A 115343-nucleotide genomic window follows, 5' to 3' on the forward strand; every position below is an offset into this window, starting at 1 on the left:
CGGGCATCCGCTGGCCCTTATCAGCAACGCCACCTCGGAGACCGCCGAGGCGTGGCCGCAGAGCCCGCTTGCCCGCTGCTTCGACGTCGCGGTCTTCTCCTGCGAAGTCGGGCTGGCCAAGCCCCACCCGGAGATCTACCGCATTGCCGCTGAGCGGTTGGGCGTCGCGCCGGCAGAGTGCGTCTTCGTCGGTGACGGCGCAGACGGCGAACTGGCCGGCGCGGCAGCGGTCGGTATGACCGTGCTTCGTACCACTGAGCACAACGACACCGACCCGAGCTGGGGCGGACGTGCGTTCGCCACCCTTGGCGACCTGCCCGCCCTGCTGGGTGAGTCGGCCGGTCTAAGTTCCGCTTCAACGTCTGACGGTCGGGTTGGATGACCAACTGGGTGACGACGGACGCGACCGAGGCCGGACGCCCATGGACGCTGATGAGGCGTTCGGGCAGTTCAGCGCTGCTACCCGCGCAGCTCATCGCCGGTTGATCGTTCTTTCCGCACGAAGAGGTCGAGGTGCGGTTGCAGATGTTGTGCCACGATCGGCCCGTGCGTACCTGGGGTGGCCTGAGCCATGAGGAGCAGTGCCTCATGGTCAATGCTCAAGAACATGACCTCTGCGGGCGTCCTGCTGCAACGGCCGGACGGCTGGCTGGGCAACGAGTTCCGCGTCTCCCAGCTGCCGCCCGCCAGTTCCTTCACCCCGCGCGGGCTCGCGGTCGCCGACATCAACAACGACGGCCTGAAGGATCTGCTGATGGCCAACTACAACTACGGGCTCGTGGTGGTACCGCAACGCCCCGCGGCGACGTCCGCGGCGACGTCGCCGAAGGTCCAGGTAGGCCGGGCCTGAGCCACGTTGGAGGACTCGTCGGTGGAGGGCACATCCGATCAACGGATGTGCCCTCCACCGTTCCCGGGCGTGCCTGCGCGCTCAACCCACAAGGATGAGTTCCGGGACCAGCGGATGCTGCCGTCGCGGCTGACGACGGAGCGACGCCCCGCTGGCTAGCATCGATCGCGATGGAGCTGCTGGAGCGCACGGACGCGCTCGCCACCCTGGACGGGCTGCTGGTCTCCCCCGGTGGCGCGATCGCGCTCGTCGCGGGCGAGGCAGGAGCCGGCAAGTCCACACTGGTTGGCGCGTTCGCGGCGACGGTCGGGGCCAGGGTGCTGTGGGGCAGCTGCGACCCACTGCTGACCCCACGGGCGCTTGGCCCGGTGCACGACATCGCTCGGCAGGTCGGCGGCGTACTCGCGGAACGACTGAGCGCACTGCACACGGCGACGGAGGCCGAAGGGCGCGGCGCCGTGTTCGACGCGCTTCTCGGCGAGCTGACCAACCCCCGGCCCGGTCACCGGACGGTGATGGTGGTGGAGGACGCCCACTGGGCGGATGGCGCCACCCTGGACCTCATCGCGTACCTGGGGCGGCGGCTGACCCGCCACCCGACGCTGCTCGTGCTCACCCTGCGCGATGACGAGGTGGGGGCTGATCATCCCCTGCACACCGTGCTCGCAGGGCTGCCCCGGCCACTGGTCCGCCGGTTGCCGCTGCCGGCCCTGTCCACCGATGCCGTCGCGCGGCTGGCCCGCCGCGCCGGCCGCGCCCCTGACGGGTTGTACCAGGCCACCGGCGGCAACCCGCTGCTGGTCACCGAGGTGCTGGCCGCCACCGGCCCGGGTGTGCCGCCGACCGTACGCGATCTGGTGTTGGCCCGGCTGGCCGCGTTGTCGCCGCCGGCCCGGGAGGTCGCCGCCCTGGTCTCGGTGGTCCCGTCCCGGGCCGAGTCGTACCTGCTCGACGGTCACCCACCGGCTGCCGTGCAGGAGTGCCTCGATCGCGGGGTGCTGGTGCCGGCGGGCAATGCGGTGGCGTTCCGGCACGAGTTGCTGGGTCGGGCGGTACGCGAGTCACTGTCCCCGGTGCACCGGGTCGCGCTGCACGCGGCCGTACTGGCCCGGCTCACGCCCCGGCCGGACGTGGACGCCGCCCGGTTGGTGCACCACGCTCACCACGCCGACGATCCGGCCGCCGTGCTGCACTGGGCACCCGTAGCGGCCCAACGGGCCAGCCGGGCGGGCGCGCACCGGCAGGCAGCGGACCACTACACCGTCGCACTCCCACACGCCGCGGGCCTGCCGGCACCGCGCCGGGCCGAGTTGCTCGAGGCGTACGCGACTGCCGCGTACCTTGCCGGGCTGGCCGCCCAGGCGCTGGACGCCCGGCAGGCCGCGCTCGCCCTGCGGGAGGCCGAGGGCGATCCGCTGCGGATCGGCGAGAACCTGCGCTGGGTGTCCCGGCTGTGCTGGTGGACCGGGGACAGCACTGCGGCCCGGACGACGGGTACCCGGGCGGTTCAGGTGCTGGAGTCCGCGCCGCCCGGCAGGCAGTTGGCGATGGCCTACAGCAACATGTCGCAGCTGCTCATGCTCGCCGACGACAACGGCCGGGCCATCGACTGGGGTGACCGGGCCCGGGAGCTGGCCCGGCGGCTCGGCGACGTGGAGACTGAGGCGCACGCCCTGGTCAACGTCGGTTCGGCCCGCCTCCAGAGCGGTGATGTCGCCGGCATCATCGAGCTGGAACGTGGGCACACCCTGGCCGTCGCCCACCATCTCGACGACCACGCGGCCCGGGCGCTGGTCAACCTGGCCACCATGTCGGTGGAGTGGCACCGGATCGGGCGGGCCGCCGAGGCCCTGGACCGGGCGTTGCGCTTCACCGAGACCCGGGACCTCGACGGGTACGCCCGGCACCTGCTCGGACACCGGTCCCGACTGCGGCTGACGACCGGCGACTGGGCAGGTGCCCGCGCCGACGCCGAACGGGCGCTGACCGGCACCGTGCAGCCCGGCGGGAGCCTGGTCCCGGCCCTGGTCGCACTGGGCCGGCTCCATGCACGCCGGGGCGAGCCGAGCACCGAGGACCATCTGGACAGGGCGGCGGGCTGGGCGACGCAGAGCCGGGAACTCCAGTTCGTCGTGCCGGTCGCCGCGGCCCTGGCCGAACGACACTGGCTGGCCGGCGAGCCGGAACGGGCGGTCCCCGAGCTGCGCCGTGCCCACCGGCTGGCTCTCGACGCGGGCCAACCCTGGTACGCCGGCGAGCTGGCGTACTGGCTGTGGCGGCTCGGCGAGCCGCCCGGGGACACCGAGGCGCTGGCGTCGCCGTACCGGCGGCTCATCGAGGGTGACTGGGCTGGCGCGGCCGAGGAGTGGCACCAGCTCGGCTGCCCGTACCCCCGGGCCGAGACGCTGGCCTGCGGCGACGACCCGGCGGCCGCTGAGGCGCTGCGGATCCTGGACGGGCTGGGCGCGGTCGCCGTGGCCCGCCGGATCCGGGCTGAGCTGCGCGGCCGCGGGATGGCCCGGGTGCCGAGAGGGCCGCGCCCGAGGACGGCGGGGGACCCGGCGGGCCTGACCGCCCGGCAGCGGGAGGTGCTGGCGCTGCTCGCCGAGGGGCTCAGCAACGCCGAGATCGCGGCCCGGCTGTCGCTCTCCGTTCGGACCGTCGGCCACCACGTGTCGGCGGTGCTGGACAAGCTCGCGGTGCCCAGCCGGGGCCAGGCTGCCGCGACGGCCCGCCGGCAGGGCCTGGCGCCCCCAACATAGGTGTTTCTACCGATCCCTCGGAGTGCCACGCCGCCTACGGTCGGTGACACACCGAACCGTCCGAGGGGGACCATCGATGACCACCGCAATCGATCTCAACGCCGTCAAGGCACGCCAGCAGGTGACCTGGGCCAGCGGCGACTACGGCGCTGTCGCCGCCCTCATCCACCCGATCTCCGAGTTGCTGGTGACGGAGGCCGACCTGTCGGCCGGTGCCCGGGTGCTGGACGTGGCGACCGGCACCGGCAACGCCGCCATCGCCGCCGCGCGCTGCGGCTGCGTCGTGACCGGCGTCGACTACGTACCCGAACTGTTGGAGCGGGGCCACGCCCGCGCCGCTGCGGAACGACTCCCGGTCACGTTCGTGACCGGGGACGCGGAGCGCCTGGCGTACGCCGATGGGTCCTTCGACGCGGTGCTCTCCGTCGTCGGCGTGATGTTCGCGCCCAACCAGGAACAGGCGGCAGCCGAGCTGGTCCGGGTCTGCCGGCCCGGCGGCACGGTGGCGCTGGCGTCGTGGACGCCGCAGGGATTCATCGGCGACCTGTTCCGCACGGTGGGGCGACACGTTCCGCCGCCGGCGGGCCTACGCCCACCGGTGCAGTGGGGCGACGAGGGCCGGGTCCGCGAGCTGCTCGGCGGGGCCGTGGGTGAACTACGGGCGGTACGCCGGGAGTACGTCTTCCGCTTCGGCACCCCGGAGGAGTTCGCCGACTTCTTCCGGGCCAACTACGGGCCGACGCTGAAGGCGTTCGAGGCGCTGCCCGAGGAGCAACGCTCGAATCTGCACGCCGATCTGGTGGAGCTGGCCCGTACCCACAACCGCGCCACCGACGCCACGCTGCGGATTCCGGCGGAGTACCTGGAGGTGGTGGCCGAGCGGACGGCCTGATCCGGGTCGGAAACGCGAACGGTCAGCCCGGAGACAGCCGGAGCCGGCACCGCAAAGCGGTGCCGGCTCCGAAACGGTGCTCAGGACGCGGCGGCGATGAAGTAGCCCGCCTGGTCGACGATCACGTCGGTGCTGCCCGAGCTGGCGTTGTACAGCGCCACCGTACTCACCCCGACCCGGACGACGGCCATGTTGGAGGCCGTCTCGCCGGCGACGAAGTTGAGATTGGACGTCGTCGGACGAGGAGCTTCGAACGGGTAGGCGATGAGCACGCCCGCGGTGGCCGGCCGGGTGACCGTCAGGTTGGCGATCAGCGCGGTCGGGCAATCATTGGTGCTGCTACCGCAGAACGATCTGGACTGCACGTTCGCCGGGGCGAAGCCGATCAACGAGTTCGGCGCGACCGGCCCCACGGGTCGATACGAGAGGCCGGTGCCGTCCCGCGTGTCGGCGATCCGGTGCGGGCCGTACGGCACGTAGGTCTGGTCGGCGCCGGAGGACGCGGACCCGAAGTACCCCGCCAGGTCGGCGATCACGTGCACGGTGCCGGAACTCTGGTTGTAGATGTTCACCTTGCCGTTGACGACCGGCACCATCACCAGGTTGGGGATCGTCTGACCCGCCACGAAGTTCAGGTTGGACGCGACCGGCACCAGCGAACTGCCCGGGTACACCTTCAGCACTCCGGCCGTCGCCGGAGCGGTGGCCGTCACGTTCAGAATCACGGCGGTCGCGTCGGCCGGCACCTTCGACGACAGGTCCAGCTGCCGTGAGGTGTCCGGCAGATACGGCCCGCCGGTGCCCTCGCGGCTGTCAGCCACCCGCACGGGAGTGAGCGGCTTGAAACCCGACCCGGAAGCACCGAACCAACCCTGCAGGTCAGCGAGGACGTGCACGGTGCCGCTACTGCTGTTGCGGAACCGGATCCCTTCGGTGGTCAGCGGCACGGTGACCAGGTTCGGCACCGTCTCGTTGGCGACGTAGTTGACGCTCGACGCGCTCGGTACCGGGGTGCCGTTCGGGTAGACGGTGAGGAAGCCGGACGTCGTCGGCTGGGTCGCCGTCAGGTTCAGCACCACCGCGTCGATGTTGGCCGCTGGCACACCACCGATACTCGGAACCGGCAGCAGCACCTCGGAGTTGGGCCCGACCGGCACGGAGGTGCCGACTCCGATCCCGGACCGGGTGTCCAGCAGACGGGTCGGGGTGACCGGGTTGTACTGGGCGCCGACGACCGTGCAGCCGCCCAGCCAGCTCACAAATTCAGGGATGACGCGGTAGCTGTCATAGCTCGTGAGCATCTGGACACAGGCTTTACCGGCACGCCGCACCGTCTGCTCGTAGGACGGGGATCCGGTGACCCGGAAGAACCGGTCGCCGACGTTCCGGTAGGCGTACGTGCCGCCGACCGTCTCGACTGGCCACTGGTGACGCCGTTCGACGCTGGTCACCACGTCGAACGGGCCGCCACCGACCTTACGCCGGGTCCCGTTGTTGATCGTCTCGATGATCGCGGCGCGTTCGACGGCACCCCGGTCGCGGTAGCCGGAACCGGTCCCGGTGTTCGCCACCGCCGGGTCGTCGGCGCGGGAGTTGCCGAGGAGGTCAGTCGCGTCGGATCCGGTGGCGGTCGCGTCAGCCGAGTCGATCGCCGGCGAGTTGGGCGTGAGCTCAATCCAGGGGCGCTCGGCACCCTTCTGCGCCGTCAGCTTCGGGTCGGCGGCAATGTCGTGCGCACCCTGCCCGGTTGCCGAGCGGAACGTCGCCAGATCGGTGTGCGTGGTGTCGCCCCAGGCGTACAGCGCTCCGCCGCTCGCTGGATCGATCAGGTTGTGGTCGGCGACACTCTGCGGCACAGATGCCACGGAGAGCGCGATCGCGGTGGCGGCGGTCGGGTCAGGACAGGTGGCCGGCGTGGCACCTGACAGTTCGGCGGCCTGGACGATGTTGTTCCGGATGGCGACCCCTGGCGAGGTGCCGATCACGCTGATGGCCAGGGCGCAATTGGTCACCAAGGTGTTTCCGGTGATGGCCGTACCGGGCGCGTCGGTCACGGCCAGGCCACCCCGGAACTGATTGCTGGTGACCACGGCGCCTGTCACGCCCGCACCGATGGCGACCCCGGGAGCACCGGTGGTATCGAACCAGCCGCGGCTGACCGTCAGGTCATCCGACGCACCCGTGACACGTATACCGGTCACGCCGCTCGGCGTACGGACCGTGAGCTTGTCCACGGTCACCCCGGACGAGGCTTCCACCAGGACCGGCTCGGCCAGGCCCGAGCCCCGCACCGAGAAGCCCTCGATCGTCACGTCGTGAACGCCGTTGAGCGTGATGGCGCTACGCCCGGCCGGGGCCGTCAATCGCACGAGGCCACCCGGACTGTTCACCGCGCGGACGGTGATCGGCGCGTCGCTGGTGCCCGACCGGGTGATCGACAAGCTCTCGACATAGTCGCCCGGCTGCACCAGGACGGTCTGACCCGGCTGAGCCACCGCGGCGGCGGCCGAGATCGTGCAGTACGGACGATCACTCGTCCCGTCCGCGCTGCTTGCCGGGTACGGGCAGTAGGTCCTGCTGACATACAGCTCGGACCCGGCCGCCGCCTGCGCGGCGACCGGCGCCGCTCCCGCCGACGTCGTCGGACCAACCAGGCCAGCCGCACCAACCACTGGCACGGCCACCAGTGACCACAGTCTTCTTCTCACCAACAGCCCCCGCTGAAAATAGGTCATGTTTGCGCGAGGCAGCCTATACCGACGATCGGCTATGTGTTGTCGCCAACCGGTCGACAGTTCGGGGTACCGGGCACGAGAAGGAACGGACGTCCATCGATATGCGATGAACGGCCGTTCTGGTATTCGACGGGTCAGGACGCGGCGGCGATGAAGTAGCCCGCCTGGTCGACGATCAGGTGCGTGTAGCCGGAGCTGTTGTTGAACAGCACGATGTTCTCGTCCTCACCGACGCCCACGATGGCGTGGTTCGAGGCGGTCTCACCGGCGACGTAATTGACGTTCGACGCGGTGGGCTGGCCCGATCCGTTCGGGTAGGCGGTGAGCACGCCGGCCTTGGTCGGCGTGGTGACGGTCAGGTTCGCCACAACGGCCGTCGGCTTCGGTGCCATCTTGTCGAACATCGGGTCGAGGTACGGAACAGGCACGCCTGTCGAAGTGATCGGCGCCTGCGGCCAGCCCTCGCCGGCAGCCCCTCGGGTGTCGTGGATGCGGCGCGGGCCGAACGGCACGAAGGCGTCCGTGGCGCCGCCGCCGAACCAGCCGGCAAGATCGACAACCACATGGGTACGGCCGGAGCTGACGTTCTGGATGGACACCTTCCCGTCCACCACCGGCACCATCACCAGGTTCGGAATCGTCTGCCCAGCGACGAAGTTCAGGTTCGACGCCGTCGGCACCGCCGAGCCGTACGGGTGGACGGTGAGCACCCCGTTCGTCGTCGGCCCGGTCACGGTCATGTTGAGCACCACCGCTGTCGTTCCGGACGGAATTCGACCGGTCAGGTCCAACGTGCGGCCGGTGTCCGGGGCGAACGCGGAGTTGCCGGCATCGCGGGTGTCCAACACCCGCAACGGAGCGACCGACCGGAACCCCGAACCAGTCGCCGAGTAGTACCCCTGCAGGTCCGCGACGACGTGGACCGTGCCGCTCGCGGTGTTACGGATGCGCAGGTTGCCGTTGATCATCGGCACGGTGACCAGGTTCGGCACCGTCTCACCGGGTACGAAGTTGACAGTCGACGCGTCCGGCAGGGTGGTGCCGTCCGGGTAGACCCGCAGGAAACCCGCGCTGGTCGGCGCGGTGGCGGTCACATTCAGCACGATCGCGCTGATGGCCGCGGCCGGCATCCCGTTGATCCGTGGCAGCGCCAGCACAACCTCGCTGTTCGCCGGAATCGGCACGGTTGCCGGCACCCCGAGCGCGCTGCGGGTGTCCAGCACCCGCTGCGGCGCAAGGGCGGTGTAGGTGGCACCGATCACTGTGCAGCTGGTCTTGGGGGCGCCGTAGGCCCAGCGGAAGTCGGTAAAGGTCACCTGGTGGGTCTCGCAGGCTTTGCCAGCCCGGTGGAAGCTGCGCTCCTCCGGCCCGATCGAACCGATCCGGCGGAACGGCTCGTCGCTCCAACTGCGCGACACCTTGCCCAGCGGGCCGTCAGTGCGCCAGGCGGTGGTGACGGAGATGCCGACGGTCACGTCCAGGGAGCTGCCGCCGACCTTGCGTTGGACCGGCACCTCGGTGACCGTCGTCGGGCCCTGTGCCTCGACCGCGCCCCGATCGTGGTAACCGGAGCCGGTGCCGGTGTTGGGGGCGTCGGGGTCGTCAGAGTGCGGGTTGTCCAGCAGGTCGGTGCGAGAGACACCCTCGGCGGTGGCGTCGGCCGAGTCGACGGCGGGGGACTGCCTGGCGATCTTGTAGTACGGCCGCTCGTACGCCGGCTCCGCCGACAGCCACGGGGTAGCGGCGATGTCGTGCCGGCCGTGGCCGGTGGCAGCGACGAACTCCGGCAGGCTGGTGTACTCGGTGGCACCCCACCGGTAGAGCGGACCGCCGCTGGCCGGCTCGATCAGGTTGTAGTCCGCCACCGTCTGCGCGACGCTGCCGGCGGAGACGGCGATGGCAGTCGCCTCGGAGGGCATCTCGCACGCCACCGCGTCACTGAGCGGGCCGGTGGCGGTCTCCAGGATGTTGTTCCGGATCGACACCCCCGGCGAGGTACCGGTGACGTCGATCGCCAACGTGCAGTCGGTCTCCAGGGTGTTGCCGACGATCTTCGTGCCCGGCGCGTCCCGCACGGTGATGCCGCTCTGGGTGAAGGTGCTCGCGGTCACCAGCGCACCGCGCACCCCCGGGTCCACCACCAGGCCGCTGCCCGGCGTGAATGCGCCACGACTCATCGTGACGTCCTGGGAGGCGCCGGTGATCCGGACCGCCGCCGGGGCGTCGTACTCCCCGACCACCAGGCGGTCCAGGGTGATCCGGGTGGAGCCGTCGACGAGGACGGCCTCGGCGGTGCCCTCGCCGGATGCCCGGAAGCCGTCGAGGACCACGTCGTGGACGCCGCGAACGGTGAAGGCGCTCTCGTTGCCGCCGGCACCACGACGCTTGCCCACCTTGACGACGGTGGGAGCCTCGCCCGGCCCGTTCACCGCCCGGAAGGTGATCGGCGCACCCTCGGTCCCCGAGCGGCTGATGACCACCGACTCCCGGTATTCAGTGCCGGGGTGCACCAGGACGACCTGGCCGGGTCCGGCCACGGCGGCGGCCGCCGAGATGGTGCAGAACGGGGCTGCCAGGCTGCCGTCACCGCCCGTCACGCATCTCGTGTTGCTGACGTGCAACTCGACGCCGGCGGCGGTCGGTTCCGGCGCCCGCACGACAGTGGCACCGACGGCGGCCGCCGGGACCACCAGGCACGCACCGGCAGTCAGCGGCAGGAGCGCGAGCCGCGCCATGGCAGACCGTCTCATCGATCATCTCCGTAAAGTGGATCTTCAACAACGGCGAGAGCCTATACCGGTGAACGCCAATACGATTGGCGCCGAGAGGTTAACTCAGCTCGCCGAACGGCCCTCGCCGCCCAATGAGGACGCGGCGGCGATGAAGTAGCCGAACTGGTCCACGATGACGTGAGACGTACCCCCGCTGTTGTGAAAGAGGTCGATGCCGGAGCCTACGGCGACCACCGCGGCATTCGACGCGGTTTCACCAGCGACGAAGTTGACGTTCGAGGCAGTGGGCCGCTGCGCACCGCCCGGATGGAGAGTGAGCACGCCCGGCGTGGTCGGCGCGGTGACTGTCACGTTCCCCAACAGGGCGGTCGGGGCGGGGCAGGCCGGGTTGCAGACCAGAGCACTGCGCATCGGCGCGAACCGGACGGTCTCCCGAGCGGCGAGAGGAGCCGAGGTCCGACCGGACAGCCCGGTGCTGTCCCGGGAGTCGACGATCCGCTTCGGTGTCATCGGAACGAATGTCTGGGTCGCCTCCGGGCTGAACCAACCGGCCAGATCCGCGATCACGTGCGTGTTGCCAGAGCTGTTGTTGAAGATGTTGACCTGGCCGTTCACCACCGGCACGGTGACCAGGTTGGGGATGGTCTGCCCGGCGACGAAGTTGAGACTGGACGCGGCAGGCGCCGTCCAGCCATACGGGTAGACGGTCAGCACGCCGCTGGTGGTCGGTGCGGTGACCGCCACGGAAAGGACAGCGGCGGTCGCGGTGGCGGGCATCCGGCCGGAGAGGTCGAGCGTGCGGGTGCCCTTGGCCGGGATCGGGGCTCCCCCACTGTCCCGCGTGTCCAGAACCCGCGTCGGTGGTGTCGACGCGAAGCCGGAACCGGTAGCGGCGTAGAAGCCTTGGAGGTCGACGACCAGATGGACGGTGCCCGAGGCGGCGTTGTAGAACTTCACCGACCCGTTGCGTACGGGCACGGTGACCTGATTCGGAACGGTCTCCCCCGCCACGAAGTTGACGCTGGATGCGTCGCTCCAGTCGCCGCCCGGAAAGGCACTGATGAAGCCCGCGGAGGTCGGCTGGGTGACCGTCACGTTGAGCACGACCGCGCTGATGTCCGTGTCCCGGACGCCGCCGATGATGCCGATCGGCAGTTCGATCGTTCCAAAGCCGGCCACCGGCCCCGAGGCGGGCACCCCGATTGGTGCTCGGGTGTCCAGCAGTCGTGTCGGGGTGATCGGTACGTAGCGCGCGCCGACCTGGGTGCAGACACGCTCCTCGCCACCAGCGGGCATCCGGAAGTCGGACACGCTGATCTGCACCTGGACGCAGGCATCGCCCGCCCTTCGCAGCGTGAACTCCGCGGTCGCGGCGTCGGTCACCCGCCAGAAGCGCTCGCCGTCAAGGTAATACGCGTACTTGGCCCGCTGCCGCTCGACCGGCCAGGTCTGGTGCCAGCCGGCCCGCGCGACGATGTCGAACGGCCCGCCGCCCACCTTGCGTTCGACACGTACCGGATCCTCGGTGATCGCCGAGAATGCCTCCACCGCTCCGCGGTCACGGTATCCGCTGCCGGTGCCGGTGTTCGGCACACCCGGATCGTCGGCGAAGGACCCGTCGAGCAGGTCGGTGTCGAGGACACCGACGGCGGTGGCGTCGGCGGAGTCCCGGGCTGGCGACCCGCCGAGGGTGAGGAGGTAGTCGCGGTGCAGGGCGTTCGTCCACACGAGCTTCGGGTCAGCCGCGAGGTCGTGCGTGGCGAGTCCCGTCGCCGCCACGAAGGCGGCGAGGTCCGGATAGTCGGTGCCCGCCCAGTTGTAGGGCGCCCCGACCGCTCAGCGGTTCGATCAGGTTGTAGTCGGTGCTGGTGCCGGGCACGGACTCGGCGGAGACCCGGATGCCGGCGGCGTTCGCCGGGGTGGTGCAGCGCTTGCGCTGACGCGCCGTGACGACGATGTTGTTGTGGATCGCGGCGCCGGGGGAACGCCCGGCCACATCGATGCCACGACGACAGTCGACGTAGACCGTGTTGCCGGTGATCGCCAGCCCGACGGCGTCGGTCGCGACGAGGCCGGCGTTGTCGAACTGGTTGGCGGTGACGGTCGTACCGGCCACGCCGGGCTCGATGGAAACGGACGGGCCCTGTGCGGCCCGGATGACACTCCGACTGAGCATCACCTCGTCCGAGTGCCCGCTGATCCGCACACCGGTGAGGCCGCCGAGACCGCTGTGGATGGTGAGCTTGTCCAGACGAACCCGGTGGGAGTCCCGTACCGATACGGCGTCAGCGAGATTGGCCCCGAACACAACCAGGCCTTCCACAGTCACATCGTGCACGTCGGCGAGATCGAGGACGGTGCCGTTCACGGACGTCGTGTCGAAGTTGCCGACCCGGGCCATCTGCCACTTGACGTTGACTGCCCGGAAGATGATCGGCGCCGTCTCGGTGCCGGACCTGGTGAATCGGACCTGCTCCTGGTAGTCGCCCGGTTGGATCAGCACCGTCTGGCCGGGGCCAGCCACCGCGGCTGCCGCCGAAATGGTGCAGAACGGCCGCTGCTCGCTGCCGTCGCCATCACTCTGGCACCACGTCTCGCTCACATACAGCTCGTCGCCGGCCGCCTGCGCGTTGACCGGCGCGGCCGCGACGGGCGCGGCCACGGCCGGTGCCGTGGGCCCCGCCAGCGCCGCGCAGCCGAGCAGTGGTACGAGCGTGAACCGCGCCCAACGGCGGATGTCCATGAGCTGCCCCCGTGAGAGAGATGATCGAACTCAGCGTGGTTGCCAAGCGGCTTCCGTGGCACAGCGGCCACACCCCGACGAGGAGTGTGGCTGCTGTGGACGAACGGTCAGTACAGCGGGTTGATGAAGACACCCGACTGATCCACGATCACGTGCGTGGTGCCTGAGCTGTTGTTGTAGAGAACGGTGCCGCGACCCGTCCCGACGATGGCGAGGTTGGAAGCGGTCTCCCCGGCGGCGAAGTTGACGTTCGACGCCGACGGTCGGGCCTCCTCTGCCGGGTAGGCGGTCAGCACACCCGCCGTGGTCGGAGCAGTGACGGTCAGGTTCGCCACCATCGCCGCCACAAACGGGCAGGAGCAGCTCACGCCGGCGGCGAAGTTGCTATAGGCCGTGATCGACTCGCGCGGATTGAGTGGATGGTTTCCGCGGTTCGGGTCAGCGCGGGTGTCGGCGATCCGAACCGGGGAGTTCGGCACGTACGTCAACTGACCGTCCGGCCCGAAGTAACCGGCCACGTCCGCGACGACGTGCGTGCTGCCGGAACTCTCGTTGTGGATGCTCACCTTGCCGCCAACCACCGGCGTGGTCACCAGGTTCGGAATGGTCTGACCGGTGACGAAGTTCAGGTTCGAGGCGGCGGGCAGCGCCGCACCGGCGGGAAAGACCTTCAGGACGCCGCTCGTCGTCGGCCCGGTCACCGTGACGTTGAGGACGACGGCAGTGGCATCCGCCGGGATCTGCCGGGCAAGGTCCAGCTGCCGGGTGGTGTTCGGCGGGAAGGCACCGCCGGCGGTACGGGTGTCGAGCGCACGCTGCGGGGTGAGGGCGGTGAACCCCTGCCCCTCTGTGCTGTACTGGCCCTGAAGGTCGGCGATCACGTGCACGGTGCCGCCGCTACTGTTCCGGATCCGGATCTTCCCGTTCTCCACCGGGACAGTGACCAGGTTCGGCACTGTCTCCCTGGCCACGAAGTTGACGTTCGACGCGCTCGGCGTCCCCGTGCCGTCCGGATAGACGGTCAGGAAACCCGACGTCGTCGGCTCTGTCACCGTCACGTTCAACACCACGGCACTGATCCGCGCCACGGGCACTCCACCGATGCTGCTGATCGGCAGCACCACGTCGGAGTTCGCTGGAATCGGGGTCCTCGTTCCTACTCCGACTGCGCTGCGGGTGTCGAGCAGACGGGTCGGTGACACAGGCATGTAGTGCGCCCCCAGCACCGTGCAGAGGGTGCTGTAGGAGCCTTCGGCCTCACGGTTACCGGAAACGTTCGAGCGGATGTAGGCGCAGGCCCGGCCCGCGCGAAGGAACCGGTGAGTCTCCTCTGGCGACTGGCTCACCCGGTAGAACTTCGAGTCGCTGAACTTGTAGGTGAAGGTCCCCACCGGGCCGTCGGACGGCCAGGACGACCGGGTCGTGCTCCGAGCGGTCGCGTCCAGCGGTCCGCCGCCTCTGGTCTGGCGAAAGGGGTCGACGGACCAACTGAGGCCGCCGACGCGCTCGACCGCGCCACGGTCGTGGTACCCGTTGCCGGTGCCGGTATTGGTCACCTCAGGATCGTCGAGGTGTGAGTTGCCCAGCATGTCGGTAGCGGGGAGGCCCCGTGCCATCGCGTTGGCCGAGTCGACCGCTGGTGAGCCCGCCTTCAGGGGGAAGAAACCCCGCATTCCGCCGCTCTGGTTACCCAGCAGCGGATCGGCGGAGATGTCGTGCCCGCCCTGCCCTGTGGCGGAACGGAACCCGTCCAAGGTGGGGTGCGTGGTGCCGGCCCACGAGTACGGGGCGACGCCAGCCGTCGGATCGATCAGGTTGTAGTCGGCCACGGCCGGCAGCGAAGCCGCCGATACCGAGATGGCGCCGTCGGCGACCGGCATCTTGCATGAGACGGCCTGCTTGCCCATTGGCTTGACGATGTTGTTCTCGACGGAGGCACCGGGTGAGGTGCCGGTGATGTCGATTCCCGGGCCGCACGCCGCGGTAACTGTGTTGTTGGTGACCGTGGTGCCAGGCGCGTCGGTGATACCGATCCGCCCTACCGCAACCTGATTGGCAAAGATCGTCGTGCCGGTTGCGGCCCCTTCGACAGCCAGAGCGACGGTACCGGTGTCATTGACGTTGACCAGCCAGTTCCGGCTGATCGTCACGTCGCGGGAGGCTCCGCTGACCCGTACCACTGCCGGCACCTTCCCCTGTTGCACGGCGACACCGTTCAGCGTGACCCGGGACGAGCCGTCGATCACCACGGCAGGCGAGGCGCTGGCACTCTGCCCGTACAACAAGAAGCCGTCCACGACCACGTCGTGGACCTGGTTGAGAGACAGGATGGTGCCGGTAACGTCCGCATCGGGGACCCGGCCCACGCGGACCCAGTCGTCGACGGTGTTGACCGCGCGGAACGTGATGGGCGCGGTCTCCGTGCCGGACTGGGTGAAGGCGACGGTCTCCGGATAGTTGCCGGGCTGCACCAGCACCGTCTGGCCGGGCTGCGCCACCGCCGCCGCGGCCGAGATCGTGCAGTAAGGCGCCTCCTCGGTGCCGTCGGCGACCGACGAGCAGTGGCCCTTGCTCACGTACAACTCGTTCGCCGGACCGGCCGCTGTCCGGGCGACCGGCTCGGGGGCCGCCGCCATCGCCGGCATCGTCGGCCCCAGCAGGCCCGCACCACCAAGCAGCGGTACGACCGTCAGACGGGCCACCTGACGTCTGTCCATCACACACCCCCGTGCAAGTCGATCATGCGGGGAGCAGAGTACCGCGATGCTGAACGATGTGATCAGCTCCGATCGGTCGGCACCCTCGCCCGTTCGGCCGCAACGCGTCAGTCGTGCCGCTCGGTGCGCTCGATCTCGGTGAACGCCGCGCTCAGGTAGCCGTCGAGCGGCCGGCCCGTCCCCGCCAGCAGGTCGGCCACGAGCAGTGGGGCGTGCCGGGCCAGCGCAACCGGGTCGGGCGGCGAGTCGTCCTCGCCCGGGTCGTACACGCCGAGCGCCCCGGCCAGCAGGACCAGCACGACGTGCGGGTCGACGTCCGGTCGCCAGGGGGCCGCCGCGCGGACGCACCGCTCCAGCACCTGCCGCACGTCGTCGCCGTCCAGCCCGTCCGGATGGGTCGCCTCCAGCAGCAGCCGCACCACCGCGCCGAGCACCAGCCCGGAGCGTTCGGCCACGGCGAGCCGGCCGGAAGCCACCTCGTACGCCTCGGTGTCCTGGTCTTTAGCGGCCTCGACCGCGTCGGTGGCGGCGCCGGCGATCTCGCGGGCGGATGCGGGCAGGTGTCGCCAGGTCACGCTCACCGGGCCAGCATGGCAGAGCGCCCCGACAGCCGCCGCCTGGGTAAACGGTTCGCACGATGTCGCACCTGGCGAACAGAATGTCGGTCATGTTGCGTCGCGCCCTCCCCCGCCGCCCAGAAGCTCGCCGGCTCCTCGTCGGCACTCTGTTGTCGGCGATCGGGCGCGGCCTCACCCTGCCGTTCCTCTTCATCTACCTCACCGACGTACGCGGCCTCACCGACACCCGGGCCGGGCTGGTGATCGGCTGGTACGGCGCGGTCACCCTGGCCCTGTCGCCGCTGGGCGGGACTCTGATCGACCGATTCGGGGCCCGCCGGGTGGTGCTGCCGTGCCTGCTGATCGAGGCGGTGGGCACCGGCTCGCTGGCCCTGGTTGATTCGAGCGCCTCCGCGTTCGCGGTGATGACGGTGATCGCGGTTGGCAGCTCGGCGATCTGGTCCGGGCAGAACACGATCCTCGCGTCGCTGACCGACGACGATGAGCGGCAACGCGTCTTCGGGCTGAACTTCGCCCTGCTCAACCTGGGCATCGGCATCGGTGGCATGACCTCCGGCGCGATCGTCGACACCGGCCGGCTCGGCACCTTCCAGGTGATCTACCTGCTGGATGCGGTGACCTACCTGCTGCCGGCCCTGATCCTGCTCACCCTGCCCGGCGTGGGCCACCGACTCGGCAACCGTCGGGGCGTCGACGAGCCGTCGGCCGGCGGCTACCTGACCGTGCTCCGGGACCGCCCGTTCCGGCGGCTGGTGATCTTCGGGTTGATCCTCACCACCTGCGGCTACGCACAGGTCGAGGTGGGCTTCGCCGCGTACGCGGTGCGGGTCGTCGAGGTGAACCCCCGGGTGGTGGCGTGGGCGCTCGCGGCGAACACCGTGATGATCGTGCTCGCGCAACTGCTGGTGATCCGTCGGATCGAGGGGCGCAGTCGCACCCGGGCACTGGCGGTGGTGGGTGCGGTGTTCGCCGCCGCCTGGTTGGTCCTCGGCGCGGGCGGCCTGGTCAGCGGTGAAAGCGCCCTGTTCGCCGCCCTGTGCGTGGTGGCCTGCTCGGCGATCTTCGGCTTCGGCGAGACGATGCTCTCACCGGTGATGCCCGCGCTGACCAACGCACTGGCCACCGACGAGCTACGCGGCCGATACAACGCCATGAGTTCGATGATCTTCGGGGTCAGCGGTGTGATCGGTCCGGTGACCGCCGGCCCGCTCATTGGCGCCGCCAACGGCATGGTCTGGGTAGCGACGGTGGTCGGCGGCTGCCTGGTCGCCTCGCTGGTCGCGCTCTCCCTGCGCCGCCTGCTCAGCACCGAGCAGGACGGCCTCGCAACCACCGCCCCGGCATCCCCCGCCCCCACGCCCGCCCCCGCCTGACGACCTCCGAGTCCCCTCCCCCGCGCTACCCCGCGCCCTGGTGCGCCCCGCACCCCGCGCCCTGCGCTCTGCGCGTTGCGCCCTGCGCGTTGCGCCCTGCGCGTTGCGCCCGCACCCCGCACCCCGCACCCCGCACCAAGCAACTTCCCGGATGTTGCTGCCTCCGGCGCGCAGGAAACAGCAACATCCCTGATGTTGCGCGGATCTTCCTCGTTGATCTCGCCGCGTAGGCGCGGGCGGGCGCGGCAGACGGGGAGACGGAACGGGTCGGGCCCCGGAGCGGATGCTCCGGGGCCCGACGTGGCGCGGGGTCGGCCGTCAGGCGGCGGGGACCTCGGCGGTGGTGCGGATCCGGTCCAGCGTCGGCGCGGAGACCGGCGACTGGGCGGTCAGGTACGCCACGAAGGCGTCCAGGTCGATCTGGCCGGTGACCAGGTTCGTCCCGCCGGTGAGGGCGCTGAACCCGTCACCACCGCCGGCCAGGAAGTTGTTCACCGTCACCCGGTAGGTGGCGGCGGTGTCGACGGCGGTGCCGCCGATGGTGAGGCTGCCCCGGACCACGCGGGTGCCGGCGCACGGGTCGGCGGCGGTGGCGCTGGTGCCGTTCAGGTCGACCACGTAGCGCAGGGTGGATGAGGGGTACAACGTCCGCCCGGTGACGAACTGCTGCTCCAGCACGCAGTAGAGCTGCGCTCCGGTCAGGTCCAGCGTCACCAGGTTGTTGGCGAACGGCTGCACCGTGAAGGCCTCCCCGTAGGTGACCGGTCCGGCGTCCAGGGGCGCCCGGACACCACCCGGGTTCATGAGTGCGGCAACCGCGCCCTGCTCGTCGTCGGTGGCGGCGAGTTGCGCGTCGGCGATCACGTTGCCGATCGGCGACTCTCCGCACGAGTTGGGCACCTGCGCTGAGCAGGTGCCCAGCAGGTTCTCCTGCGTCGTGGGAAGTGCGGTGGCGGTCACACCAACCTGGCGGTCGGCGACCGGGCCGAGCACCGTCTTGTACCGGTCGATCAGCGCGGTCTGCTTCGGGTCCTTGGCGACGTCCCGGGTGACCACCACGTTGTTCGCGGCGGCGGAGATGACATCGCCGGACCGGCGGTCGATCTTGAGGTCGATGTCGGTGATCAGGCGGCCGAACGAGCTGGCGCTGGTCACCAGCTTGCCGTTGATGTCGCAGTTGTACGCCTGGTGGGTGTGCCCACTGACCACCACGTCGATGGACGGGTCCATCCGGTTGGTGATGTCCACGATGGGGCCGGTCATGCCGACGCAGTCGTTGATGCCGCCGGTCGCCGCCTGGGCACCGCCCTCGTGCAGCAGCACGACGATCGCCTCCACGCCCTTGCGGCGCAGCTCACGGGCGTACCGGTTGGCGGTGTCCGCCTCGTCGGCGAAGCTGAGGCCGGCGACGCCCTGCTGGCTGACGATCTGCGGGGTGCCCTCCAGGGTCATCCCGATGAAGCCGACCTTGACGCCCTGCACCTTGTGAATGGCGTACGGCGCCATCAGCGGCTTGCCGGTCGCGGTCTTGAAGGCGTTCGCGGAGAGGTACTTGAAGCCGGCGCCCCGGTAGGGGGTGCCGTCGGCGCAGCCGTCGACCGGGTGGCAGCCGCCGTTCTGGATCCGCAGCAGCTCGGCGGCACCCTCGTCGAACTCGTGGTTGCCGACGCTGGCGTAGTCCAGGCCGGCCATGCTCAGTGCCTCGATGGTCGGCTCGTCGTGGAACGCGGCGGAGAGCAGCGGGGACGCGCCGATCAGGTCACCGGCGGCGACGGTGATGGTGTTCTTCTTCTTGGCGGCGGCGCGCAGCTCGGCCAGGTGCGTCGCCAGGTATTCGACACCACCCGCGGTCTGTCCGGCGATGGTGCCGCTGGACGAGGTCGGCGGTTCGAGGTTGCCGTGGAAGTCGTTGAGGGCCAGCAGGTTGACGTCGACCGGCTTCGGCCGTGCGTCGGCTTGCTCAGGGCTGGTGGCGACCGCGCCGAACGCGGCCACCGCAAGCACGGTCAGGCCGACAGCGGCCCGACGCATCCTGGTTATGGACATGGATCTCCTTGTGAGAATCGGCGCGTGCGGTGCCCGGCCTCTGGGTCGACCGGGCCGCCGGCCAGCGCCGTCGAAAGGGTCGCGATTGGCGGCGGTTGGGGTTGGCCGCCCGCCCCGACAGCCTCTCATCCGGACGCCGCCCGGTCGACCCAGGCAGCACATCCGAGCTGCGGGTACGCCCCGACCTCGGATCGACGGGCGTTTGGTGGGTCTGCCAGACAGTGTCGGACCCAGGGTCTAGAAAGGACGGGACGGTCAGCGCGGACGGAGGCGGCATCGTGAGCGGAACGACACCGGTGGTCGAGCAGGTGAGATCGGCGGATGGCACGCCCATCGCGTTCGAACGGGCCGGGACCGGGCCTGCGATGGTCCTCGTCGGCGGCGCGTTCAACGACCGCAACACGACCCGCGCACTAGGTGCGGCGTTGGCACCGGATTTCACCGTTTTCGGCTACGACCGCCGGGGTCGGGGCCAGAGCGGCGACACCCTGCCCTACGAGATCGGCCGCGAGATCGATGATCTGGCTGCCGTGATCGCGGCGGCAGGTGGTTCCGCCGCTGTCTACGGGGTCTCTTCGGGGGCGATCCTGGCCGCCCTGGCCGCCGCGCAGGGTCTGCCGGTGACCGGGTTGGTCCTGTTCGAGCCGCCGTTCCAGGTGGGCTCGCACGTGGGCGTCCGGAAGGACATCACCGCGCAGCTCATCGAGCTGATCGCCGCCGATGACCGGGATGGCGCGGTGGAGACCTTCCTCAGCGTCTCGGTCGGGCTGCCCGCCGAGGCGATCACCGGGATGCGGGCGCAACCGGTGTGGGGCGCACTGACCGCCATCGCGCACACGTTGCCGTACGACGCCATCGTGAGCGCGGGAGGGCGACTGCCGGCTGACCGGCTGGCCGCGATCACCGCTCCGACCCTCGCGGTGGACAGCACCGGCAGTCCACAGTGGTTGCGGGACGGGAGCCGGGCCGCGGCCGAGGCAGTCCCTGGCGGTCGGTCCATCAGCCTCGACGGTGGCTACCACGAGGTGCCGCCTGCGACGCTCGCTCCCGCGCTGCGCGAGTTCCTGCTCGGCTGACGACCACACCGGCGCACGGCCCGCCAGCCGGGCGCGCGCAACGCAGGGTCAGCCGCCGGGTCGGCACGAGACGCAGGGTCGACCACCGGTCCGGTGCGCGACGCCGGGTCAGTCGGCCGGGCCGGTGCGCGAGGCAGGGCCAACCGCCGGACCGGCACGAGACGCAGGCGTCAACCGTCGGGCCGGCCTGACGTCGACGGTGAGCCGCCGACCAGCGCCTCGCCGACCAGTGCCTCGTCGACCAGGGCTTCGTCGACCAGCGCCACGACGGCGTCCGGCGACCAGGCGTCCGCCACGCCGGGCCGGCCTGCCAGATAGCTCGCGATCCGCTCGGCCGACCAGCCGTGCGACTCGCGCAGGCCTCGGGCGATCATGCCGAGGTAGGTCGTCGGCGCGGGTGGCCGACACCGCACACCGGACGCGCCCTCGGGCGCGGTGAAGGTGAGCATCGGGACGCCGCTGCGACTGCCGGGGCAGACCAGCGTCTCGTACCGTCCGGGGCCGAGCGTCGCCCGCCCGTTGGCGACGGCGGCGTCGATGGCCGCGCCGGTCGCCGGGATGAGGTCGGTGGCGTCATCCACTGGGCGGTACATCTCCTGTGCCGCGATGTCGGTGAACTGCTCCAGGGTGACCAGGTAGGCGCGTGCGGCGGCCTCGCCCGGCAGGTGCGGGTCGTAGAAGGCCATCCCGCCGGTCCAGGCGCCGGACTCGCCGGCGAAGTAGATGCCGCCGGGCAGCGACACCGGCACCGACCGGCTCGGTGGGCGTCGGTCCCGGCAGCCCGGGTACGTCCGCTTTCCGCCGGGCGGGCAGCCTCCCCCGACGTACCACGCCAGCCGGGCGGCGTGCATGTTCGAGCCGTACGCGACGTACCAGACCTTCATGAGGGGTGCCGTCAGAAGCCGCCGGTCTGGCCGGCGGCGTGACTCACCTGCACGGTGTGTGTCACGCAACCGCCCGCCTCGACCAGGTGCAGCAGGAAGGCGGTCGGCTCGTCGACCCAACCGAACTGCTCGTCGGCGCTCATGGTGAGCGCGCTCTGCCTCCAGGTGCTGGGCGCCACGGTGAGCACCGTGCCCGCGTACGCCGTGGTGACAGCGCGGTGCAGGTGGCCGGCGGCTACCCGGACGACGTGCGGGTGCCGGCCGATCACCTCGGCGAGCGCGTCACCGTCGGCGAGCCGGATGGAGTCGGCCGCGGGGAAACCGACAGCGACCGGAGGATGGTGCAGGCAGACCACGGCGGGCACCTCGGGTCGCCCGGCCAGCACCCCGTCGAGCCAACCGAGCTGCTCTTCGCCGAGTTGGCCGCCGTCGCTGCCGGTGACGAGCGAGTCGAGCACCACGACCGTCGCCGCCTCGTGGTCGACGTGGTAGTAGGCGGAGAAGCCGCCGCCGAGCCACGGCGTACCCCCGAAGGCGTCGAGCAGCGACTCCCGGTCGTCATGGTTGCCGGGAACGAGGTGCACCGGCAGCGGGAACCGGCCGATCAGCTCGCGCAGTGCCGCGTACTCGTCGGGTCGTCCGTGGTCGACCAGGTCACCGGTGATCACCACGCAGTCCGGTCGGGGCCGCAACGCGAGCACCCGGCCGAGCGCACGGTGCAGCCCCGCGGTCGGTGCGGCGGCGAGCAGGCCGGTGGTCAGGTGCGGGTCACTGAGCTGGGCGATGATCATGGGTCGCTCCTCCGCGCCGGGATCTCCACGCTATCGCCGGTCACCGTTTCGCGTTGCCCGCGACCGGGACCCACAGCGCGAAGCCGCAAGCCAGAAGCCCACAGGCTGCGTCCACAGCCTGTGGATAGAACATGTGTACGACGTCAGTCGACTCTCAGCAGCCGGAAGTACGCTTGATCGCGCGGCTCGGCGACGCCGGGCTCCTCCCCTACCTGGAACGACGTGCGAGTGGATCATCAGCGAGTCATCCGTGACGTCACCGTCCGCCTGCCGATGGCGTCGAGCACGCCGGAGGCCTGTCGGTGGACGGTCAGCGCGCTGTCCCGCCACACCCCGGCGACCATCTCCGTGCTGCTCGCGGTCCACGACCGCCTGCGCTGCGTCGCGGCGACCGGGGCCTGGCAGGTCTTCGCGACCGTGCCGGCGCGGACCGGCATCGTCGGCAGGGTGTACGACACCGGCACCCCCGCTGTCGTCCCGGACGTCACCGTCGACCCGGACTACCTACCGGTACGCCCGGACGTGACCGCCGAGCTGTGCGTACCGGTGCTGGATCCGACGGGCCGGGCGATCGGCGTCCTCGACCTGCAGTGGAGTGAGCCGATCGACCTGGAGCCGTGGCGGGAGACCACGCAACAGCTTGCCGACCAGCTCGGCGCGCGGATCGCCGCCCTCGGTGGCCCACCAGCGGAGAGCCGCAGCGAGAAGCTGCTCCGGCACGCTGCCGCCCTCTCCACCGCACCGACCGAGGCGGACGTACTGGGCGTGGCGGCCTGCGCCGCGCGCGAGGTCTCCGGCCTCTCCACAGCGGTGCTGCTGATCGCGGGGCAGCTCGGCGCACCCCCGGCGGCCCCGAGCGACCTGGAGACACGGATCCGCGCCGAGCTGACCGAGTCGGGTCCGGCCGCACTGGTCCGGATGATCGACCGGGCGCACCGGTACGGCGCGGGGTACACGCTGGGCGAGGCCGGGCACCCTCCGACCGAGGACTATCGACCGCTGACCGGGGCGGGGGTGCGCACGCTGGTCGCCGTTCCGGTCGGGCCGCCGGACGCCGGCGGGGTGCTGCTCGTCGCCGACGAACGCGCACTGCGCCCGGACCCGACCACGGTCAGCCTGATGGAACTGCTCGCCGGGCAGGCCTGGACGAGCCTGGACCGGCTGCGCACTCTGGCCCGGCTGCGCGAGCAGGCCAGCTCCGATCCGCTGACCGGGTTGCGGCACACCGGCCCGTTCGGGCAGCGGATCGCGGCGGCCACCCCGGGGCGTACGGCCCTGCTGGCGATCGACGTGGACGGCTTCAAGACCGTCAACGACACGTACGGCCACCAGGCCGGCGACCGGGTGCTGGTCGGGTTGGCCCGGGCGCTGGAGGGGGCGCTGCGCCACGGCGACGAGCTGTACCGGATCGGCGGCGACGAGTTCGTCGCGGTGATCGAGGTGAGTCGCCCCGAGGAGGCGGTCCGGATCGCTGAGCGGCTGACCGAGGCGGCCCGGCGAGTCGGCCGCACGATCAGCGTGGGCGTCGCGCTACCCCGCCCCGGCGAAACCCCCGACCGCACCCTGAGAAGAGCCGACCAGGCCCTGTACGCGGTGAAACGCCAAGGCCGAGACGGAGTCCACCTGTCCGCCGCGTAACCCCAACCCCCACGCCGTCGATCATGCAGTTGTGGTGGGGGACATTTGCCGTTGCCGGTGTTGAATCACCCACCACAACTCCATGATCGACCCCGCAGCGGGGGCGGGGCGGGGAGTCGCTGGTTAGGGGGTGCGGAGTTCCTTGGCTAGGAGCTCGGCGATCTGGGCCGTGTTGAGGGCAGCGCCCTTGCGGAGGTTGTCGCCGGTCACGAAGAAGTCGAGGGCGCGGGGGTCGTCCAGGGCACGGCGGATCCGGCCGACCCAGGACGGGTCGGTGCCGACGGCGTCGATCGGCATCGGGAACTCCCCGGCGGCGGGGTCGTCGACAAGGATCACCCCGGGTGCGTTGCGCAGCGCCTCGCGGGCGCCCTCGGCGTCCACCTCGGTGGCGAAGACCGCGTGCACGGCCACCGAGTGGGCGGTGACGACCGGCACCCGGACACAGGTGGCGGACACCTTGAGGTCGGGCAGGCCGAGGATCTTCCGCGACTCGTTGCGGATCTTCATTTCCTCCGACGACCAGCCACCGTCTGCGGGCGAGCCGGCCCACGGCACCACGTTGAGCGCCATGGGGGCCGGGAACGGGCCCAGGTCGTCGCCGACCGCCTGCCGCACGTCGCCGGTGCGCGAGCCCAGCGCTCGATCGCCGGCGACCTTGGCGAGCTGGTCGTGCAGGATGTCGACGCCGGACTTGCCCGCGCCGGAAACCGCCTGGTAGGAGGCGAGCACGAGCTCCCGTAGGCCGTACTCGCGGTGCAGCGGCGCGACTGCGACGATCATCGCGAGGGTGGTGCAGTTGGCGTTGGCGATGATGCCCCGGGGCCGGTTGCGGACCTGCTCGGGGTTGATCTCGGGCACGACAAGCGGGACGTCCCGGTCCATCCGGAACGCGCCGGAGTTGTCGACCGCGATCGCGCCTCGGGAGACGGCGATCGGTGCCCACTCGGCGGAGACCTCGTCGGGCACGTCGAACATCGCCACGTCGACCCCGTCGAATGCCTCGGGGGTCAGCGCCTGGACGACCATCTCCTCGCCCCGGCAGCGCACCCGGCGCCCGACCGAGCGTTCGGAGGCGAGCAGCCGGATCTCACCCCAGACGTTGCGACGCCCGGTGAGCAGCTCACACATCACGGTGCCGACGGCACCGGTCGCTCCGACCACTGCGAGGGTGGGCAGCGCCGTCATCGGCGCTACCTACCCGTCCCCGCGTAGACCACGGCTTCGGTGTCGCCGCCCAGCTCGAACGCGTCGTGGATGGCGCGGACGGCGGCGTCGAGGTCGGTGTCCCGGCAGACCACGGAGACCCGGATCTCGGACGTGGAGATCATCTCGATGTTGACCCCGGCCGCGCCGAGCGCGGCGAAGAACCCGGCGGCCACACCGGGGTGCGAGCGCATGCCGGCACCGATCAGCGAGACCTTGCCGACGTGGTCGTCGTAGAGCAGGCCCTTGAACTTGACCGGCTCCTGGATCTTGCTGAGCGCGGCCATCGCGGTCGGGCCGTCGGTCTTGGGCAGGGTGAACGAGATGTCCGTCCGGCCGGTGCCCTCGGTGGAGACGTTCTGCACGATCATGTCGATGTTGATCTCGGCGCCGGCGACCGTGTCGAAGATCCGCGCGGCGGCACCCGGCTCGTCGGGCACCCCGACGATCGTGATCTTGGCTTCGCTGCGGTCGTGCGCGACTCCGGTGATCAGTGCCTGCTCCACGGAAAGGTCCTCCATCGATCCGGTGACCATCGTGCCGGTGTTGGTCGAGTATGACGAACGGACGTGGATCGGCAACCCCGCCCGCCGGGCGTATTCCACGCTACGCAGGTGCAGAACCTTCGCGCCGCACGCGGCCAGCTCCAGCGTCTCCTCGTAGGTGATGTGCTTGATGTGCCGGGCGTTGGGCACGATCCGAGGGTCGGCGGTGAAGATGCCGTCGACGTCGGTGTAGATCTCGCAGACGTCGGCGTGCAGGGCTGCGGCGAGCGCCACGGCGGTGGTGTCCGAGCCGCCCCGGCCCAGGGTGGTGACGTCCTTGGTGTCCTGGGAGACGCCCTGGAAGCCGGCCACGATGACCACCGAGCCCTCGTCGAGCGCGCCCTTGAGGCGCCCGGGGGTGACGTCGATGATGCGCGCGCGGCCGTGCACCGAGGTGGTGATCACACCGGCCTGCGAGCCGGTGAACGAGCGGGCTTCGTACCCCAGGTTGTGGATGGCCATGGCGAGCAGCGCCATGGAGATCCGCTCCCCGGCGGTGAGCAGCATGTCCAGCTCGCGGCCCGGCGGCAGCGGGCTGACCTGGTTGGCCAGGTCGAGCAGCTCGTCGGTGGTGTCCCCCATCGCGGAGACCACCACCACCACGTCGTCGCCGGCCTTGCGGGCGGCGACGATGCGCTCGGCCACCCGCTTGATCCGCTCGGCGTTGGCGACGGAGGACCCGCCGTATTTCTGCACCACGAGTGCCACGACGGTGCACTCCCTCCCAGTAACCCTGAGCGTGCCGACGCCGCCGGAACCGGGGCCGGCGGCGCGTGTCAGACCCCTTGAGGGTATCCGGCGGGCAACGACGGCGGGTCAGGTGATCCCACCATCCGGCCCGCGCGGGCCGGCGAGGGTCGGTCCCACCAGGTCGGGCGGTACGCGGGGAAGACCCCGTCCGACACGCCGGAACAAGCCCGGTACGCGTCGGCACCCACCAACGGCCCGCACCCACCAGAATGGGCCGGTGCCCGCCCTCATCCGCCCGACCGGCCGTGTGCTCGGGCCGCTCGTGATCGCCCTGCCAGCACTCCTGACTGCCTGCACCAGTGCGCAGCCCCCGAGCCCGATGCCCACGGAAACCGGGGCGGTCGAGGTGGAGGCGGCCCGGGACGAGCTGGCCGCGCTGGCCGCGGCCGCCCAGGACCGCCACCTGGTGGCGCAGTACGTGTACAGCCGGACGGGTCAACCGGACCGCACCATCGTCTTCACCAGCGCGAACGATGGCAGCTGGCGAGTCGACGTGCCGGGAGGCGCCCTGGGTCGGCGCCGCCGACGTCTCGATGGCCGCCACGGCCGACGGGCTGTTCCAGTGCGCCCTGCCGTCGGTCGGCCGACCGGAGTCGGCGAGCTGCGTACGCCTCGGTGACCGCGACGACGCGATCCCGCGCCGGTCGGACCCCCGGATCCAGCATCCGCTCACCGACTGGCTGGACGTGCTCACCGACCGGCGCGCGCCGTTGGCGGTGGCCCCGGCCAGCGCGCCGGAGGGCGTCACCGGCACCTGTTACTCGGTGGAGTCCACCTCGGCGTCGCTCAACGCCCCGCTGGACGTGGGCATCTACTGCTACGACCGGGACGGCACGACGACCGGCGTGCGGACCGGAGCGGGGACGCTGCGGCTGGCCGCGCCACCCGGCCCGGCACCGGCCACCGTGCAACTCGCCGGGCCGGTGGTGGTCGACCGGGACCCGCTCGACACCGCAGCGCCGCCGACGCCTGACCCGTCGGACAGCCCGAGCGCGGGAACGTCCTGATCTTCGTCCCGTTACGGGTGCGTTTCACCACATTTTGCAAGCCCGCCCTGAGCCGCGAATCACCCATACAGGACGATTCACGCCATGGCTGACCTGACCCCGCTGCTCGCCTACCGCTGGAGCCCCTGGGCCTTCGACCCCAGCGCCGAGCTGACCCCGGACGAGGCGGCCTCGCTGCTGGAGGCGGCGCGCTGGGCGCCCTCGGCGGAGAACCGGCAGCCCTGGCGGTTCGCCGTGGGCCACCGGGAAGACGAGACATGGAAGCGCATCCTGATCAGCCTCCCGGGCAGCGACCAGGGATGGGCTCGACACGCGGCCACCCTGGTGGTCGGCGCACACACCGGCGGCGACGCCGAGCGGGCCGCGTACGACCTCGGTCAGGCGATCGCCCACCTGACGTTGCAGGCCACCGCGCTCGGCCTGCACGTGCGCCAGCTCACCCGCTTCGACCAGGCCGGCCTCGCGACCGAGCTCGACCTGCCCGGCGCCGTCCGTCCACTGGTGGTCGCCGCCGTGGGCCGGCTCGGGGACCCGTTCGCCCTCCCGCCCGACCTGCGCGCCCGGGAGATCGGCCTGCGTCGCCGTCGCCCGGTCGCCGACCTGCTGCTCGCCTGATCACCCAGGCGGGTCACCCTCCCCGGCTGGCCCGGAGCAGGACCCTCGCGGCGTCGCTGTTGCGGTAGAGGACGTGCCGACCCTGTCGAGACCGGTGGACCAGCCCGGCTGCGCCCAGCGCGGCCAGGTGCTGGGAGACGTTTCCGGCGGACATGCCGGTGAGTCGGGCCAGGTCGGTGGTGGTGGTCGCCGTGTCGAGCAGGTGCAGCAGTGCGGCGCGGCCGGGGCCGATCACCCGTGCCAGCGGGTCGCCGGGCGGTGGGGCCGTCGCCTCCCAGAGCGTCCCGACCGCCCGGACCGGGTACGCGCCGGCCGGCAGTGAATCCTCCAGCAGGTTCCACAGCACATTCCGCCCGCTGAACACCGTCGGGTTCAGCGCCAACCCGCGACCGCGCAGGTCGAAGTCCCGCTCGAACGTGTCATCGCTGATCACCCGGTCCCCGTGCCAACGCAGGCTCGGGTGGAGCTGCTCGAAGAATCGACCGGCGCCGCTCTCGGCGAGCTGCGCGGCGCGGTACGCCACGTCGGCGTCGAGCAGCGCCCGCATCCGCGGCCAGTCCGGGGCGATCGCCTCGTCGTACCAGACACGCACCGCGTCGACGACCTGCGGCAGCAGCCCGCCGGGGTCGGCGAGCAGCGCCTGCCCGAACGGATTGAGCGGCCGGCGCGGGGTGGTCGCCAGCAGGTCCTGGACCACCACGGCCGGCGGGGTCGCCGCAATCTGGTCGAGCTGCTCGGCCATCTCCACGTTCGGCCGGGCCGCCGGGGTGAGGAAGTCGGGCAACCAGCGCCCCCGCCCGACCAGGTGCGTCAGCGGTCCGACCCGGTCGGCCACCTCGGGACGACGCAGAGTCACCCGGGCCCGGTCGATCCAGGGCAGGTGCACCGCGTAGCGGACCGGGCTGGCCAGCGCCCACATGCTCATGACCGTCTCGTTGACCGGCGACACGGCGAGGCGCACTCGCGCCACGTCGGCCAGACTGAACCGCAATTCGGACATGCCACCCCCGGCGCAGGATTTGGTTCAGCCTAAAAGGCTCGACCGAGGCCGTGGGGGCACGGTTCACTGCCGGCCATGGGGGCCAGAGAAACCATCCGTACCGCTGTCCGAAACGTCGTACCGCCGGCCGGGCTGACCCGCGCCCTGGCCGTGCAGGCGATGGTCTACGCCGTCGGCAGCGGCCTGTTCCACGCCGGCAGCGCCGTCTTCTTCACCCGGGCGCTGGGGCTCAGCGCCGCCCAGGTCGGGCTGGGGCTGTCCATCGCGGCGGGAGTGTCGCTGCTGGGCACGGTGCCGCTGGGCGGGCTCACCGACCGGTACGGGCCGCAGCGGATCTGGATCGTCGGGCTGGTGCTGGACGCGGCGCTCTTCGCGACCTACCCGTTCGTCGGCGGCTTCGCCGGGTTCCTCGCCGTGGTGGTGGCGCTGGCCGCCGTTGACGCCGCGACCGGCGTGGCTCGGCAGGTCTACTCCATCAACGCGCTCCCCCCGGCCGAACGGGTCACGGCGATGGCGTACCAGCGCTCGTCGCTGAACGTCGGCTTCGGGCTGGGAGCGGTGATCAGCGGCCTGGTGCTGGCGGTGGACACCATCGAGGCGTACCGGGGAATGGTGTGGTTCATCTCGACGGTCTTCCTGGTCACGGCTCTCTTCGTGCGGCGACTGCCCCGGCTGCCGCAGGTGGCCCGACCGACCGAGCCGATGAGTCGCCTCGCCGTGCTGCGGGACCGCCCGTTCATGGCGGTGTCCCTGCTCTCCGGGCTGCTCACCGCGCACCAGACGCTCTACCTGACGGTGATGCCGCTGTGGATCCTCACCCACACCGACGCCCCGAAGACGATCATCGCCGGGCTGGTGCTGCTCAACACGGTCCTGATCGTGCTGCTCCAGGTACGCGTCAGCCGGGGCGCCGACTCCGCGTCGGGCGCGGCTCGGGCCTCCCGCCGGGGAGCCCTGCTGATCGCCCTGTTCTGTCTGGTTCTGCCGATCTCCGGGCTGACCCGGGGCGCGCTCACCGTGGTGGTGCTGGTGGCCGCCGCGACGGTGCTGATCCTGGCCGAGCTGATCGAGTCGGCGGGCGCCTGGGGCCTCACCGCCACCCTGCCGCCGGCCGACCAGCGCGGCGCGTACGTGGGGGCGTTCCGGCTCGGCTCCCAAGTGCAGTACCTGATCGCCCCGGTCGGTCTGACCGCGCTCGGGGTGACCACCGGCGGGTGGGGATGGATACCGGCCGCAGCGATCTTCGTGCTGGTCGGGATGGCGATCGTACCCGTGGTGGGTTGGGCCGGGCGGACACCGCGGCTGGGTGCTGCGGCGCCGGAGCGGACCATGACGCCGGTCCCATAGTCCGGACCTGCCTTCCCACCCCCCGTTTCATCACGTAGGGTGACCTGGTCATGTGGCAGGCGCTTGTTCTCCTTAGCCGCCGCGACGAGGCCTGACCGGCCGGCACCTCGTCGCGGAGTTGCATCGCGCCGTCCAGCACATCCGATTTTCTTCTCGGCACCGCCGCGCACCGTTGCCCGGCATCTCGCCGACACCTTCCGATCTGCTGACGCCACATGTTCCAGGGAGCACTCTGAGATGGCTCAACCTGTCACCGATGCCGAGACCGATCCGTTCGCTCGGCAACGCCCGAGCCGGATGCCGTACCACCGCTACCAGCCCTACCGGGAGCAGTTCCGGGTCGAGCTGCCGGACCGCAGCTGGCCCACCCGCACCGTCGAGGCGGCCCCACGGTGGTGCGCGGTGGATCTCCGCGACGGCAACCAGGCACTGATCGACCCGATGTCGCCCGAGCGCAAGCGGCGGATGTTCCAGCTGCTGGTCCAGATGGGCTACAAGGAGATCGAGGTCGGCTTCCCGTCGGCCAGCCAGACCGACTTCGACTTCGTCCGGCAGCTCATCGAGCAGGACATGATCCCGGACGACGTGACCATCCAGGTGCTCACGCAGTGCCGGGAGCACCTCATCGAGCGGACCTTCGAGTCGCTGCGCGGCGCGAAGCGGGCCATCGTGCACTTCTACAACTCGACCTCCACCCTCCAGCGTCGGGTGGTCTTCGGCCTGGATCGGGACGGCATCTCCGACATCGCCACGACCGGCGCTCGGCTCTGCCAGAAGTACGCGGAGATCCACACTCCGGACACCGACATCTTCTACGAGTACTCGCCGGAGTCGTACACGGGCACCGAGCTGGAGTACGCGCTGGAGGTCTGCTCCCGGGTGATCGACGTGATCGACCCGACGCCGGACCGGCCGCTGATCATCAACCTGCCGGCCACCGTCGAGATGGCCACCCCCAACGTGTACGCCGACTCGATCGAGTGGATGCACCGGCACCTGCCGCGCCGCGACAGCGTGATCCTGAGCCTGCACCCGCACAACGACCGGGGCACCGGGGTGGCCGCCGCCGAGCTGGGCCTGCTGGCCGGCGCGGACCGGATCGAGGGCTGCCTGTTCGGCAACGGCGAGCGCACCGGCAACGTGGACCTGGTGACGCTGGGGCTCAACCTCTTCTCCCAGGGCATCGACCCGATGATCGACTTCTCGAACATCGACGAGATCCGGCGCGCCGTCGAATATTGCAACCAACTGCCGGTGCACGAGCGCCACCCGTACGCGGGCGACCTGGTCTACACCGCCTTCTCCGGCTCCCACCAGGACGCCATCAAGAAGGGCTTCGACGCCCTGGCGGCCGACGCGAAGGCTGCCGGCGTACCGGTGGACGAGCAGACCTGGGCCGTGCCGTACCTGCCGATCGACCCGAAGGACCTGGGCCGCACCTACGAGGCGGTCATCCGGGTCAACTCGCAGTCCGGCAAGGGCGGCGTCGCGTACATCATGAAGAGCGAGCACCAACTGGACCTGCCGCGGCGGCTCCAGATCGAGTTCTCCGGGGTGGTGCAGCAGGTCACCGACCACGACGGTGGCGAGGTCGACCCGGGCGCCATGTGGGAGATCTTCGCGACGCACTACCTGCTCGACCACCAGCCCGCCCCGGCCGTCCGGTTGTCCAGCTACACGATCGGCACGATCGACGGCAAGGTCGAGATCGAGGCCCAGGTCGGCGTGGGCGACGAGCACCGCTCGCTCACCGCGGTCGGCAACGGCCCGATCGACGCGTACGTGAACGCGCTGCACTCGATCGGCGTGGGCGTGCGGGTGCTCGACTACCACGAGCACGCGCTCTCCTCCGGTGGGGACGCGCAGGCCGCCGCGTACGTGGAGTGCGAGGTGGACAGTCGTACGGTCTGGGGTGTCGGCACCGACGCCAACATCGTCACCGCCTCGATCAAGGCGGTCACCAGCGCCGTCAACCGCGCCCGCCGCTGACCTACGCGCGACACCCCCGGAGCAGCTACTTCGGGGGTGTCGCGGCGGGCATCGAGTGGCAGGGCTGCGACGGCGGGGCTGCCCGAGGCGGTCGGTGGACCAGCACGAGGGCCAGCACCGCCCCGGCCACGAGCAGGCCTGCGCACCACTCCATCGCGCCCCGGAACGCGTCGGTCAGCTCGGCCTTCTGCTCGTACCCGCCCCCGGACAGGCCGACCAGCAGCGGCAGCGCCGCCACCGCGAGCAGACCGCCGGCCCGGGACGCCGCGTTGTTGAAGCCGCTGGCGACCCCGGAGAACCGGTCCTGCACGGCGGCCAGCACCGACGCGGTCAGTGGTGCCACGACCAGGGTCAGCCCGATGCCGAAGAGCAGCACCCCGGGCAGCACGTCGGTCCAGTACGACGCGCCCGGTCCCACGCCGCGCAGCAGCAACAGACCGATCGCGGCCACCACCGGTCCGATGGCCAACGGCAGCCGGGGGCCGATCCGGGCCGACAAGGCTCCGGCTCGGGCCGACCCGACCAACAGCAGCAGGGTCATCGGCAGCAGCGCGATGCCGGTGCGGAAGGCGGACCACTCGACCACGTTCTGCAGGTAGACGGCGAAGAAGAAGGTGAAGCCGCCGAGCGCCGCGTAGACGACCACCGTGAAGATGTTCAGCACCGAGAAGAGCCGACTGCTGAACAGCCCGGTGGGCAACATCGCGGCGTCGCCGCGCCGCCGTTCCAACAGGACGAAGGACACCGCCGACAGCACTCCGACCACTGCCGCGATCAGCACCGGCGCGGAGTCGAAGCCGCGCGCCGGTGCGTCGATCAGGGCGTACGTGACACCGGCGAGCGCGAGTGCTCCGAGCAGGGCTCCCGCGACGTCGAACCGCCGTCGGGTCCGCCCCGGGTCTTCGGTCCGGGAGGCGCTCTCGTCCCGGCTCTCCGGCACCCAGTGCATCGCGGCCAGCACCACCAGCACGGCGATCGGCAGGTTCAGGAAGAAGATCCAACGCCAGGAGAGCGCGTCGATCAGCCAACCACCGATGAACGGGCCGAGCGCTGTGGACACCCCGGACAGCCCGGCCCAGGCGCCGATCGCCCGGCCCCGGTCGTCCGGGTGGAAGCTGGCCTGGAGCACCGACAGCGACCCGGGTGTGAGCAACGCCCCGCCGGCTCCCTGGAGGAACCGGGCCGCGATCAGCCACCCGGTGCCCTGGGCCAGCCCGCACAGCACGGACGCGGCGGTGAACCAGACCACGCCGATGAGGAAGATGCGTCGCCGACCGAAGCGGTCCCCGAGTGCGCCACCGAGCAGCACGAAAGCCGCCAGCATCAGCAGGTAGCCGTTGATGGTCCACTGGAGATCGGCCACGTTCGCGCCGAGATCCTGCCCGAGCTTCGGCAGCGCCACGTTGACGACAGTGCTGTCGAGGAAGACCATGCCTGAGGCGAGTACGGCGGCGAGCAGCGTCCCACGGCCGGCGGCGGTGCCCATTCGGAGGGCAGGCGCCGGTACGGGTGCGGTCATCCCACCAATCTGCCCTGCCTGATGTGGGAGACGCCACGAAATGCCAAAACCATCCCCGGGTACTGTGCGCAATCGCCGGGAGACCGCAAGCTGGAGAGGTGTCGTCTGTGCGTACCACATCAGGACCGCGAGCGGCGGTGATCGCGCTCGCCGCGACGCTGACGCTCGGCGTGGCCGGTTGCGTCCCGCAGGACGAGCCGGACACTCCGCCGTCGAGCGGCGGCGGCAATGCCGTGCAGCAGCTCGGCCAGCTCACCGTCGCCACCGCCGGCTCGATGAAGGGCTACAGCCGGGACCACTTCCCGCACTGGCGGGACACCGGCAAGAACTGCGACGTGCGGGACAGCATCCTCCAGCGCGACGGCAAGGACGTGAAACTCTCCGGCTGCAACGTGGTCGGTGGTCGCTGGGAGAGCGTGTACGACGGCCGCAGCGCCGCCGATCCCGCCGATGTGGACATCGACCACATGGTGCCGTTGGCCAACGCGTGGCGCTCGGGTGCCGACGAGTGGGACGACCGCAAGCGCGGCGACTTCGCCAACGACACGACACGTCCGCAGCTCCTCGCGGTTTCGGCGTCCTCGAACCGGTCAAAGGGTGACCAGGACCCGTCGCAGTGGAAGCCGGCGAACCGTGAGTACTGGTGCAAGTACGCTGAGAGCTGGGTGACGGTCAAGCACTACTGGCGGCTGACGGTGACCACCGCCGAGAAGGCTGCCCTGACCGACATGTTGGAGGGCTGCACAGTGGGGAGTGAATCGTGACCGCCGCCGAGGAGAGCGCTGGCACCGGCCCGGCCGCCGCCGGCATGACCGCTGACGGCACCGCCGAGGCGCCCGCCGCGGTGCCGGGTGCCGGCATGGTCGCGGATGCGGGCGGGGCCGCTGGCCCGCAGAGCCGCACCACCGACATCGTGCCCGGCCCAGGCGGGGTGATGACCGACGAGGTCGGCGTCGTCACCGGCGACCTGACCCTGCGCACCGAGTACGCGGACGGCAAGGTCACCCTGCGGGTGCAGTACAAGGACGCCGACGAGTGGTATGTGGTCACCGGCGCGTCGGTGGCGTTGGCCGACCCGGCGGGGCTGGACGCGGTGCACGGCGTCGCGGTGGGTCTGCTCAACCGCCCGGAGGGCTGAGCAGCTCCGACGTCGCCGGCACCGCGTCCAGTCTCAGACGTACGAGCCGGGCTCGGTGGGCGCGGAGACCACGGCCGGCGCGTCCCCCTCGCCCTCGGGGCGGACGATCTGCGCGCTGACCCCGTGCGGGCGCAGCTCGCCGCTGGCGATCTGCTCGGCCCAGTGGCAGGCCACCCGGCTGACACCGATGTCCCGCAGCACGGGCCGCTCGTCCGCGCAGCGGGTGGGCTGCGCCCACGGGCAGCGCGTGTGGAAACGGCAACCGGACGGCGGGTTGGCCGGCGACGGCAGGTCACCGGCGAGCAGGATCCGCTCCCGACGGTCCTCCACGTCCGGGTCCGGCACCGGCACCGCGGACATCAACGCCCGGGTGTACGGGTGCAGCGGCTCGTTGTAGAGACGGTCGCTCGGTGCCTCCTCGACCAGCGCGCCCAGGTACATGACGCCGACGGTGTCGGAGATGTGCCGGACCACCGCGAGGTCGTGCGCGATCACCAGGTAGGTCAGCCCCAGGCTGTCCTGAAGTTCGTCGAGCAGGTTGACGACCTGGGCCTGGATCGACACGTCGAGTGCCGAGACCGGCTCGTCGGCCACGATCAGCTCCGGCCCGAGCACCAGCGCCCGGGCGATGCCGATGCGCTGCCGCTGCCCGCCGGAGAACTCGTGCGGATAGCGGGACAACGCCCAGCGGGGCAGCCCCACCGCGTCCAGGGTCTCCCCGATGATCCGCCTGCGGTCGGTGCGGTCGGCGCCGATCCCGTGGGTCTGGAGGCCCTCGGTCAGGATCGACTCGACGTTCTGCCGCGGGTCGAGGCTGGACATCGGGTCCTGGAAGATCATCTGCATCCGGCGACGCATGCTGCGCAGCTTGCCGGGCGCCAGCGTGGTCAGCTCGACGCCGTCGAAGCTCACCTCGCCCGCGGTCGGCGGGGTGAGCTGGAGCAGCGCCCGACCGAGCGTGGACTTACCGCAGCCGGACTCGCCGACCAGGCCGTACGTCTTTCCACGCGCGATGCTCAGGTCGACCCCGTCGACGGCCTTCACGTGGCCGACCACCCGGTCGAAGAGCACACCCCGCTTGATCGGGAAGTGCACCTTCAGGTCACGTACCTCGACGAGGATGTCATTCTCGCTCACGCTGATTCCTCCTCGCGCGGGGCGGGCACCGTGCCGGGCACCGGCTCCGGGTTCACGCACCGGTAGCTACGTCCGTCGTACGCCTGCACCAGCTCCGGCGGCTCGCCCACGCACTCGTCGATCCGTCGGGAGCAGCGCGGGGCGAAGGCACAGCCGTCCGGCCAGGGCAGCAGGTCGCGGACCGAACCGGGGATCGGGTTGAGCTTCTCGCCCCGCCCGGCGTCCAGGCGCGGCACCGAGCCGAGCAGACCCACTGTGTACGGGTGCCGCGGCTGGCGGAACAGTGGACGACGGCGGGCCGTCTCCACCACCCGACCGCCGTAGAGCACGTTGACGGTGTCGACCATGCCGGCCACCACACCGAGATCGTGCGTGATCATCAGCAGCGCGGTGCCGGAGTCCCGGACCAGGTCCTTGAGGAGCTCCAGGATCTGGGCCTGGATGGTGACGTCCAGCGCGGTGGTCGGCTCGTCGGCGATGAGCAGCCGAGGCTGGCAGGCCACCGCCATCGCGATGAGCGCACGCTGGCGCATGCCACCGGAGAGCTGGTGCGGGTATTCCTTCAGCCGCCGCTTCGGGTCCGGGATGCCGACCCGGTCCAGCAGCTCCGCCGCCTCCTTGGCGGCGGCCGCACCCTTCATCCCCCGGTGCCGGGTCAGCACCTCGGTCACCTGCAACCCGATCGGGATCACCGGGTTCAGCGAGGAGAGCGGGTCCTGGAAGATCATCGCGATGTCCCGGCCACGGATGTCCCGCCGTGACCGGTCGTCGAGCTGGAGCAGGTCCGTGCCGTCGAAGACGGCCTTGCCGCCGACCCGGAGGCCGGGTTGCTTCGGCAGCAGACCCATGATCGCGAGCGAGGTGACGCTCTTGCCGCAGCCGGACTCGCCGACCAGGCCGACCACCTCACCGGCGTCGACCGAGAAGGACACCCCGTCGACCGCGTGTACGGCCCGCTGGCCGCGCCGGGCGAACGTGACGGACAGATCGTCAACTTCGAGCAGTGCCATTAGGGGCCTACTTCCGCAGCTTCGGGTCGAGGGCCTCACGCATCGCCTCACCGAGCAGGGTGAAGCCGAGCGCGGTGATGATGATCGCGACGGCCGGGTAGATCGCCAGCGACGGCCGGATACCGAGGTACTGCTGCGCGTCGGCGAGCATGACACCCCACTCCGGTACGGCCGTGTCCGGGTTGCCGAGGCCGAGGAACGAGAGCGCCGCAGCCTCGATGATCGCGGTGGCCAGGGTCAGCGTGGCCTGCACGATCACCGGGGCGAGCGAGTTCGGCACCACGTGGGTCAGCGCGATCTTCGACTTCTTGACACCGAGCGAGGTGGCCGCCAGCACGTAGTCGCTGTTGGCCTGGGAGATCATCGAGCCGCGCAGCAGCCGGGCGAACACCGGCACCGAGACCACGCCGACCGCGATCATCACAGTGGTCAGGCTGGCCCCGAGCAGGGCGGCGATGCTCACCGCGAGCAGCAGGCTCGGCATCGCCAGCAGCATGTCGATGAACCGCATCAGGGTCGTGTCGATCCAGCGCCCCCACCGGCCACCGAGACCGGCCGCGGCACCGGAGACGCCACCGATGACCGCGCCGATCGCCAGACCGATCAGGGTGGAGACCACACCGACGAGCAGGGTCTGGCGGGCACCCACGATCATCCGGCTGAACTCGTCACGGCCCTGGTGGTCGTAGCCGAACCAGTGGTCGCCGTTCGGGCCGGGAATGACACCGGGCTTGATCAGCCCTTCCCGGATGCCGATGGTGTCCGTCGCCGCGTACGGCACGAGGAACGGTCCGATGACCGCGACCAGCACGAAGAGCGCCAGGATGACGGCGCCGACGATCGCGGCCGGGTTGCCGCGCAGCCGGCGGAACGCCTCCTGCCAGAGGCTGACGCCACGCTCGTCGTCACGGGCGGCCAGTTCGGAGAGCCGGTCGATCTTCTCGCGCTTCTTGCCCGGGCTGAGTGTCATCGCACCCTCACCCTCGGGTCGATGAAGCTGTAGGAGAGGTCCACCAGGAGGTTCACCAGCACGTACACCACCGCGATGATCAGAATGAAGCCCATCAGCACCGGATAGTCGCGCTGGCCGATGGCCTCGGCGACGAATGCTCCGATGCCACTGAAGGCGAAGACGGTCTCGGTCAGCACGGCGCCGGAGAGCAGGCCGCCCGCGAGCAGACCGATCGAGGTGGCCACCGGCAGCATCGCGTTGCGCAGCACGTGCCGGCGACGGACCGTCTGCTCGGTCAGGCCCTTCGCCTCGGCGGTGCGCACGAAGTCCTCGTTGAGCACCTCCAGCACGCTCGCCCGGGTGATCCGGACGATGATCGCCAGCGGGATGCTGGCCAGCGCGATGGCGGGCAGCACCAGATGCCAGAGCGCGTCGGCGGCGGCGTCCCACTCGCGGGTCATCAGGCCATCGAGGACGAAGAAGTTGGTGACCCGGGTCGCCTCCAGCGTCGGGTCCTGCCGGCCGCTGGACGGGAACCAGTGCAGGTTCTCCGAGAAGATCGCCTTGAGCACGTAGCCCAGGAAGAACACCGGGATGCAGATGCCGATCAGCGAACCGCCCACGGACGCGTGGTCCAGGAAACGGCCGCGACGGCGGGCGGCCAGGTAGCCCAGCGGGATGCCGATGCCGATCGCGATGATCATCGCGGTGATGGTCAGCTCGACGGTGCCGGGGAAGCGCTCGATGAACTCCGTGGTGACCGCCCGCTTGGTGGAGGTCGAGGTGCCCAGGTCGAGCTTGATCATCCGGCGGACGAACCGGCCGTACTGCACCAGGATGGGCTCGTCGAGCCCCATGTTGCGGCGGATGGCGGCACGCATCTCGGGCGTGCCGCGCTCGCCGAGGATGGCGGTCTCGGGGCCGCCGGGGAGCCGGCGGAGCCAGATGAAGAGCAGAAGGGAGAGCCCGAACAGCGTGGGTATCAGCTGAAGCAGGCGCCTGACGATGAACCGGAACACGGCGGCCTCGAAGGGGTGCGGAGGGTTGCGGGCGGGCGCTGTGCGACAGCGCCCGCCCGCGTTCCTTGCGTCAGATCAGGACTTACTTGAACTCGGCGGTTGCGAAGCGCTCGTCGGTGAGCGGGCTCGCCTTGACGCCGGTCACGTCCTTGCCGAACACGATCGCCGGCGGCGAGTGCGAGATCGGCACACCGGGCAGGAACTCCATCACGGACTTGTTCAGGGCCTTGTACTTCTCAGTCCGGGCCGCGATGTCCGCGGTGGTGTCCGCGTCCTTGAACTGGTCGAACAGGGCCTTGTTGTTGAAGCCCCACTCGTCCTTCGGCCGGTCGAAGAAGGTGCCGATGAAGTTGTAGGCGTCGCCGTAGTCACCGGTCCAGCCCAGGAAGTGGATGTCGTGCTTGCTGCCCGAGGTGGTGGCGTTGAGGTAGTCCGGGCTCCACTTGAGCGGGATCGCCTCGACGGTGATGCCAACCGCCTTCAGGTCCGCCGACAGCAACTCGAAGATGTCCTTCGGGTTCGGCATGTACGGCCGGGTGACCTCGGTCGGGTAGTGGAACTTCAGCGTCAGGTTCGACGCGCCCGCCTCGGCCAGCAGCGCCTTCGCCTTGGCCGGGTCGTAGTTGTACTTCGGAACGTCGCCGCTCCAGCCCTCGACGGTGTCGGGCATGAAGTTCTCGGCGACCTTGGCGCCCGGGGGCAGCTTCGAGTCGACCAGCTGCTGACGGTTCAGCGCGTACGCGATGGCCTGCCGGACCCTCGGGTCGGCGAGCTTCGGGTTGCCCTTCTGGTTGATCGCCAGGTAGAGCACGTTGAACGCCGGGCGGGTGAGCATGTTGAAGCCCTCGCCCTTCAGCGGCTCGACGTCGGCCGGGCCAACCAGGTCGTAGCCCTGGATGTCACCGGAGCGCAGCGCCTGCTTGCGGGCGTTCTCGTCCGAGATCGTCTTGAAGATCAGGGTCTTCAGCTTGGCCTTGGCGCCCGAGTAGTCGTCGTTGCGCTCCAGGGTCAGCGTCTTGTTGGCGACGTCCCAGGCCTTGAACTTGAACGGGCCGGTGCCGGTCGGGTGCGCCGTCGCGTACGCCGGGTACTTGATGTCCTCGGCGGTGCCCGCGACGTTGCTCGCGTCGAACTCCTGCAGCGCCTTCGGGCTGTGGATGGAGAACGAGGGGAGCATCAGCGCGGCCGGGATCTTGCTGGAGACCCGGGTGAACGCCAGGTCCACAGTGGTCGCGTCCTTGGCGGCGCACGACTTGAAGAGGCTCGTCGGCAGGTCTTCGCTCTCGTTCTTCGCGAAGCCACCCATGACGTCCTGCCAGTACGCGGTCACGTCCGGGCTCTGCATGAGGCCCTTGGCGTTGTACCAGCGGTTGAAGTTGACGCAGACGGCCTCGGCGTTGAAGTCGGTGCCGTCGTGGAACTTCACGCCCGAACGGAGCTTGAAGGTCCAGGTGGTGCCCGCGGCGTCCGGGGTCCAGGACTCGGCCAGGCCGGGGGTGACCTTGGTGCCACCCTCCTCCGGTCGGACCAGGGTCTCGAAGACCTGACGCGCCACGCGCAGCGACTCACCGTCGCTGGCGAAGCTCGGGTCGAGCACCTTCGGGTCTCCGGCGACGCCGAAGACGAGGGTGTCCTTCTTGCTACCGCCGGATTTGTCGTCGTCGCGGTTGCTCTCGGCGCAGCCTGCTACCGCGAGGGCCGCGACCGCGATGGCCGCGATCGCGACCTTCGGCCTGGGTGCACGCATGTGTGCTTCACCTCGTCCTTGGGGGTACGGACAACGTGGTGACAGGGGTCACCGATGGCGGTGACCATAGCTCCCGTTGCGTCCACCCGGAAACCGCCAGGTGGACGGTTGGTATCGGATCGTGCCTCAACCGCCGCTTGACATTCGATTCGAAGGTAAACGGCCCTAAAAACCGATCAATCTGCACCCGCGATGCCAAACTGTTACGTCGAACAGCCCCGATGAGGGATCAAGTGTCAGATCAATTCCGGGCAGTGACACTCACCGACACGACGATGGCCGGCACCCGGTTCGGGCGCCGGCCATCGGCCGTGAATGGATGTCAGACCGCCCGGCGACCCTCGAAGGCCCGGCCAAGGGTGATCTCGTCGGCGTACTCCAGGTCGCCGCCGACCGGCAGCCCACTGGCCAGTCGGCTCACCGCGATGCCCATCGGCTTCACCATCAGGGCCAGGTAGGTGGCGGTCGCCTCGCCCTCGGTGTTCGGGTCCGTGGCCAGGATCAACTCCCGCACCCCGCCACCACCGAGCCGAATCAGCAGCTCCCGGATGCGCAGATTGTCCGGGCCGATCCCCTCCAGCGGATTGATCGCGCCGCCCAGCACGTGATAGCGACCGCGGAACTCACCCGTCCGCTCGACGGCCACCACGTCCTTGGGCTCCTCCACCACGCACAGCACCTCGTCGGTGCGGCGCGGGTCGCGGCAGATCCGGCACTGTTCGGACTCGGCCACGTTGTAGCAGGTCGTGCAGAACCGCACCAGCTCCTTGACCTTGCGCAGCGCGCCGGCCAGCCGGTTGACGTCGGCAGGATCCGCCGACAGGACGTGGAACGCGATCCGCTGAGCGCTCTTCGGGCCCACGCCCGGCAGCCGACCCAGCTCGTCGATCAGGTCCTGGATGGCACCTTCGTACATCTGCCGCCTCAGAAACCGGGCAGGCCGAGGCCGCCCATGCCACCGGCGACCGGGCCCATCTTGCGCTCGGTCAGCTCCCGGGCCGCCTCGGCGGCGTTGTGCACGGCCGCGACGACCAGGTCCTCCAGCGTCTCCACGTCATCCGGGTCGACGGCCTTCGGGTCGATTTTGATGGCCTTGAGCTCACCGGAGCCGGAGACGGTCGCGGTGACCAGCCCACCGCCGGCGGTGCCGGTCAGCTCGGCCTCGGCCAGCTCAGCCTGGGCGGCGGCGATCTGCTGCTGCATCTTCTGCGCCTGCTTCAGCATCTGCTGCATGTTCGGCTGTCCACCTGGGCGCACGGATGGCTCCTTCTCGCACTTGTCTGCTCGGCCGCCGCCCAGCCTATCCGCTGGGACCGACCCCGCCCCGCCCGGAGGCGTCCGCCCACGCCGAGCCTTCGGGTACGGCTACCACTACCCCGAACCGGGCATCTGCCGGTAGTGCGCCCAGAGCCGTCGCACTGGTGTGCTCGTGGCATGAATCTCAACCCCACCGGCCGGGTCGGCGCGCTGTGCTGGGCCGCGGCAGCACCGATCTTCCTCGTCGCCAGCCTGGTCACCGGCCTGCGGTGGCGCGAACCGACCTACAGCTGGGCCCTGCACAACATCAGCGACCTCGGCAACGCCCACTGCGGCATCTGGGACACCAGGCCCCGCTACGTCTGCTCGCCCTGGCACCCGCTGATGAACGCCGCGATGCTGACCACCGGAGTGCTGCTCGCCGCCGGGCTCCTGCTGACCTGGCGACTGCTCGGTCGCGGCGGCGTGGTGCGCTCGGCCCAGACGCTCCTGCTGGTGGCCGCCGGCGGGTACGCCCTGGCGGCCCTCTACCCGGCCGACGTCGACGAGAACCTGCACGTCCTCGGCGCATTCCTGATCATGGGTCTGGGCAACGTCGGCCTGCTCCTCGCCGGCTTCGCGCCGGGCACCACGACGCTCGGCCGGTGGCGACCGCTCACCCTCACCGCAGGGCTCATCGCCCTGGTAGGAACCGTGTTGTTCTTTGCCCAACAGGGCGTCGGGATCGGGGTGGGCGGCATGGAACGGGTTGCAGTGCTGCCCTTCCCCCTCTGGGCCTGCTGCCTCGGCGTCCTGCTGGCCGAAAGACCTGCCAGCCTGCCTCGCTCAAACCCAAGCAAGGTCCACTAGTTCCTTGATCGTTGGCAGCTGAGCAACTCGACACGCCGCACACGGCACTGCTGAGCTGCCACCGATCGCCGCGACGCAGTCCCCTACCGGGCGTCGACCTCGTTGATCTTTTCCGCTCCGAAGGTCTCCCGGAGCAGCCGTACCGCCTGCTCCTCGCTGGACTCCCGGGCGGTCTTCTCGTCGATGACCTCGTCCAACGGCTCGTCGCCCGGGTCGAACCCCTCGTAGACCGGGGTCGCCGGCGCCGCGCCGCCCGGCCGACCACCGCGCGTCGGGCCGTCGAAGTCCGGGTCGTAGGGAGGCTCGCCCGCCCATTCGGCGTCCGCGACGGGCCGGGCTGCCGCTGGGGTACGCGCACCGCGCCCCGCCGCCGCAGCGCGAGCCGCGGCGATGGCGCTGCTCACCGGTGCGTTACCGGCTGTCGCCGGCTGCCGGGCCGCCGGCGTCGGGTTGTCCCGTCCGCCCGGCTTACCGCCACCGGCCGATGCGCCGGTGGAACCCGCAACACCTGGTCCACCGCCGTTCGCGGTGCGGCCGTTGGCGGTACCGCCGTTCGTGCTGCCGCCGTTCGCGCTGGCCGATGCGGGGGCCGAGCCGGAGCCGCCCGACGCGGCGTCGGCACCTGATCCGTCGCCCGACGCGCCGCCGGGGCGGGCGGCCTCCGGCCAGTCCTCGTCATCGGTCGCCGCTGCCGCGGAGGCACCGCCGCCTGGGCGCGCCGCCTCCGGCCAGTCGTCCTCGTCATCGGCCGCGCCGGCCTGTGCTGCGCCCGGCCCACCCGCACCGTCTGCGGCAGCGGGCTGGGCTCCGCCCTGCCGACCTGGACCGTGATCATCCGCAGCGGTGCGCGGTGCTGCGCCCTGCTGGCCCGCACCGGAGCCGCTTCCGTTCACGCCGACAGCGCCGCGCGCACCCGGACCGGTGGTGCCGGTCGCATTCGCTGCGCTGGACGGCGCATGAGTCGGCCCAGCGGCACCGGTCGAGGTCGGTACGACGGGCGGCGCGCTCGTCGGGCTGGTGGCAGTCGGTGGTGGCGCACTCGTCGGGCTGGTAGCAATCGGTGCGGCGGGCGGCGCGCTCGCCACGCTGGCAGCAGTCGGTGCGACGGGTGATGCACTCGTCGGGCTGGTAGCAGTCGGCGCGGCCGGCGGGTTGGCAGCAGTCGGTGCGCTCGTCGGGCTGGTAGCAGTCGGTGCGGCCGGCGGCGCGCTCGTCGGGCTGGCGGCGGGTCGGGCCGGAGCGGCCTGTTGTGAGCGCTGCGAGCCGGACAGCGACACGCCACCGCGCTCACCGGCCACCTCGCAGCGGATCTGCCAGCGCCCGCCCAACTCCTCGTAGAGCGCGTCGGTCAGCACAGCCGCATGGTCGGCCATCATCTTGGCCAGCACTGTCGACTTCACCGTCAGCACCAGCATGTCGCCGTCGAGTTCGCGTACGACCGCGTCGCGCATCAGGGCCGCGATCCGCTTGTTGGTCCGGTTGACCTTGCCGACCACGTCGGGCCAGACACGGCGGACCGCGACCGCGTCCAACGCGGCGGCCGGCGCACCCGGTCGGGGTGGCACGGGCGTGGCCGGGTCGGGGAGCACCGCCGACGGCGGCACCACGCGACGCTGGGCGGGCGAGCCGGTGCCCGGCCCGGAGGGCGAGACAGGTGCGCCCTGATCAGCGGGTGCCGACCCGACGGTGGCACCGGGTGACGCCGGGATGGGCGAGTCGGCGGCCGAGGCCGGCACGCCCGACACTGGCGCGCCCGAAGTCGGGACGCCCGAAGCCGGTGCGTTCGACGCCGGAGCGGTCGGGACCCGGCCGGCCGGGGCCGGAGCACTCGACACCGCAGCGCTCAGGTCGGCGGCGTTCCGGGTCGGGGACGCCGCCGGATCGACCTCCCACGGCGGTGCGGAGGTCGGGGCGTTGGCGGGTGCCGGGCCTGCGGCAGCCGGAACCGGTGGGGCCTGCTGTGGGCGTACCCCTGGGTGGGCTGCTGGCGCGAAGCCGGCGGCGGCCGGCGGCGCGTCGGTGCCGCTCAGGGTGAGCCGACGTTCCATCCGCTCAAGCCGCTGGAGGAGGCCACCGGCGGAGTCGTCCACGCCGGGCAGCAGCATCCGGGCGCAGATCAGCTCCAGCAGCAGGCGGGGCGCGGTGGTGCCGCGCATCTCCACCAGGCCGTCGTGCACGATGTCGGCGCAGCGGGAGAGCGTGGCCGGGCCAAGCTGGGAAGCCTGGGCGGCCATCCGCTCGATCTGGTCGGCCGGGCCGTCGATCAGGCCCTTCGCGGCGGCATCCGGCACCTGCTGGATCACGATCAGGTCGCGCAGCCGTTCCAACAGGTCGGCGGCGAACCGGCGAGGGTCGTGCCCAGCCTCGGCGACCCGGTCGACGGTGGCGTACGCGGCGGCGCCGTCCCCGGCGGCCAGCGCGTCGCACATCTCGTCGATCAACGCGGCATCGGTGACCCCGAGCAGCGCGGCGGCCCGCGCGTAGGTGACACCCTCCGGACCGGCCCCGGCCATGAGCTGGTCGAGCACCGAGAGGCTGTCCCGGGCGCTGCCTCCACCGGCACGGACCACCAGCGGGAAGACCGCCGGCTCGACGGCGACGCCCTCGGCCTGGGTGAGCTGCTCCAGGTACGGGCGGAGCACCTTCGGCGGGATCAGCCGGAACGGGTAGTGGTGGGTCCGCGAACGGATCGTGCCGAGAACCTTCTCCGGTTCGGTGGTGGCGAAGATGAACTTGACGTACTCCGGGGGCTCCTCGACCAGCTTGAGCAGGGCGTTGAAGCCCTGGGTCGAGACCATGTGCGCCTCGTCGATGACGTAGATCTTGAAGCGGCTGCTGGCCGGCGCGAAGAAGGCGCGCTCACGCAGCTCGCGGGCGTCGTCGACACCACCGTGGCTTGCCGCGTCGATCTCGATCACGTCGATCGAACCGGCACCGTCGGTGGCCAGCGAGCGGCAGGACTCACACTTGCCGCACGGCTCCGGGGTGGGGCCCTGCTCACAGTTGAGCGAGCGGGCCAGAATCCGGGCGCTGGAGGTCTTGCCGCAGCCGCGCGGCCCGGAGAAGAGGTAGGCGTGGTTGAGCCGCCCGCTGCGCAGCGCCTGCGACAGCGGTTCGGTCACGTGCTCCTGACCGATGACCTCAGCGAAGGTACGCGGCCGGTACTTGCGGTAGAGCGCCAGCGTCACTCGTCCCGCCTCCTCTCGACCGAGCCATTCTGCGCCGGTCGGGCGCGGGTGACCACCCACCACCCCGGCACCCCGGCTGCCGTGCTTGATCGACCGGGCCGCCAGGGCTTGACCGACGCCGCGCCGCGCCTGACCGGCGCCGCGCTTGATCGGCTCGGCTTCCTGGAAACCGCGGTATCCGCGTGGCCAGGACACCCCGACATCACGGAAGTCGAGTGGATCAACCGGCCCACAGACAAAAAGGCCTCCCGTGCACCCGGCAGAGCTCGCTTATCCTTGCTGCCTTCCGGCCCTGGGGAGGTTCACGAGATACCGCCGCACGGGAGGTGCCGCCCAGCCTACCCGACCGCCCGTCGATCTTCAGGGGGTGGTGGGGTGGCCCGGCCGACGGGGGCCTGTATCCTGGCTCGCGGAGGATTCGCCTAGAGGCCTAGGGCGCACGCTTGGAAAGCGTGTTGGGTTTACACCCTCACGAGTTCGAATCTCGTATCCTCCGCTCTCTTGAGCAGCACCAACGACAGGGCCGGCCCCACTGGGGACCGGCCCTGAGTCGTTCTCCGCGCCGGGAACCACGCCCTCGACCCAGCCCCCTTCAGGCGCGAGCGCGGGCCCAGGAGAGGAAGCGGTCGGTCAGCCGACCTGGGTCGACCTCGCTGAGCTGATCACTGGCCTCGGCTTGGAGCGTCGCCAGGTAGACGGTCAACGCCAGCCGGTCGTGCCGGTATTCGCCGAGCAGCCGCAGCTTCGCCGCCGAGCAGGGCCAGGCGATGCCGCACGCGGCACAGCGCCAGGTGGGTCGGGTCGGCAGATGGTTCCGGTAGCGGCGGCGGGGCACAGGCGAACCTCCTTCGCGGTGGACGGGGGTCGCCCCGTCGGGGCGACCCCCGGACTGACGCCGACCGCCGGGCTCCTGCGCCTCCACCGGTCACGCCGTCTTCTGCGGACCACCCTCTGGCGCGTCACCGGACAGGTACACCGCGTAGCGATATGGTCCTCAGATATTCGAGACATCCGATGGAGGGGCCGTGAACGATGCGCTTCGGGTGGCGCTCAGCGACACCGGGCACACCACCGAATCCCTCGCCGAGACGGTCGGCGTCGACCCGAAGACCGTGGGGCGCTGGTTGACCGAGGGGCGCATCCCGCACCCCCGGCACCGCCTGGCGGCAGCGGAGGCCCTCCACAAGGACGTGTCGGACATCTGGCCGGACACTTCAAGACGTCGTGACCCCATCTGGTTTCGTCCATGGCAGGAGATAGAGCGCGAGGCGGTGTCACTGCGGTCGTACGAGTCGACCGTGCTGCCGGGGTTGTTGCAGACCGAGGCGTACGCCAGGGCAGTGCTGAGCGGCGCGGGCCTGATCCCCCGGGGTGACATCGAGCGGCTTCTCACGGTCCGGCTCGGCCGGCAGGGCGTGCTCAAGCGGGATGACCCGCCGCAGTTCACGGCGGTCGTCGACGAGGCGGTCATCCGTCGCCCGGTGGGCGGCGGATCGACAATGCGCGAGCAACTGTTGGCCGTCGTCGCGGCGTGCGCCGAACCACACATCCGGGTGCACGTCGTGCCCAGCACGGTCGGCGCCTACGCCGGGTTGAACGGGCCGTTCGTGATCGCACACAGCCACGACCACCGGGTCGCCGGCTACCTGGACAACCAACTCCAGGGACAAGTCGCTAGCGACCCCGAGGACATCGCGGCCATGATGGCGGCATGGGAGAACGTGCGCGGGGAGGCGCTGTCCCACTGGCAGTCGGTCGACCTGATGAGGGAAGTGGCGCAGACATGGAGCTGAACGGCGCACGGTGGCGTAAGAGCAGCCGCAGCAGCGGCAACGGCGGCAACTGTGTCGAGGTCGCCGACAACCTGCCCGGCGTCGTCGGCGTACGGGATTCCAAGGACCCGACCGGCCCGGCGCTCACCTTCGCGCCGGCGACCTGGCGCGCGTTCGTCAGCCGGCTCGCCATGCGGCTCTGACCAGGGCCTCAATCCGTCGTACACATGTTCTATCCACAGGCTGTGGATAGGGCTTGTGTCAGGAGCCGTCGCGGAGGTCGGCGAGGCGTTCCAGCCGGAAGCTGATCTCGTCGAAGGTCACGTGGCACCCGTCGCCGGTCGGCGACTGGCCGGCGAAGCCGATCCGGTCGCGGGTCGTCTCGCCGTCGAAGCTGAACACGCGGATCAACTGCCAGGTCGTGCCGTCGCCCGAGGCGTGGTACGCGTAGACCCGGCCAATTCGCGAGACGCGCAGCCACACCGACCGGTCCGCCACGACGAAGGCGTTCGCGTCGTCGGCGACACCACGACAGATGACGGAAACGATCATGGGCTCACCCTCGGGTGAGAACTCGAAGCACAACTTGCCCCAGCACCGCTCGTCACGCCAGATCAGCAGCACCCCGGCGTCGAAGGTGGCGGCGAAGGCGACGCTGACCCGGGCGCTGAACTGGAAGTCACCCTCCGGCGGCAGGTCACCGAGCAGCGTCGCCGCGTTGAGGACGGGCGCGGCGTTCTCGTCCCCGTCGACGCCGACTCCGCTCGGGTCGATGAAGATATCCGTGCGCGGCTGCGCCGACACCGTCACGGCGCCGGTCGTCTCGTCCACCCGCCAGAGCCCATCGGGTGAGGGCACGAGCGCGGACGGCATACCGGGGACGGTCAGTTGGTCAGCCATGACCAGGACCGTACAACGGGTCCCGGCAGGGAGTCTGTCGCCGCTGGGCGGGTACGGTCCGGGAATCGACGCCGGCTCGCCGGAGACCGTCGTACACATGTTCTATCCACAGGCTGTGGACGGCGGAGGGTTCGATGGCTTACCAGCTCAGCGCGGTGGTCGCGGACGCCGAGCTGCTCCGCGAGCAGACCGCCGAGCTGGATCACGCGGTCCTCGGCGAGCTGCGCCAGGATTTCGGGTTGTTGCCGGTTACGCCGCAGTTGGTGGTGGAGCTGACCGGGTCGCTGCCGGATTTCGCGGCCGACGACCGGAGCGTCGAGCACCCGTTCGGCCTGGTGCTGTCGCCGACGCTGACCGAGTCGCTGACCCGCTGGTCAGAGGCGGGGCCGGTGGCATACCTGGAGGCGGAGTTCGGCGGTGGCACCGGCTACCAGTCGGCGGCGGTGTGGCTGGGCGGGAGGCTGTCGTGGGGTCCAGGCTTCGACGACGTGTTGGACGCGCCACGCGAGCAGTGGCCGATCAACGCGGCCCTGACCCGGCTCGGTGTCGAGCCCGGCGAGTGGATCGACCCGTTCGCCGAACTGGGGTTGCACCTGGAGCGCAACACCGAGGGTTGGCTGGCGCACGGGCGGCGTCGACTCAGCGCCAACTACTGGGATGAGCTGGTCGAACAGTGGGAAAATCAGTAATCCGGCGATCGCCAGCAACCTGAGCGCCCTCGTTCCGTTGGGGACTGGGGGATTCCATGAAATTGCGACAATTTGCTTTTATAGCCATGCTGATGACGGCTGCCTCGATCGCAGGCAGCGGCGTACCGCCAACCGGGTCGATCCCGCACGGCCGGCCCGCCGGCAGCGTGGAGATCATCGACCTGAACGGCCTGCGCAACATCGAGTTCGGTGACACCGAGGATGAGCTGACCCAGCGCGGCATCCTGCGTACCAGCCTGGACGCCTGCGGGCCGATGCTCGTCGGCCACGACACGGTCAGCCCGGTCTTCATGGACGACAGACTGGTGCTGCTCTGGGTCGGCGACCCGATGCGGACACCGGAGGGCATAACGGTGGGCTCGCCCGTCGACCAGGTCTGGGCCCGCTACCAGTTGGTGACCAGACTCGATGCTCCACAGGGGACGCACCGCCTCGACGGGTTGCTCGCCCGCAGCGGCGACCGCGCGTACCTGTTCCTGCACGACGGGCGCACGGTCCGAAAAACCATCGCGGGGTACGCGGACTGGGCCCGCCGCCTCTTCGACGAGGGCGTCGGCCCCTGCTGAGGCGAACCGCGCTGGTCTGGCGCTGACGGGCGGGCTGATCCGATGTGGATGGACCCGCCCGGCACGTCGGGTCGATGCTTCAGTGTCGGGAACACCCGGCGGGCTGTTCGCGGCTCGCTGAGCGCTCAGACCGTCCCGGTGGCCTGCTCGGGCAGCCGCGCCCCGGACGCCGCGGCGAAACCGGCGAGCGCGATCTCCGCGGCCTGTCGCAGGTCTTCCCGGCTGACACCGGCGGCGGCATGCACCGCCTGCCCCTCGCTGACGATCATGACGAAGCGGGCGAGCGCGACCGGGTCGGCGTGAGCGGGTAGGTCGCCTTCGGCGACAGCGCGGGCGAACCGGTCGGCGAGAGCCCCTTCGCCGGCCAGGCGGCTGGCGGCAAGGAACCCGGCGACGGGTGCGTTCTCGCTGGAGCAGGCGGTGCCCCCCTGGATCGACAGGCAACCGGCGGGACGGTCGGGCCGGGTCACGGCGAGCACGTTCTCCCGCAGCAGGGTGGCGACCACCTCGTACGCGGTGGGTTGGGCGAACGCGTTCCGGGCGTACGCCATGTCCTTTTCGGCGTAGCGGGCCACGGCCTTGCGGAACAGTTCCTCCTTGCCCCCGTAGGCGGCGTAGAGGCTGGGTTTGTTGATGCCCATCGCGGCGGTGAGGTCGCTCACCGACGCGCCCTCGTACCCCTGACGCCAGAACACCTCCACTGCGCGCTCCAGCGCCTCGTCGGCGTCGAAACCCCGTGGTCGCCCTCGCTGTGGCATGGCCACCACCTCCTCCGGTCCACCCTACCCGCGACCCAACCGATCGGTACAGAAATTTGCGGACGCCGCCGCCGGTTGCTACGGTCGGATCCGTACCGCTCGGTACAGAAATCGTCAAAGGAGATCCATCGTGGGACAGCTCGACGGCAAGACCGCCCTCGTCACCGGGGGCACCACGGGCATCGGCCTGGCCGCTGCCCGCCGCTTCGCCGCCGAAGGCGCGTACGTCTTCGTCACCGGCCGGCGCAAGGGCCCGCTGGACGAGGCCGTGGCCAGCATCGGCACCAACGCCACCGGTATCGCAGGTGACGTCGGCAACCTCGACGACCTGGACCGGGTGATGCGGGCGATCGAGGCTCGGGGCGCCGGGCTGGACGTGGTGTTCGCCAACGCCGGCGGCGGCGAGTTCCTCCCGCTCGACTCGATCACTGTCGAACACATCGCCAGCACCTTCGACACCAACATCTACGGCACAGTCTTCACCGTGCAGAAGGCCCTGCCCCTGCTCAACGAGGGTGCCTCGATCGTGCTGACCGGCTCGACGGCCGCCAGCAACGGCACCCCGGCGTTCAGTGTCTACGCCGCGTCCAAGGCCGCCATCCGCTCGTTCGGCCGCACCTGGGCCGCCGAGTTGGTCGGCCGGAACATCCGGGTGAACACCCTGGTCCCCGGCTCGACCGAGACCCCCGGGCTCGCGGGTCTGGCGCCCAGCCCCGAGGAGGCCCCCGGCCTGCTCCAGTCCATCGCCTCAGGCGTGCCCATGCGCCGGATGGCCCACCCGGACGAGATCGCCAACGCGGCGCTCTTCCTCGCCTCCGACCAGAGCAGCTTCATGACCGGCGGCGAGCTGTTCGTCGACGGCGGCGAGCAGCAGCTCTGAGCGAAGCGCCCGGCCGGTCCTCGCGGATCGACCGGGCGCTCGTCTACCGCCACCCCGGCTCGGCGTTCACACGGTCGGGAAGAACCAGAGGACATCGCTCAGGCCGCTGTCGTTCGACACGACGATGTCGTCGCGCCCGTCCCCGGTGAAGTCGTCCACCACGGGCACGCCGGGCACGTTGGGCGTGGCCAGGGTGATCGGGGCCTGGAAGGTGCCGTCACCGTTGCCGAGCACCACCAGCACGCCGTAGTAGCCGCCGCCGAACGCGAGATCCGCCCGACCGTCCCCGTCGAAGTCGCCGCCGGTCGCGTTCCGCTCACCCTGTCCGAAGAATTGGGTGCGCTCCTCGGCGAAGGTGCCATCGCCGTTACCCGCCAGATAGAGCGCGTCACCCCACTCGGCTCCCGGTACGAGCGCGTCGACCCGGCCGTCCGTGTCGAAGTCGCCAACCACGGCCGGGTTGCGCGCGGTCCCCAGTTCCCTCCACACCCCCGGTGCAAATGTGCCGTTCCCGGCGTTCAACCAGGTCACCACCCGGCCGTACACGCCGCCGGTCGCCACCAGGTCGACGTGACCGTCCCCATTGAGGTCGGCGCCGGTCAGCCCGTTGTTGGCGGTCGGCTCGGCCGCCAGAGTCGCACCGAACGCGAACCGGCCCCGCCCGTCGTTGCGCAGCACCTGGACCTGTTCCCGCCCGGCGAGGGTCAGCGCCAGGTCGACGTCCCGGTCACCGTCGAAGTCGGCCGCCACCAGGTTGCGGGGGATGCTGTTCACGGCCAAGTCGATCACCCGAGGCGCGTGGAACCGGCCGTCGCCCCGGCCGAGAGCGATCACCACCTGGTTGAGACCGATGTCGACGACCGTGGCGACCAGGTCCCGCCGGCCGTCGCCGTTGACGTCGGCGAGCGCGACCGAGAGGGGCGAGCCGCCGAGGGCCACCACGCTCCTCGCGCGGAAGCCGGTTGCCCCCTGGCCGAGCAGGATCGAAACCCGGTCCGCGTACTCCTGCGCGACCGCCAGGTCGGGCCGCCCGTCGCCGTTGAGATCACCGGTGGCCATGGCACCCGGCACGGCGCCGGTCGCCACGTCGACCGGTGGGCCGAAGCTGGCGGTCGCGGCGGCCGGGGCGGCCGGGGCGGCCGAGGCGGCCGGGGCGGCCGGGGCGGCCGGGGCGGCCGGGGCGGCCGAGGCGGCCGGGGCGGCCGGGGCGGCCGAGGCGGCCGGGGCGGCCGGGGTGACGGCCGTCAGCAACGCGACGACCAGGGCGGGCACCCCTAGGGTACGGATTCGCATGCGTGATCCTCCCGTGACGATGTACCCGGACCGGGTCCATCGCCCGCCCGGGCAGGGACGAGCCTCGCGCGCGGTGAGATAACGCCGGGTTAAGCCGGCACTAACTCGATCACCTCGCCCATTGACTGAGACCGGAACTGAAACCAGAAGCGAAACGCCCGGCCGATCCTCGCGGATCGTCCGGGCGTTTCTGCATTCCATGAGCGGTGGCGGAGGGATTTGAACCCTCGGAGGGCGTTAACCCTCACACGCTTTCGAGGCGTGCTCCTTAGGCCGCTCGGACACGCCACCGCCGACGAGGGTACAGGACCGCTGGTTCCGACGCCGAACCGGTATCGCCCGTGCCAGCCTGGCAGGATCTTTGCCATGAGTACGCACATCGGCGCGAAGCCGGGCGAGATCGCCGAGCGGGTCCTGATGCCGGGCGACCCCCTGCGGGCCAAGTGGATCGCAGAGACCTACCTCGAGGGCGCCACCTGCTACTCGACGGTCCGGGGCATGCTGGGTTTCACCGGCCGCTGGAACGGCGTCGAGGTTTCCGTCCAGGGCTCCGGCATGGGCATGCCGTCGGCCTCCATCTACGCACACGAACTGATCAACGAGTACGGCGTGAAGACGCTGATCCGCGTCGGCTCCTGTGGTGCCCTCAGCACCGACCTGCAACTGCGGGACGTGGTGGCGGCCATCGGGTCCTCCACCGACTCCAACATGAACCGGATGCGCTTCGACGGGCTGATCGACTACGCCCCGGTGGCCGACTTCGGGCTGCTGCGTACGTCGGTCGAGGTGGCTGAGCGGCGCGGCATCACGATGCACGTCGGGCCGATCCTGGCGGCGGACGCCTTCTACACCGACCGGCCGGACCTCTATGACACGCTCGCCGACTACGGCGTGCTGGCGGTGGAGATGGAGTCGGCGGCGCTCTACACGATCGCCGCCCGCTTCAAGGCCCGCGCGCTGACCGTGCTGACCGTCAGCGACCACATCAAGACCGGCGAGAAGACCACCTCCGAGGAGCGGGAGCAGACCTTCAGCCAGATGGTCGAGATCGCCCTAGACACGATCATCGCCTGACCCGTCCGGGCGGCGTCACCGCGGAGTGCGTGATGACTGTGTGGCATAAATATGCCTCACAGTCATCACGCTCTTCAGCATCAGGCCGGCCCAACCCGCGCCACACCAACCCGCGCCACGCCACGCGAGCCCGATCCAGCCACCCAGGTCACACGGCGGCCAGCGCCCAGTCGGCGAGAGGCGAGCGGCCCGGCCTCAGCGGAAGAACGCTCGCAGCACGGCGGCGGTCTCGGCCTCCAGCACCCCGCCGTAGACCTCGGGGCGGTGGTTGAGCCGGCGGTCACGCAACACGTCCCAGAGCGATCCAGCTGCGCCGGTCTTGGGCTCCCACGCGCCGAAGACGACGGTGGAGACCCGGGCCAGCACCAGCGCACCAGCGCACATGGTGCACGGTTCGAGGGTGACCACCAGGGTGCAACCGTCCAGCCGCCACCGGCCGACCTGCTCGGCACCTCGGCGCAGGGCCAGCACCTCGGCATGGGCGGTGGGGTCGCCGGTCAGCTCCCGCTCGTTGCGCCCGATGGCCAACTCGGTCCCGTCCGGCCCGTAGAGCACCGCGCCCACCGGCACGTCGTCCACATCCGTGGCACCGGTGGCAGCGTCGGCAACGCCCGTGACGGCGACCTCCAGGGCACGGCGCATCCACAGCTCGTGCCGCTGCCGTCGGCCGACTTCGCCCAGGTCGGCCAGGCCCTCGTGGGCACCCGGGCCGGCGCGGCCCACCGCACCGGGGGTCGGCTGCCCGGGCCGGATCGACTCCAGCGACGGATCGGTGGCGTCGGCCGGCTCAGACCTCACGCAGCTCCTCGACCTCGTCGACGCACCCGAGCACCTGGCAGATCTCGGCGGTGACGTCCGCCGGCATCATGCCCTCGTGCGTACACAGGGTCAGCAGCTTCTGCGCGGAGATGCCCAGGTTGGCCAGCAGGTCGGCATCGCCCACCGGGTCGGCCTCAGGGTCGACGACGGGCTGCTCGCTCTCCTCGTCACCACTCGTCACCGGGCGCGGCTCCTCGTCGCCGTCGAGCCCGGTGACCGAGGTCTTCAGGTCACCGACCAGCAGCGAACCAAGAGGGGACTCCTCGGCGAACGCGGAGTCCGAACCGAACACCCGCAGGTCGTCGCCCTCGTCGAGACGCAGGACCACCAGATAGGCGTCATCGGCCTCGACGAACAGCAGCGACACGTCGGCCTCCAGGTCGACGTCACGCAGTCGGTCAGCGACCTCGTCGATGTCTGTGGCGCCACGCAGGCTGACCTCGGCGGCGGTCCAGCCACTGTCGTCGCGCACCACGGCCGCAGCGAAGTACGACACGGTCCCCCCAATAGCCCCTCGGCACAACGCCGACCCGTTACGCGTGCACGTTAGCCGGTCGGGTCGGCAGGCGACCGGTCAACGCCCCGAAGCGCCGGTCATTCCTGACAAAGTCGGATCAGCCAGCGACCCGACGGCGGGTGGCGATGAGTTGGCGCAGACGCTCGGTGCGCTGCCGCTGCGGTCGGCTGCGCTGACGGACCGCGCGGGCGCCCGCCAACTCTGCCAACAACTGAAGGCGGCGGCGGGTGCGATCCGGGTCCTGTCGCGGGGTGGTCCAGGCCATAGTGCCGAGCGTGCCGAGTCTCGGCGGCCACGTCAAGACGGCGTTCGCTACGCAGCCAACCGGCACACGGCGCAGTCATGGACACTCGTTTCGGAGCCGTTTCGGCACTGTCACGGGAGCAGTCGGTGACGCAGTCGGCGGTCACCACAACGGCCAGTCACCGCTGGTTCCCCAGCGGACCGCCAGCACGGCGGCGGCGATGCTCCAGCCTCCTGCCGTGACGATGGCGACCCCGGTGGCGACCCCTCGGTCGCCATAGCGGACCAGCACCAGGGCGGTCAGCCACGCCAGCAGACCGGCCACCACCGTCCACCACGCGTAACTGGCCACGTCGGTGCCGAGCAGCCCGAACAACAGGAACCAGCCGGCCGCCGCGCCGCCGCCAGCGGCGACACCACCGCCGGTGACCGGGTGTGGCTCGCGGTAGGTGGGCCGGGCCGGCGGGCCGGCGGGGAAAAGACCCGAGGGGGTACGCGCCACCGGGCGGACGAAGGCACCGGGATCCGAGCCAGGTTCTGGTCGGGCGATGGTCACCGTCGCTGCCCTCCCTCACGCGCGTCGCTCGTGCCCACGGTACCGGCTCTGCCAGGATGACCGGATGCCGTCGCCGACGATCGGCCGCCGCGCGCGTCCGGCGTACCCGATCCTGCTGCTGCTCGTCCCGGTGCTGGCCGCCGGCTGCGCGACGACCCGGCCGGGGGTGCCGGCCGACGGCGCCGCGCCCACGCCGCCGGCGGTCTGGGCGACCGCCGAGCAGCCGGCGGCACCGTCGCCGTCGGCTGCCACCCCGACCCCGGCCTCGACACCGTCGTCCGCCGGGCCGTCGGCGACGGCACCGCGCTCCGGGCTGCGGCATGTCTTCCCGGTACGCGCCGGCAACGTCGACTACCACCCGACGCACGGGGCATATCCGGCCACGGATCTCTTCGCCGACTGTGGTGAACCGTTCGTCGCGGTGACCGACGGGACGGTGCTGGAGGTGAGTCGGGTCGACCGGTACTCGAAGCGGGGGCCGCAGGGCCCGGAGAACGGTGGCCTGTCGGTTTCCCTGCTCGGCGACGACGGGGTGCGCTACTACGGCTCGCACCTGAGTGCCGTGTCCGGCGGGGTCGACGCCGGGGTGCGGGTCCGCGGCGGGCAGCAGCTCGGCAAGGTGGGGCGCACCGGCAACGCCAACAACGTGTGCCACGTGCACTTCGGCATCTCGCCGCCGTGTGCGGGCAAGGACGGTTGGTGGATTCGGCGCGGGGTGCTCTGGCCGGCCCGCTACCTGGATTCCTGGCGACGCGGCGGCAATCGGGAACCAGCCGCCGAGGTCACCGCGTGGCAGCGCAAACACGGCTGCCCGAAGGCTCCCTGACCGGCGCGGCACCGACTAGGTTCGGTGGGATGAAGGCCCGGGACCCCATCGCCGACCTGCGCCGGATCGCGTTCCTGTTGGAGCGTGCGAACGAGGCCACCTATCGGGTCCGGGCGTTCCGGTCGGCGGCGAAGGCGCTGGCCGGCCTGCCTGCGACCGAGGTGGCCGACCGGGCCGGCAACGGCACGCTCACCGAGCTGGCCGGGGTTGGTGACGTCACGGCCCGCTGTGTGGCGGAGTCGCTTGCCGGTGAGGAGCCGGTCTACCTGCGGCGGTTGGTGGCGACCGAGGGCAGCGACCTGGACGCCGAGGCGACGGCGCTACGCGCCGCTTTGCGGGGCGACTGCCACACCCATTCGGACTGGTCCGACGGCGGCTCGCCGATCGAGGAGATGGCGCTGGCCGCTGTGGAGCTGGGCCACGAATACCTGGTGCTGACCGACCACTCGCCACGACTGACGGTGGCCCGGGGCCTGACCGCGGCCCGGCTGCGCCGGCAACTCGACCACGTCGCACAGGTCAACGCGGCGCTGCCCGAGGGTTTCCGCATCCTCACCGGGATCGAGGTGGACATCCTCGCGGACGGCTCACTCGACCAGGACGACGAGCTGCTGGCCCGGCTGGACGTGGTGGTCGGGTCGGTGCACAGCAACCTCAAGGACGAGCGGTCGAAGATGACACGTCGCATGCTGACCGCGGTCGCCAACCCGCACCTGGACATCCTCGGCCATGTCACCGGTCGGATGGTGTCGTCCCGCCCGGCCGGAGTGACCGGCCCTGGCGACCGGGGTCACCGGGCCCGGACCCGGGCGGAGAGCGACTTCGACGCGGACGCGGTCTTCGCCGCCTGCGCCGAGCACGACACCGCCGTCGAGATCAACTCTCGGCCGGAGCGCCAGGATCCACCGAAGCGGCTGATCCGCCGCGCGCTGGAGGCGGGCTGCCGGTTCGCCATCAACACCGACGCCCACGCGCCCGGACAGCTCGACTGGCAACGGTTCGGCTGCGAACGGGCCGCCCTCTGCGGCGTCCCCGCCGACCGGGTGGTCAACACCTGGTCCGCCGAGCAACTCGTGGACTGGACCCACAACCACGCCTGACCTGGACGCCCGCCCCCTTCCGCGGGCCGGCGGGGCGGTGACCGGCCCTCCAGTGACCAACCCCTTCCAGCCCCGCCCCGGCGGCACGGCGGGCCTCAGTGGCGGACCGGCTCGGCGGCGGGCGCTGCGGGCGCACCGACCCCGACCACCGGCCGGGGCTGTCGGCGACCGAACACACCCTGCGAGACCGCGACCCCGAGCAGCACGATCAACGCGCCGACCGGTTGGTGCCAGTTGAGGCGTTCGTCGAGCGCCACGGCGCCGATCAGCACCGCGAAGATCGGGATCAGGTACGTGACGGTGGAGGCGGTGCTCGCGCCAGCCACCCGGATGTTGCGCATGTTGATCACGAAAGCGAGCCCGGTGCCGAGCGCGCCGAGGGTCAACACGCTGGCCACCACTCCCGCCGACAGCTCGGTGGGCAGCGGCGGCATGCCGGCGACGAACGGGGTGACGATGGCCAGTTGCCCGGCGGCGAGCAGCAGCTGCGCGGCGGACAGCGACAGGCCGGAGTGGGCACTGCCGGCGACGAACCGCTTCTGGTACGGGATGGCGACGCCATAGCAGGCGGCCGCGCCGAAGCACATCAGCTGGCCGGTGAAGTGGGCCCCGCCGATGCCCTCCCAGACCCCGAGCACCACCAGCACACCGAGGAAGCCCAGCCCGAGCCCGACCGCACGGCGCACGGTCAGCCGCTCGGTGCGGAAGACCAGGACCGCCAACGGCAGCACGATCAGTGGCGTGGTGGCGTTCCAGATGCCGGCCAGCATCGACTCGACCCGCTGCTCGCCGTAGCCGAAGAGGGTGAACGGCACTGCCACACCGAACGCGGCGACGACGCTCAGGTGTGCCCAGACGCGAGGCTCTCGGGGCAGCCGGTCGCGCAGCATGGCGAGGACGACGAGCAGGGTCAACGCGCCGGCGACGACCCGGTAGAGAGTGAGCTGGACCGGGTGCAGCTCGGCCACCCCGACCTTGATGAAGAGGAAGCTGGAGCCCCAGATCGCGGCGAGGGCGACGAAGCCTGGCAACCAGGAACGGATTGGCGCTTTGTCAGGAGTGGTATCGGCGTTCACCCCTGACACTCTGCCGTAGCGCTCCGACAAAGTCGCACGCCTTTTCGGACGTCACACGCTGCCGGAACCTGTTGCTGAACACGACAAACGTCATCGACACGGGGGCGGGGTGGTCACGTAGTGTCGCAGCGTGGGACGAATCGATGAACTAGCCAACCGATACGTGGCCGAGTGGGCGCCCTTGAGCCCCACCGGCGCGACCTTCGTCGGCATCGCCGGCCATGACGACCAACTCGACGACCTCTCGCCCGAGGGTTACCGAGCGCGTGCGGACCTCACCCGCCGGACTCTCGCCGACCTGGAGGTGACCGAGCCGGCAACCGAGTTGGAGCGGACCGCCAAGGAGGCCATGCAGGAAAGGCTCGGTCTGGACCTGGCCCGGTACGACGCCGGCGAGGTGACCAGCGAGGTCAGCGTCATCACCAGCGGGCTGCACGAGATCCGCATGGTCTTCGACCTGATGCCGACCGCGACGGCCGACGAGCAGGCCAACATCGCGGCCCGGCTCAACGGCTTCGCCGGCGCGCTGGAGGGCTACAAGACCACCCTGCGCGAGGCGCTCGCCGCCGGTCAGGTCAGCTCGAAGGTGCAGCTGGTCGAGGTGGCCAAGCAGTGCGACATCTGGGTCGACCCAACCGGGGACAACTTCTTCCACGGGCTGGTCGAGCGGCTGGACGCGGAGGGCTCGCTCGGCGCGGAGCTGCGTAGGGGTGCGGCGGCGGCGACTGCGGCGACCGCCGAGTTCGGCCAGTTCCTGCGTACCGAGATGGCCCCGCACGGGCGGGACAAGCAGGCCGCTGGCCGGGAACGCTACGAGCTGGCCTCGCAGTACTTCCTCGGCGCCAAGGTCGACCTGGACGAGACGTACGCCTGGGGTTTCGCGGAGCTGGCCCGACTGGAGGCGGAGATGCGGGTCGTCGCCGGGCGCATCGCCGGGTCCGGCGCCACCGTCGACGAGGCCGTGGCCCGGTTGGACGCCGACCCGGCCCGGACCATCCAGGGCAAGGAGGCGTTCCGGGACTGGATGCAGGAGCTCGCCGACAAGGCGATCACCGAGCTGAACGGCACCCACTTCGACATCCCGGAGCAGGTCCGCCGCATCGAGTGCTGCCTCGCCCCGACCAGCGACGGCGCCATCTACTACACCGGCCCGAGTGAGGACTTCTCCCGCCCGGGCCGGATGTGGTGGGCGGTGCCGCAGGGCATCAGCGACTTCTCCACCTGGCGGGAGGTGACCACCGTCTTCCACGAGGGCGTGCCGGGTCACCACCTCCAGGTGGCACAGACCGCCGTCCGGGCCGACCTGCTCAACCGCTGGCAGCGGCTGCTCTGCTGGGTCTCCGGGCACGGCGAGGGCTGGGCGCTCTATTCCGAGCGGCTGATGGACGAGCTGGGCTACCTGGAGGATCCGGGCGACAAGCTGGGCATGCTCGACGGTCAGGCGATGCGGGCGGCGCGGGTGATCGTGGACATCGGCATGCACCTGGAGCTGGAGATCCCGAAGGACAACCCGTTCGGCTTCCACCCGGGTGAGCGGTGGACGCCCGAGTTGGGCTGGGAGTTCATGCGGGCGCACTGCCGGGTGCCGGACGAGAACCTGCGCTTCGAGTTGAACCGCTACCTGGGTTGGCCGGGGCAGGCCCCGTCGTACAAGGTCGGTGAGCGGATCTGGCTCCAGGCCCGCGAGGACGCCAAGGCCCGCAAGGGCGCGGATTTCGACCTTCGCGAGTTCCACCGGCAGGCGTTGGACCTGGGCGCGCTGGGCCTCGACCCGCTGCGCCGGGCGCTGGCCCGGCTCTGAGCCGCTGACGGCTCCGGGTGCTGGCGGTACGGACGAGCCGCCAGCACCCGGAGCCATCGGGGCGGATGTGTCGTTCAGCCGAGGGCGAGCGCCAACGACGGCCGGGCGGTCAGCGTGTCACTTGTGACGTACGCCAGGTCCATGACCGGGTCGGTGAACGTGATCGAGATCGGCAGGGTGACCGGGATCCCGTCCGGCAACGGCAGGTCCGGCGTCAGGGTGAGCTTGATGCCGAGCAGCTTGCCGACGAACCGGGTGGAGTAGAAGGCCACGTCACCGCGGACGGTCAGCCGGTCGGTCTTGTACCGCTGGGTGCGCCCGTCGGGGCCGTCGGCGACCAGCAGGAAGTCGTCGGTCACCGCCTCCCGCATGCTGAACTTCAGCACCTTGAGGCTGCCCTTCTCGGTCTGCAGCTCGGTGGTCCCGTCGAACCGCAGCCCGGTCATGGTGACCTTGGAGCCGGTGAGCTTGGACGGCGTCTGGCCCACCATTGGCAGATTGGGGTCGGCGGCGATGCGGGGCAGCGGTTTACCCGGCTCCGCTTCGTCTGGCTTGTCGGGTGTCGTGGCCCCGGGCTTGCCCGACCCGCCCGGTTTCGGTGACGGGCAGGCCGTGGAGCCGGGACGGGCCGTCGGCGTGGCTGTCGGCTTCGCCGACGCGCTGGCGATCGGGGTAGCCGACGGCGTCGCTGTCTTCTCGCCGCGTCCACCGGTGAACAGGTCCCCGATGCCGTCCAGGATGTCGGTGATGATGTTGCCGTCCCGCTCCGGGCTGGCGCTCGGTGTCGGGGTCGGCGTCCCGGTGGGAGTGGTGGGGCTGGGCGACGGCGTGACGGAGCGGGACGGGGTCGGGCAGGCGGTCGCGGCGGGTCGGGTCGGTGCGGCCTGCACCGCTCTGGGCTGGGTGGCCAGGCCGGCCGCAGCGAGGCCCAGCACCAGCAGCGCAACCCCGAACACCCGCGGATCAGCGGAACGTCCCGGCCACTCGGGAGGTGCACCCGCGACGGTCGCGCCGCCCTGATCCGCGTCTTCCTGATCCGCGCGAGGCTGAACCGCGTCCGCCTGATCCGCGCCAGGCTGATCGGTTTCGGCCTGATCCGCATCGACCCGTTCGGCGAGGGGCGGTTCGGTGTCGGACAGTTCGGCGGCGGCCGGCGCGGGTCGGACCGGTGTCCAGGCGAAGGCAAGTGCACTACCGACGATGCCGAGCAGCAGACCGACGAAAAAGCCGCCGAGGTTGAGCCCGATCAGCGAGTAGACCGCTGTCACCGCCGCGACGATCGAATAGAACAGGTGCTGCGCCGGGGTGAACCAGAGCAGCAGGCCGCAGGCCGCCAGGATGACCGGGATCAGCAGCGAGAGCAGGCCACTCGCCCCGCTGTGGAAGCTGAGGCCGTTGACGGTCATCCGCGTGGAGCCGAACATCTCCAGCCCGGCCAGGACGATGAGCAGTCCGCCCCAGAACGGTCGGCTGCGCTGCCAGCGGCGGAAGGTCCGCCACACCTGGGCCATACCGCCGGGCCGGGCGTGGGACGGGTTGGCGGTTGTCACGTACTCCTCCTGGCGGAGCGGGGACGGGGAAAGGGCCGGGCCCGCGGTGGTCGGCCACCGCGGGCCCAGTCACCTCAGAAGCACTCCTTGCCCTTGGCGTCGTCGCCCACGTTGACCTTGAGTCGGAGGCCGACCAGGTTGAACGTGGCCGCCGTGGTGTAGCGGGACACCTGCTGGAGGTTGGTGATGGTGACGTGGTCGGAGTTCTGGCCGAACGAGCCGGCCTGCGCCGTCGGGTTCAGGTCGGTGGCGTCCCGACCGATCTTGATGTTGGTGAAGGTCGCGTTGCCGTTCAACGTGTCCATCGCGATCAGCAGGTCCTTGGCGCGGGCGGGTTCCTTGCCCTCACCGGCGTTGATGGTGAGCACCACCGGCAGGCCCGGCAGGTCCGCGCGGACGGACTGGCAGAGGCTGTACAGCTCGGCACTGCTGATCTCGGAGAGCGCGACCGGGTGGACCTGGCCGGCCTTTCCGTCCTTGCCGCTCTCCCGGACGATGCCGCCGTACTGCTTGAAACCGTCGCCCTCGAGGCGCTCGGCGCCGATCTTGAACGTCTGTCCGGAGACCGTGATGTCGGAGGCGATGGCGCCGGTCGACATTCCAAACAGGATGGCGCCGGCGGCGGCCGTGGCCGGCAACATCATGGCGGCGAACCGCCGCCACCGGACACGACCCTGACTGCTTGACCGATCCTGCACGGTTTCCTCCTTGAGTGGATGCGTGCGGCTGGCCGGTCCCGAACTGGCGGCCCACCGCCCGACATCTGTTACCGACTGGTAACCATCGCGCTTGATGGTGCACCCGCTGAGGCGCAGCTCACAACCCCCCGCTTACCCGGCAGTAACGGGTGACCCCGGCAGCGGCGGCACCCCGTCACGGTGTGTGCATTGATGAGGGCGCTGGAGGCGACGAGTCAGCATCAAAACCGACTTTTCCCTCGCCCAGGCGACGGAAAGTCACTAACGCATCGATGGATTACAATCAGGTAACGAATGTAAAGTAGGTGGCATCGCCAAACGCGAATCCGCGTCGCGTGCCCCTCCCTCAGGGGCTGCTCGATGGCTATGCTCTGCGGCGTGCCGCTGATCGATTACTACGGCCCCCAGGGCTGGGGCAGCCAATCACCCCCGTTGCGGCAGCGCCAGCACGTCGCAACCGACCTGATCTTCTCCGCGCTGTCCGCCGACCCGGCAGCACCGGCCGCACCGGCCACCGTCCTCGACGTCGGATGCGGCGACGGCACCTTCCTGGCCCACCTTGCGTCCACTGCCCCCGAGCGGAACATCCGCTGGATCGGGGTCGACTACTCGGAGCACCAACTCGCGCGGGCGGCCGCCCTGCCGTACGAGTTCCACCGGTGCGACCTGGCCGACGGCCTGCCTCTGCCCAGCGCCTCGATCGACCTGGTGCATGCCGGCGAGGTGCTGGAGCATCTGTACGACCCGGACCACCTGCTCGAGGAGTGCGCACGCGTGCTCCGGCCGGGCGGCCACCTCGTCCTCACCACGCCCAACCTGCAGGCCTGGTACAACAGGGCGCTCTTCCTGGCCGGCGTCCAGCCGATCTTCTACGAGACCTCCACGCGGTCGACCGAGGTCGGCGCCGGGGCACTGCGCCGCCTCAAGACCGACACCATGCCGGTCGGGCATCTGCGCCTCTTCAACCGCACCGCGCTACTCGACCTGCTCCGCAACGAGGGTTTCGAACCGGTCACTCTGCGGGGCGCGGGGTTTCACGGGGTCCCGTCGAGCATCGCCTGGTTCGACGCTGCCATGTGCCGCCGACCCTCTCTCGCCTCGATCCTCGTGGTTCTGGCCGTCAAGCGCTGAAACGCAGTTCGGTGGGCCCGGCGAACCGGACCCACCGAACTTGGCATCTCAAGGCTCAGAGCGGCGCCGTGCGCTCAGCCGGTGACCGCTGATCGGGCACCGTCCGTTCGACGGATTCTGCGGACGGCGCGTCAGGCGCCGGCGCATCCGACCCGTCGGAAGCCGCGACCTTGCCATCCTTCTCGGCTCGGTGGCTGCCGGCCCGCTCTTCCTCGGTCGGCTCGGTGACGGCACGCTTGCCGGAGTCGCGCATCGCCAACAGAATGCCGCCGGCGATCAGCAGCAGACCGAGCACTCCGAGAGCGATCGGCCCCCACAGTCGTACGAGCTGGATGGACCGGGCGTTGTCCGCAGCGCGATCAGCACTGGCGATCACGGTCGCCTCGTTGTAGCGGAAGTCGGCGTTCAGCAGCACCGTCGGCGTGCCCACGTCCGGCACCAGCACCTTCCGCGGCTGGTCGCGGAGATCCACGTAAGCGCCGGTGACGGGTTCCACCCAGAACGTACGCGTGTTGGTGTACATGATCCGGGCGGTCGTGGCCTCGGGGGCGAAGCGCGCCAACAGCAGCTTCAGGCTGCTCTCGGCCAGCACCAGCTGGGCCTCGGGAACCGTCTGCTCGAAGCGGTAGGCCTCGACGCCACGCACCTCGGCGACCTCTTTGAACTGGGCCGGGACCGTCTTACGAATCTCACGGTCGTAGACCGGGTAATCCTTCTTCTCGGTGCCGAACGGGAACTTGTAGACCTGGCCCGAGTAGTTCGCGGGTTGGTCAGTTCCGTCATCGAGCCAGGCAGGATCCCACTTGGCGGCGGCCCCGCTGACGCGGTCAATGGCGAGCTCGGTGCTGTACTCGCTGATGATCTCGTTGTTGTCGACGCGCCTCACGGACTGGAACACGTCCCAGACGACGGCCTTGCCCTCAAGGTCACCGGTCATCTTCTCATCGGTGACCTTCGGCAGCGGGACCACTTCCACAGTCGACCGGAGCGCACCCCGCTCGACATTCGCCGCGCCCGCCTTGATCTGAAGGAACTCGGCGTTCGCTGACTCGGCCACGGACTCTGACCGCTCAAGGTCGTACGGCAGCTGACTGACCAGGGGTGCGACGTACAGTGGCAGCCCCACTGCGGCGACGACCAGCAGGACGCCAAGGCCAAAAAGCGCGGCGCCGACAATCCTCTTCACTGCTCCTCCTTCGATGACAAGGGCGAAAAGGCACCAGCCAGCCAAGCGCTGAAGACATCGACGTCACGAGCGGACGCCTCTGGCATGGCGGCACGTTACTCTCCAGTCACCTCTCTCCGCGACCCCCGGGAAGCTTGATGTTCACTGCCCCTTCCGCCCCTGCGCTTCCGCGTCTGCCTGCCCTCGACGGGGTGCGAGTAATCGGTGCGGCTGCGGTGATTGCCCAACACGTCGGATTCATCACTGGCGTCACCACCAGGGAAACCTGGGGCGGCTGGATCGCCGCGATGGATTTCGCGGTCGCGCTCTTCTTCGTCCTCTCGGGCTTCCTGCTTTTTCGCCCCTGGGCGCGCGCGGTCGCCACCGGTTCGGCGATGCCGGGCGTCCGACGCTTCTACTGGAAGCGCGCGCTACGGATCCTGCCGGCCTACTGGCTCGCGGTCATCGTCTGCCTCACCGTGATTCCGGAGCGGGGCGTCGCTCCGCTGGGCGACTGGCTGCGGCACCTCACCTTCACCCAGATCTACGAGCGCGGACAGATCAGGCCCGGTCTGGGTCAGACCTGGAGCCTGGCCACCGAGGTGGTCCTCTACCTGCTGCTGCCGTTGGTGGCGGTCGCACTCGTGGGGAGGCGGTGGAGGCCGGTCCGGACGGTGGCGCTGGCGGGCCTCGGCCTGGTGATCACGGTGGGCTGGATCGCCGCGATGGGAATGGGCCTCCTGGACACCGGCCTGCACATCATGTGGTTCCCGTCGTACGGGTTGTGGTTCGCCGCGGGCATCGTGCTCGCCACGATCCATGTGGCCATCCGGACGTCGACGGCGCCCCGCTCGTGGCATGTCTTCGACCAGCTCGGCTCGGCGCCACTGGCCTGTTGGGGCATCGCGATCGGGTTGCTCGCCGTGGCCAGCACCTCGGTCACCGGGCCGAGGGGTGTTGCCGCCCCGACGGCCGGGCAGTTCGCCGCGCAGCTCGGGCTCTACGCCGGTGTCGCGGTAATGGTCATGATTCCCCTCGTGTTCGGCCCGACCACGCTGATGTCGCTGGCCCTCGGTAGCGCGCCGATCCGCTGGCTCGGCACGCTCTCCTACGGAATGTTCCTCTGGCACCCACTGGTGCTCGAAATGATCTACCGCGTCGAGGGCCGCGCGTACTTCACCGGCAACCCGCTGCGGATCTACGCGCTGACCCTCGGCGGTGCGATCGTGCTCGCGATGGTCAGCTACTACGTCGTCGAGCGACCGGTGCTGCGCTGGGGATCGACGACCGTGAAGCGCCGCGCCGGCAGGGCGACCGAGCACCAGAGAGCGGTGACGGCGGCCAGCGCCGCCAGCTGAGGCGCTGCGGACGTGTGCGGGAGGGGATCGACGAGCGAGATCCACCCCGCCGCACCGAAGCAGGCGACCGGGAGCAGCCATGCCACCAGTCGGCTGATCCGACGGAGCCTACGCAGCTCACTGCGGTGCAGGTGCGGCGCGACCAACCCGGGGGCGACCAGCGCGGCCACTCCGACGGTCGCCAGCAGGACCGCCCAGACACCGCCGACGCTCAGCAGTGCCACAGCACCGACGACGGCGGGCAGCAACCACCCTCGCCGGCGCCGTCCAGGAGCAACCGCGAGCGGCTTCGGCGGGCGGCGGGACGGCAGCACCGCGAGCAGCAGCACGATCCCGAGCAGCGCCGCGCCAGCCACCAGGCCGACCCGGTAGGTGCGGTCCGGCGTGAAGCGGAGTACGAGGTCCCCGCCCACGTTGGGCGGCAGCAACCAGCCCTGCTGCCATCCGTCGAGCACGATGGGTGACAGCTTCTGCCCCGCCACGGTTGCCTGCCAACCAGGGTTCTCGTTCTCCCGCACCGCGAGGACGGTCCCACCCGGGTTCGGCGCCACGTGCAGCCGCCGCTCCGACGCCGACCAGTGGTCGATGCGTACGGGGCTCGGTGTGGCGATCGGCCCGGTACGGCCAGCCGGGTCCAGAACGAGCCTCGTCGGCGTGGTCAGATCACTGCCGGTCGCCACCACCCGCAGCTCACCGGCCGGCAACTCCAGTGGCTTCGACACCTTCTCGCCACACGCCGTGGCCCGTACCTCCCTCAGTTCCAGCAGCTCCCGGCGGCTTGCCGTGACGGCTGTCCGCATCTGCCTGTCGGCGACCTGGATCGTTGGTCCGCTGCCGCACGGCAGCGTGACACGCTCATCGAGGTTCACCGAGATCGATCGGCCGGCGGGCAGGGTGCTCACCTCGCCGATACCCAGCGGCAACCGCTCCGACCTGCCCTTGTACGGGTCGAAACTCTTCACCGAGGTGTTCGTACGGAAGAGGATCGTTATCTCGTCGGTGCGCAACGGCCGGTCGAACCGGAGCAGTCCGTCCTTGCCGACAGTGCCCGAGCGCACGCCGCCGTCGCCGATGACGGTGACCCGCCACGGACGCGCGCGGGCCACCGAATCCGCCGAGGACAACCGCAGGCCGGTGATCGTGCGGGTGGTGAGCCAGTTGAGTTTCAACCACGGCCCCTCGTCCTCGCTCGCCGGCAGCCAGGCCGTCGCGGGATCACCGTCGAGGACCGCGCCTGGTCGGGCCACCGGGTCGGGCACCGCGCTGGACGAGGCGGTGGCCCGTGGCGGCAGGGTCAGCGGCCACGACTTGCCCACTTCCGCGTCGAGCAGGGCACTGAGCTGCGGGCCGGCCTTCGGTCGCGCCCAGATCGCCGGCGTGTACGAGGCACCGGCAGGCAGGACCACGGTCCGGTCGAGCTGACCGCCGTCCTCCGAAGCCCGCCCCACGCCCGATGCGCAGCGCGGCACGTCGTCGACGAAGAAGCAGGAGTCGACCATCGGCGACGAGGTGAGCACCACCGTCGCGGGTTGCTCGGTGGCGGGGCTCTGCGGCGTGACCAGGGTCCGCGCGGCCTCAAGACCGGGAATCTCCAACTCCGCGATGCCGACCCGACCCTGCCCGGTCCGGATCGACCACGCCTCTTCGATGGTGACCCTGATCCGGTTGCTGGAATGCACGCCGGGTAGCCGCACGCTCACCGTCGGGTCGAACGAGTCGACGGTGACCTGCTCAGGGCCGCTGCGTACGGTCACCTTCGTGGGCAACGCGTCCGCCTCCGTGTCGAAACGCAGCCGCACCTCCGAGATCTTCCGGGGCTCGGCGAGTTCGACCTCCAGCCACTGTCGGGTGGGGGCGCTGGGGGCGGTGCGCCACGAGGTGGACGGGTCGCCGTCGATCGCCGCGTACGGCAGGTGAGCTGGGCGGGATCCGGTCAGTGGGTGCGTCTGTGACCAGGAACTGGATGCGGTGACCCCGCTGATTCCGACGTACCGCGCCACAGTGGCGTACTCGTCTCCCCACACCGGCAGGTAGTCGCGCGCGACTCCGCTGAGCAGGGAACGCTGGTCGGCTTCGGTGGTGGCCGACGCGTTGTCGTGCAGGAGGCCGAAGGCCACCTCCCGACGGCGCATCCCGTCGGTCAGCAGCACCGGCCCCAGAGCCTGACCGGTCGGCAGATCACCGGCGAGCACCGTGGGTGCGGCGTCGAGCCTGCGCGCCGCGGCGATGTCCAGCAGCGACTCCGGTCCGCCGACCACCGTCGAGATCGCGCTCGCGTCGTACGCGACCACGGGCTGCACGACCTGCTGGACCTCGTACACCTCCAGTGCGCGGGTCGGCACGTCCAGGCCCTGGTCCCGATACCCGCCGAAGGCCTGACCTCCGCCGGTCATCGGGCCGAACGCGGCGACCCGCCGCAGCCCGGGGGATCGGTCGATGGCCTGCCGGACCTGCACCGGACGGGCGGCCCGGGACGCCCCGTAGTCGAGGTCCGATCGGAGCAGGACGTACCGCACGCCGGACCGGGAGAGTAGATCGGCAAGACCGTCCGAGCCAGCGCCGGTGCTCAGCACCGATTCGACGGCGTCGAGGAGTCGGATCGTCGTCGGCGGGGTGAGCGGGATCGAGTTGCGCACCGCCCATGAGCTCTTCAGCAGCGGCTGGGTCATCTCGTCGGCCGGGCTGCCCCACTTGTAGTTCGGAAAGCGGGCGGCCGGGGCCACAAGCACGCGGTCGTGCCCGAGGTTGTCGTCCAGCCAGCTGCCGGCGGCCTGCCAGTAGCCTGGCACGCTCTCGAAACTGCCCTTGATCGGCAGCTGACCGGCGAGGGCTGGGCTCGCGATGGCGGCGATCCCCGTCAACGCCACGACCTTCACCACGATGGCCCGCTTCTGCGCCGCGTGCCATCGCCGGCCGGCCACCGCGGCGGTGCGGGCAAGCACGCCGAGCAGGTGGGCCAGGCCGAGGATCAGTGGCAGCCGCACCACCACGTCGAACTTGTGCACGTTGCGCAGCGGTGAGCCCGCGCGGTCGAGGAAGGACCGTTGCGACTCGGCGAAGAGGCCGTCCACGGCGGCGACGTGTCCCATTCCGACCAGGGCGACGCCGACGAGCAGGCCGGTGATGAGGAAGCGCCGGTGCGGCATCCCGCTCCGGGCCAGGCCGGCGAGGCCGAGACCGGCTATCACGATGGTGGCGATGATCAGTGGGCCGTCGAGCGCCAGCTGGGCGCCGGCACCCCAGGACCGGCCGAAGGCGAGCCAGTGCGACGTCCCGCGCATCGTCGTCACCAGGTCGGTCACCCTGGTGGTCACGGGGGCCGTTTCGATGTAGTCGAGGAACGGCGGGCTGTAGCGGCCGAGCACCAGCAACGGCACCAACCACCAGGCGGTCGCGGCGCCCACCGCCAAGCCCCACGCGCCGAGCGCGACGAGGCGACGCCGCATCGGCCGCAGGGTCGCCAACCACAGGACCGCCAACGGTACGACCGCGAGCACGGCCGTGGCGTTGACGCCCCCGGCGCAGGCCACGGCCAGTGCGGACCAGGCGACGGCACGGCGCAGCGAGGCGCCGTGGGCCAGCCCGATCAGGGGTACGAGCACCCAGGGGGCGATGGCGCTGGGCCATGCCTCGACTGAGATCGGGCCGAGTTCGGTGATGATCCGGGGGGAGAGCGCGAACGCGACGCCCGCGATGATCCGCGCGGCTGGCGTGCCGATGGCCAGCCGTTCGGCCAGTTTCATGACTCCGACGAAGGCGACGCACATCAGCAGCGCCCACCAGAGACGTTGCACCACCCACGCGGGCACAGCCAGGGCATCGCCGGCAGCGAAAAATGGCCCCATCGGCCATAGATAGCCGTACGACTGGTTCTGCAGTTGACCGAACGTCCCCGCTGGATTCCAGACGTGCAATGAGCGTTCGAGCCATCCGACGGGATTTGTCGCAAGATCTATCTTCGTGTCCATCACGATCTTGCCGGGTTCCTGAAGGAACGCCAACGCCGTCAGTGCGACGCAGACGCATGCTGCCCGCAACCGCCATACCGCCGAGGAAGCGCCGTCCGGCGTCGAGCCTTCCGCCGGTTGCGATGCCTCGCGCATTTCGCCTCTCCCGTCTGCTGCTGGCCGCCTGGCGCACATCGGGCCGACGCGTCGACCCATTGCGGGTTCGGACACGAGCGCCTTAGGGTGGCGCGATCGCGAACACTACTCGGCAGTAGGAGCAGCGGGTGCACACCCTCGACGGCCCTGAACGGCACGTACTGTTCCTCAACTGGCGTGACACGCGCAATCCGGAAGGCGGAGGCTCGGAGGTCTACGTCGAGCGCATCGCCGAAGAGTTGATAGCGCACGGCCACCGGGCCACGCTATTGTGCGCCAGCCATCCGGGCGCACCCCGCGATGAGACGACGGAGTCCGGTTTACGGGTCCTTCGTCGGGGCGGTCGGCACACCGTCTACCTGCGGGCCGCCCTGCTCTATCTCGCCGGGCTGGCAGGGTTCGGCCCACTGCGGGCGCGATCGCTCGGGCGCCCCGATCTGATCGTCGACGTGTGCAACGGACTGCCCTTCCTCTCCCCGCTGTGGGCACGGTGCACGATCGTCATCCTCGTGCACCACGTCCACCGTGAGCAGTGGCCGGTGGTCCTCGGCGCCTTCGGTGCCCGCATCGGTTGGTGGATCGAGTCGAGCTTCGCGCCGCGCATCTACCGGCGGTGCCGCTACGTCACCGTCTCGGCGGCGACCCGCGACGAACTGGCATTGCTCGGCGTCGACCCGGGTCGCGTCACTGTGGTGTACAACGGGACGCCCGAATTGACACCCGACACCGCCCCTCGCACCCCGTATCCCTCGCTCCTGGTGCTGTGCCGGCTCGTTCCCCACAAACGAGTGGAGATCGCCCTGGAGACGGTGGCTCAACTCGCCGCGGAATTTCCGACCCTGCGGCTGACCGTCGCGGGGCAGGGCTGGTGGGAAACGCAACTGCGCAACCTGGTGGACACGTTGGGCATCAGCGATCGGGTGCATTTCGCCGGCTTCGTGTCAGAGTCGGAGAAGCACGAATTGCTCTGCTCGGCATGGGTCGCCCTGACCCCCTCCCTGAAAGAGGGATGGGGCCTGACGATCGTCGAGGCGGGAGCAGTTTGCACACCGACCGTGGCGTTTCGTGACGCCGGAGGCGTCACTGAGGCAATCGTCGCCGGGGAAACAGGCCTACTCGCCCATGACACGGCTGACTTCGTCGCCCAGGTGCGGAGTCTTCTGGCCGACGACGTTTTCCGTCATGACATGGGAAAGGCGGCACAGTCGCACGCCGCCGGCTTTACCTGGTCGGCATCGGGGAACCGTTTCGCCGACCTTGTCCGGGCCGTTACCGACGACGGGCCAAGGCCGGCGGCCGGCTACCGGACGCCGTAGTGCTGCGGGTCGCCGGTGTCGTCGGAGGTGCTCGCGGCGGTGCCCGACGACACGACGAGCTGCTGCGTCATGGCACCCAGCGCCACCACCGCCAGCACCGCACCGACCACTGCGGCCAGCATCAAGGTAAGCGGTTTCGGCATCAGGACCCCTCCTCCATCGACATACGTGGCGGCACGTTACCACGCGGTAGGACGGCGCGACAGGCTCAGAATCGCGAACAGGAGCATTGCCAGAGCGCACCCGAGGCTCAGGATCAGGGGCCACCCGGCCGGCTGCTCCACGCCGGGCGGTGACACCGTCGGGTTCCGGTAGAGCGTCAGCTCCGAACCACTGTGGACGACCTGGAGCCCTTCCAGCACCTGCGGCGGGACCGTGCCCCCCGAGCGGTGCTGCACCACGACCCACCGCAGGTCGCTACCCGCCAGCGAGCGGCCTTCGGTGATCGCCGCACGGAGATGCGCCACCCGGCTGCTCTCCCCATCCACCGCCCGGTCACCGACGAGAAGGGTGTCGTCCGTGACCACCTCCACCGGGAGGTAGCGCGCCAACGGATCGATCACCACCGTGCCGTGGTTCCACCCGTACGACCGGTACATGCTCATCGGCAACGAGAGGGCCGGCCCGGGCTCCTGGGCGACCGCCCGCGCGACGACCCCCCACTCCTGCGGGTACCGGACCGGCTGCAACCGGCCGGCGACCCCGTACGCCAGATCCGGGAGGACCGCCACCGGCAGCAGCACCAGGCCGATCAGCGCCAGGCGGTCTGCGGGCTGCCCGAGGCGTGCTGCCGTTCGTTCCCCGCCGAGCGCGGCGCAGAGCACCAGGCAGAGCACGTACGGGATGAGGAGCTTCTGACCGTCGCGTAGCAGGCCAGCTCCGGGCACCTCGGCCACCAGCCAGCGCAGTGCAGCCGCTCCGCCGGGCAGTGTCGCGGTGGCGGCACCCACGAACGCGCCGATCGACAGCACGCCCAGCCGCGCCGCCACACCCGCCGGCCAGCGGTCGCGCAGCACCGGAAAGCCGAGGGCGGCGAGGACGAGCAGCCCGGCCGTGACCACCGGCACGAGCAGCGCGCCCCGACTGGCCGGGGTCGTCAGCGAGTTCCAGATCCCACCCGTGCCGGCGAGCGAGACGAGGGGACCGGCCCAGTTCTCACCGCGAGCGGCGAAAGCCGCCACACCGTCGGCATCTGAACGGCCACCAGCGGTGGTCACCATGGCCGCGACCAGCCACGGCAGGTTGAGCGCGGCAACGGCACCGATCGCCGCACCGCATGCCCGCCTGCCCGGGCCACCCCGGCCCAGCAGAAGGACGGACACCGTCGTCAGGGCCAACAGGCCTCCGGTGGGAGTGATCGCCGCGGCGGCAGCCGCCACGATCAGCCGTGGCAACGCCCCCGGTCGGCCTTCGCGCAGCCCGATCAAGGCCCGGACCAGCCAGGGCAGCGCCGCGTACGTCAGCAGCAGACCCCACTGCCCCAGCAGCAGTCGTTCGGCCAGGAACGGCGTCCAGGCGTACCCGATGGCCGCGACGAGGCGGGTCAGCTCACGTCGGGCCGGCACCAGGCGACCCGCGCCCACCACGGCGAACCAGATGATCGCGACGAGCACGATCCGCTGCAGCAGCCATCCGGGCACCGCCAGGCTGAGCAGGGACACCACCGCGTCCTGCGGCACGGCACGCGGTAGCGCGTCACCCGAGGCGAACAGATCCCACCGCAGTGGCTGCCGGGGGACGAAGACCATGTCGTAGCGCAGCACGTAGCCCGGTCGGCCCAGCGGCGCCAGCACCAGGAGCGCGGTGACGGCGGCGGCGACGTGGAGACGCAGTCGACCGAGCCGGTCAGCGCTTACGGAGGACAAGGACCAGGTTCCAGGTGAGGACCTCGCGTACGCCAGGCACCCGGACCACTCCCTTGGCCCACGTCGGCAGGTAGCGCGGCAGGATGTCGACGATCTCCGCCTCGGTCTGTTGCCGAGCCCAGCGGAGCATTTCGCCGACCGAGACGGCGTACATGCTCTCGCCGAAGACGTTCTTCGGCCGCCGGCCCTGCCTGCGCTCATACCTCCGCGCTGCACGGTGGCCGCCCAGGTAGTGCCAGGGCGACGTCTCGTGACCACCCCAGGGCGACAGCCAGTTGGTGAAGGACAGGAAGATCGTGCCGCCGGACCGGGTCACCCGGAGCATCTCGTCGGCCATGACGTACGGCTGCGGCACGTGTTCCAGCACGTTGGAGGAGAAGCAGACGTCGACCGCACCGGAACGAACGGGCATGTCGAGCGCACTACCCATCACACCGCCGGGCACCACTTCACCTCGCGCGGACATCTCGCCCGCGTCGCAGTCCACGCAGACGATCCGCGCCCCGGCCCGGGTGAGGGCCTCGGCGAAGTAGCCGGCGCCCCCTCCGACGTCCAGGACGACGGCACCCCCCAGGTCGGCGTATGTCTGGAGTTGGTCGACGGTGTCCTGCGCGAGCAGGCCGTAGAAGAAGTCGGGGTCGGTCTGCTCCATGCGGAACGCACGGAACAGGCGCACCGATCGCGCCAGGTTGGCACGGTGGGCACCGGGGAGCTTCACGCGTGGCTCCTAATGTGGGCCAGGACGGGACGGTGTGCTGGCGACGCCGGGACGTCGTGCATCGTGAGGTGCCGCCCGACCCGATGGCGCGGGGAGACGTTAGCCCGTCTGCGGGCGCAGGTCGAGCGGCTGGACGGCCCAGCACCCGGCCCACACCACCTCGCTTCTCTCTGTAACCTGTGGGCGCCCGCAGGTTGCCCACCCTGTCGCGTACACCGTGGCGGGGAGAAGTGGAGTCAGACGGCCGGTATGAGAGGGACGACCGCACCGGTTTCCGACGCCGGCCGGATGGCGATCACCGGCGGCGCCGTGATGGTCGCGGCGACCCTGACCAACGGGCTGGCCTATCTGGTGCCCATGCTCGGTGCCCGCCACCTCACCGCCGCCGACCTCGGAGCGATGGCGACTGTGCAGGCTCTCGTGGCCATTGCCGGCGTCGCTGGCGCGGGTCTCCAGACCGCCGTCGCCGTGCATCGGGCACGGCATCCACACGCGCCCACCGCACGCGTCACCATGAGCACGGCGGCTGTCACGGCGGGCGTTCTGATCGCGGCCATTCCCCTGATCGTCACAAGCCTGCACCTGCCGGTCGAGGTGGTGGCCCTGTTGGTGGGCATGACGCTGCCCGTCGTCCTGGCCGCCCGGTGGCTCGGCGAGTTGCAGGGCGACCAGCGGTTCCTGCGTCTGGCGCTGGGCATGGGTGTGCTGGCCATCGGGCGCTACGGCGGTGTGATCGGCGGGCTCGCCCTCGGCGCCGGTCTGGTCGGCTCACTGCTGACCGGTCTCGTCTGCTGTTACGTCGCTCTGCCGATCGTGCGACTGGTCGCCGGGCCAGCAGCCCCGATGACCGACACTCCGCCCGCTGAGGGACGCGCGGCAGGCGGGTCGACGCTGGGGCTGAGGCAGGTCGTCACGGCCAGCAGCGCCACCCTGGCGATGCTGGTCGCGTCGTACGCCGACCTCATCCTGGCCCGGCAGCTGCTGACGCCGGAGGAGTCCGGCGCCTATTCGGTCGGGACCGTGCTCACCAAGGGGGCGCTCTGGGCGCCGCAGGTGGTCACCGTGCTGGCCCTTCCCCGGATGGCCCGCCAGGACGGCAGGACACGGCGGGCCGCCTGGGCCGTCGTCGGGGCGTGCGGTGCCGCACTCGTCATCGGCTCCGCGCTGGCCGGCGGTCTCGCCTTCCGGCTCGCTGGTGGGCAGGACTACGCAGCCCTCGGCAGGTACGCGCCGTTCTTCGCCGCCACCGGCGCGTTCTACGCGCTGGCCTTCGTGCTGATCAACGCGCAGATCGCGAGCGGCGCGCGCTGGCCCTCGGTGCCGCTCTGGGTGGCGGCCGGCGGGCTCGTGTTCGTGGCGGTCTTCGTGGCACCGCACACCTTCGCCGGCATCATGTGGACCGCCACCGCCACCGCTGCGGCCGCCGCGCTCGCCCTCGCGATCGTCGTTCGCGTCACGGCGCCGCGGCGCAGCCCGTCGGCCGGCCCGGCGCCGCTACCCGTCGGCCCTCCGGACCTGGCCGGCAGGGTCAGCTGACCTCCCGCCGGAACAGGACCGAATTGACGTATCGCGGCCGAGGGAACACGACCCGTCGCACGAAGCTCTGGTGTACCCGCGCCAACGCCTCGCGCTGATGGCCGCGGATGTCGAAGTCAGCGAGCGGCAGCCATTCCCGCTCCGGCAGCACATAGCCGCGGTAGCCCCACCCGGTCAGCAGGTCGATGATCGGGGCAACTGGTTGGACCCGCTCCTCGACCTCCACCAGCAGCACCGGGCCGTCCCGGTGAATCGTCGCGGCCGCGCCGCGCAACGTCGGCAGCTCGTGCCCCTCGACATCGATTTTCAAGAACCGCACGTCGTCGAGGCCGAGGCCATCGATCGTCACCCGAGGAACGATCACCGAACGACCGGCACCGTACTCGAGCGACGACGTGCCCACCGCGGGGCCGCTCTCCGGCAGGAACAGCTCGGCGCTTCCCTCGTGGTCGGACGCCACCGCGCGGATGACCCGCACCTCGGGAAAGGCGCGGGCGATGCTTCGCGCGAGCTCCTCGTTGGGCTCGAAGGCGACGACGTGGTCGGCCAACCTGCGCATGCGCCGAGTCCAGGGCCCGTACCAGGCGCCGACGTCGAGCGCGGTGCCGCCCTTCGGCATGAACTCGGCCAGGTGCGCGAGCTCAGGTTCCACCCGCGGGTAGACCGCGCGGATGGCCCCTGCCACCGCCCGATCGGGTAGCAGTGACGCCAGGCGCGAACTCACTGCGGTCAGCAGACCGGTCGAAGACGGCATGAGCGCAAAGGGTACGGGTCAGCGACTTTCCTGAACAGAGGCACTTACTGCCGAGTAGCGTCCACCCGACCAGTCAGGATCCCGCAGCCAACCAGTCCTCCAGGAGGCGGTGGTCGATCGCGTCCACCCGACCGAGGCTCCGGCCGGAGGCCATCCGGTCCCGCAGCTCAGCCCTGGTGAACCAACGCGCCTCCAGCAACTCCTCGCCGTCGACGCGTACCTCCTCGGACGTGGCGGTGGCCCGGAAGCCCACCATCAGGCCGGCGGGGAACGGCCAGGCCTGCGACCCCTGGTAGGTCACGTCGGTGACGGTCACGCCCGCCTCCTCGGCCATCTCCCGACGGACCGCATCCTCCAGGCTCTCGCCGACCTCGACGAACCCGGCCAGCGTCGAGTACGCGTCCTCCGGCGCACCCGCGTGCCTGGCCAGCAGGCACCGCCCCGGTGGGCCGGGCGCCTCGATCAACACGATGATCGCCGGTTCGATCCGAGGAAACAGGGTCCGCCCGCACTCACCGCCGGTGCAGGTCCGCAGGTGCCCGCCGCCACCGGCCACGGCCGCCGCACCGCACGTCCCGCAGTACCGCTGCTGCCGGTGCCAGTGCAGCAACCCCCTGCCGTACGCCTGGACGGCCGCGTCGCCCGGCTGGAGGCGCCCGACCAGTGCCCGTACGTCGACGGACCGCGTCGCACCGGCCATCTCGACGGCAGCCCGCTCGGGAAGCCCGGACAGGTCAGCTGCGAAGACGGCCACCTCCCCGTCGAGCCCCAGGAAGACGGTCTCACCGGCGGCGGACCGGACGAGCGACGCGCGCTCGGCGGTGAGCCGGACCGGCCCGTCCCCGTCCACGAGACAGCGGTCCCGCCACATGGGCAGAACCACCGTGGTCGGCTCGGTGAGCAGCGCACTCATCCGGGCCGGATCGGTGCGCAACGGGCCCGCCCGGTCCAGCCAGCCGCCCCCGTACGCCAACACCCGTTCCGCTGTGTCCACCCGGCCACCGTGCCACGTCTGCGGTTCGCCACCGGCAGCGCCCCCGGGGCCAGCACGACACGCCGGGAGACACGCGGTAGCTGGGCCTGGTGGGCGTAGCCGCCAAGGACGGCCGCGCATTCGTTACCGTAGGTGCCTCCGGGAGGGGAAACTCCCGCAGCACCCTGGCGATCGAGGTTGCAGTGACGCTGTACGGCGAAAAGAGTCCACCCGCCGACGACCGGCCCACCGTGCAGGTCACCGCGGTCACCTGGCCGGACGACGGACCGGCGGCCGGGCCGGCGCCCGTCCCCGGCGAGTCGGAGGGCGGCCCGCGCCGCCCCGGCCGGATGCGGATGCTGCTCGCCGCCGGCGTCACCGGTGGTGTGTTCGCCGCTGTCGCGGGTGCCGGCGCCTGGGCGTACGCCGGTGACGTTCCCCGCGGCACCAGCGTGCTCGGCACCGAGCTGGGCGGCCGGAGCCGCGCGGACGCCGACCGGGAGTTGCGGGCGGAGCTGGACCGGCGGGCGGCAGCCCTCGCCAAGCCGCTGACGGTCACCGTCGACGGGCGCACCGCCGAGATCAACCCGGCCGACGTGGGGCTCGCCGTCGACGTGCCGGCGACCGTCGCGGCAGCGGCTGAGGCCGACGCGCACCCGGTCAGCCGGCTGGTCGGCTCCCGCACGGTCGACCCGGTGGTCACCGTCGACGCGGGCCGGCTGGACGACGCGCTCCGCAAGGTGCTCGGCGACCAGGCCCAGGGCATGACGATGCCGGCGATCAGCTACCAGGGCACCACGCCGAAGGTGGTGCAGCCCAAACCGGGGTTGGCCCTGGATCCGCAGCGGTCCGCCGAGGTGGTCCGCGCCGCCTGGCTGGCCGGAACCCCGGTCACCGTGCCCCTGGTGGAGAGCCACCCGGCGACCACTCCGGAGGAGTTGGACAAGCTGGTCACCGAGCTGGCGAAGCCGGCGGTCGCCGCGCCGGTCACCCTGCGCACCAACAAGGGGTCGGTGAAGGTCCCGCCCGCCGCCATCGCGAAGAGCCTGCGGTTCACCGCCGACAAGACCGGGAAACTGACGCCGTCGGTGGACGTCAAGCGGCTGCGGGCGGCGCTCGGCGATGACCTGAACGCCATCGAGGTGCCAGCGAAGGACGCCACCGTGACCATCGCCGGTGGCCGTCCCACCATCACCGAAGGGCGTTCCGGCCAGCAGCTGGACACGGCGACCCTGGGCACCGAGCTGCTGGCGGTGCTGCCGAAGTCGGAGGGTCGTGAGGTGACCGGCGAGCTGAAGCCGACGCCGCCGGAGTTGACCGCGGAGAAGCTGACCAGCCTGGGCATCAAGGAGCGAGTGTCCACTTTCACCACCCGATTCACCGGTGGTCTGGCCTCTTCGCGTAGCCAGAACATCGCCACCATCGCCAAGGACGTGGACGGCACGGTCGTCCTGCCCGGAAAGACGTTCTCCCTGAACGGTCACACCGGCGAACGCGGTTACGCACAGGGCTACCGGGACGCCCCGGTCATCCTGAACGGCAAACTGGTGCCGGGCGTCGGCGGTGGCACCTCACAGTTCACCACCACGCTGTTCAACGCGACCTACTACGCCGGTTTGGAGGACGTCGAGCACAAGCCGCACTCGTATTGGTTCGACAGGTACCCGGCGGTCATCGAGTCGACGATCTTCTGGCCGGACCTGGACTTCAAGTTCCGCAACAACACCGATTACGGCGTTCTGATCGACACCTCGTACACGTCGAGCACGATCACGGTGTCGATCTGGAGCACGAAGATCTACGACAGCGTGAAGACGGAGTACGGGCCGCGTCGCAACATCACCACGCCGAAGCTGATCCACCTGGAGCCCGGCCCCTCGTGCATCGCGACCAACGGCATCAACGGCTTCACCCAGGACGCCTTCCGGGTCATCAAGAAGGGTGGCGCGGTGGTCAAGCGGGAGAAGTTCACCTGGCGCTACGACGCGGAGCCCCGCTACGTCTGCGGGCCGAAGCCCTCCTGAGGTCTCACCCGCTCCGAGGTCTCACCGGGACGTCTCACCCCCTCTGGGGTCTCACCCGCTGAGGTCTAACCCGCTCTGAGGTCTTACGTGCCGGCGTCACGGCCCTGGCCGTGGCGCCGGCCACCCTGCGGCGGTATCGGCACCACCCGTGCGTCCTGCACTCGGATTCGGCACGGAACCGGTGTGCGGCGGGATGCCACATCTCCTCGAACGGGCCCATGACCTCACCACCGATACCGCGCCGACGCACCCGGGACGCCAGCCACCACAGGACCCCCCAGGATCGCTGCCACGCAGCCGACCATGGCAGCGTGATCTGATCCCGTGATCGACTCGGCCTTCCTGATATGGGGCTGTCGAGTGGCTGCGGATCCCACGGTTTTCTGGGGAAACGCAGAAAGGGCCACCCGATAACGGGTGACCCTTTCTGGAAAGATTGTCCGGCGGCGTCCTACTCTCCCACACCCTCACGAGTGCAGTACCATCGGCGCTGGAGGGCTTAGCTTCCGGGTTCGGAATGTAACCGGGCGTTTCCCCTCCGCCATGACCGCCGTAACTCTATGAACATGTCAAACAACCCCGGCACAAAAATCACGGGTGTTCGCTTGTTCAGAGTTGCACAGTGGACGCGTAGCAGCTTAGTAGTCAAGTCCTCGGCCTATTAGTACCGGTCAACTGAACCCGTTACCGGGCTTACATTTCCGGCCTATCAACCCAGTCGTCTAGCTGGGGGCCTTACCCCACCAAGGTGGGTGGGATACCTCATCTTGAAGCAGGCTTCCCGCTTAGATGCTTTCAGCGGTTATCCCTTCCGAACGTAGCTAACCAGCCGTGCCCTTGGCAGGACAACTGGCACACCAGAGGTTCGTCCGTCCCGGTCCTCTCGTACTAGGGACAGCCCTTCTCAAGTATCCTACGCGCACGGCGGATAGGGACCGAACTGTCTCACGACGTTCTAAACCCAGCTCGCGTACCGCTTTAATGGGCGAACAGCCCAACCCTTGGGACCTGCTACAGCCCCAGGATGCGACGAGCCGACATCGAGGTGCCAAACCATCCCGTCGATATGGACTCTTGGGGAAGATCAGCCTGTTATCCCCGGGGTACCTTTTATCCGTTGAGCGACACCGCTTCCACTCGCAAGTGCCGGATCACTAGTCCCGACTTTCGTCCCTGCTCGACCTGTCAGTCTCACAGTCAAGCTCCCTTGTGTACTTGCACTCAACACCTGATTGCCAACCAGGCTGAGGGAACCTTTGGGCGCCTCCGTTACCTTTTAGGAGGCAACCGCCCCAGTTAAACTACCCACCAGACACTGTCCCTGAACCGGATAACGGTCCGAAGTTAGATACCCAAATCAACCAGAGTGGTATTTCAAGATTGCCTCCACCCATACTGGCGTATGGACTTCACCGGCTCCCACCTATCCTACACAAACTAATTCGAGTACCAATGTCAAGCTATAGTAAAGGTCCCGGGGTCTTTCCGTCCTGCCGCGCGTAACGAGCATCTTTACTCGTACTGCAATTTCGCCGGGCCTGTGGTTGAGACAGTGGGGAAGTCGTTACGCCATTCGTGCAGGTCGGAACTTACCCGACAAGGAATTTCGCTACCTTAGGATGGTTATAGTTACCACCGCCGTTTACTGGCGCTTAAGTTCTCCGCTTCGCCCCGAAGAGCTAACAGGTCCCCTTAACGTTCCAGCACCGGGCAGGCGTCAGTCCATATACATCGAATTACTTCTTCGCATGGACCTGTGTTTTTAGTAAACAGTCGCTTCCCCCTGCTCTCTGCGGCCATACAACGCTCCACCCGCGCGGGGCTTCACGTCTCCGGCCCCCCTTCTCCCTAAGTTACGGGGGCAATTTGCCGAGTTCCTTAACCACAGTTCGCCCGATCGCCTCGGTATTCTCTACCTGACCACCTGTGTCGGTTTGGGGTACGGGCCGCTAAGAACTCGCTAGAGGCTTTTCTCGGCAGCATAGGATCACTGACTTCACCTGAATCGGCTCGGCATCACGTCTCAGCCTTAAATGTGTTGCGGATTTGCCTACAACACGGCCTACACGCTTACCCCGGCACAACCACCGGCCGGGCTCAGCTACCTTCCTGCGTCACCCCATCGCTTGACTACTACCCATCAGGTTCCCAGCCTCCCCGACATCCGTCCGAAGACATCAGTCAGTTCAGGTGGTTAGCACAACGAGGTTCATCAGGGACGCTCTTTCGCGGGTACGGGAATATCAACCCGTTGTCCATCGACTACGCCTCTCGGCCTCGCCTTAGGTCCCGACTCACCCAGGGCGGATTAGCCTGGCCCTGGAACCCTTGGTCATCCGGCGGAAGGGTTTCTCACCCTTCTTTCGCTACTCATGCCTGCATTCTCACTCGTGCCGCGTCCACAACTGGGTCACCCCGCTGCTTCACTCGCGGCACGACGCTCCCCTACCCATCCACACACCTGCACAAGGAATCAAGTCCAAGCGAGGTTAAAATGTGAATGCCACAGCTTCGGCGGTGTGCTTGAGCCCCGCTACATTGTCGGCGCGGAACCACTTGACCAGTGAGCTATTACGCACTCTTTAAAGGGTGGCTGCTTCTAAGCCAACCTCCTGGTTGTCTATGCGACCCCACATCCTTTTCCACTTAGCACACGCTTAGGGGCCTTAGCTGGTGATCTGGGCTGTTTCCCTCTCGACTACGAAGCTTATCCCCCGCAGTCTCACTGCCGCGCTCTCACTTACCGGCATTCGGAGTTTGGCTGATTTCGGTAAGCTTGTGGGCCCCCTAGACCATCCAGTGCTCTACCTCCGGCAAGAAACACGCGACGCTGCACCTAAATGCATTTCGGGGAGAACCAGCTATCACGGAGTTTGATTGGCCTTTCACCCCTAACCACAGGTCATCCCCCAATTTTTCAACATTGGTGGGTTCGGCCCTCCACGCGGTCTTACCCGCGCTTCAGCCTGCCCATGGCTAGATCACTCCGCTTCGGGTCTAGGACACGCGACTGAATCGCCCTATTCAGACTCGCTTTCGCTACGGCTCCCCCACACGGGTTAACCTCGCCACATGCCACTAACTCGCAGGCTCATTCTTCAAAAGGCACGCCGTCACCCCGCAAGGCTCCGACGGATTGTAGGCGAACGGTTTCAGGTACTATTTCACTCCCCTCCCGGGGTACTTTTCACCATTCCCTCACGGTACTTGTCCGCTATCGGTCACCAGGAAGTATTTAGGCTTACCAGGTGGTCCTGGCAGATTCACGGCAGATTTCAGGGGTCCGCCGCTACTCGGGAACACCCACAGAAGGTCAGCAACTTTCACCTACCGGACTTTCACCGTCTACGGTCAGCCATTCCAGACTGTTCGACTAGCCACTAACTTTGTAACTTCTCGAACAAGTGTCAGCTTGTTCAGCAGGGTCCCACAACCCCGACCACGCAACCCCTGACAGGTATCACACGCAGCCGGTTTAGCCTCGATCCGCTTTCGCTCGCCACTACTCACGGAATCACTAAATTGTTTTCTCTTCCTACGGGTACTGAGATGTTTCACTTCCCCGCGTTCCCTCCACACACCCTATGTGTTCAGGTGTGGGTGACACCACATGACTGGTGCCAGGTTTCCCCATTCGGACACCCTGGGATCACAGCTTGGTTGACAGCTCCCCCAGGCCTATCGCGGCCTCCCACGTCCTTCATCGGCTCCTGGTGCCAAGGCATTCACCGTTCGCCCTTGACAACTTGACCACAAAGATGCTCGCGTCCACTGTGCAATTCTCAACAAACGACCAACCCACAACCCGATCCGCCCCACACCAAACCCAGCCCCTCAGGACCAGCGGTATGTGGAGCCAGGCCATGCCTGGCAGACTCCCAGCCCCCACACCGGAGGGCTGGCCAAGTCTCTGAAACAACAACCAATGGTTGTTCCTTCAGGACCCAACAGGGTGCTCACATCTCTTCTCAGCCGCACCAGGGACTTCGTTCCCACCACCCGAAAGCAGCTGTACTAGAAGCAACCCGGCCGTTGCCGAGGAAAAACTTGCCAGTGTCTCCGCCATCTGAGCACCCCACCACCACAGTCGGGCAGTGCGGGCTCCTTACCGACTTTCGTCGGAAGGTGCTCCTTAGAAAGGAGGTGATCCAGCCGCACCTTCCGGTACGGCTACCTTGTTACGACTTCGTCCCAATCGCCAGCCCCACCTTCGACGGCTCCCTCCCACAAGGGGTTGGGCCACCGGCTTCGGGTGTTGCCGACTTTCGTGACGTGACGGGCGGTGTGTACAAGGCCCGGGAACGTATTCACCGCAGCGTTGCTGATCTGCGATTACTAGCGACTCCGACTTCACGGGGTCGAGTTGCAGACCCCGATCCGAACTGAGACCGGCTTTTTGGGATTCGCTCCACCTCGCGGTATCGCAGCCCATTGTACCGGCCATTGTAGCATGCGTGAAGCCCTGGACATAAGGGGCATGATGACTTGACGTCATCCCCACCTTCCTCCGAGTTGACCCCGGCAGTCTTCGATGAGTCCCCGCCATAACGCGCTGGCAACATCGAACGAGGGTTGCGCTCGTTGCGGGACTTAACCCAACATCTCACGACACGAGCTGACGACAGCCATGCACCACCTGTGACCGCCCCCGAAGGACCTCACATCTCTGTGAGTTTTGCGGCCATGTCAAACCCAGGTAAGGTTCTTCGCGTTGCATCGAATTAATCCGCATGCTCCGCCGCTTGTGCGGGCCCCCGTCAATTCCTTTGAGTTTTAGCCTTGCGGCCGTACTCCCCAGGCGGGGCGCTTAATGCGTTAGCTGCGGCACAGGAAACCGGAGAGGTCCCCCACACCTAGCGCCCAACGTTTACAGCGTGGACTACCAGGGTATCTAATCCTGTTCGCTCCCCACGCTTTCGCTCCTCAGCGTCAGTATCGGCCCAGAGACCCGCCTTCGCCACCGGTGTTCCTCCTGATATCTGCGCATTTCACCGCTACACCAGGAATTCCAGTCTCCCCTACCGAACTCTAGCCTGCCCGTATCGACCGCAGGCTTGGGGTTGAGCCCCAAGTTTTCACGGTCGACGCGACAAGCCGCCTACGAGCTCTTTACGCCCAATAAATCCGGACAACGCTCGCACCCTACGTCTTACCGCGGCTGCTGGCACGTAGTTGGCCGGTGCTTCTTCTGCAGGTACCGTCACTCTCGCTTCGTCCCTGCTGAAAGAGGTTTACAACCCGAAGGCCGTCATCCCTCACGCGGCGTCGCTGCATCAGGCTTCCGCCCATTGTGCAATATTCCCCACTGCTGCCTCCCGTAGGAGTCTGGGCCGTGTCTCAGTCCCAGTGTGGCCGGTCGCCCTCTCAGGCCGGCTACCCGTCGTCGCCTTGGTAGGCCATCACCCCACCAACAAGCTGATAGGCCGCGAGCCCATCCCAAGCCGAAAAACTTTCCACCCCCAGCCATGCGGCCGGAAGTCCTATTCGGTATTAGCCCCCGTTTCCGAGGGTTATCCCAAAGCTTGGGGCAGGTTGCTCACGTGTTACTCACCCGTTCGCCGCTCGAGTACCCCGAAGGGCCTTTCCGCTCGACTTGCATGTGTTAAGCACGCCGCCAGCGTTCGTCCTGAGCCAGGATCAAACTCTCCAACAAAAAATTAGTTGAACAGCATCCTGACAACAAACAAATGTTGCCAAAGGAATCCCAACCAGCCAGCAAAAACTGACCAGTCCGGGGTATAAATCATAATTGGCACTGGCTTTACAAGCACCCTGTTGAGTTCTCAAAGAACAACCACACACCGACCAGAAGCCCCACCTCAGTGGAACCCCAACCGGGGCTTTTCGTTCTGTGTCCCCGCCGCTCTCGCGCCGGGCACTTTTACTACGTTACCTCACCGTCTTCGCCGTGTCAAACCGTGTGTCCCGGTCTGTCATGCTTCGTACGGGTTGGCACCGGCGCACTCACGCAGCAGCGGACCGCTGCGTCAGGTCGTCGGATTTGGCAGAACCGGCCGCTGCGGTTTCCCGCAGTCTCGCCCGGTGCCCTGCCGGTCGTGAACCTTACCCGGTCGGCTTCGCCGCACCAAATCCGCCTCGCGGCCGATCCGGCAAGCCCCGCCCGGACCGTGTCCCGCAGGAGCGAACCCCTGCTTGACCCGGTTGCCAGCTCGTTCCGGGCCCTCAGGACTTTCGTCCCGTTTGCCCCGTTCGCGCTGACAGAGAGAAAGTTACGCGTCCGCGGGTTTGATCGTCAAATCCGCGGGCAGCGGCGCGCGTCACATTCGCGTCGTCGACCGATCGCCGAGCTCGGACTGACGCCCGATCGGTTCTGCGACAGCCGCTGCCACCGGGAGGCGGGGAGGTCAGGCCGATTGCCGCCGACGAGCGGCGAACCAGGCGCGGATGCCGAGGACACCGACCGTCGTGCCAATGGCGAGAGAGGCCGCGATCAGCAGCGCGTGCACCCACAGGAAGCTGGTGGTGGCGCCGTCGGCGACAGTGCCGGACGCCCAGGACCGCGGGTCCTGCCAGATGGCGATCGCGAACCTCGGCCAGATCACCCAGGTCCAGATCCCGACCCCGATCAGGAAGACAGCCCAACCTCGCGACAGCACCATGGCAGCCGAGTATGCCAGCGCACCTGCTCACCTGGCCTATCAGCAGAGACATGCCCGCACTGGGAGGCGGCCCGGTCTGTTTCCGACGGCAGCGCGATGGGCACTTCGAAACAGGACAGCTGAGGACCGTCCCCCCGGAGGTGCCCCATGCAACCCTCGATCTTCAATCCCTGGGCCTGGCGTGACCCGTCCGCCCTGGCCGGCGGATACACGCAGACCACCCCCTCGGTCACCCCGCCCGAAGACCAGGACGGCGGGCACGACGGCCCGGACGCTCCCGGCCCCGGCACGCCGGTGGACCTGGTGGGCTACCAGGTCCAGGCGAGTGACGGGCGGATCGGCACCATCGACGAGGCGAGCAACGAGGCGGATGCCGGCTACCTGGTGGTGGACACCGGGCCCTGGATCTTCGGCCAGAAGGTGCTGCTGCCCGCCGGCACTGTCGAGCGGGTGGATCATCTGGAACGCGTCGTGCACGTCGACCGGACCAAGGAACAGATCAAGGACGCACCGCCGTTCGATGCGGATCCGGCCGACCCGGAGTACCGGGAGCGCGTCGGGAGCTACTACGCCGGCGGTCACCTTCCCCCGCACGGGGCTGTCCCGCGGGTAATGTGAGGCCGTGGTCCGGATGGGCAGCTGCGCGTCGGAGGCGGTCGACAAGGTCGACGGCCTCCCGCTCGGTGCGGTGCCCAGGATCCCGACCAGCTCCGGCGACGGCCGTGAGCAACTTCTGAACGTCCTCCGTGCCGGTGGTCTGCGATACCGCGCCGGCGCGCGATGGCGGACGGCTCGCTGAGCCGATCCCGCTGACCGAGGGGGCCTGAACATCGGCCCCACTCGGCGCGCGCCCACGCGTCACCCAACCTCGGATACGAGAGGCACACCACCATGTCCGTCGCACGAATGCTCACCGGCGACCGGCCCACCGGCCGCCTTCATCTCGGTCACTACGTCGGCAGCATCGCCAACCGGGTGCGGCTGCACCGACGCTACGAGAGCTTCTTCATCATCGCCGACCTGCACATGCTCACCACGCGCAACCGCCGCGAGGACATCGACCAGGTCTCCGGCAACGCCCGGGAGATGGTCACCGACATCCTGGCCGCCGGCGTCGACCCGGAGAGCGCCACGTTCTACCTCCAGTCGGCCATCCCGGAGGTCGGCGACCTCAACACCCTCCTACAGAACCTGGTGACCGTCCCCCGGCTGGAACGGGTGCCGTCGCTCAAGGACATGGCCCGCGACGCTGGCAAGGAGGAGATGCCGTACGGGCTGCTGGGTTATCCGGTGCTCCAGGCCGCGGACATCCTCTGCGTGAAGGGCGAGGTTGTCCCGGTCGGTCGGGACAACGCCGCGCACGTCGAGGTGACCCGGGAGATCGCGCGCCGGTTCAACCATCTCTACGGGCCGGTCTTCCCGGTGCCCGAGCTGATCCCGGCGGACACACCGAGCCTGGTGGGCACCGACGGCGCGGCCAAGATGAGCAAGAGCCGGGGCAACTCGATCGCGCTCTCCGACGATGCCGCCACCGTGCGTCGGAAGGTGCTCGGCATGTACACCGATCCCAACCGGGTACGGGCCGACGTGCCGGGCACGGTGGAGGGCAACCCGGTGTTCGCGTACCACGAGGTCTTCAATCCGGACCGCGACGAGGTGGCCGACCTGGCCCGGCGTTACCGGGCCGGGCAGGTGGGTGATGTGGAGGTCAAGGAACGGCTCGTGGCCGCGCTCGAAGGGTTCCTGGCGCCGATCCGGCAGCGCCGGGCCGAGATCGAAGCCGACCGGGGGTTGGTCGACCGGCTGATCGTCGAGGGCACCGAGCGGACCCGCCTGGAGGTACGCCAGACCTTGATCGAGGTACGCCGGGCGATGGGGCTGACCGGCGCGTACCAGCAGGTGCGGCGGCGGGCCGAGCGGAGCCGGCGGCGGACCGACGCCTCGGCCTGAGGCCGGCGCCCGGCGGGAAGAGCGGATGAACCCTCGACCGACCTGGGCAGAATGCCAGGATGAGGGGGATTTTCGACGAGCGTCCGGTGCGGGCTGCGGAGACGCACCGGACCACGATGTTCGAGATCTTCTTCGACCTGGTCTTCGTCTTCGCGCTCACCCGGGTCATCACGTTCATGGCCGGATCGCCGACCGCGCTGACCCTGGCTCAGGGGCTGCTCCTCCTCCTGCTGCTGCTCTACTCCTGGGGGCCGTACACCTGGGTGGGAAACCTGGTCCGCGCGGACGTCGGCCTGGTCCGCGCGGCGACCCTGGTCGCGATGGCGGCGATCTTCGTGGTCGCGCTGGTGCTGCCGGACGCGTGGAAACAGGGTCCGGGGTTGCTGGACGCCCCGCTCGCCCTCGCCCTGGCCTACGTGGTCGGCCGGGCGGTGCAGCTTGTGGTCCTGTTCTGGGTGAGCGCGACGAACCCGCCACTGCGCTCGACGCTGCGCTTCTTCACCGTGCCGGTGGTGCTGGCGTGGCTCCCGCTGGTCGGCGGCGCGCTGCTCGGCGGCGCGGCTCAGACGGCGCTCTGGACGGTCGCGCTGCTGGTGGACATCGGCGGCGCCCGGATCGCCTCCGCCTTCCGGCCGTGGCAACTGCGCAGCGTGGACCACTTCACCGAGCGGTTCGGCCTGGTGCTCATCATCGCGTTGGGCGAGTCGTTGATCTCCGCCGGTGCGGGGCCACGGACGATGGCACCCGTCGGTGCGGCGGTGGTGGCCGCGCTGCTCGGCCTCACCAGCACTGTCTGCCTGTGGTGGCTCTACTTCGACCGGCTGGCGCCCGCCGCGAGGAAGGCCGTCAGCGATGTGCCGGATGAGCGACGGGCCGGCGTGGCCGGCGACGCGTACGGCATCGGGCACTCCCCGCTGATCATCGGTGCGATCTACGTGGCGCTCGGCATCGAGGAGGTGATCAGCCAGCTCAGCGAGGAGTCGGGTCACTCCAACCCGCTGGGCTGGGAAGCGGCCACCGCGCTCTACGGCGGCGCAGCCGTCTACCTGATCAGCAGGCTCGTGTTCCGCCGGCTGACCGTGCGCGTCGTCCACCCGACGCAGGTCGTCGCCGCGCTGCTGCCTCTGGCCCTGCTGCCGATCGGCCGGTCCCTGCCCCCGCTGGCGGCGCTCGCCCTGCTGACCGTCTTCCTGATCGGGGTCACCTGGTTCGAGCGGCGGGTCGATCAACACGACTGGGCACAAGCAGCGCCACGCGTGAACTCCGGCCCGCAAAAAACCTGACGTGCCGTGTCGACATCCCCGTGGGTCGTTCGTCGTCATGCTGTACGGCGACACGCCGCACCGAGAGGAGCCGAAACGTGAAGTACATGCTGCTGTTCATGAGCCCCATGGTCGACGGTGAGGTTGTCGACAACGGGTGCAGTTTCGAGGACTGGATCCGCTACGACCGGGAGATGAAGGACGCCGGGGTCTGGGTCTCCGGGCACCCCTTGCAGGACCTGACCACCTGCACGACAGTGCAGGTGGGCCCGGACGGCGAGCGCACGATCACCGACGGGCCGTTCGCCGAGACCCGCGAGCTGCTCGGCGGGTACGACGTCATCGACGTGCCGGACCTCGACGCCGCGCTGGACTGGGCGGCCCGCAGTCCCGGGGCCATCGGCACCGGGTCGGTCCAGGTCCGTCCGATCTTCGAGATCGACATGCAGGCCTGACCGTGCCGGACGAGAGGGCAGCAGTCGGGTCGTCGGTGGAGGCGGTGTTCCGGGAGGAACGCGGCCGACTGCTCGCCTCGCTCGTGCGCCGCTTCGGTGACCTCGGCCTGGCCGAGGAGGTCGCCTCCGAGGCCATCGAGGCGGCGCTGGTGCACTGGCCGACCGACGGCGTCCCGAGCCGGCCGGGTGCCTGGCTGCTCACCACGGCGCGGCGTCGCGCCGTGGACCGGCTGCGTCGCGACCGGGTGCTGGCGACGCGGCTCGCCGTCCTCCGGGCGGAGGCCGAGCGGGCCGACCCCGCCCCACCCGCCGACGCGGACCGCGATCTGCCCGACGACCGGCTGGCGCTCTTCTTCACCTGCGCGCACCCGGCCCTGGCCGCGCAGGACCGGGGAGCACTCACCCTGCGGTTCCTCGCCGGCCTCACCACGGCCGAGGTCGCGCGGGCCTTCCTCGTGCCACCGGCGACCATGGCCCAACGGCTGGTCCGGGCCAAGCGCAAGATCCGGGACGCCCGCATCCCGTTCCGGGTGCCCGGCGACGACGAGCTGCCCGGTCGACTGCCCACGGTGCTCCAGGCCGTCTACTCGGTCTTCACCGAGGGATACGCCGCCAGCTCCGGCCCGGATCTGCAACGGATCGACCTGGCCGAGGAGGCCATCCGGTTGGGCCGGATCCTGCGTCGGCTGCTGCCCGCCGAGCAGGAGGTCGCCGGGCTGCTCGGCCTGATGCTGCTCGTCCATGCCCGACGTGACGCGCGTACCGGGCCGGATGGCGCCATGGTCCTCCTCGACGACCAGGATCGCGGACGCTGGGATCGCCCCATGATCGAGGAGGGGCGGGAGCTGGTGGTGGTCGCGCTGACCGGCCCGGCGCCCGGCCCGTACGGCGTGCAGGCCGCCATCGCCGCGCTGCACGACGAGGCCGCCGACGTGGCCAGCACCGACTGGCCGCAGGTGGTGGCCCTCTACGACGTCCTGCTCAGCCTGGTGCCCTCACCGGTCGTCGCGCTGAACCGGGCCGCCGCGGTGGCGATGCGGGACGGGCCGGAGGCGGGGCTCGCCCTGCTCGACGAGTTGGCCGACGAGCCGCGGCTGCGTGGCCACCATCCCTATCCGGCGGCGCGGGCCGACCTGCTGCGCCGCCTCGGCAGGTACGACGAGGCCGCGGCGGCGTACCGCAGCGCGTTGGAGCTGGTCGCCACGGAACCGGAGCGGGTGTTCCTGCTCCGCCAGTTGGAAGCCGTCACGAGCCCGTGAGCGGAGCTCGATGGCCGGCGCGCGCTGTACCCTTCCCCGGTGACTCTGCCTCTGCCTCCCGGTGAGTTCGCCGCGTACCTGTTCGACTGCGACGGCACGATCGTCGACTCGATGCCGCTGCACTACGTGGCCTGGCAGCGGGCTCTGGGCGAGTGGGGCTGCGAGTTCCCGGAGGACCTCTTCTACGCCTGGGGCGGCCGGCCGACGGCCGACATCATCGTCGCCCTCAACGAGCAGCAGGGTCTGAGCATGCCGGTGGCGACGGTCGTCGAGCGCCGGGAGAGCTACTACGAGGAGCTGCTGCCGCAGCTCGCGGCCGTGCCAGAGGTGCTGGCGCACATCCACGACGCGCACCGGCGGGTCCCGTTCGCCGTCGTCTCCGGCAGCACCCGCGCCTCGGTCACCGCCTCCCTCGACGCGCTCGGTCTGCTGGACCGGTTCGACGTGCTGGTCTGCGCCGACGACTACACGCGGGCCAAGCCCGACCCGCAGGCATTCCTGCTGGCGGCGGAACACCTCGGCGTAGCGCCCGAGTCGTGCCTGGTCTTCGAGGACACCGACCTGGGCATCCAGGCCGCGACCGCAGCCGGCATGGCATCGGTACGCGTGCCGCAACAGCGCACGTCCTGAGGTCTCAGGCCACCGTCAGCAGGAGCTTGCCGGCATAGGAGGTCTCCAGGCGCTGGTGCGCGTCCCGCACCTTGCCCAGCGGGAACTTCTCCGCGACGTGCACAACGAAAGGCCCGGCCTCGATGAGTTCGTTGAGGCGCTGCAACTGTCGAGGGCTCGATTCGCCGTCGTAGGCCCGCACCGTGACGCCCGGCCGTTCCTGCGGCTCCGGCCGCACCCCGTGGGCGAACGCGACGACCCCGCCGTCGGCCAGCGCCTCGGTGAGCCGGTCGAGGGTCGCACCGCCGGCCATCGCCAGGATGGCCTTCACCCCGTCCGGCGCCGCGTCCCGGATCCGGGCCAGCACGTCGGTCATGTCGCCGTGGCCGTCGAGGGAAACGTCGGCGCCGAGCCGGGTCACCAGGGCGACGCCGTCCGCACCGGATGCCACGGCGATCACGTTCAGTCCCTGCCGTTTGGCCAGCTGCACGGCCAGGTGTCCCTGACCGCCGCTCGCGCCGAAGATCAGCAACCAGTCGCCGGTCGACAGGCTGACGGTGTCGAGTCCGGCCAGCGCGGTCAGCGCGTCGGTGGGCATAGCGCCGGCGTGCTCCGCCGGTACGCCATCGGGCACCCTGGCCGCGTACTCCGCCTTGACTGCCGCGTACTCGGCGTAGAAGCCACCCTTCGGCCGGGTGGTGGCGGAGACGTAGACCAGGTCGCCGACAGCGACGTTGGACACCTTGCTGCCGGCCGAGATGACGGTGCCGGCACCGTCGGAGCCGGGCACGATCGGAAGGGCAGAGCCCTCCGGTACGAGCACGCCCTGCCGCTCGTACACGTCCCACACCCCCACGCCGGCGCTCCAGACCTTGATCAGCACCTCGTCGTCGGCGATCTCGGGGATCGGCAACTTGCGGAGGGTGATCACCTCCGGCCCACCGAAATCGTCCAGGGCCGCGGCCTGCATCCGCTCTGGCACATCCCCGTCAACCATGTGGATTCCCCTCCCGTGCCAGCGTCACCGTCGCAGCATGCCGGCTCGGGGACAGACGTGACCCCGGTGCCGGGTGCCGTTCACCCACAAGGGCGACCGTCCGCTCGCGGCGTGTCCCGGCGGGCGTAGTCGGGACGGGCACGGGAATGGCTGCGTGCCCGGAGTCAGTCGGCGCCGGGCCAGGGCTGGTGGCAGGACGACGGGAGGCAGCACCGTGCGCGCACCGTCGACGCGGGCAACGGCCTGGCTCCTGAGGCTCGCTGACCGAGCTGGTCCGACGTCGCATCGTCGACCCGCACCGGTTCGCCGACGTGGGTGGCGTCGGCCGATTGGCCGGGCTGGTGCTCGGCGCCGCGCTCGGCACGGTGCTGCTGCGCGCCGCCCCGACCTGGGCACCGGCGCTGGCAGCGGCGCTGGTGGTCGCGGTGATCGCGGTCGCCTTCGGTCTGACCCGCCGCGCGAGCGCCGCCGGCGACCACCGCCAGCGGCGCTGACGGCAGCTGGGATCAGGGCGTCTGCGGCTCCTGGCCGCGCAGCGCCTGCGCGACGGCGTCGCGCACCCGGGCGTCCTCGCGCACCTTGCGCTGCGTCCGGTTGCGGCGCCGATACAGGTACGCCCCGACGAGCGCGGCGACCAGGACGACGAGCGCCAGCACCAACGTCCACGGCAGGGCCCAGCCGTGCGCGGTGACCGTGACCGGCTTGAGCGAGGTGGTGGAGCCCGACGCGTCGGTGAGCAGCGGCGTGAGGGTCGCGGTCGCGGCCAGCGAGATGGCAGGGGCGACGCCGTGCACGGGCACCGTCACGTTCCAGCTCTCACCCGGAAGCAGCTCCGGCGGCGCGGCGATGTCCCTGGCCCGTACCCCCAGCAACCCGAACGGGCCCGAGACCGACACCGCCTGCTGCCCGGACAGTGCGGCGTTGCCGACGTTGTGCACCTTGTAGGTGATGGTGGCGTCGCCCTTGCCGAACGGGTTGGCCGAGCCGGCGTACGTCACGTGCAGGTCCTCGATCGCGAGGTTCGGCTTCAGCTCACCGCCGACCCGCAACTTGATCCGGATGCCGAGGCGCCGGTCGACGTTGATGCCCTCGGCCTGGTCGGCCTGCGTCAGCGCGGTGAGGATGCCGCCGACGTAGTCACCGGGCGTGGCGTTGTCCGGAACGCCGATCGTGAAGGGGACCTGCGCGGTCTTCCCGGGCTGGATCACGACACTCTCGGCTTTCGCCTTCACCCAGGCGCCGACCGCGATGGACTTCTTGTCCTTGGTGAGCAGGTCGAGCTGGCCCGCGTCGGTCGTGAATCCGTCGGCTGCGTACACGGACAGGATCAGCGGCGACGGGCCACGGTTGGCCACGACCATGGCGTCCTCGACGGCGCCACCGGGATTGACGTTGTAGCTGTAGCTGGACCGGGCTTCGCCGTAGCCGTTGGAGGCCGTCCGGACCGTCCAGGCGACGTTGCCGTCCGCCGCCGAGGCGGGGCCGGCACCGACACCGACGGCCGCGACGGCGGCGAGCAGGGAGAGCGCGGTGGTACGAAGGACTGTCTTCCAGCGCGTTACGGACGGATACATGTCGGTTCCTTGAGGTGATCTTGGGAGGGTGGCACATGGGTGGCGGGGCAGGCCCCGAAGGTGCCTACCCCGCCGAGTGGAACGTCCGGTCAGCTGCTCAGGGCAGTGATCGTGAGGGTGGTGCGGTAGCTGCCCTTCGCGATGCTGTCCGGGATCTTCAGGTCCAGGTCAGCGCCGAGCTTGGCGCCGCCCCGGGGGTGACCCTGCGCGGCCGCGCCGAGCCCGCTGGAGACCGAGAGGCCCTTGCCCTGGTCGTCGTAGGACGACAGGATCGGCGCCCCGGCCTCGGCGCCCGCGCCGCCGTCGAGCACGTACGGGGTCCAGCCCAGGTAGGAGCCGGAGAACTTCTTCTCGGCGTCCTGGAAGTCGCCGACGTTGGCCGAGATCGACCACGGGGCGAGCGAGCGGCGGCTGTCCGACACGAGGATCGGGTTGATCTTGCCGGTCGCCTCGAAGAAGGTGCCGTCGCGCTCCTGCGCGGTACCCAGGTCGACCAGACCGTTGTAGCCGTCGATCGTCCAGCCGAACTCGCCCGGAGCCGGGTTCGGCACGTTGACCTGGATGGCCTGGCCGTCACCGTGGAACGGGTGCACTGTCACGTTGTCGACGATCGAGCCGACCGGCTGGCCGTCCGGGGTGTTGACGCAGGAGAGGCCCTTCTCCACCGCCGCGTTCGGTGCCGCGCAGGTGCCGCTGCGGACGTTCGCGAGGACCAGCTTGTCGCCACGGACCTGCACCTTGACGTAGCTGCGGACGTGCTCCTGGTTCTGCACGGAGTTGTACCAGTACTTGTTCGGGTCCAGCGGGTCCGGGCCGTTGCCGCGGATGCCGGTGCCGGTGTTGTCCGGCTTCTTGATGTCGTAGTACTTCGAGCCGGAGGCCGAGTTGGCCGTCACGTAGATGACGCCACCCGGGCCGGGGAACACGTCGGCGGAACCCGGCTTCTCGGCCGGGTTCTCCTTCTGGCCGTTCTTGATGGAGTAGCTGCGGGTGTAGCTGTGGTCGTGGCCCTGGAGCACCATGTCGACGCCGAGGTTGGAGAACGCGGTGGTGAAGTCCTCCCGCCGCTGCTTGTTGTCGGTGTCGGTCGCGTGGCTGGCCGGCGAGTAGATGGAGTGGTGGTAGACCAGCACCTTCCACTTGGCCTCGGAGCCGTGCTTGTTGATGACGTCGGTGACGTACGCGACGTGCGCCGCGTCGCCGCCGGCGGAGCCGTCCGCCGGGTTGACGTAGCTGTTGCTGTTCAGGTCGATGAACAGCACGTCCTTGTGGATGAACCAGTAGTCGCCGCCGGACCGCGTCGCCTGGTCCCCGTTGTAGTACGCAGACGAGCGGTCGGTGTTCGGGGTGAAGTGGTGCTGCTCGTACGACTTGCCACCGACGTCGTGGTTGCCGATGGTGGCCACGAGGGGGACCTGGCGCAGCTGGTCGGGGGCCAGGAACGAGGTCCACTGCCCCTCGTCGTTGGCGCTCTCGACGTGGTCTCCGGCGGACACCAGCAGCTCGGCGTTCGGGTTGGCCGCGGTGGCCACCTTCAGGGTGTCCTCCCAGCCGGCCTGGTCCTTCAGCCGGTCGCCGGAGGAGCCGATCTGAGGGTCGCCGAAGAACAGGAAGTCGTAGTCGCCCTCGAAGTCCTGCGTCTTGAAGGCGTACGTCGGGGACCAGCTGCCCTCGGCGCCGACCCGGTACGAGTAGGCCGTCTTCTCCCGCAGGTTGCTGATCGTGGCGTGCCGGTTGAAGCCGGTGGTGGAGGTGTTCGCCGCACCGACGGCGTCGAAGCTGACGGCGCCGGCCGGGAACTCACCGTTGACGATCTCGGCGGTCGGGGCGAGCTGGATCTTCTGCGCGGTGTCGGCCGAGGAATACCAGCTCACGATGCGCTGGGTCTCGTTGGCGCCGACGCCGAGGACCACGCTGCTGATCGTGGTGGACTCGGCCGCACTCGCGGTGGCCAGCAGGCCACTGCCGAGGGCCGCGCCCATTCCCAGGAAGCCGGCTGCGACCCCGGCCACCAGACGCCGCCGCACGAGCCAGGAGGCCCGTGTCGAGGTCTTCAATGTCATCGACATTGTTCCCTTTTCAAATAGAGAAATGGATTGTGCCTTCACCCGACGCTGGGGAAGCAGATCCACGCTTTCGCCGCCTGATGAACCAACCATGAACGTGATCTTGCGAAAGACTGCACTTCACGAACTACTTAGCCCTACTCATGATCCAGAAATGCGCTGGACAAACCAGATCAATCCCATAATGGACACGCCCGCAGAAACAACCCCGGTCGCCCAGAGGCCGGCTTTCGGCGCACGGCGGCGCAGCACGAACAGCAGCGGGAAAACGACAGCGATAATCGTCAACTGAACGACCTCGATGCCGACGTTGAACACCAGCAGCGACCACAGCAGGGTCCAGGACCACGCCTCGTCGATGCCCAATGCGCCGGCGAAGCCCAGACCGTGCACCAGGCCGAAGCAGAACACCACCCCGAGGCGGATCCAGCCCGCCCGGTCGAGGCTGAAGTGACCGGCCCCGGCCGTCTCCAGGTCGGCCGCGTGCGCACCGCGCCGCCAGATCCCCCACAGGTGCCAGCCGGCGACGACGGCGATCGACAACGCGATGACCGGCTCCACGATCGCCGCCGGCACCTCGACCAGGCCGAGGGCGGCGAGCATGAACGTCACCGAGTGCGCCAGGGTGAAGCTGGTGGCGGCGAGCACGATCTCGCGAAGGCGCCGCGATCCCGCGATCAACGCCAGCAGGAACAGGATGTGGTCGATCCCGGAGAGCAGATGCTCGGCGCCCAGCAGGAAGAACTCGCCGAACCGCTGGTACCAGGCCTGCCCGGTGGAGAAGGTCGGGTGGTCGGCGTCGAGCGCCGCACTGCCCGACCGGCCGTCGATCTCGTACGTGACGATCGTCTTGGTGTCCTTGACGTAGCCCTCGCCATCGGGGAAGAGACCGCTGCGCACCTCGTGCTCGTCGCCCCGCTCAGGGCAGGTCCAGTCCAGCAGCAGATCCGCGTACGGCACGCCCTCGCGCTCGCCGATCGACGCGTCGCCCACCTCTGTCGGTCGGCAGGCCGTACTCCCCGACGTGACCGAGAAGCGGTCGGCGACGTACGCGAGGACCGTCGAGGCATGGCTCTTCAGGGCCGTCGCCTGGGCGGTGGCGTCACCCGCCTCGAACGCGGCCGTTCCCGCCTGGAAGAGCGGATCGGCGTCAGCGGAATCGGCGGCGGACACCACGAGAAGGTCGTATTCGAGCTCCAACGCCGTGCGGACGTGACCCTCGTCTCCCGCAGAGATTTTCGCGTACACGGTCGACGAAAAGCCGTGCGCGGACGCGGTTCCGGCGCCCAGAAAAGGAATCACCGCTGCGGCGATCCCGACAGCGGCGACGATTACGGTACGGCGGACGCGCCCTGACATGCGACTCCCTCGGTTGGCCAGTGCACGTTGCACGGCGCGGGTGAACACCAGCCCGCGCGCCGACGAACCGCCGGAAAACAAAGACCCCGAGCGCCCATCCACGGATAGTTGGCGACCAGAATTGAGATAGGAATACGAAGACGTACGCGCACTTTCCGCCACCACTCGAAAGGACGATCGCCTTGCGCCCCCCGCTCCGGGCCGTTGCCATGCTGGCCGCGACCGTCGCCCTGATCACCGGCTGCGACTCCGGCGACGACTGGTCACACCCACACCCTGAGCCCGCCGCCATCGGCACTCTCGGCCCAGGATTCGTCGCCCCGTCCACCACACCCGCTCCGGAGGCGACGATCACGCCGCAGCCGGGCTCCTGGGACGGCGTCCACCCGCCGAAGGACTACCGGGTGGTGTTGCTGACCTCCGGGGACGACGACCCGACCAAGGTGCTCGTGACAGCCGTCAAGGAGTGGGCCGACGACGAGCACGTCGACCTCCGGACGATCGTCGTCGGCACTGCGCACGACGCCGTCTCCAGCATCGCCAAGGCCATGGAGATGGGCCCGGACCTCATCGTCGGCGCCGGCAACGACCTCATCGACCCCCTCGCGCTGGTCACCCCGAGCCACCTGGACGAGAAGTTCCTGGTGGTGGGCGCGGAACTGGCCGAGCCCACCCACAACGTCACAGCGGTCGACTGGGACGGCGCGTCGTTCCGCGGGGAAGGGCTGGGCGCGTCCTCGACGTACGACCCGAAGTCGTTCACGGCCGAGCGCTGCGCGGCGGCCATCCGGGCCGGCGTGGCCGCGGTCCTCAACGACCTGACCGGGATCGTCGTCTGGCTCTGATCCCGTCGGTCAGGTCTGCTCAGCGGGCCGGCCCGCGATCCTCGAACTCGTACGTGGTGGTCAGGCCCTCGGGCAGGTCGGGAACCAGGGCGTTGGTGCCGTCGACCACCTGGACGTAGCGCTTGCCCTGGAAGATCGAGTAGCTGCCGTCGGGGACCTGATCGATCCGGAAGAACTGCGTCTCGGCGGCCGGGTCGCACCCCCGGCCGCGCACGCTGCCCGGCGCGGCGTCGTGCACGACGGTCATGCAGACCGCACCGGCACCCGTCGTCGAGGCGATCTGGTACCTGTCGCCCTGCGGGCGTAGGACCCAGAGCGACACGTCGTCGATGCCCGGCTCGCTGACGGCCCGCACCTGGTCGGTGCCAGGGCCGATCACCAACGCGGCTCCGCTCATGCCGGGCACCACGATCCGGACCTGACGCCTGCCACCGAGGATCTCCTGCGGACCGGCGGTGGCGGTCACGGATGGCACGACAGCCGGTGGGGCCTGGCTGGCCGGGCCGACATCGGGCGTGTCGACGTCGGCCCGTACCTGCGACAGCGCGGTGCCGGCGGCAACGGCCACGACAGCCAGCCCGGCTGCGGTGGCGGCCGTCCGGCGTCGCCGTCGCCGGTCGCTGCGGCGACGCAACGCCTGCGCCCCGGGCAGCGTGGTGACTCGCCGAACCTCGTCGGCGATCGCCGTGAGGTCGTCGCGCGGATCAGCCATGGGAGGTCTCCTCCTGGTGGGCATCGGTCAGCAGCCCGGCCATCGCTCTCCGACCTCGGGCGAGGTACGTCTTCACGGTCCCGACGGGCGCCTGCATCTCCGCTGCCACCTCGGCGACGCTGAGATCGTTGAGGTGGTGCAGCACGACGGCCCGGCGCTCGTTGGCACTGAGCCGCTGGAGCGCCTGCAACAGGGCGACGTGGTCCTCGTTCAGTCCGGGCACGCCCTGGTCGACGGCGGCCCGACGGTGGGCGCGTACCCGGTTGAAGGCCTTGCGCCAGCTGCTCACCGCGATCCGCGAGGCCACCCGGCGGACCCAGGCCTCCGGGCTGTCCGTCTCCCGCACCGTCCGCCAACGCTGCCAGGCCCGCATGAACGCCTCGGCGACGGCGTCCTCCGCCTCGGCGCGGTTGCCGGTCAGCGCGTACACGTGACCCACGACCCGACCCGCACAGGCCGCGTAGAGGGCGTCGAACTCCTCGGCATCACGCATCCGGCCGGTGCCCTCCCACGCCTCGTCCCCTGGTCACCGCGCATGCAACTCGCCCGGGCCGACCGGCCACGTCGGCGCGGGGCAGGAATGTGACCGCCATCACAGCATTGTGATCAACCTGACGCCCTGGCCAGGCGTCATCGTGCCGTCCCGGGAGAGGCCCGTGGCGGAGAGGACGATGTGCGACGACGGCAACGACGCGCCCTGACAGCCGGCGTACTCGCGACCGCGCTGGTCGCGGCAGGCCTGGCGGCCCAACCGGCGAGCGCGCAGACGAGGCCGACGGCCGCCGGCTCCGGCACTTCCGGCGCCTTCACCCTGATCACCGGTGACCGGGTGACGCTCGACGCGGACGGGCGGCCGGACATCCAGCGGGCGCAGGGACGGGCCGGCATGCGGTTCGTGAGCAGTCGGGAGGACGGTCACCAGTACGTCATCCCGGTCGACGCGATGCCACTGCTGCGCGACGGTCGGCTCGACCGGCGGCTGTTCGACCTCACCGCGCTCGGCGAGTTGGGCTACGACGACCGGGCAGCCGAGTTGCCGCTGCTGGTCGCGTACCCCGAGAACGAGGCGGCGCAGGCGCGGACCGCGACCGTCGGCGGTGACGGGCGGGTGCGGGCCGACCTGCCGGCCGCCCACGCGCTCGCGGTCCGGGCGGGCCGGGACGACCGGGTCACGCTCTGGGCCTCGCTGACCCGCGGGACGACCTCTGCGCGCACCCTCACCACCGGCGTCACCCACATCTGGTTGGACGGCAAGCGCAAGGTCTCCCTGGATCGCAGCGTGCCGCAGATCGGTGCGCCGGCGGCCTGGCAGGCCGGTTTCGACGGCACCGGCGTCACCGTCGGCGTGCTGGACACCGGAATCGACGCCAGCCACCCGGACTTCGCCGGGCACCTCACCGAGGTCCGGGACTTCACCGGCGGCAACGACCCCGGCGACGCGGTCGGCCACGGCACCCATGTGGCGTCGACCATCGTCGGCAGTGGGGCCGCGTCCGGCGGCAGGTACCGAGGTGTGGCGCCGGGGGCCAAGCTGCTCGTCGGCAAGGTCTGCGCCACCACCGAGTGCCAGGACTCGGACATCATCACCGGCATGCAATGGCTCGCGCCGCAGACGCGGGTGGTCAACCTCAGCGTGGGCGGCGACGACGCGCCCGGACTCGACCCGCTGGAGACCGCGGTCCAGGAGCTGAGCCACCGGTACGGCACCCTCTTCGTGGTCGCGGCCGGCAACGAGGGCAAGCCGAAGTCGGTGTCCTCACCGGCCTCCGCCGACGACGCCCTCGCGGTCGCCGCGGTCGACGCCGACGACCAGCGGGCCTACTTCTCCAGTCGGGGTCCGCGCATCGGCGACAACCACATCAAGCCCGAGATCAGCGCGCCCGGCGTCGACATCGTGGCCGCCGCGCCCGGCGGCGAGTACGCCACCATGTCCGGCACGTCGATGGCCACGCCGCACGTAGCCGGCACCGCCGCGATCCTCGCCGGGCAGCACCCGGACTGGGCCGGCCCGCAGCTCAAGGCTGCCCTGATGGACTCGGCAAAGCCGACCGGCGAGGACACCATCTACGAGCAGGGCGCCGGCCGGGTCGACATCGCCCGCGCGGTCGCCCAACCGGTCGCCGCCGAGGTCGCCGCCATCGACTTCCCGGTCCAGCGCTGGCCGCACGCCGACGACACCCCGGTCACCCAGGTCGTCGGCTATCGCAACACGGGCACCGCGCCGGTCACTTTGACGCTGGGCATCGCCCCGGCCCCGTCCGGCATGCTCACCGTCAGCCCGACCACCCTGGTGGTGCCGGCCGGTGGCCGCGCCCAGGCGACGATCACCGTGGACACCCGGGTGGACGCCCCGGACGGCGTCTACCAGGGGGCGCTGACCGCGACCGGCGCCGGCGACCTGCGGGTACGGACGCCGTTCGCGCTCAACCGCGAGATCGAGAGCTACGACGTACGGCTCGACCACACCGGACGCGACGGCAGGCCGGCCACCGAGTACACGACAGTGGCCGCGAACCTGGCCACCGGAGAGTTCAGCACCCTCGCCGTGGCCCCGGGCGGCGGAATCCTGCGCCTTCCCAAGGGCCGTTACGCGCTCTGGAGCACCATCCACGAGGCCGACATGTCGACCCTGCTCGTGCAGCCGGTCCTGGACGTACGCGGCCCGGTCACCGAGGCGCTCGACGCCCGTAACGCCAAACCGGTCGCCTTGACCGGGCCGGAGCGCGACGCCGCAGCCACCTCGATCAACGTGAGCGCCAACTGGGACGACGGCTTCCGCTATCCCGGCGTGCAGCTCAGCGGCGTGTCCTTCGCGGACGTCTTCTTCGGCCGGATCGGGCCCGCGGTCGCGGCACCCGAGTTCACCGCCACGCTCGGTGTCGGGCTCGCCCGACCGGGCAGGGACGGCACCTTCCGGAACAGCCCCTACACGTACGACCTGGCGTACGTCCGCCCGGGCGACATGTTCACGGGCCTGACCAGGAAGCTCTCACCGAAGAACCTGGCCACCGTACGGACGACCTACCGGAGCCAGTCCACGGCGACGACGGCCGTCCGGTTGCACCGTGCGGCGGCGCCCGGCGGCTCGGGCCCGATCGGTTCGAGGACGCCGATCGACCTGCCGTTCCGCGGCACCGAGTACCACAACACCGACGGTGGCATCAGCTGGACGTCCACGTTCGTCGAGGGCGACAACTCCACCACGCAGACGTCGACCTTCACAGCGGGTCGGTCGTACACCCAGACCTGGAACGCGGCGCCCTTCGGGCCCACCGTGGCCCAGGCACCGACGCTGTCGCCCCTGGGGTACGCGGGCCGCGACGGCGACACCATCTCGGTCGCGTCGTTGCCCCTGTTCGGGGATGCCACGGGTCGCCCCGCGAACCGCGATGACCGGCCGGTGCAGATCCGGCTACTGCGTGACGGCAAGGAGATCGGCACCTCGGACAGCCCGTGGGCCGAGTTCGCGGTGCCCGCCGGCAAGGCGACCTACCGTCTGGAGGCGACGGCCACCCGGGGCGCACCGGACACCCTGTCGACGTCGGTCTCGGTGGCCTGGACCTTCACGTCGGCGCACACCACGTCGCCGCAACGGTTGCCGCTGACGACGGTCCGGTCGACGCCCGTGCTCGACGACACCAACACGGGCCGGGCGGGCCGGATCACGACCATCCCGCTGGCGCTGGATCGGCAGGCGGGCTCGACGGCGGCGGCCAACCGCAGTCTCGGCGTGTCCGCGTCGTTCGACGACGGCAGGACGTGGATCGCGTTGCCGGTGCTCCGGAACGTCGCCCTCATCAGTCACCCCCGGCGAGCCGGGTTCGTCTCGCTGCGCCTGACGGCCACCGACACCGCCGGCAACACGGTCACGGAGACGATCCAGCGGGCCTACCGGATCGCCTGACACACTGCCCGGTCCGGGGTGGCGGCCGCTTGAGCCGCCGCCCCGGACCGGACCTCAGTGCCTCGGTGCTGGCGGGCCTGGCGTTCATGCCGATGGCGGTGCCGCAGGCCATCGGGGCCATGCAGATCGACGCCCGGCTGCCTACCGGACATCGCGCCCTTACCCGCGCACTGATCGGCGCGACTCCGCGTGCGGATGCGCGCCACCGGTGATCGAGGACACGGTGCACCGACGCGTCCGGCAGGGTGGAATCAGATGCGTGAGCAGAGCAGGCACCACGGGTGACGTTGTGAAGCGCACTCTGCCCATCCACGATCCGGCTTCCGCCAGCGGCGATGCCGCCTCCTCGCCGGACGAGCCGGTGCGGCCGGAGACCGCCCACCGGCAGCGCTGGGCGATCCAGACGATGGCTGTCTCATCCGACGACAAGGTGCTGGAGATCGGATGCGGTCGGGGGGCCGCCGTTTCTCTGGTCGCCAGCCGACTCACGACCGGCCGGATCGTCGCCATCGACCGGGCCGCGACGATGGTGCGAATTGCCACCAAACGGAACATGGCCCATATCAACGCCGGCCGAGCTGAAATTCGATGTGTCGGATTCGAGTCGGCGGACTTCGATTCGCTCCGTTTCGACAAGATCTTCGCAGTGAACGTCAGCATCTTCTGGCTGGGCGACGCAACACAGCAGATCGAACGGATGCGGAGCCTGCTGACGCCTGGTGGGCAGCTCTACGTGTTCGGCGAACGGCCCACAGCCGCACATGCCACCGCGAACCTCACCTCGACCACGATGCTGCTCGAAGCGCACGGGTTCGCGACAACCACAGCAAGCGCCACTCGCGGTAAGAGCCAGGTGCTCACCTGTGTGAGCGCCACACCAATCGACTGAATCGTGCATCTGCGGATGCGGTGTGGTCATCTTCGGGGCCCCGCCGAGACAACCGCTATTTGATCTATTGCGGACGGTGGATGCCAAACCGGGTGGCGCGGGTGACGTAGCATTGACCGCGAACGTTATTCGTCCCGGCACGGGGAGGAGCGGCATGAAGTTCGACATGGGAGCGCAGACTCTCGGCAGCCTCACCAAGCAGACCCAGGGATCATCTGATGATCTCGGCAGCCTGATCAAGCAGTTGATCGCTGCCGCTGAGCCGCTGCAGGGCAACTTCAACGGTGCCGGGCGGGTGGCATTCGATTCGTTCAAGGCCAACGCCGATTCGATCACCGCCTCTCTCAATTCCGCGCTGGGCGCGATTCTGGGCGGTCAGGGCGGAATGGATTCCGCGTTCGGCCAGGGTGACACCGAGATGGCCGACAACGCGTCGTCGGCGGCGGGCACCGCCAACTTCGACGCGGCCAGGTTCTCGAGCAGCCGCTGATTCCCGGGGGAGTGACAGGTTATGAGCACTGATCGACGCAGCTTTGACGTGGGCACCTCGCAGCAGGTCCAGAGCGACCTCGCCGGGATCATCGCCCGGCTGGAGGCCGTGATCTCGCAGCGCAGCGCCGACGTGTCGGCCGCGATGGCCGACTTCCAGGCCGACGGCGTCTCCGAGGAATACCGGACCGTCGAGGATCGGTGGAACCGCGCCGCCGGCGAGGTGCGCACGATCATCGATCTGGTGAAGACCACGATGGTCAAGAACGACGAGACGGCGACGACCACGCTGTCCAAGGCGCGCACGGCGGTGCAGTCCATCGGCTGAGTTATTTTCCATCGAGTGTTGACGAGGGAGCACAAGCGTGAGCGCCTGGGATATCTCCCCCGGTGGAGTGCGCGACGTCCTGAATCGCACCCATGCCGCGGCCGCCCCGTTCGAGGAGCAGATGACCAAGTTCAACTCGGCGCTGGAGGGTTCCGCCGTCCAGTCGAGTTCGGAGATCGTCGGCCAGGCACTTCAGGGCTTCGTTGAGTCGATCAAAACGGACCTCGAGTTCGTGTTCACTCGCACGGGGGCGTGCATGAATGCGGCGGCACAGGCGACCAACGCCTACGTCCAGGGTGATCTGGACATGGCCGCCAACGCGCAACGCAGTGCCTCGGCGGCACCCGACCCCTCGGCGACGATGCCGGGGCCGGGCCGTGGGGCGGTGCCGCGATGATCAATCCGGGGGAGATTCCCCAGATCCCCGGCAACATGGAGCAGTTGGCCACCCACGCACAGACGATCAAGACGACCGGTGTCGACTTTGCCAACACCGGTCAGACGATCGACACCACCTGGCAGGGGTTGGCTGCGGTATACGAGGCACCGGAGGCGGCACAACTGTTCGCCGCCTCCGGCCCGATACGCACCGTGTCGGCCTCGGTCGGTGAGGACGTCCAAGCCGTCGGCACCGCCCTGGCCACGTACGCCAGCGAGGTCAAGGAGATCAAGGCCCAACTCGCGGCACTGAAGGGCCAGGCGGAGCAGTTCGTCGAGTCGACAAAGGACGACGACGACTGGCGTGAGGACGAGGGCAAGGTCAACCAGCACAACGGCCTGATCTCTGCGGTGAACACGCAGGTCGCGGCGTTCTTCGAGGCGCAGCGCAAGTGCGCCAACACAATCAACGCTCTGTACGGGGGCCGCCAGTACCGCGTCGACAACGCCGACGGCCGAGCCGACGACGGCGAGTACGGCTTCAACGCCGACACGCTCAACGCCGCGGCCGGCGAGGACGGCGCACTGCCCTGGGGCAGCAACGAGGAGCACGACCGCGGGTTCCTCGGTGACGTGGGCGCGTTCTTCGGTGGCATTGGTGAAGGCTTCGTCACCATGCTCGAAGACCTCGGCGGGCTGATCGGCCGCGACCCGACGACCGGCGAATGGAGCTGGGGCACCGCCGGCCAGTCATGGTTGGGCCTCGGCAAGTTCGTCTGGGCGGTCTCCATCTACATCAACCCGGTCACCATCGTGATCGACCAGACGGTCGGCATGCCGTTCCTGGAGAAGCGCGAGGCGGGCAACCTTCTCCTCAACGCCGGCAAGAGCATCATCGCCTACGACATGTGGAGTGAGGACAAGTCGAGGGCGGGCGGCCTCGCCACGTTCAACATCGTCTCCGCCGTCGTCGGCACCAAGGGGGCCGGCTCCGGCGTACGCGGCGCGGGTGCCGCGGTCAACAGCATCCGGGGCAGCGCGACCGCCGCCCGAATCGGCGCCGGGCTGGTCCGCGCCGGCAACTGGCTCGACAACCTGCCCACGGTGGGCGAGGTCGCCATCAACTTCGCCAAGAAGTTCGACATCCAGATTCCGCAGATTGGGCCCTTGCCCGCCATCGCCGGCGACGTGCCGGTAGGGCGCGGCTTCGACGTCGAGATGCCGAACGACCGCGGCGGCAACCCGATGAACATGGACTCCGGCAACGGCCCTGGCGGCGGCCACCCGGACCCTGAGCCACGGACGCCGAGCGGGCACGAAGGCGACCCGCCAAGTCGAGACGTGGATCCCGACGGCAGCCCTCGGAACAACGACAGCAACGACTCGGGTCCTGACGTCGATCCAGATGACAAGCCCACAGGGCAGGGCGGCGGCGAACGCGGCGAGGGGACTGCCGACAACGAGCCCGTGTCAGGTGGGCCGCCCGAGCCCGACAACGCGAGAGACTACAAGCCGCCGTCAGCGGGTGACCAGCGCGTAGAGAACCCGCCAAACTTCCCCGAACCCGAGGACCCGGGTCCCGCTCCCAACCTGAGGGATCCGGATTACGCGCGAGACCCGAGCCGGGGCTCCATCGTCGATGAAATCGACGTGAGTGACACCAGCCGAGTAACGACTCGAGACGGCATTATTACCGAGATCGATGGCAAGCCGGTCCGGGATTACATGGAAGACCTGTCCCGGCAGCGTGCAATTGAAGACCATGCACCGGGGCGCGAACGAGGCGAGGGCCCAGTGTCCGCCACCGCCATCGATCTCCGCACGGGCAAGATCGCCGAAGGCGTCAACGGCACCGATCTTGACCTGATCGAGCCGAAGAATCTGCACCCGTTGATTCGGGACAACTACCTGGACATGGCGGAGTGGAAACACCCGGTCATGCGATCGGAGACCGAAGCCGCGCAGGTGCCGGTGCTCGATCCGGTAACCGGCCGGGCAGTCCGGAACGACGCGGGCGAAATCGTGACCAAGGACGCGGTGCTGGATGGGCAGGCGCACTTCGACCATCCGCTACGCCACGCCGAGGTCAAGGCGACCAATGAGCTGCTGTGGGAGCGCCAACGATTGCACGATGAGCAATGGAGACGCGAACACGGCCCGGATTCGGAGCCACCGCCACTGGGCCGGGACGTCCTCGAAGAAATGCGTTTCGATCCACGCTGGCTGGACGGACGTGGCCATTCGCCCGGCGACCCGGCCCCAGCCTGCGGAAACTGCAGCAGTATACTCCGGGGCGTCCCGAGTTACACCGGTCGCTACCAGTTCCCGCCTGGCGACTACCGGCGTAAGGATACGTTCGAGCCTCCGTGGAGTGACTGATGCGTGTTGACGAGGAAGAGACTTACGTAGGTGACGACCTTCGGGTGATGCACGGTGACAAACCCTTCACCGGCGAGGTGACAGCCATGGGTCCCGAGGGGAATATCGTCGAGCTCGCCACCTACTTCGACGGCGTTCCCCACGGGCCTCAGATCATCTGGTATTCGAATGGCCAAAAGAAGCAGGAAGGCGTGCGTGACTACGGTCGCAACGTCGGGGAATGGCGACGGTGGCATGAAAACGGCCAGCTGGCCGAATGCACCGTGTTCGGCGACCAGAACTTGCCAGCAAGCCGAAAGCGTTGGGATGACCAGGGAAATCTGACCGAGGACCGCTCGTAGCCTCCCAAGGCATCCCGCACCATGGCCGGACTGGGCCATCCCGACGGTTCAACCAGTGTTCGGCGAGCGCCTCAATTGTTGACCACCTCGGACGGTCTTCGTGGCCTCAGGGCTGCGGAGACCGTCCGGGATCGCTCAGACCGTAGCGGCGCAGCACGGCAGAAAGATTCTCGTACGGAGCGCTCGGCCCGCCGTCCAACCTGTACCACCACGCTCGACGCGCACTTCGGCCAAGTGCCCGACCGCTGACGATCTCGGGCTCGGAGTCGAGCGCCTGTTCCTGACGGCCGACCAGGATGCCCCACGGCAGCGAGGGAAGGCTCGGCGTGCTGGACCGCACTCCGCCGGACCGGCCCGGGTGCACGGCCACGATCATGCTGCGGACGGTCGACGCCAGCTTCTCGGCGAGTGCCTCGACCGTCGCCTCGTCAACAGCCGACAGTGGGGGGCCGGCCAGCCGGAGTTGTTCGCGGACGCCGACGTCGACCCGCTCGACAGTGAGGACACCGAGCAGCGCCGACCGGTTGTCGCCGCCGACGATCGCCACGCTGGTCGGTGCCGGTGCGCGCGTACGACAGAAGGACGTGAGGTCGCGGCGCGACCATGTCTCGGTCACCGGCTCGGCGACGCCCCACCCGGCCGGATCGTTGCTGGTGAGAGCGCGCACGGCGGCCTCGGTGCTGGCGCCGAGGTCCAGGGCCTCGGTGGCCGGGTGCAGCGTGACGATCTGGATCTCCAGGCCGCCGGTCCACGGTTCGGAGGTCGGCAGCGCGCCGGCGCCCCGGGAGCCGTTGGCGGACGAGAAGCGGTGGCCGTCCCACTGCAGCGGCAGGCCGGTGAGCCCGTCGCGGTACTGGTCGTCGGCGCGCACCACCCACTGCCCCTGTGCCTGCGCGAGCATCACCTCGACCGGGTACGTGATGAAGCCGTCGGCCGGAGTGACGAGCTGGAGCATCAGCCCGTTGCGGACCGCGTCGACAGCGGCTTCGGCGAGCCAGGGCGACAGGCCGACCACCGTACGGTGCTGGTGCAGGACGACGGCCTTGTCGCTGATCGTGTCGGTCGTCCCCGTCATCGGTCCGCCCATGTCAGCCCTCCCGTTATCGATACGAGCGCGGCGGTGAAGCGGCGGGTCACCTCGGCGGCCCGCGGGTCGCCGTCGGGTGCCCGACTCTCCACCCACCAGACGCGGCCGCCGAAGGAGTCGTCGAGCGTGACCCCGAGCAGCCTCTCCGCCTCCCCTGGCACCTGCACCAGTCGCGCGGTCTCGACGGTCAGCAGCAGCCGCCCGTCGCCGGGGTCGAACAACTGCACCAGCCCGGCCGAGTCGACAGTGTCCATCTTGAGATCGGACCCGACGGCGAGCAGGGCGCCGAGCATCGCGGCAGCGTCGGGCTCGGCGCGGCACAGGGCCACCGTGTCGTACGTCATCAGTGCTCCTTGGTCTCGCCGAGGTACGCGGTCTGGGTCATGCGTGGGGGGTGCCCGGGGCGGATGAGCTGTCCGCGCCCCACCGGTAGGACCATCGGCCGTACGCCAGTGAACAGTTGCCCCTCCGTCCGGTCACCGGACATGAGCAGGCCCAGGCAGCCGGCCTCGCGAACGGCCAGCGGGAACGGCTCGAACAGGCCACGTGAGGCGCCGGCCACCCGGCGGGTCATCACGACGTGCAGCCCGGTGTCGCGCCCGGCCGCCACGTACGGGACGAACGCGCCGAGCGGTTGGCTGGCCGACGCGGCGAGGATGTCGTAGTCGTCGATGAGCAGCACGATCCGTGGACGTGCCGCCTCGGACGGCTGCCTCTTCGCCAGCTCCTTGCACACCGCCGCAGACAACTGCTGGGCGAGTGTGGCGTTGGTGGCGTAACCACCGAGGTAGGACTCCGGCACCACGTCGGCGAGCCCCCGACGCGGATCGAACACGGCGAACACCAGCTCGTCGGAGGTGAACTGCCCCATCAACTCCTCGGCCACCAGCCGCAGCAGGTTCGTCTTGCCGGTCCGGGGATCGCCGAGGACGAGAAGGTGCTGGTCGCGGCCGAAGAGGTCGAGCACGGCAGGGGTGAAGTCGCTCTCGAACCGACCGAACGGCACCACCCCGTGCCCGGCCGGCGTGCCGGCGAGGTCGGCCACCGGCAGCACGGCGGGCAGCACCCGGACGGGTGGCGGCACGGGCCCCGACCACGATCCTCGTACCGACTGCACGGCCGCGACCAGGCCGGCGTTCGACGGGTCGGGCTGGCCGTCCAGGCGCGGAAGGGCAACCTGGGCGAACAGCTTGCCGCTGGTCAGCGCCCGGCCAGCCTGGTCCGCCGGGATGCCCCGGGCCAGCCTGCCGTCAATGCTGGACTCGGCGGGCTCGGTGAGCCGCAGCTCGATCCGGTTGGCGAAGGCGACCTGCTGCGCGGCGCGCACCTCGTTCCACCGCCGGGCGGTGCCGATCACATGGATGCCGTAGCGGCCACCCCGGGCGAGCAGGTCGTGCACCTTGGGTTCGAGGCTCTCGAACTCGGCGTTGAGCTGGCCGTACCCGTCGATCAACAGCACCACGTCGACGCAGCCGAGCTCCGCGCGTACGCGCTCGTCGGCGGCACGCAGGTCGTTGATGGTGTCGAACTGGTGCTGGGTGTAGATGCGCTGACGTTGCGCGAGCATCGCGTGCACCTCGTCGACGGTGCGTCGGATGCGCTCGCGGTCCACTCGACTGGCGACGCCGCCGACGTGGGGCAGCTCGGCCAGGCCGGCCAATCCGTTGCCCAGCAGGTCGATGCCGTAGATCCCGACGTCGGTCGGACGGTAGGTGGTGGCCAGGCCCAGCGCCAGGGTGCGCAGCGCTGTCGTCTTGCCGGTGCCGGGTCCACCGAGTACGAGGGCGTTGCCCCCGCCCACGGCCAGGTCGATCAGCCAGGGGCCCTGCCACTGGCGGGCCGGGTCGTCGAGGCGGCCCAGCGGCACCGGCAGCCCGGTGGCGGTCTGCTCGGCGATGTCCAGGCGGAGCCCGTCCGGGGTGCTGCGGATCCCACCGGCCGCCTGGTCGAGGGTGAGCGCGGCCGGCAGCGGTGGTAACCAGATGGCCTGGACACGCTGGTCACTCATCGACATCTGCTCCACCACTGTCGACAGCAGCGTCGGGCCGGTGGTGCGTCTGGTCGCCTTCGGCTCCTCGGGTGCGTCGTCATCGGTGTCCCGGCGGACGGTGCCGAACACCGGCATGGGCTTCGCCAACGGGCCGACGATCGGGGCGAGCTCTGCTTCGGCGCCGTCGGTGAGCGGGCCGGACACGTAGGCGGCCTTGAACCGCTGGTAGATCGAGACGTCGACCTTCAGATACCCGTTGCCGGGCAACGGCGGCAACTGGAACGCGTCGACCGTGTCGAGAACGGTGCGCGACTCCATCTCGGTGAGCGTGCGCAGCCCGAGGCGGTAGGCCAGGTAGTTTTCCAGGCCGCGCATCTTGCCCTGCTCGACCCGCTGGCTGGACAGCAGCAGGTGCACCCCGATGGACCGGCCGATCCGCCCGATCCGGAGGAACAGGTCGATGAACTCCGACTTGGCGGCGAGCAGCTCGCCGAACTCGTCGATGAGCACGAGCAGATGCGGCAGCGGTGGGAGGGTGCTGCGCTCGCCCTGCACCGCGCGGAGCAGGTGGTACTCGACGATGTCGGTGACCTTGCCCGCGTCGGCGAGCAACTGCTGGCGGCGCTGCACCTCGCCGTCGAGGCTGGTGTACATCCGTTCCACCAGCGCGGCGTCGGCGACCAGGTTGGTGATCAGGCCGGAGACGTGCGGCATCTCGGCGAACGGTGCGAACGTCGCGCCACCCTTGTAGTCGACGAGCACCATCGCCAAGCGGTCGGGCGGGTGGCTCGCCGCCAGGGCGAGCACGAGCGTCCGCAACAGCTCACTCTTGCCCGACCCGGTGGCACCGACGCACAGCCCGTGCGGACCCATCCCGAGCTGAGCGGACTCCTTGAGGTCGAGCAGCACCGGGCGTCCCACCGGGTCGACCCCGATCGGTACGCGCAGGAAGTCGCGCTCGCCCCGTGGCCGCCACAGCGTGGCGAGGTCCAGGTTCGTGGGATCGGACAGCCCCAGCAGATCCTGGAAGTCCGCCGGCGGGGTGCCCGTGCCGTCGTCGTAGGAGTCGGCCGACAGCCGCAGCGGCGCGATCCCCCGGGCGAGGCCCTCGACGAGCGGCACCGGCACCTCGTCGACAGTGCCGGTCACGGTCATCGGCGGCGACGCGGTGAGGTCCTCCAGGACGAGTGAGCTGCCGTCGATGGTGATCCGCCGGGAGATGTCGCCGGGCTCGTGCAGCCGGTCGGCGAGCAGGTGCACGACTGTGACCCCGAGGCTCCCGAGGCTCACGAACTGGTCGGGGCTCGCCAACCCGCGTGCGACCTCGCCGTGGGCATCGTCGATGACCAGCAACCTCGACCGCGTACGGGCCTCGGCGCGCCCGGCGTTGTGGCGGAAGGACTTGAGCGCGTTGGTGGCCCGCTCCTCCAGGTCCACGGCGAGCAGCTCGGCGAGCGTCTCTGGGGCGGTGACCAGCAGCGGGGTCGGGCCACTCGGGCCGATCGACGTCCGGTCGAGCAGGTGCGGCAGCCAGCGCGCCCACTGCCAGGTCACCGCCCGCTCCGGGGTGGTGACGATCGCGAGCGTCACGTCGTCGGGGGCGTGGAACGCGGCGACCTGGACGAGGATGGCGCTGGCGAGGGCGACCACCTCCTGGTGGTCCGGTGAGATCACGCTGACATCGCCGGCGCAGTCCAGGTCGACCCGCAGCGGCAGCCCCGGCGTCAGTTCGAAGCGGCGCATCAGCGAGTGGGCCTCGTGGCGCATGAACGGGTCGAGGGGGTTGGTCGGTGTGCTCTGCTCGCGCAGTTGGATCGGCCGGACGGGCAGCGCGCCCATGCCGACCCGTACCCGTAGGAAGTCGATGTCGGCGCGGCGGCGCTCCCACAACCGCGCCGGGCTGCGCACGACGTCGAGCAGTCGGCTGACCGGCGGGTCGAGCACTGTCGCCTGCTCCTGGAGGCGCTGCTCGTCCTCGCGCAGTTGCTCGCGTAGCTCTTCCAGGTAGTCCTGGTACCGCTCGCGCTGGACCCGGCGCTGCCGACCGGCCTTGCCGAGCTGGGTGAGGTACATCGCCCCGGCGGCGGCCAGCGCGACGACCATGACCACCGCCCCCAACGCCGCGAAGCCGGAGCCGCGCATGAACATCATCATGCTCATCGCCACCCCCGCGCCGGCCATCGGCAGCAGCGCCTGGAGCCCCACCGCGGATCGGCCGTCGGGCAGCTGCGGTGGCGCGTCCAGCACGAGCGGGTCCATGGTGGATGCCGGGCGGGCCATCCGGGTGGGGCGGTGCACCATGCGGGTCGACATCGGGGCGTCCTCCGCTTACATCCGCCTGGCCGCAGCCAGGGCGAACGCGGCCGCGCGGGTCGCCTCGACGACCGTCGCCTCACCGATCCGCGACGGCGTGATGAGCGCGCCGGCAGCCAGGTGACGGTCGTAGGGCAACACCACCACCGGTACGGCTGTCTGCTCGATCAGCTCGCGCGCGGCGTCGTCGACAAGGGCGGCCCGGCCATCGGGGTTGCTGGAGTTCAGGACGACCACCACACGTGCCAGCCACGACCCGTAACCGCTGTCGATGATCCGCCGCAGTGCCTGGTAGGTGGCCCGGACCCCGTCCGGCGTCGCCGCGGCGACGAGCACCACCGAGTGCGCGTCGGACATCGCCGCCGCCGCCGTCCGCGACTCCAGGCCAGGTGGGCAGTCGACGACGGCGACAGCGAAGAGGCGCGACAGTGACCGCGTCACCTCGCTGCACAGGGTCGGGTTCGCGGTGCCGCTCGGCAGCACCCACAGGCCCGTGCCGGTGCGCGGAAGGAACGGTTCGAGCGCGCGGAGATCACCGCCCCGTGCCCCGATCAGGTCGGGTGCCAGCCGGTCCAGGGGCGGTTCGCTCGGCACGCCGAGCCGCCAGGTCAGCGAGCCCTCGTACGGGTCGGCGTCGGCGGCGAGCACCGGATCGGACCGGCGCGCCGCGAAGACCGATGCCAGCACCGCCGCCACCGTGGTCTTTCCTGCCCCACCGTGCACGGAGGCCACCGCGATCCGCCGGCCGGTGTGCACCGGCACCTGCACCTCGGCGGCGAGGTCGGCGAGCGCCCGGGTCGCCCGGCTGCTGGTGAACATTCGGCTGGCGCTGCGCCACATCCGTCGCAGTGGCGGATCGCCGGCACGGATCCGCCGGACGATCGACAGGTCGTTCGGCTCCGACCCCGCAGGATCGCCAGGTGCCCGGGGCGTCGGTGCCGGTCGGGGTGCCTGCGCGGGCTGCGGCGGTGCCTGCGGTGCCGACGCTGGCTGGCGAGGAGCGGCAGCGGGGGTGGTCGAGCTGTCCTGCACCCGCCGCTGTGGTGGGTACGGTCCGTGCCCCCCGGAATGGGTCGGGCCGGGCACCGGTGGAGCGCTCATGCCACCGCCTCAATCAGAACGTGGTGAGAAGTCGCGAGTAGAGCCCGAACACCCCGACCGCCACGGGCACCAGTGCCATCACGGTCAGCGCCTCGGCGCGGTCGGCGTACTGCCGGGCTCGGGCCAGCGCGTGCGGTGGCGGCCGGTACGCCAGGATCACGAGGGCCACCGCGCAGACGGCCAGCGCCGCGAGCGCCGGACCCCACCACGCGTCGGGCGTGTCCCGCACCCAGCGCGTCAGCAGGCCGCCGACGATCACCAGAGC

Annotated in this window: 94 protein-coding genes, 2 tRNA genes, 3 rRNA genes and 1 other RNA gene (2 of these 100 cut by a window edge); 44 read left to right on the plus strand and 56 right to left on the minus strand. The window is 70.0% G+C overall.

Translation table 11 applies throughout. The annotated features are described in order from the left end of the window. The 4 genes from AC3CF1_RS18170 to AC3CF1_RS18185 form a co-directional block, all read left to right on the plus strand. On the plus strand, positions 1–382 hold the 3' portion of the coding sequence (locus tag AC3CF1_RS18170) for an HAD family hydrolase (RefSeq protein ID WP_355160166.1). It extends 323 nt beyond the left edge of the window; only the last 382 of its 705 coding nucleotides appear in the window; its start codon lies beyond the left edge, outside the window; its stop codon occupies positions 380–382. Positions 383–607: 225 nt separating this feature from the next. After that, entirely contained in the window at positions 608–850 is a 243-nt protein-coding gene (locus AC3CF1_RS18175; protein WP_328369287.1) for an FG-GAP repeat domain-containing protein, read from the plus strand. A 170-nt stretch (positions 851–1020) separates the two neighbouring features. Then, the gene (locus tag AC3CF1_RS18180; protein WP_488450896.1) at positions 1021–3612 is read left to right on the plus strand and encodes an ATP-binding protein; all 2592 of its coding nucleotides are present in this window, start codon (positions 1021–1023) and stop codon (positions 3610–3612) included. A 76-nt stretch (positions 3613–3688) separates the two neighbouring features. Next, complete coding sequence (locus AC3CF1_RS18185) at positions 3689–4504, plus strand: class I SAM-dependent methyltransferase (protein ID WP_354981851.1); 816 nt, start codon at positions 3689–3691, stop codon at positions 4502–4504. 80 nt (positions 4505–4584) lie between these two features. On the opposite strand, the gene AC3CF1_RS18190 is transcribed toward AC3CF1_RS18185, so the two are convergent. From AC3CF1_RS18190 to AC3CF1_RS18215, 6 genes are all read right to left on the minus strand, one after another. After that, entirely contained in the window at positions 4585–7239 is a 2655-nt protein-coding gene (locus AC3CF1_RS18190) for a right-handed parallel beta-helix repeat-containing protein (RefSeq protein ID WP_488450897.1), read from the minus strand. A 134-nt stretch (positions 7240–7373) separates the two neighbouring features. Beyond that, positions 7374–9989, minus strand: coding sequence for a right-handed parallel beta-helix repeat-containing protein (locus AC3CF1_RS18195; protein WP_488450898.1), 2616 nt, complete (start codon positions 9987–9989; stop codon positions 7374–7376). Positions 9990–10073: 84 nt separating this feature from the next. Continuing rightward, positions 10074–11750, minus strand: a complete 1677-nt coding sequence (locus AC3CF1_RS18200; protein ID WP_488450899.1) for a hypothetical protein — start codon at positions 11748–11750, stop codon at positions 10074–10076. Further along, entirely contained in the window at positions 11710–12714 is a 1005-nt protein-coding gene (locus tag AC3CF1_RS18205) for a right-handed parallel beta-helix repeat-containing protein (RefSeq protein WP_488450900.1), read from the minus strand. Before AC3CF1_RS18205 ends, AC3CF1_RS18200 begins: the two co-directional genes overlap by 41 nt. A gap of 107 nt (positions 12715–12821) precedes the next feature. Then, complete coding sequence (locus AC3CF1_RS18210) at positions 12822–15431, minus strand: DUF1565 domain-containing protein (RefSeq protein WP_488450901.1); 2610 nt, start codon at positions 15429–15431, stop codon at positions 12822–12824. A 107-nt stretch (positions 15432–15538) separates the two neighbouring features. Continuing rightward, a complete protein-coding gene (locus tag AC3CF1_RS18215; RefSeq protein ID WP_488450902.1) occupies positions 15539–16012 on the minus strand; it encodes a hypothetical protein in 474 nt (157 codons plus the stop codon). Between the two features lie 86 nt (positions 16013–16098). On the opposite strand from AC3CF1_RS18215, the gene AC3CF1_RS18220 reads away from it, so the two are divergent. Beyond that, positions 16099–17382 (plus strand): MFS transporter, encoded by a 1284-nt coding sequence (locus AC3CF1_RS18220; protein WP_358007643.1) that lies wholly within the window; start codon positions 16099–16101, stop codon positions 17380–17382. Positions 17383–17700: 318 nt separating this feature from the next. On the opposite strand, the gene AC3CF1_RS18225 is transcribed toward AC3CF1_RS18220, so the two are convergent. Next, positions 17701–19428, minus strand: a complete 1728-nt coding sequence (locus AC3CF1_RS18225; protein WP_488450903.1) for a bifunctional metallophosphatase/5'-nucleotidase — start codon at positions 19426–19428, stop codon at positions 17701–17703. 278 nt (positions 19429–19706) lie between these two features. Here AC3CF1_RS18225 and AC3CF1_RS18230 point away from each other — a divergent pair, with 278 nt between their 5' ends. Then, positions 19707–20504, plus strand: a complete 798-nt coding sequence (locus AC3CF1_RS18230) for an alpha/beta fold hydrolase (RefSeq protein ID WP_327647377.1) — start codon at positions 19707–19709, stop codon at positions 20502–20504. A gap of 170 nt (positions 20505–20674) precedes the next feature. Here the strand turns inward: AC3CF1_RS18230 and AC3CF1_RS18235 are convergent, their stop codons facing one another. Next, positions 20675–21388: a histone deacetylase gene (locus tag AC3CF1_RS18235; protein ID WP_488450904.1), complete on the minus strand. Its 714-nt coding sequence runs from the start codon at positions 21386–21388 to the stop codon at positions 20675–20677. An 11-nt stretch (positions 21389–21399) separates the two neighbouring features. Beyond that, a complete protein-coding gene (locus tag AC3CF1_RS18240) occupies positions 21400–22179 on the minus strand; it encodes a phosphodiesterase (RefSeq protein ID WP_088950589.1) in 780 nt (259 codons plus the stop codon). A gap of 228 nt (positions 22180–22407) precedes the next feature. Here AC3CF1_RS18240 and AC3CF1_RS18245 point away from each other — a divergent pair, with 228 nt between their 5' ends. Further along, on the plus strand, positions 22408–23817 hold the full coding sequence (locus AC3CF1_RS18245) for a sensor domain-containing diguanylate cyclase (protein ID WP_371409840.1): 1410 nt from the start codon (positions 22408–22410) through the stop codon (positions 23815–23817). A 123-nt stretch (positions 23818–23940) separates the two neighbouring features. On the opposite strand, the gene AC3CF1_RS18250 is transcribed toward AC3CF1_RS18245, so the two are convergent. Both AC3CF1_RS18250 and AC3CF1_RS18255 read right to left on the minus strand, forming a co-directional pair. After that, the gene (locus AC3CF1_RS18250; protein WP_088950591.1) at positions 23941–25002 is read right to left on the minus strand and encodes an aspartate-semialdehyde dehydrogenase; all 1062 of its coding nucleotides are present in this window, start codon (positions 25000–25002) and stop codon (positions 23941–23943) included. Between the two features lie 5 nt (positions 25003–25007). Next, positions 25008–26273 carry an aspartate kinase gene (locus AC3CF1_RS18255; protein WP_088950592.1) on the minus strand — a complete coding sequence of 422 codons (1266 nt, stop codon included), beginning with the start codon at positions 26271–26273 and terminating at the stop codon, positions 25008–25010. A gap of 515 nt (positions 26274–26788) precedes the next feature. Between AC3CF1_RS18255 and AC3CF1_RS18260 the strand changes: the two genes are divergently transcribed. Together AC3CF1_RS18260 and AC3CF1_RS18265 are read left to right on the plus strand one after the other, a co-directional pair. Next, complete coding sequence (locus AC3CF1_RS18260; RefSeq protein WP_488450905.1) at positions 26789–27322, plus strand: hypothetical protein; 534 nt, start codon at positions 26789–26791, stop codon at positions 27320–27322. A gap of 84 nt (positions 27323–27406) precedes the next feature. Further along, positions 27407–27937: a nitroreductase family protein gene (locus tag AC3CF1_RS18265; RefSeq protein ID WP_088950593.1), complete on the plus strand. Its 531-nt coding sequence runs from the start codon at positions 27407–27409 to the stop codon at positions 27935–27937. A gap of 13 nt (positions 27938–27950) precedes the next feature. Here the strand turns inward: AC3CF1_RS18265 and AC3CF1_RS18270 are convergent, their stop codons facing one another. Further along, positions 27951–28937, minus strand: a complete 987-nt coding sequence (locus AC3CF1_RS18270; protein WP_210791390.1) for an ArsR/SmtB family transcription factor — start codon at positions 28935–28937, stop codon at positions 27951–27953. Positions 28938–29012: 75 nt separating this feature from the next. Here AC3CF1_RS18270 and AC3CF1_RS18275 point away from each other — a divergent pair, with 75 nt between their 5' ends. Beyond that, complete coding sequence (locus AC3CF1_RS18275) at positions 29013–30284, plus strand: MFS transporter (RefSeq protein WP_488450906.1); 1272 nt, start codon at positions 29013–29015, stop codon at positions 30282–30284. Positions 30285–30521: 237 nt separating this feature from the next. Further along, positions 30522–32273 carry a 2-isopropylmalate synthase gene (leuA, locus tag AC3CF1_RS18280; protein WP_488450907.1) on the plus strand — a complete coding sequence of 584 codons (1752 nt, stop codon included), beginning with the start codon at positions 30522–30524 and terminating at the stop codon, positions 32271–32273. Between the two features lie 25 nt (positions 32274–32298). Here the strand turns inward: leuA and AC3CF1_RS18285 are convergent, their stop codons facing one another. Next, positions 32299–33792 carry an MFS transporter gene (locus AC3CF1_RS18285; protein ID WP_141911680.1) on the minus strand — a complete coding sequence of 498 codons (1494 nt, stop codon included), beginning with the start codon at positions 33790–33792 and terminating at the stop codon, positions 32299–32301. Positions 33793–33899: 107 nt separating this feature from the next. Here AC3CF1_RS18285 and AC3CF1_RS18290 point away from each other — a divergent pair, with 107 nt between their 5' ends. Both AC3CF1_RS18290 and AC3CF1_RS18295 read left to right on the plus strand, forming a co-directional pair. Then, entirely contained in the window at positions 33900–34556 is a 657-nt protein-coding gene (locus AC3CF1_RS18290) for an HNH endonuclease family protein (RefSeq protein WP_141911682.1), read from the plus strand. Further along, complete coding sequence (locus tag AC3CF1_RS18295; RefSeq protein ID WP_328369236.1) at positions 34553–34930, plus strand: hypothetical protein; 378 nt, start codon at positions 34553–34555, stop codon at positions 34928–34930. The genes AC3CF1_RS18290 and AC3CF1_RS18295 overlap by 4 nt, the downstream gene beginning before the upstream one ends. A gap of 33 nt (positions 34931–34963) precedes the next feature. Here the strand turns inward: AC3CF1_RS18295 and AC3CF1_RS18300 are convergent, their stop codons facing one another. The 7 genes from AC3CF1_RS18300 to AC3CF1_RS18330 all read right to left on the minus strand — a co-directional run bounded on the left by AC3CF1_RS18300 (position 34964) and on the right by AC3CF1_RS18330 (position 42028). After that, positions 34964–36067, minus strand: a complete 1104-nt coding sequence (locus AC3CF1_RS18300; protein ID WP_088950600.1) for an ABC transporter ATP-binding protein — start codon at positions 36065–36067, stop codon at positions 34964–34966. Then, on the minus strand, positions 36064–37077 hold the full coding sequence (locus tag AC3CF1_RS18305; protein WP_328369233.1) for an ABC transporter ATP-binding protein: 1014 nt from the start codon (positions 37075–37077) through the stop codon (positions 36064–36066). The genes AC3CF1_RS18300 and AC3CF1_RS18305 overlap by 4 nt, the downstream gene beginning before the upstream one ends. Positions 37078–37084: 7 nt before the next feature. Continuing rightward, the gene (locus AC3CF1_RS18310) at positions 37085–38047 is read right to left on the minus strand and encodes an ABC transporter permease (protein WP_088950602.1); all 963 of its coding nucleotides are present in this window, start codon (positions 38045–38047) and stop codon (positions 37085–37087) included. After that, a complete protein-coding gene (locus AC3CF1_RS18315) occupies positions 38044–39048 on the minus strand; it encodes an ABC transporter permease (RefSeq protein ID WP_088950603.1) in 1005 nt (334 codons plus the stop codon). Before AC3CF1_RS18315 ends, AC3CF1_RS18310 begins: the two co-directional genes overlap by 4 nt. A gap of 82 nt (positions 39049–39130) precedes the next feature. After that, a complete protein-coding gene (locus AC3CF1_RS18320) occupies positions 39131–40795 on the minus strand; it encodes an ABC transporter substrate-binding protein (protein ID WP_488450908.1) in 1665 nt (554 codons plus the stop codon). A 322-nt stretch (positions 40796–41117) separates the two neighbouring features. Next, complete coding sequence (gene recR / locus AC3CF1_RS18325; protein ID WP_088950605.1) at positions 41118–41711, minus strand: recombination mediator RecR; 594 nt, start codon at positions 41709–41711, stop codon at positions 41118–41120. 8 nt (positions 41712–41719) lie between these two features. Next, complete coding sequence (locus AC3CF1_RS18330) at positions 41720–42028, minus strand: YbaB/EbfC family nucleoid-associated protein (RefSeq protein WP_007466279.1); 309 nt, start codon at positions 42026–42028, stop codon at positions 41720–41722. A gap of 201 nt (positions 42029–42229) precedes the next feature. On the opposite strand from AC3CF1_RS18330, the gene AC3CF1_RS18335 reads away from it, so the two are divergent. After that, positions 42230–42901 (plus strand): DUF998 domain-containing protein, encoded by a 672-nt coding sequence (locus tag AC3CF1_RS18335; protein ID WP_488450909.1) that lies wholly within the window; start codon positions 42230–42232, stop codon positions 42899–42901. Between the two features lie 83 nt (positions 42902–42984). Here AC3CF1_RS18335 and AC3CF1_RS18340 read toward each other — a convergent pair whose 3' ends face one another. Beyond that, positions 42985–46089, minus strand: coding sequence for a DNA polymerase III subunit gamma and tau (locus AC3CF1_RS18340; protein ID WP_488452100.1), 3105 nt, complete (start codon positions 46087–46089; stop codon positions 42985–42987). Positions 46090–46328: 239 nt separating this feature from the next. Further along, positions 46329–46418: signal recognition particle sRNA small type (ffs, locus tag AC3CF1_RS18345), an RNA gene on the minus strand. Positions 46419–46500: 82 nt separating this feature from the next. Here ffs and AC3CF1_RS18350 point away from each other — a divergent pair. Then, positions 46501–46585: transfer RNA gene (locus AC3CF1_RS18350), tRNA-Ser, on the plus strand. Between the two features lie 96 nt (positions 46586–46681). Here AC3CF1_RS18350 and AC3CF1_RS18355 read toward each other — a convergent pair. Beyond that, the gene (locus tag AC3CF1_RS18355) at positions 46682–46924 is read right to left on the minus strand and encodes a flavin reductase (RefSeq protein ID WP_330464799.1); all 243 of its coding nucleotides are present in this window, start codon (positions 46922–46924) and stop codon (positions 46682–46684) included. A 190-nt stretch (positions 46925–47114) separates the two neighbouring features. Here AC3CF1_RS18355 and AC3CF1_RS18360 point away from each other — a divergent pair, with 190 nt between their 5' ends. After that, entirely contained in the window at positions 47115–47882 is a 768-nt protein-coding gene (locus AC3CF1_RS18360) for a helix-turn-helix domain-containing protein (protein WP_210791402.1), read from the plus strand. Then, complete coding sequence (locus tag AC3CF1_RS18365; RefSeq protein WP_327647406.1) at positions 47873–48064, plus strand: DUF397 domain-containing protein; 192 nt, start codon at positions 47873–47875, stop codon at positions 48062–48064. Before AC3CF1_RS18360 ends, AC3CF1_RS18365 begins: the two co-directional genes overlap by 10 nt. 58 nt (positions 48065–48122) lie before the next feature. Here AC3CF1_RS18365 and AC3CF1_RS18370 read toward each other — a convergent pair whose 3' ends face one another. After that, entirely contained in the window at positions 48123–48761 is a 639-nt protein-coding gene (locus AC3CF1_RS18370; RefSeq protein WP_354983833.1) for a DUF1349 domain-containing protein, read from the minus strand. A 134-nt stretch (positions 48762–48895) separates the two neighbouring features. On the opposite strand from AC3CF1_RS18370, the gene AC3CF1_RS18375 reads away from it, so the two are divergent. Continuing rightward, entirely contained in the window at positions 48896–49450 is a 555-nt protein-coding gene (locus AC3CF1_RS18375; RefSeq protein ID WP_488450910.1) for a hypothetical protein, read from the plus strand. Positions 49451–49542: 92 nt separating this feature from the next. After that, positions 49543–50037 carry a hypothetical protein gene (locus AC3CF1_RS18380; protein WP_172862127.1) on the plus strand — a complete coding sequence of 165 codons (495 nt, stop codon included), beginning with the start codon at positions 49543–49545 and terminating at the stop codon, positions 50035–50037. A gap of 125 nt (positions 50038–50162) precedes the next feature. On the opposite strand, the gene AC3CF1_RS18385 is transcribed toward AC3CF1_RS18380, so the two are convergent. Then, positions 50163–50795, minus strand: coding sequence for a TetR/AcrR family transcriptional regulator (locus AC3CF1_RS18385; protein ID WP_358007573.1), 633 nt, complete (start codon positions 50793–50795; stop codon positions 50163–50165). A 130-nt stretch (positions 50796–50925) separates the two neighbouring features. Here AC3CF1_RS18385 and AC3CF1_RS18390 point away from each other — a divergent pair, with 130 nt between their 5' ends. Then, positions 50926–51675, plus strand: a complete 750-nt coding sequence (locus AC3CF1_RS18390) for an SDR family NAD(P)-dependent oxidoreductase (RefSeq protein WP_354983836.1) — start codon at positions 50926–50928, stop codon at positions 51673–51675. A gap of 66 nt (positions 51676–51741) precedes the next feature. On the opposite strand, the gene AC3CF1_RS18395 is transcribed toward AC3CF1_RS18390, so the two are convergent. Then, positions 51742–52968, minus strand: a complete 1227-nt coding sequence (locus AC3CF1_RS18395) for an FG-GAP repeat domain-containing protein (RefSeq protein ID WP_488450911.1) — start codon at positions 52966–52968, stop codon at positions 51742–51744. A 204-nt stretch (positions 52969–53172) separates the two neighbouring features. Further along, positions 53173–53259, minus strand: a tRNA-Ser gene (locus AC3CF1_RS18400). Positions 53260–53334: 75 nt separating this feature from the next. On the opposite strand from AC3CF1_RS18400, the gene deoD reads away from it, so the two are divergent. Next, complete coding sequence (deoD, locus tag AC3CF1_RS18405; RefSeq protein ID WP_074315244.1) at positions 53335–54042, plus strand: purine-nucleoside phosphorylase; 708 nt, start codon at positions 53335–53337, stop codon at positions 54040–54042. A gap of 195 nt (positions 54043–54237) precedes the next feature. Here the strand turns inward: deoD and AC3CF1_RS18410 are convergent, their stop codons facing one another. From AC3CF1_RS18410 to AC3CF1_RS18425, 4 genes are all read right to left on the minus strand, one after another. Further along, positions 54238–54684 (minus strand): nucleoside deaminase, encoded by a 447-nt coding sequence (locus AC3CF1_RS18410; RefSeq protein WP_172862243.1) that lies wholly within the window; start codon positions 54682–54684, stop codon positions 54238–54240. Between the two features lie 145 nt (positions 54685–54829). Beyond that, the gene (locus AC3CF1_RS18415; protein ID WP_088950620.1) at positions 54830–55357 is read right to left on the minus strand and encodes a tRNA adenosine deaminase-associated protein; all 528 of its coding nucleotides are present in this window, start codon (positions 55355–55357) and stop codon (positions 54830–54832) included. Positions 55358–55475: 118 nt separating this feature from the next. After that, a complete protein-coding gene (locus AC3CF1_RS18420) occupies positions 55476–55643 on the minus strand; it encodes a hypothetical protein (protein ID WP_185755439.1) in 168 nt (55 codons plus the stop codon). A 141-nt stretch (positions 55644–55784) separates the two neighbouring features. Then, positions 55785–56177 carry a hypothetical protein gene (locus tag AC3CF1_RS18425; protein ID WP_370453060.1) on the minus strand — a complete coding sequence of 131 codons (393 nt, stop codon included), beginning with the start codon at positions 56175–56177 and terminating at the stop codon, positions 55785–55787. A 64-nt stretch (positions 56178–56241) separates the two neighbouring features. Here AC3CF1_RS18425 and AC3CF1_RS18430 point away from each other — a divergent pair, with 64 nt between their 5' ends. Both AC3CF1_RS18430 and AC3CF1_RS18435 read left to right on the plus strand, forming a co-directional pair. After that, positions 56242–57003 (plus strand): M23 family metallopeptidase, encoded by a 762-nt coding sequence (locus tag AC3CF1_RS18430; RefSeq protein WP_355159859.1) that lies wholly within the window; start codon positions 56242–56244, stop codon positions 57001–57003. A 29-nt stretch (positions 57004–57032) separates the two neighbouring features. Beyond that, positions 57033–58103 (plus strand): PHP domain-containing protein, encoded by a 1071-nt coding sequence (locus AC3CF1_RS18435; RefSeq protein ID WP_088950622.1) that lies wholly within the window; start codon positions 57033–57035, stop codon positions 58101–58103. A gap of 95 nt (positions 58104–58198) precedes the next feature. On the opposite strand, the gene AC3CF1_RS18440 is transcribed toward AC3CF1_RS18435, so the two are convergent. Continuing rightward, a complete protein-coding gene (locus tag AC3CF1_RS18440) occupies positions 58199–59179 on the minus strand; it encodes a DMT family transporter (RefSeq protein WP_088950623.1) in 981 nt (326 codons plus the stop codon). 130 nt (positions 59180–59309) lie between these two features. Here AC3CF1_RS18440 and AC3CF1_RS18445 point away from each other — a divergent pair, with 130 nt between their 5' ends. After that, positions 59310–60980, plus strand: a complete 1671-nt coding sequence (locus AC3CF1_RS18445; RefSeq protein ID WP_088950624.1) for a DUF885 domain-containing protein — start codon at positions 59310–59312, stop codon at positions 60978–60980. Between the two features lie 74 nt (positions 60981–61054). Here the strand turns inward: AC3CF1_RS18445 and AC3CF1_RS18450 are convergent, their stop codons facing one another. Both AC3CF1_RS18450 and AC3CF1_RS18455 read right to left on the minus strand, forming a co-directional pair. Then, the gene (locus tag AC3CF1_RS18450; protein WP_488450912.1) at positions 61055–62530 is read right to left on the minus strand and encodes a DUF6114 domain-containing protein; all 1476 of its coding nucleotides are present in this window, start codon (positions 62528–62530) and stop codon (positions 61055–61057) included. Positions 62531–62604: 74 nt separating this feature from the next. Further along, positions 62605–63228, minus strand: a complete 624-nt coding sequence (locus tag AC3CF1_RS18455) for a DUF6230 family protein (protein ID WP_488450913.1) — start codon at positions 63226–63228, stop codon at positions 62605–62607. Between the two features lie 378 nt (positions 63229–63606). Here AC3CF1_RS18455 and AC3CF1_RS18460 point away from each other — a divergent pair, with 378 nt between their 5' ends. Next, positions 63607–64359 carry a class I SAM-dependent methyltransferase gene (locus tag AC3CF1_RS18460; protein ID WP_354983843.1) on the plus strand — a complete coding sequence of 251 codons (753 nt, stop codon included), beginning with the start codon at positions 63607–63609 and terminating at the stop codon, positions 64357–64359. Positions 64360–64414: 55 nt separating this feature from the next. Here the strand turns inward: AC3CF1_RS18460 and pgfA are convergent, their stop codons facing one another. Further along, positions 64415–65590 carry a cell envelope lipid trafficking protein PgfA gene (gene pgfA, locus AC3CF1_RS18465; protein WP_354983844.1) on the minus strand — a complete coding sequence of 392 codons (1176 nt, stop codon included), beginning with the start codon at positions 65588–65590 and terminating at the stop codon, positions 64415–64417. A 92-nt stretch (positions 65591–65682) separates the two neighbouring features. On the opposite strand from pgfA, the gene AC3CF1_RS18470 reads away from it, so the two are divergent. Then, complete coding sequence (locus AC3CF1_RS18470; RefSeq protein WP_355159851.1) at positions 65683–66882, plus strand: acyltransferase family protein; 1200 nt, start codon at positions 65683–65685, stop codon at positions 66880–66882. On the opposite strand, the gene AC3CF1_RS18475 is transcribed toward AC3CF1_RS18470, so the two are convergent. Next, positions 66771–71045 (minus strand): alpha-(1->3)-arabinofuranosyltransferase domain-containing protein, encoded by a 4275-nt coding sequence (locus AC3CF1_RS18475; RefSeq protein WP_488452101.1) that lies wholly within the window; start codon positions 71043–71045, stop codon positions 66771–66773. The genes AC3CF1_RS18470 and AC3CF1_RS18475 overlap by 112 nt on opposite strands. Positions 71046–71113: 68 nt before the next feature. Here AC3CF1_RS18475 and AC3CF1_RS18480 point away from each other — a divergent pair, with 68 nt between their 5' ends. Then, complete coding sequence (locus AC3CF1_RS18480) at positions 71114–72301, plus strand: glycosyltransferase family 4 protein (RefSeq protein WP_354983846.1); 1188 nt, start codon at positions 71114–71116, stop codon at positions 72299–72301. Here AC3CF1_RS18480 and AC3CF1_RS18485 read toward each other — a convergent pair. From AC3CF1_RS18485 to AC3CF1_RS18495, 3 genes are read right to left on the minus strand one after another with little or no spacing between them, the layout of a single operon-like run. Next, entirely contained in the window at positions 72286–72444 is a 159-nt protein-coding gene (locus tag AC3CF1_RS18485) for a hypothetical protein (protein ID WP_354983847.1), read from the minus strand. The two genes, AC3CF1_RS18480 and AC3CF1_RS18485, sit on opposite strands and share 16 nt — an antisense overlap. Before the next feature lie 36 nt (positions 72445–72480). Continuing rightward, positions 72481–74166 (minus strand): MmpA family trehalose lipid delivery protein, encoded by a 1686-nt coding sequence (locus AC3CF1_RS18490; RefSeq protein WP_488450914.1) that lies wholly within the window; start codon positions 74164–74166, stop codon positions 72481–72483. Beyond that, positions 74147–74884, minus strand: coding sequence for a class I SAM-dependent methyltransferase (locus AC3CF1_RS18495; RefSeq protein ID WP_488450915.1), 738 nt, complete (start codon positions 74882–74884; stop codon positions 74147–74149). Before AC3CF1_RS18495 ends, AC3CF1_RS18490 begins: the two co-directional genes overlap by 20 nt. A gap of 249 nt (positions 74885–75133) precedes the next feature. Between AC3CF1_RS18495 and AC3CF1_RS18500 the strand changes: the two genes are divergently transcribed. Then, positions 75134–76420 (plus strand): lipopolysaccharide biosynthesis protein, encoded by a 1287-nt coding sequence (locus AC3CF1_RS18500; RefSeq protein ID WP_354983850.1) that lies wholly within the window; start codon positions 75134–75136, stop codon positions 76418–76420. On the opposite strand, the gene AC3CF1_RS18505 is transcribed toward AC3CF1_RS18500, so the two are convergent. Then, complete coding sequence (locus AC3CF1_RS18505) at positions 76413–77174, minus strand: FkbM family methyltransferase (protein ID WP_488450916.1); 762 nt, start codon at positions 77172–77174, stop codon at positions 76413–76415. The two genes, AC3CF1_RS18500 and AC3CF1_RS18505, sit on opposite strands and share 8 nt — an antisense overlap. 73 nt (positions 77175–77247) lie before the next feature. Beyond that, complete coding sequence (nudC, locus tag AC3CF1_RS18510; RefSeq protein WP_488450917.1) at positions 77248–78168, minus strand: NAD(+) diphosphatase; 921 nt, start codon at positions 78166–78168, stop codon at positions 77248–77250. 182 nt (positions 78169–78350) lie between these two features. Between nudC and AC3CF1_RS18515 the strand changes: the two genes are divergently transcribed. Next, a complete protein-coding gene (locus AC3CF1_RS18515) occupies positions 78351–80171 on the plus strand; it encodes a VanW family protein (protein WP_488450918.1) in 1821 nt (606 codons plus the stop codon). A gap of 438 nt (positions 80172–80609) precedes the next feature. Here AC3CF1_RS18515 and rrf read toward each other — a convergent pair. The 4 genes from rrf to AC3CF1_RS18535 all read right to left on the minus strand — a co-directional run bounded on the left by rrf (position 80610) and on the right by AC3CF1_RS18535 (position 86791). Further along, a 5S ribosomal RNA gene (gene rrf / locus AC3CF1_RS18520) occupies positions 80610–80726 on the minus strand. A gap of 86 nt (positions 80727–80812) precedes the next feature. Beyond that, positions 80813–83923 (minus strand): 23S ribosomal RNA (locus AC3CF1_RS18525). Between the two features lie 384 nt (positions 83924–84307). After that, a 16S ribosomal RNA gene (locus AC3CF1_RS18530) occupies positions 84308–85824 on the minus strand. The 16S, 23S and 5S rRNA genes sit together here, the layout of an rRNA operon. A 712-nt stretch (positions 85825–86536) precedes the next feature. Next, entirely contained in the window at positions 86537–86791 is a 255-nt protein-coding gene (locus tag AC3CF1_RS18535) for an SCO4848 family membrane protein (protein ID WP_488450919.1), read from the minus strand. 147 nt (positions 86792–86938) lie between these two features. On the opposite strand from AC3CF1_RS18535, the gene AC3CF1_RS18540 reads away from it, so the two are divergent. From AC3CF1_RS18540 to AC3CF1_RS18565, 6 genes are all read left to right on the plus strand, one after another. Then, complete coding sequence (locus AC3CF1_RS18540; RefSeq protein WP_354983337.1) at positions 86939–87409, plus strand: PRC-barrel domain-containing protein; 471 nt, start codon at positions 86939–86941, stop codon at positions 87407–87409. A gap of 273 nt (positions 87410–87682) precedes the next feature. After that, complete coding sequence (trpS, locus tag AC3CF1_RS18545) at positions 87683–88741, plus strand: tryptophan--tRNA ligase (RefSeq protein ID WP_141911733.1); 1059 nt, start codon at positions 87683–87685, stop codon at positions 88739–88741. Positions 88742–88800: 59 nt separating this feature from the next. Next, positions 88801–90024 carry a low temperature requirement protein A gene (locus AC3CF1_RS18550; protein WP_354983336.1) on the plus strand — a complete coding sequence of 408 codons (1224 nt, stop codon included), beginning with the start codon at positions 88801–88803 and terminating at the stop codon, positions 90022–90024. 86 nt (positions 90025–90110) lie between these two features. Then, positions 90111–90458 (plus strand): YciI family protein, encoded by a 348-nt coding sequence (locus AC3CF1_RS18555; protein ID WP_179783609.1) that lies wholly within the window; start codon positions 90111–90113, stop codon positions 90456–90458. 2 nt (positions 90459–90460) lie between these two features. After that, complete coding sequence (locus tag AC3CF1_RS18560; protein ID WP_488450920.1) at positions 90461–91717, plus strand: RNA polymerase sigma factor; 1257 nt, start codon at positions 90461–90463, stop codon at positions 91715–91717. Positions 91718–91756: 39 nt separating this feature from the next. After that, a complete protein-coding gene (locus AC3CF1_RS18565) occupies positions 91757–92347 on the plus strand; it encodes an HAD family hydrolase (protein ID WP_488450921.1) in 591 nt (196 codons plus the stop codon). A gap of 4 nt (positions 92348–92351) precedes the next feature. Here AC3CF1_RS18565 and AC3CF1_RS18570 read toward each other — a convergent pair whose 3' ends face one another. Then, on the minus strand, positions 92352–93323 hold the full coding sequence (locus AC3CF1_RS18570) for a quinone oxidoreductase family protein (RefSeq protein ID WP_210923515.1): 972 nt from the start codon (positions 93321–93323) through the stop codon (positions 92352–92354). Between the two features lie 311 nt (positions 93324–93634). Here AC3CF1_RS18570 and AC3CF1_RS18575 point away from each other — a divergent pair, with 311 nt between their 5' ends. After that, complete coding sequence (locus tag AC3CF1_RS18575; protein ID WP_435794479.1) at positions 93635–93817, plus strand: hypothetical protein; 183 nt, start codon at positions 93635–93637, stop codon at positions 93815–93817. Between the two features lie 12 nt (positions 93818–93829). Here the strand turns inward: AC3CF1_RS18575 and AC3CF1_RS18580 are convergent, their stop codons facing one another. From AC3CF1_RS18580 to AC3CF1_RS18590, 3 genes are all read right to left on the minus strand, one after another. Further along, a complete protein-coding gene (locus AC3CF1_RS18580; protein WP_488450922.1) occupies positions 93830–94897 on the minus strand; it encodes a WxL protein peptidoglycan domain-containing protein in 1068 nt (355 codons plus the stop codon). 89 nt (positions 94898–94986) lie between these two features. Continuing rightward, entirely contained in the window at positions 94987–96960 is a 1974-nt protein-coding gene (locus AC3CF1_RS18585) for a purple acid phosphatase family protein (protein ID WP_354983332.1), read from the minus strand. Between the two features lie 144 nt (positions 96961–97104). Then, entirely contained in the window at positions 97105–98424 is a 1320-nt protein-coding gene (locus AC3CF1_RS18590; protein WP_488450923.1) for a HupE/UreJ family protein, read from the minus strand. 80 nt (positions 98425–98504) lie between these two features. Here AC3CF1_RS18590 and AC3CF1_RS18595 point away from each other — a divergent pair, with 80 nt between their 5' ends. Then, positions 98505–99167 carry a type 1 periplasmic-binding domain-containing protein gene (locus AC3CF1_RS18595; RefSeq protein WP_488450924.1) on the plus strand — a complete coding sequence of 221 codons (663 nt, stop codon included), beginning with the start codon at positions 98505–98507 and terminating at the stop codon, positions 99165–99167. Positions 99168–99186: 19 nt separating this feature from the next. On the opposite strand, the gene AC3CF1_RS18600 is transcribed toward AC3CF1_RS18595, so the two are convergent. Both AC3CF1_RS18600 and AC3CF1_RS18605 read right to left on the minus strand, forming a co-directional pair. Next, positions 99187–99879, minus strand: a complete 693-nt coding sequence (locus tag AC3CF1_RS18600) for a hypothetical protein (protein WP_488450925.1) — start codon at positions 99877–99879, stop codon at positions 99187–99189. Next, the gene (locus AC3CF1_RS18605) at positions 99872–100372 is read right to left on the minus strand and encodes a sigma-70 family RNA polymerase sigma factor (protein ID WP_124822440.1); all 501 of its coding nucleotides are present in this window, start codon (positions 100370–100372) and stop codon (positions 99872–99874) included. Before AC3CF1_RS18605 ends, AC3CF1_RS18600 begins: the two co-directional genes overlap by 8 nt. 180 nt (positions 100373–100552) lie before the next feature. Here AC3CF1_RS18605 and AC3CF1_RS18610 point away from each other — a divergent pair, with 180 nt between their 5' ends. The 7 genes from AC3CF1_RS18610 to AC3CF1_RS18640 all read left to right on the plus strand — a co-directional run bounded on the left by AC3CF1_RS18610 (position 100553) and on the right by AC3CF1_RS18640 (position 108587). After that, complete coding sequence (locus AC3CF1_RS18610; protein ID WP_488450926.1) at positions 100553–103783, plus strand: S8 family peptidase; 3231 nt, start codon at positions 100553–100555, stop codon at positions 103781–103783. 289 nt (positions 103784–104072) lie between these two features. After that, positions 104073–104672 carry a class I SAM-dependent methyltransferase gene (locus AC3CF1_RS18615; RefSeq protein WP_488450927.1) on the plus strand — a complete coding sequence of 200 codons (600 nt, stop codon included), beginning with the start codon at positions 104073–104075 and terminating at the stop codon, positions 104670–104672. Positions 104673–104826: 154 nt separating this feature from the next. After that, entirely contained in the window at positions 104827–105162 is a 336-nt protein-coding gene (locus AC3CF1_RS18620; protein WP_088950652.1) for a hypothetical protein, read from the plus strand. Positions 105163–105183: 21 nt separating this feature from the next. Beyond that, a complete protein-coding gene (locus AC3CF1_RS18625; protein ID WP_088950653.1) occupies positions 105184–105489 on the plus strand; it encodes a pore-forming ESAT-6 family protein in 306 nt (101 codons plus the stop codon). A 37-nt stretch (positions 105490–105526) separates the two neighbouring features. Further along, positions 105527–105886 (plus strand): DUF6507 family protein, encoded by a 360-nt coding sequence (locus tag AC3CF1_RS18630; protein ID WP_488450928.1) that lies wholly within the window; start codon positions 105527–105529, stop codon positions 105884–105886. Continuing rightward, positions 105883–108246, plus strand: coding sequence for a hypothetical protein (locus AC3CF1_RS18635; RefSeq protein ID WP_488450929.1), 2364 nt, complete (start codon positions 105883–105885; stop codon positions 108244–108246). The genes AC3CF1_RS18630 and AC3CF1_RS18635 overlap by 4 nt, the downstream gene beginning before the upstream one ends. Then, complete coding sequence (locus tag AC3CF1_RS18640; RefSeq protein WP_355159590.1) at positions 108246–108587, plus strand: toxin-antitoxin system YwqK family antitoxin; 342 nt, start codon at positions 108246–108248, stop codon at positions 108585–108587. Before AC3CF1_RS18635 ends, AC3CF1_RS18640 begins: the two co-directional genes overlap by 1 nt. A 106-nt stretch (positions 108588–108693) precedes the next feature. Here the strand turns inward: AC3CF1_RS18640 and AC3CF1_RS18645 are convergent, their stop codons facing one another. The 5 genes from AC3CF1_RS18645 to AC3CF1_RS18665 all read right to left on the minus strand — a co-directional run. Beyond that, entirely contained in the window at positions 108694–109662 is a 969-nt protein-coding gene (locus AC3CF1_RS18645) for a DUF6177 family protein (RefSeq protein WP_488450930.1), read from the minus strand. Further along, the gene (locus AC3CF1_RS18650; protein ID WP_328369120.1) at positions 109659–110018 is read right to left on the minus strand and encodes a hypothetical protein; all 360 of its coding nucleotides are present in this window, start codon (positions 110016–110018) and stop codon (positions 109659–109661) included. The genes AC3CF1_RS18645 and AC3CF1_RS18650 overlap by 4 nt, the downstream gene beginning before the upstream one ends. Beyond that, the gene (eccCa, locus tag AC3CF1_RS18655; RefSeq protein WP_488450931.1) at positions 110018–113977 is read right to left on the minus strand and encodes a type VII secretion protein EccCa; all 3960 of its coding nucleotides are present in this window, start codon (positions 113975–113977) and stop codon (positions 110018–110020) included. The genes AC3CF1_RS18650 and eccCa overlap by 1 nt, the downstream gene beginning before the upstream one ends. 15 nt (positions 113978–113992) lie before the next feature. Further along, complete coding sequence (locus tag AC3CF1_RS18660; protein ID WP_488450932.1) at positions 113993–114796, minus strand: MinD/ParA family ATP-binding protein; 804 nt, start codon at positions 114794–114796, stop codon at positions 113993–113995. A gap of 295 nt (positions 114797–115091) precedes the next feature. After that, positions 115092–115343, minus strand: the end of a protein-coding gene (locus tag AC3CF1_RS18665) for a type VII secretion integral membrane protein EccD (RefSeq protein WP_488450933.1). The gene runs 714 nt beyond the window's last position; the window shows 252 of its 966 coding nt (coding positions 715–966); its start codon lies off the right edge, out of view; the stop codon is at positions 115092–115094.

The sequence above is a fragment of the Micromonospora sp. MGP-C2 genome (assembly GCF_057766525.1).

Bases quoted from the DNA above. Each gene is read 5' to 3' on its own strand.
- AC3CF1_RS18550 (WP_354983336.1), top strand. From the start codon at position 88,801: ATGAGGGGGATTTTCGACGAGCGTCCGGTGCGGGCTGCGGAGACGCAC.
- AC3CF1_RS18585 (WP_354983332.1), bottom strand. From the start codon at position 96,960: ATGACATTGAAGACCTCGACACGGGCCTCCTGGCTCGTGCGGCGGCGT.
- AC3CF1_RS18580 (WP_488450922.1), bottom strand. From the start codon at position 94,897: ATGTATCCGTCCGTAACGCGCTGGAAGACAGTCCTTCGTACCACCGCG.
- AC3CF1_RS18555 (WP_179783609.1), top strand. From the start codon at position 90,111: ATGCTGCTGTTCATGAGCCCCATGGTCGACGGTGAGGTTGTCGACAAC.
- AC3CF1_RS18605 (WP_124822440.1), bottom strand. From the start codon at position 100,372: ATGCGTGATGCCGAGGAGTTCGACGCCCTCTACGCGGCCTGTGCGGGT.
- leuA (WP_488450907.1), top strand. From the start codon at position 30,522: ATGGCTCAACCTGTCACCGATGCCGAGACCGATCCGTTCGCTCGGCAA.
- AC3CF1_RS18240 (WP_088950589.1), bottom strand. From the start codon at position 22,179: ATGATCATCGCCCAGCTCAGTGACCCGCACCTGACCACCGGCCTGCTC.
- recR (WP_088950605.1), bottom strand. From the start codon at position 41,711: ATGTACGAAGGTGCCATCCAGGACCTGATCGACGAGCTGGGTCGGCTG.
- AC3CF1_RS18310 (WP_088950602.1), bottom strand. From the start codon at position 38,047: ATGACACTCAGCCCGGGCAAGAAGCGCGAGAAGATCGACCGGCTCTCC.
- AC3CF1_RS18385 (WP_358007573.1), bottom strand. From the start codon at position 50,795: ATGCCACAGCGAGGGCGACCACGGGGTTTCGACGCCGACGAGGCGCTG.
- AC3CF1_RS18650 (WP_328369120.1), bottom strand. From the start codon at position 110,018: ATGACGTACGACACGGTGGCCCTGTGCCGCGCCGAGCCCGACGCTGCC.
- AC3CF1_RS18220 (WP_358007643.1), top strand. From the start codon at position 16,099: ATGTTGCGTCGCGCCCTCCCCCGCCGCCCAGAAGCTCGCCGGCTCCTC.
- AC3CF1_RS18540 (WP_354983337.1), top strand. From the start codon at position 86,939: ATGCAACCCTCGATCTTCAATCCCTGGGCCTGGCGTGACCCGTCCGCC.
- AC3CF1_RS18435 (WP_088950622.1), top strand. From the start codon at position 57,033: ATGAAGGCCCGGGACCCCATCGCCGACCTGCGCCGGATCGCGTTCCTG.
- AC3CF1_RS18600 (WP_488450925.1), bottom strand. From the start codon at position 99,879: ATGGCTGATCCGCGCGACGACCTCACGGCGATCGCCGACGAGGTTCGG.
- AC3CF1_RS18330 (WP_007466279.1), bottom strand. From the start codon at position 42,028: ATGCAGCAGATGCTGAAGCAGGCGCAGAAGATGCAGCAGCAGATCGCC.
- AC3CF1_RS18265 (WP_088950593.1), top strand. From the start codon at position 27,407: ATGGCTGACCTGACCCCGCTGCTCGCCTACCGCTGGAGCCCCTGGGCC.
- AC3CF1_RS18205 (WP_488450900.1), bottom strand. From the start codon at position 12,714: ATGGACATCCGCCGTTGGGCGCGGTTCACGCTCGTACCACTGCTCGGC.
- AC3CF1_RS18190 (WP_488450897.1), bottom strand. From the start codon at position 7,239: ATGACCTATTTTCAGCGGGGGCTGTTGGTGAGAAGAAGACTGTGGTCA.
- AC3CF1_RS18210 (WP_488450901.1), bottom strand. From the start codon at position 15,431: ATGGACAGACGTCAGGTGGCCCGTCTGACGGTCGTACCGCTGCTTGGT.
- AC3CF1_RS18195 (WP_488450898.1), bottom strand. From the start codon at position 9,989: ATGAGACGGTCTGCCATGGCGCGGCTCGCGCTCCTGCCGCTGACTGCC.
- AC3CF1_RS18640 (WP_355159590.1), top strand. From the start codon at position 108,246: ATGCGTGTTGACGAGGAAGAGACTTACGTAGGTGACGACCTTCGGGTG.
- AC3CF1_RS18430 (WP_355159859.1), top strand. From the start codon at position 56,242: ATGCCGTCGCCGACGATCGGCCGCCGCGCGCGTCCGGCGTACCCGATC.
- AC3CF1_RS18285 (WP_141911680.1), bottom strand. From the start codon at position 33,792: ATGACCGCACCCGTACCGGCGCCTGCCCTCCGAATGGGCACCGCCGCC.
- AC3CF1_RS18275 (WP_488450906.1), top strand. From the start codon at position 29,013: ATGGGGGCCAGAGAAACCATCCGTACCGCTGTCCGAAACGTCGTACCG.
- AC3CF1_RS18505 (WP_488450916.1), bottom strand. From the start codon at position 77,174: ATGCCGTCTTCGACCGGTCTGCTGACCGCAGTGAGTTCGCGCCTGGCG.
- AC3CF1_RS18620 (WP_088950652.1), top strand. From the start codon at position 104,827: ATGAAGTTCGACATGGGAGCGCAGACTCTCGGCAGCCTCACCAAGCAG.
- AC3CF1_RS18570 (WP_210923515.1), bottom strand. From the start codon at position 93,323: ATGGTTGACGGGGATGTGCCAGAGCGGATGCAGGCCGCGGCCCTGGAC.
- deoD (WP_074315244.1), top strand. From the start codon at position 53,335: ATGAGTACGCACATCGGCGCGAAGCCGGGCGAGATCGCCGAGCGGGTC.
- AC3CF1_RS18320 (WP_488450908.1), bottom strand. From the start codon at position 40,795: ATGCGTGCACCCAGGCCGAAGGTCGCGATCGCGGCCATCGCGGTCGCG.
- AC3CF1_RS18475 (WP_488452101.1), bottom strand. From the start codon at position 71,045: ATGGGTCGACGCGTCGGCCCGATGTGCGCCAGGCGGCCAGCAGCAGAC.
- AC3CF1_RS18410 (WP_172862243.1), bottom strand. From the start codon at position 54,684: ATGCGCCGTGCCCTGGAGGTCGCCGTCACGGGCGTTGCCGACGCTGCC.
- AC3CF1_RS18185 (WP_354981851.1), top strand. From the start codon at position 3,689: ATGACCACCGCAATCGATCTCAACGCCGTCAAGGCACGCCAGCAGGTG.
- AC3CF1_RS18370 (WP_354983833.1), bottom strand. From the start codon at position 48,761: ATGGCTGACCAACTGACCGTCCCCGGTATGCCGTCCGCGCTCGTGCCC.
- AC3CF1_RS18500 (WP_354983850.1), top strand. From the start codon at position 75,134: ATGAGAGGGACGACCGCACCGGTTTCCGACGCCGGCCGGATGGCGATC.
- AC3CF1_RS18225 (WP_488450903.1), bottom strand. From the start codon at position 19,428: ATGTCCATAACCAGGATGCGTCGGGCCGCTGTCGGCCTGACCGTGCTT.
- AC3CF1_RS18180 (WP_488450896.1), top strand. From the start codon at position 1,021: ATGGAGCTGCTGGAGCGCACGGACGCGCTCGCCACCCTGGACGGGCTG.
- AC3CF1_RS18535 (WP_488450919.1), bottom strand. From the start codon at position 86,791: ATGGTGCTGTCGCGAGGTTGGGCTGTCTTCCTGATCGGGGTCGGGATC.
- AC3CF1_RS18380 (WP_172862127.1), top strand. From the start codon at position 49,543: ATGACGGCTGCCTCGATCGCAGGCAGCGGCGTACCGCCAACCGGGTCG.
- AC3CF1_RS18635 (WP_488450929.1), top strand. From the start codon at position 105,883: ATGATCAATCCGGGGGAGATTCCCCAGATCCCCGGCAACATGGAGCAG.
- AC3CF1_RS18395 (WP_488450911.1), bottom strand. From the start codon at position 52,968: ATGCGAATCCGTACCCTAGGGGTGCCCGCCCTGGTCGTCGCGTTGCTG.
- AC3CF1_RS18625 (WP_088950653.1), top strand. From the start codon at position 105,184: ATGAGCACTGATCGACGCAGCTTTGACGTGGGCACCTCGCAGCAGGTC.
- AC3CF1_RS18270 (WP_210791390.1), bottom strand. From the start codon at position 28,937: ATGTCCGAATTGCGGTTCAGTCTGGCCGACGTGGCGCGAGTGCGCCTC.
- AC3CF1_RS18375 (WP_488450910.1), top strand. From the start codon at position 48,896: ATGGCTTACCAGCTCAGCGCGGTGGTCGCGGACGCCGAGCTGCTCCGC.
- AC3CF1_RS18305 (WP_328369233.1), bottom strand. From the start codon at position 37,077: ATGGCACTGCTCGAAGTTGACGATCTGTCCGTCACGTTCGCCCGGCGC.
- AC3CF1_RS18485 (WP_354983847.1), bottom strand. From the start codon at position 72,444: ATGCCGAAACCGCTTACCTTGATGCTGGCCGCAGTGGTCGGTGCGGTG.
- AC3CF1_RS18420 (WP_185755439.1), bottom strand. From the start codon at position 55,643: ATGGCCTGGACCACCCCGCGACAGGACCCGGATCGCACCCGCCGCCGC.
- AC3CF1_RS18235 (WP_488450904.1), bottom strand. From the start codon at position 21,388: ATGAAGGTCTGGTACGTCGCGTACGGCTCGAACATGCACGCCGCCCGG.
- AC3CF1_RS18250 (WP_088950591.1), bottom strand. From the start codon at position 25,002: ATGACGGCGCTGCCCACCCTCGCAGTGGTCGGAGCGACCGGTGCCGTC.
- eccCa (WP_488450931.1), bottom strand. From the start codon at position 113,977: ATGTCGACCCGCATGGTGCACCGCCCCACCCGGATGGCCCGCCCGGCA.
- AC3CF1_RS18660 (WP_488450932.1), bottom strand. From the start codon at position 114,796: ATGTTCACCAGCAGCCGGGCGACCCGGGCGCTCGCCGACCTCGCCGCC.
- AC3CF1_RS18645 (WP_488450930.1), bottom strand. From the start codon at position 109,662: ATGACGGGGACGACCGACACGATCAGCGACAAGGCCGTCGTCCTGCAC.
- AC3CF1_RS18260 (WP_488450905.1), top strand. From the start codon at position 26,789: ATGGCAGCTGGCGAGTCGACGTGCCGGGAGGCGCCCTGGGTCGGCGCC.
- AC3CF1_RS18175 (WP_328369287.1), top strand. From the start codon at position 608: ATGACCTCTGCGGGCGTCCTGCTGCAACGGCCGGACGGCTGGCTGGGC.
- AC3CF1_RS18335 (WP_488450909.1), top strand. From the start codon at position 42,230: ATGAATCTCAACCCCACCGGCCGGGTCGGCGCGCTGTGCTGGGCCGCG.
- AC3CF1_RS18365 (WP_327647406.1), top strand. From the start codon at position 47,873: ATGGAGCTGAACGGCGCACGGTGGCGTAAGAGCAGCCGCAGCAGCGGC.
- trpS (WP_141911733.1), top strand. From the start codon at position 87,683: ATGTCCGTCGCACGAATGCTCACCGGCGACCGGCCCACCGGCCGCCTT.
- AC3CF1_RS18470 (WP_355159851.1), top strand. From the start codon at position 65,683: ATGTTCACTGCCCCTTCCGCCCCTGCGCTTCCGCGTCTGCCTGCCCTC.